This is a genomic window from Curvibacter sp. CHRR-16 (assembly GCF_018474005.1).
Taxonomy (GTDB): domain Bacteria; phylum Pseudomonadota; class Gammaproteobacteria; order Burkholderiales; family Burkholderiaceae_C; genus Allorhodoferax.
On the sequence record NZ_JAHCSH010000006.1, the window covers coordinates 171767 to 286058 of the forward strand.

The window sequence follows — 114292 nt, forward strand, 5'->3', positions numbered from 1 at the left end:
CAATCTTCGCCTCGATCTCGAACAGCAGGCCTTCGACGGCCACGCTGTCGAATTCCACGCCATCGGCGGTCAAACCAGCCATCACGTCGGCATAAGCAGCACGGCAGGCTTGGGTACGGGCTTGCTTGTTGCGGATTTGGTAGGCGGCCACCAGCTTGTCTTTGCCCAAGGCCTCCACCTTGGCAATCAGGGTTTCGTTCTTGGGGGCAGGCTGCCAGTCCCAAGCGGGTTTGCCAGCGTCACGCACCAATTCGTGGATGGCGTTGATGGCAACCTTGCCTTGGTCGTGGCCAAACACCACCGCACCCAGCATCACTTCTTCCGACAGTTGCAGGGCTTCGGACTCCACCATCAGCACAGCAGTTTCGGTACCCGCCACCACCAAATCCATGGCCGAGTCTTTGCGCTGGGTTTGACCGGGGTTGAGCACGTATTCACCGTTGATGTAACCCACGCGGGCCGCGCCAATGGGGCCGGTGAACGGAATGCCAGAGATAGCCAACGCAGCGCTGGTAGCGATCATGGCGGGAATGTCGGCATCCACTTCGGGGTTGAGCGACACGGTGTGCACCACCACCTGCACTTCGTTGAAGAAGCCTTCTGGGAACAGAGGTCGAATGGGGCGGTCGATCAGGCGGCTGGTCAGTGTTTCGTATTCACTGGGACGGCCTTCGCGCTTGAAAAAGCTACCGGGAATCTTGCCCGCTGCGTAGCTCTTTTCGAGGTAATCAACGGTCAAGGGGAAGAAGTCTTGGCCCGCTTTGGCCGACTTGGATGCCACCACCGTGGCCAACACCACGGTGTCATTGACGTTAACCAGCACAGCACCCGTGGCTTGGCGGGCGATTTCGCCGGTCTCCATCGTGACGGTGTGTTGACCCCATTGGAAAGTCTTGCTGACTTTGTTGAACATGCTCATGGTTTATCTCCTTGTTGAGCTAGCGAGATGTACGCCACCTCGATTGCGCGGAGCCCACACCACAGTCCACGATGCCATTCCATAGCTGCACGCTTTTTTGAAGCTATGGAATGACACAGCGCCGCTCTGTTTGTGTGTGTCCGATTGAATAATTGAAGTAAAAAACGCCTGAGCTAGACCACTAACTCAGGCGCTTTTTAGCATTCGCGACCTTGCTTACTTACGCAGGTTCAGCTTGGCGATCAGAGCAGAGTAACGGGCTGCGTCTTTGGCCTTGAGGTAGTCCAACAGCTTGCGGCGACGGCTGACCATGCGCAACAGACCGCGGCGACCGTGGTGGTCCTTGGCGTGGGTCTTGAAATGGGGAGTCAGTTCGTTGATGCGTGCGGTCAGCAGAGCAACTTGAACTTCGGGGCTACCAGTGTCGGCAGCGGCGCGGGCATTGGCCTTGATAACTTCGGCCTTGACGCTAGAGGCGATCATTTTCATTTCCTTCAATAGGGCAGCCTGCCGCTACGCGCGACGGGCAAGTCCCAGGTTTTCAACTTGCGCCAGCGGCTGGAACTGCTACTGGCGTGCGCTTGCACCATGCAAAGCCCGGAGATTATAGCCCGAATCGCCCAACCGGAGTACTTACTCACATGCCCCAGCCCCAGCCAAGGGTCGAAGCAAATAAATATTCCGGGGTCAATTTCAAGGCCCGGCTGCGAAAAATATTCTTCCTTGCCTTCCGCTTGAAAAGCCGCGGGGCCGGGCCTAGTTAGACCTCATGGCGCAGCGCTCACCGCAGCGCCAAGGACTGAACCACTTAACCAGGAGTACGACCATGCTGTTTGTCCCCGTCATCCGCCACTCTGCCTTCCACCCTTCGCTGCGCGCTTTCGACCGCTTCTTCAGCGACACCGCCCCTGCCACTGAAACCCAAGCCAATGCAGACACCGCCGCCTTCGAACTCACCTTTGATGTGCCTGGCGTCTCCCGCGAACAGCTGTCCATCGGCATTGAAGGAAATGTCATCCGCATTGAAACCTTGCCCGAAGCCAAGCGCCAGTACAAAGCTGCCTACGAGCTGGCGCAAGACATTGATGTGAGCAAGAGCGAAGCCAAGCTCGAAAACGGTGTGCTGACGCTCAAGCTCGCCAAGGTCGCGCCGGAAAGTAAGGCGGTGAAGCTGACGATCAACTGATCTCGCCTCGACGACGAAACAAAAAAAGCCGCGAACTTCGCGGCCTTTTTATTCGATCCAGTAAAACCTGCCTCGTACGACGAGTCTATTTACGGCAGTGCGAAGCGGAGACATTCATGCCGAATCTCTTCAAGCGCATTCAGCAACGCTGCCAAATCCACAGATTCGCCACGAAACGTCAGTGTCTGAGTCACAGGGTTATAGGCCCGATGATCATTTGGGGGATTGTTCCCCCAAATCGAACCGAATGAGTTAACGATCGAATCTCTGTAGACCGCAGAGCCATGCTTTATGAACCAGTCTTCAATTCGTTCGTCGTAATGTTCAAAATGATTCCGGAACTTTCGATCAGCAAGCAAGTTGTCATCATCAACATTTAGCAACCTCCGTAGCCTCATTCCCCGCTCCGTAGACAGCTTCCGTGAAGGCCAGAGAATCTTGGAGACATTCGCAGCAGCAGCAAGGATTGATTGGATTGAGCTCCAAACTTCGAGTTCATCGAAATGATCGTTAGTAGCCCTCAGACGCTCAGAAGCCAGTTTCGCAATCTTTGCCTGCTGCACGATTTCGCCAATAAAGACCATCTCGGCAAGCGTCTCCATATGACTCGTGCCTACTTACTTAGGCCGACTGACTGAGCATATCCAGCGGCCAGCGCGGCTTCACGTCAAACGCATAGGTGCGTGTGGCCTCCTGTTGCCCCGCCTGCAAACGCATCGCCGCGGCCATGGCGATCATGGCGCCGTTGTCGGTGCACAGGTGCAGCTCGGGGTAATGCACACGCACTTTGCGTTTGGCGCATTGCGCGTTGAGCTGTTCACGCAAGTGGCGATTGGCGCCCACACCACCGGCCACCACCAGGCGTTTCATACCGGTCTGGTCCAGCGCCGCGAGCGACTTTTTCACCAGCACCTCGACGATGGCCGCCTGCGTGGAGGCCGCCAGATCGGCCTTGCGCGCTTCAAGATCAGCGCCTAGGCGTTGCGACTGGGTGAGCACCGCCGTCTTGAGACCGGCGAATGAAAAATCGAGGTTACCGCTGTGCAGCAGGGGGCGCGGCAGCTTGAAGGCATCCGTCTGCCCCTGTTCAGCCAGCTTCGAAAGCGCTGGCCCACCGGGGTAACCCAAGCCCATGAGCTTGGCCGATTTATCGAAGGCCTCGCCTGCCGCATCGTCAATCGTCTCGCCCAAAATCTCGTAGCGGCCCACACCATCCACACGCATCAGTTGCGTGTGGCCGCCCGACACCAGCAGGGCTACAAAGGGGAATTCGGGCGGATCCGCACTCAGGAACGGCGAGAGCAAATGGCCTTCGAGGTGGTGCACGCCGAGCACGGGTTTGCCCAGCGCTGCGCCCAAAGCACAGGCTACACCAGCCCCTACCAGCAAGGCACCCGCCAAACCAGGGCCTTTGGTGTAGGCCACCACATCCACATCGACCATGGCTTTGCCGCTGTCGTGCAGCACCTGGCGCGCCAAAGGCACTACCCGGCGGATGTGGTCACGACTGGCCAGTTCGGGCACGACACCGCCGTAGGCTTGGTGCATGGCAATTTGGCTGTGCAAGCCATGCGACAGCAGCAAGGGTACGCCCTGCTGCTGCGTTTGCACCAAGGCCACGCCGGTTTCGTCACACGACGATTCAATCCCCAGAACCAGCATGCGTGCTGTCACTCGCGGAATGCGTGAACGTCGCCGGGGCGGCGCAGCATCTTGTTCACTTCATCCAAGTGCAACTCTTCTTGCACGATGGCTTCGCGGGCGTACTCTTCCAGCAAAACGGACTTGCCTTCTGCAATAGCCAGCAACTTGTAATAGGCGGCCAACGCGGTTTTTTCGTGCTCCAAGCTTTCGCGCAGGATGTCGCCAATGTCGTGCTGCTCGGTTTCCAGCAAAGCACCGATCTTGAGCGATGGGTGGCCCCCCATTTGCGTGACCAACTCACCGGCTTTGTGGGCGTGGTCCAAACTCTCGGTGGCATTGCCCTTGAGCCATGACACGATTGGAATGCGGTTGTAGCCGTAGACCATCAAAGAGTAGTGGGTGTACTTGACCACGCCAGCGAGCTCCAACTCCATGATGTGGTTAAGGGCTTCGATGGCGCTTTTGCTGTCGATTTCGTTCATGTCTGTATTCCTTCCAAACTTCGTAGCAGGGACGAAGTACTCGGATTTTCCACAAAAACGCACTGCTTGCCGTGGCGTTTGCAATAGTCTTTTACGCGCCAGTAGGCGTTGTGGCTGATGCAACCGGTTTGGCAAATCACCAAATCGGCCGATGCCAAGCTGCTTTCCAAGCCACTGCTACTGTCCTCCAGCCCCCCGTCGTGGTGCACAAACTGCCCCCCCATGCGCTCGACCGCATCGCGGTAACTGGCCACATTGCCACTGCGCCCACCGACGCACAGCACGGTTTTGTCCATCCAATGGATGGGATGCTCCACCACCGGCTTGGCAGGGGCTACTGGCTCTTGCTGGGCCGCACGCCCCAAGGCCTCTGCACGTTGTTGCCATTGGTCACGCTCGATGGAGAGGGCATCCAATCGACGGCGCAAATCGGCCAACTGCCCTTGCAAGGTGTTGTTGCGCTCTTGGGCTTGGTCCAGCTTGCGCTGCAGTTTGTCGCTTTGCTGGCTATCTGGGCCTTGGGCACGCAAGCTGGCCAACTCCCCTTCCAAATAGTGGATGCGGGTGTGTTGGTACACGCCTTCGGCGCGCTGCTTGAGCAAATCGGCCTGCAAACGATCCACTTCTTGGCTTTTTTCTTGGATGGTTTTGCTGCTGCGCTCTTGGGCCCGCGCCAGCTCGCGCATCAACACCCCATTTTCTTGTGCCAAAGCCTCCACACGGTGGATATCCACCCGCCGCGCAGCCCCTGCTTGGTGCTGAATCATGTGCATATCGCGCAGCAGCACTTCTTGGAATACCTCATCGCAACGTGGATGGGTCAAGGCCGCCCAAAACGCACCGGCCACATCACCCGCCTCAATGGCCTGCGTCCAGCGTTGCGACAACTCCAAGGTGGTTTTGATGCCTTTGTACGACTGGATGGTGATGGCATAGCGCCTGTCGAGCTCATCTTGCAGTGCGTCGGACAAGCGGTTGCGCTTCATACATTCAGCCACCGCCCCCACATGCACTTCATAGTCATCGGCCATGACACGGCCTGCCAACACCTTGTTAACGATCTTGCGCAACACATCCAGTGGCAAGCACACCCCCACCACCGGGCAATGGCAGGAATGGGGTAAATCCCACAAGCGGCGGCGGCGCGAGCCAGTGTGGGGTTTGTGTTCCGGGTTTTCGCATGCATCGCACATAGATATCTCCTCTGAATGCGAGCATTCTATATGCGAATAATTCTTATTTGCAAACTTGCAACCAAACTTGGCTGCCATTCACGCCTGTAACAAGGCAAAGCCCCGACAATCGCCCCATTCAAAATCACAGAGTGGCGCATAGGCGCCCCAAGCACTGACAAGGATTGCGCATGGCGATTGCACACTACATCAAAGAGATTGGACGCGGCAAAGAAGGCGCTCGCCCCCTAAGCCGAGAGCAGGCCGCTGACCTGATGGGGCAAATTCTGGACGGCCACGTCAGCGACCTGGAACTGGGCGCTTTTTGCGTCGCCATGCGCATCAAAGGGGAAGAGCCTGCCGAGATGGCGGGCTTTTTGGACGCAGCCCATCAGCGCATGGCCCGGCTAGATGCCGCCGGAGCCCCCACCATCGTCATCCCCAGCTACAACGGTGCCCGCAAACAACCGCTGCTAGTGCCACTGATGGGTTTGCTGCTGGTGCAAGCCCTGCAGCAGCACGAACACACCCGCCACTGCCGGGTATTGATCCACGGCTGCGCCACCGAAGACAGCCGGGTTTTCATAGAAAAAGTGCTCGCAGAGCTTGCCACACAAGCTCAATCAGCTATAAAAACCATAGCAAAAGACCCACACCAAAGTGATACCTCGCTGGCAGTCGGCATGCTGCACTTTGCCCCCACCGAATCCCTGAGTCCCGCTTTGGTGCGGTTGCTGCAGGTACGTCGTAGCGTGGGGCTGCGCAACCCAGCGCACAGCTTGGTCAAACTCATGAATCCCACCACCGGCCCCATGGTGCTGGTGAGCAGCTACACCCACCCCGAATACGCCACCAGCATGGCCGATACGCTGCAACTCATGGGCAATACTGCGCTGCTGCTGCGCGGCACCGAAGGCGAGGCCGTGGCCGACGCCCGCCGCCTCCCGCCCATGCATGCGCTGCTGCACGGTACCTCCCTGCAACGGTACGAGGCGCAAAGCGGCTCGCTGGACGCACTGCCCACGCTGCCCAGCTTGGACGCTGCTGCCACAGCCCAATACACCCTGCAGGTAATGGCAGGCGCACTGCCAGCACCGGCCCCCATTGCGACACAGGTTGAGCGCATCGTGCGCTTGGCCCACGACATGGTGGCTGCATGAGCCACAAGCAAGAGTGGGACGCCATCATCGTCGGCGCTGGCGCAGCGGGCTTGTTTTGCGCAGGCGTGGCAGGCCAGCGCGGCTTGCGCGTGCTGCTCATCGACCACGCCCCCAAAGTAGCGGAAAAAATCCGCATCTCTGGCGGTGGGCGCTGCAACTTCACCAATCTGCAGGTGAGTGAGCGCAACTACCTGGGAGCCAACCCGCGCTTTGCCAAATCGGCCTTGACGCGCTTCACGCCCGCCGACTTTGTGGCGCTGGTGCAGCGCTACGGCATTGCGTTTCACGAAAAGCACAAAGGCCAGCTGTTTTGCGACCGCTCGGCCGACGACATCATCCAAATGCTGCTGACCGAATGCGACAAAGGCCGCGTCGAACGCTGGCAGCCCTGCAGCGTGCGCAGCGTACGCGCCCTGCCTGTACCCCATGAAAATGGCCAGACAGCGCATGGATCAAGCTGCATGCGCTATGAAATTGATAGCGATCGCGGTGTGCAACGCTGCCATTCTCTGGTCGTGGCCACAGGTGGCTTGCCCATTGCACAGATTGGTGCCAGCGACTGGGGTCTGCAGTTGGCCAAGCAGTTCGGCATCGCAGTGCAAGCCACACGCCCAGCGCTGGTGCCCCTCACGTTTGATGCGCAGGCATGGGCACCCTTTGCCGCGCTGGCCGGTTTGTCACTGCCCGTGCGCATCAGCACCGGCAGCAAAAAGCAGGCGATGCAGTTTGACGAAGATTTGCTCTTTACCCACCGCGGCCTGTCGGGCCCGGCGGTGCTGCAAATTTCCAGCTATTGGCAAGCGGGCACCCCCATACGCCTGAACCTGCTGGCTGGGCAAGACAGCAGCGAGGCTGCCCAGCTAGAGGACGCTCTGCTGCAAGCCAAGCGCCAAGGCTCGCGCAAGCTCATTGCCAACACCTTGGCCCAGTGGCTGCCCCAGCGCTTGGCCGACACCTGGGTTGCGCAAGGCCAAGCACTGGGGCACCAATGGGAACGCCCCGTGGTGGAAGCCAGCGACAACGCCCTGCGTGCGTTGGCCGAGCGCCTATTGCGTTGGGACATTAGCCCCAGCGGCACCGAGGGCTACCGCAAAGCCGAAGTGATGGCGGGTGGCGTGGACACCAGCGCCCTGTCCAGCCAGAGCATGGAATGCCAGCAACAGCCCGGCCTGCACTTCATTGGCGAGGTGGTCGATATCACCGGCTGGCTGGGAGGCTACAACTTCCAGTGGGCCTGGTCCAGTGCATGGGCTTGCGCGCAGGCCCTGGAGGCACAGTAGCGTCAGTTTGGCGTCAGTTAACGGCTTTTACCCCCGCTAAAGCGGGTTAACCCTAGCGCATGGAGCTGGGGGCTACGGCATCATGGTTTATCGTTGGTTTACTCTCCATAGCAAAAAACTAGTCGTGTCCGCACTCTCAGCCCTACTCTCCCGCGTGCGCACCACGCGCGGCACCATCCAAGCCCTGAACAAAGGCCGTGCCGAACTCGATGCACCCATCAACCGCATCACCCCGCTAGGGCGCGCCGTCGCCACCTTGTTGCAGCGCACGCGCACGCTGGTATTGCACGCCCGGGGGGGCAGCATTCGCACCGCCATTGCTGCAGCCCATCTCAAGCGCCAAGTGGACATGAGCGCGCAAAAAGCCAGCCACCAGCGCGACCAAGCCAAGCAGTTGCGGCAAGAGGCGCAGCGCGTGATTGTGTTGTCAGAACAAGTGGAGAACGGGGCCAGCGCCATTTCGGACAAGTCGGCGCACAACTTGGAAGCGGCCATGACCTCCATGCACGAGCTGCAGGCCATGCAAGAACGCCTGCTGCACATGGAGGCGAGCATCGCCAGCTTCAGCAGCACCGTTCAACAGCTAGCCCAAGGCGCCAAAGCCATTGGCGAAATTGGCACCATCATCCAAAGCATTGCCATGCAAACCAATTTGCTGGCCCTCAACGCCGCCATCGAAGCGGCACGCGCAGGCGATGCGGGCCGTGGCTTTGCGGTAGTGGCCGATGAGGTTCGCAAACTGGCTGCCCGTGTGAACGACCAAACCACCGAAATCAGCGAGCACAGCCGCACCATGACGCAATTGGTGGCCACCACCAGCACAGGCACGCTAGCCATCAACGACGACATCACCGCCAGCGTGCGCGATGCGAGCTCAGCCACCCAGCGCTTTGGCGCTTTTGTGCACGACATGCAGGCCATGAATGGCACCATAGACACCATCGTGCAAGCCATGCAAGAGCTGACCCAGATCAACCGCAGCATGAACCAGCGCATCGAGACCGTATCCAGCGCTGCACAAGAGGTCGCACAGGCCATGACCGAATCGGCCCAGCGCGTGGACGAATTGCGCCACGACACCGAGGACATGCAAGGTGTGCTGGCCGAATTTCGCACTGGCGGCACAGTTTTTGATGCCCTGCTCACCACCACCCAATCCTTGTGCCGCGACACCACCCGACTGCTCGACAAAGCCCGCACCCAGGGGGTCGATGTGTTCGACCAGCACTACCAGCAAATCCCCCAATCCAATCCACCGCGCTACACCACAGCCTATGACCGCCATGTAGACCAAGCCTTGCAGGCCCTGTTTGACCAAACACTGGGGCAACTGGATGGCTGCGTCTACGCATTGGCGGTAGACAACCAAGGCTATGCCCCTGCGCATAACAGCAAATTCTCCAAAGCGCCTAGTGGGGACCCCGCGGTGGATTTGGTGCAGTGCCGCCACAAACGCATCTTTGACGACCCGGTGGGCAAAAAACTGGCAACCAATACCCAGCCTTTTCTATTCCAAACCTATATGCGTGACACCGGAGAGGTCATCAACGACCTCTCCATACCCGTCTACTTGGCGGGACGCCACTGGGGCGCGGTGCGGGTGGGCTTTGACTCACGCCGCCTGAACGACAATTAGCGCACCAAGCAGGGCCGCTTGTTGTCGAACTTCCAGCCCGGTATCAGGTATTGCATGGCTATGGCATCGTCACGCGCGCCCAGACCATGCTCCAAATACAAGGCATGGGCCTTCTCCACCTCGGCCATGTCGATCTCGATGCCCAGACCGGGCTTTTTCGGCACATCCACATAGCCCTCGCGGATTGGCAAAGGCTCTTTGGTCAAGCGCTGGCCGTCTTGCCAGATCCAGTGGGTGTCGATGGCTGTGACCTTGCCCGGCGCAGCCGCGCCCACATGGGTGAACATGGCCAGCGAAATGTCAAAGTGGTTGTTGGAGTGCGACCCCCAAGTCAGCCCCCAATCGCGGCAGGTTTGCGCCACGCGCACGCTGCCAGCCATGGTCCAGAAATGCGGGTCGGCCAGCGGAATGTCCACGCTTTGCAGCGCCAGCGAATGCGCCATTTGCCGCCAATCGGTCGCCACCATGTTGGTGGCTGTGGGCAGGCCTGTGGCGCGGCGAAACTCGGCCATCACCTCGCGGCCACTGAAACCCTCTTCGGCACCGCACGGGTCTTCGGCATAGGCCACCACGCCATGCATGTCGCGCATCAAACGAATAGCGTCTTGCAGCAACCAGCCCCCGTTGGGATCTAGCGTGATGCGCGCTTGCGGAAAGCGCTCGTGCAAGGCGCGAATGGTCTCCACCTCCTCTTCGCCACGCAACACACCGCCTTTGAGCTTGAAATCGGCAAAGCCATAGCGGGCATGCGCCGCCTCGGCCAAGCGCACCACCGCCTCGGGCGTCATGGCCACTTCGTGGCGCAGGCGTTGCCAGTCATCGGCATGGGGGCCTTCACTACCGGGGGCAGCATAGGGCAAGTCGGTCTTGGTGCGGTCGCCCACATAAAAAAGGTAACCCAGCATTTGCACGCGCTCGCGCTGCTGGCCTTCGCCCAGCAAGGCGGCCACGGGCAGCCCCAAAAACTGGCCTTGCAGGTCAAGCAGGGCCGACTCCACCGCCGTCACGGCATGGATAGTGGTGCGCAAATCAAAGGTTTGCAGGCCTCGCCCTCCAGCATCGCGGTCGGCAAATTGCGACCGCATGCGCTGCAGCACCGCGTTGAGGTTGCCAATCGATTGCCCCTCCACCAAGGGGCGTGCATCTTCCAGCGTCTGGCGAATTTTTTCACCGCCGGGCACTTCGCCCAAACCGGTGTGGCCTGCGCTATCGGTCAGGATGACGATGTTGCGGGTGAAAAACGGCGCATGCGCGCCAGACAGGTTGAGCAGCATGCTGTCGCGCCCAGCCACAGGGATCACGCGCATGCTTTGAACGATAGGTGCGGTCATGTCAGTCTCCTAAAACGCCCCCAAGCAAGGGGGGCATGCACCAAAGCATAGGTGCAGGGCTGCCCGTCAGCGGTGCAAAAACTGGCTAGACCGATGCAAATATTGGTTGCAACCCCACTCACCCCTGCAAAAACACCGGCAGCACTTCGGTCAACACCCGTTGCAACACCGGGTTATCCGCCCCAGCGCGGTAGCACACCAAGGACTGCACCGCACAGGGTGCTGCGGTTTGCACCGTGCGCAAGACCACACCGGGCAACTGCAGCTTGGCCAGTTGGGCCGGAATCAAAGCCACCCCCAATCCCACCCCCACCAGTGCCAGCATGGTGTGCACTTGCGAAACGTACTCCACCACCTGCGGCTGCACACCTTGCGCATCCAGCCACGACTGCACCACACGGTGAAAGTACGCCGACTCTTGCGGCGCATACATCAGCACGGGACGCTGGTGCAGGGCCTCTAACGGCACGGCATCGGGCCACTGCGCGGCGTGCTGTTGTGGAACAGCCAGCACCCAACTGTCATCGTGCAAATAGCGGTGTGCGTGGGCATGGATGGAGGGGTGTGGACGCACAAAGGCCAGATCAATCACTCCACGGCTTAAACCGTCTAATTGGGCTGCGGTGGGCAACTCGCGCAGCTGCCACTGCACGCCGGGCATGTGGCTTTTGATGCGCGCCAACACTTGTGGCACCACACTGCAGCCAAGGCCTGCGGTAAAGCCCAGTGTGATGGCTCCCGCATCTCCATGGGCCACGCGCCGTGCTGCAGCAATGGCCTCGTGCGACCACTGCAAAATGCGTTGGGCTTCGGGCAAAAACGCCTTGCCTGCGGGGGTAAGCTGCACCGCACCGCGACCACGCTCGAGTAGCTGCGCACCCACGGCGTGTTCCAGCAACTGGATTTGCCGACTCAGTGGGGATTGCGTCATATGCAACTGCTTGGCGGCACGGCCAAAGTGCAATTCTTCGGCAACGGCGACAAAACATTGGATTTGGCTGATTTCAAACATGCCTGAACCGGAAAGAGGAACCCTTGCTATGCGCCAACAAGCGGTTATAATGCTCGGCTTTGCTGGCACATCCCTGTCTGCCATACTAGTTAAAGACGACAGGAAAAACCGCTGCACGTGGCGAAAGGAATTGATCTTACCCTTCGACTGGCGACAGCACCTATGGAAACATTACGTAATGACAACCATCCGTGTTAAAGAAAACGAGCCGTTTGAAGTTGCTCTGCGTCGCTTCAAGCGCACTATCGAGAAACTGGGTTTGCTGACTGACTTGCGCGCTCGCGAGTTCTACGAAAAACCCACTACCGAGCGTAAGCGCAAGAAAGCAGCCGCCGTGAAGCGCAACTACAAGCGCATCCGCAGCATGCAATTGCCCAAAAAGATGTACTGATTTTTCAGTTACAGCGGGCAATCAAGGCTCGACAAGCTCGCCAAGGGACGCTTTGGCGGGCTTTTTTATTTTTATTCCTCTAGGAGCACACCATGGCCCTCAAAGACCAGATCACCGAAGACATGAAAACCGCCATGCGCGCCAAAGACAGCGAGCGTTTGGCCACCATCCGCCTGCTGCTGGCTGCCGTCAAGCAAAAAGAAGTGGACGAGCGCGTGGTACTGGACGATGCGGGCGTGGTTGCACTGGTGGACAAACTCATCAAGCAGCGCAAAGACAGCATCGCCGCCTTTGAATCGGCAGCCCGCCAAGACTTGGCCGACAAAGAAAAAGCCGAAATGCTGGTGCTGCAAGCCTATTTGCCCGCTCGCATGAGCACCGAAGAAGTACAAGCCGCTGTGGCAGCTTTGGTAGCCGAACTGGGTGCCTCGGGTGCTGGTGACATGGGCAAGGTGATGGGCGCAGCCAAAACCCGTTTGGCTGGCAAAGCCGATATGGCTGCCGTGTCCGCTGCTGTCAAGGCTGCGCTGGCTGGCTAAGCCCCGCGCCGCCAGCGAGCATTTGCCCCCTGTAGGCACCCCATGGCATACAGCGTCAAAGAAATTTTCTACACCCTGCAAGGCGAAGGCGCGCATGCCGGTCGCCCGGCGGTGTTTTGCCGCTTCGCCGGATGCAATCTGTGGTCAGGCCGCGAAGAAGACCGCGCCAGTGCGCAATGCCGCTTTTGCGACACCGACTTTGTCGGCACCGATGGCACAGCCGGGGGCAAATACAGCAGCGCGCAAGCTCTGGCCCAAGCCATCGCCCAGCACTGGCCCGCAGGCCACAACGGGCAGCGCTTTGTGGTACTGACTGGTGGCGAGCCCATGCTGCAAATCGACCCTGCGCTGGTAGATGCCTTGCACTCGCAAGGCTTTTATATTGCCGTAGAAACCAATGGCACGCTGCCTGCCACACCGGGCTTGGACTGGGTGTGTGTCAGCCCTAAAGCGGGCACCACCATCGTGCAACGCCAAGGGCACGAGCTCAAACTGGTCTACCCGCAAGATGGGATAGACCCCGCCGAGTGCGCCAGTTGGGCGTTTGAGCACTTCCGGCTGCAGCCACTGGACACGGCCAACCCCACCCTGCGCCAGCAACACACACAAGCCGCAGTGGACTATTGCATGGCCCACCCCCAGTGGAGTTTGAGCCTGCAAACGCACAAAATCTTGGCTATCCGCTAAGCGCTGCCACCCTATCCACCCGCACCTTATGCCGCACACGCCAGCCCTCGCCCACAGCACCAGTTGCGTCACCCTCCCGTTTGAGGCAGCGCGCCGCGTGGCAGAACTTTCGGCCCAGCACCCCGCACAGCGCGTGCACGGTCACCACTTTCAGGCCACCGTGCACGCGCTGCAACACACGCTCAACCCGGCCTATAGCAGCGGTTACCAAGAAGCCCTGCAGACTCCATGGCAAGCGGCTATTGCCCGGCTGGACTACCAACCCCTGCACGAGCTATTGGCTGCCAGCGACGACACCGCCATTGCCCTGCATTTGCTGCAGCAGGGCGCACCGCACGCCCAAGCGGCGGTGAGCCTGGCCAGCACACCCGATCAAGGTGTGCACCTGCAGCCTGCTACAGGGCAGTACCGCTACTGGCGGCGCTTCCAGTTCCATGCTGCGCATTACCTGCCCAAAGTCCCTTTGGGCCATAAGTGCGGCAACCTGCACGGACACCAGTTTGCGGTGGTGCTGCAAACCCGCCACGACAACCCGGTCAGCCCAGCCAACAGGACTTACGATGACATGGCGGCCCGCTGGGTGCTGTTGCACACGCAGCTAGACCACGCCTACCTGAACGACATCGCTGGTTTGGAGAACCCCACCAGCGAGCTGCTCTCGCGCTGGATTTGGGAGCGCCTAGCCCCCCAGTGGCCCGAGTTGGAGCATGTGTGCGTGTACGAAACCGCCTCCTGCGGGGCCTGCTACAACGGCCAGCATTTCCGCATCTGGAAAGACTTCCACATGGACAGTGCCGTGCGCTTTGAGCAAGCCCCCGACGGCAGCCGCCGCGCCCGCCTGCACGGCCATACCTACACCGTGCGCCTGCACCTGCAAGCCGCACTGGATCAAGTGCTGGGTTGGGCCGTGGACTTTGGCGACGTGAAGCACCAGTTCCAGCCCCTGTTCAAAGCCATGGACCACCACCATCTGGGCCAACTGCCGGGCTTGGCCAACTGCGACAGCGGCACCCTGGCACGCTGGGTGTACCAGCAGTTCCAACCCAGCCAAAACGCGCTGTGCCAAGTGGACGTGATGGAGACTCAGGGCAGCGGCGCACGCTACCACCCCCATGCACCGGCCTTGGCAGACTTGCTGCTGCCACTCTAGAACCCTTGTATGACCACGGCGCAGCCCCCCGCCAAGTGGCTTGAACTTTTGCGCTGCACCCCCATCTAACGGCTACTAGTGTTTTGGAGTACACCGCTATGCGTATTGCTTCCCCCGTGCGCCGTGCCATCACCGTCTCGGCTTTGGTGGCCGGTATGGCCTTGGGTCAAGCCGTTTGGGCTGCAGAACCCACCATGAACGACATCTACGCCAAAGCCCAAGCAGGGCAATTGGCAGAAGCCCAAACCATGGTGCAGCAAGTACTGGTAGCCCACCCCAAGAGCGCCAAAGCCTACTACGTGCAAGCCGAGTTGTTTGCCCGCCAAGGTTTGTTGGACAAGGCTCGCCAAGCGCTCGCCACTGCCGAACAACTGGCCCCCGGCTTGCCGTTTGCCAGCGCCCATTCCGTTCAAGAACTGCGCTCCCAATTGCAAGGCACCACCCGCGTGCAAAACACCCCTGCTACAACGCCGAGCCCTGTCAACACCGCGCCTACCTCCACCAACAAAAGCAATAGCTGGCTGCTGCCCGTTGGGTTGACGGCACTGTTTTTCATAGGTGTCATTCTGTGGATGCGCAGCCGTCGCCCACAAGTGCAAACAGTAGCCAGCTACAGCGGCACGGGCTACGACAGTGGCGCAGGCATGAACACGCCAGCCCCTTACCCTGCAGCCCCCCAGCCCGGCTATGGCTACAACCCCCACTACAACAATGGCTATGGAGCCCCAGCCCAACCCAGCATGGGTAGCCGCATCGCTGGAGGTTTGGCCACCGGCTTGGCGGTAGGCGCTGGCGTGGTGGCCGCAGAAGCCATTGGCCGCAGCATCATGGGCGGCAACGAGGCCCATGCAGCGCCCGCCCCCCACCTAGACCCCGTACCCACCTATGCACCGGACGTGAACGCCGACATGGGCGGCAACAACTTCGGCATCAACGACGCCAGCTGGGACAGCGGCGGCAGTGGCGGTGGCAGCGACTGGGAATGAAAAAGGGACCTCGCGGTCCCTTTTTTGCAGCCTGCTGCATGCACTCGGCCTGAAGAGTAGATCAGCTACCCGCCACCTTCATGCGGTTGATGAGGATAGAACCCACCGTCTTGGCACCGTAGTTGTAGGTGTCCGCCCCCACGGCTTCTATGCCTTTGAACATGGCTTGCATGGTGCTGGCAATGGTGATCTCATGCACGGGATAGGCGATGCGGCCCTTTTCCACCCAGAAGCCACTGGCACCGCGGGAATAGTCGCCCGTAACGTAGTTGACGCCTTGGCCCATGAGTTCGGTCACAAACAGCCCCGTTCCCAGCTTTTCCAGCATGGCATCGAGGTTGTCAGACGCCTTGGTCAAACGCGAAACAAACTGCAGGTTGTGTGAACCACCGGCATTGCCAGTGGTACGCATGCCGAGCTTGCGGGCTGAATAGCTGCTCAGGAAATAGCCTTGCACCTTGCCCGCATCCACCACCTTACGCTGGCGTACTTGCACACCTTCTTCGTCAAACGGTGAACTGCCTTTGCCACGCAGCACAAAGGGGTCTTCGTCGATGCTGATGTGTTTGGGAAATACCTGCTTGCCCAAGGAGTCGAGCAAAAACGTGCTCTTGCGGTACAGCGCCCCCCCACTGACGGCCTGCACAAAAGCCCCGAGCAAGCCAGCAGCCAGTGTGGACTCAAACAGCACCGGACACTCGGTGGTGGCGATCTTGCGCCCGCCCAAACGGCTTAGCGCACGCTCGGCGGCATAGCGCCCCACCGCTTGGGGCGAGGCCAATTCGTCGGCACTGCGCATGGAGCTGTACCAAGCATCGCGCTGCATGTCTTTGCCTTTGCCCGCAATGGGCGATACGGACAGCGAATGGCGTGAGGTGGCATAGCCGCCGCGAAAGCCATTGGTATGGGCGCTGAAAAAATGCGACTGCTGGGCCGACACAGCGGCTCCTTCGCTGTTGGTGATGCGCTTGCTCACCCCCAAAGCAGCAGCCTCGCATTCCAAAGCCAATGCGGCAGCCTGTTCGCTGCTAATGGCCCAAGGGTGGAACAAATCCAAATCGCGCTCGCGCTCTGCTACCGGAGCCAAATCGGCCGTATCGGGCAAACCAGCAAACGGGTCTTCTGCGGTGAAGCGGGCAATATCGTAGGCCGCGCGCACGGTTTGCTCAATGGCCGCATCGGAAAAGTCGGAGGTACTGGCATTGCCCCGGCGCTGGCCCAGATAGACCGTAACGCCCAGACCTTTGTCCCGGTTGCGCTCCACGTTCTCCAATTCGCCGTTGCGCACCGAGACACTCAGGCCACAACCTTCTGATACCTCTGCCCCCGCATCGCTGGCACCGAGCTTTTTGGCAAAGGCCAAAGCGGCATCGACACGGGACTCAAAAAAAGCGCGGCTGTAGGCAAAGCCGCTGGCGGGGGCATCAGCAGCTAAAGCTGCAGCAGAGGAAACAGTGGTTTTTTTCATGGCCCGGCTATGATAGCTGGCTATGTCTCGCAAACCGAAAAAAGGCTATTACGTGCGCGGTCAGTTCGTTGCCGAGGGCAGTGAACTCGACTTGGAATACAAGCGCGAACTCAAAGGCACGGATGAACCCACCCGTACCGACCTCAAAAAAGAAAGCGAAGCCCTGCAGCAGCTCGGCACCGAGCTGTTGACGCTGCGCGCCGATTTGCTGGACAAATTGGACCTGCCCAGCAAGCTCCAAGATGCACTGGCTGAAGCCAAGCGCATCACCAACTTCGAAGGCAAACGGCGCCAAATGCAGTTCATTGGCAAGCTGATGCGCCAGCTCGACCCTGACACACTGGAGGCGGCACGCGCAGCATTGGTCGAGCAACACCTGCCCAGCGCCCAAGAAACAGCGCTGCTGCACCAGAGCGAGCAATGGCGCAACCGCCTGATCGCCGAGGACGATGCCTTGGCCATCTGGCTGGAACACCACCCCAGCACCGATAGCCAACAACTGCGCTCTCTGATTCGCCAAGCGCGCAAAGACGCCAAACCCGAAAAACCCGGTGCGCTGCCACGCCATGGCAAAGCCTACCGCGATATTTTTCAATTGGTGCGCCAAGCATTGGGGGCCGGTGATGCCGAACAGGGCGAGGACGCATGAGTACCACTGCAGCCGTGGCAGCTTTAGCCAGCACCTACGACACGGTGCGCATAGGCATAGTCTCCATCAGCGATCGCGCCAGCACTGGCGTCTATGAAGACAAAGGGCTGCCTGCCTTGCAAGAGTGGCTGGGCAAAGCGCTGTGCAATCCCATTGTGTGGGAAGCACGCTTGATTGCCGATGAGCAAGCGCTGATAGAACGCACCCTCATCGAGCTGACTGATGCTGGATGTGCGCTGGTGCTGACCACTGGCGGCACCGGCCCTGCGCTGCGCGATGTGACCCCCGAAGCCACGCTGGCCGTGGCCCACAAGGTCATGCCCGGCTTTGGTGAGCAAATGCGCCGTATCAGCTTGGAGTTTGTGCCCACGGCCATTTTGTCGCGCCAAGTGGCGGTGATTCGTGAGCGCACCCTCATCATCAACCTACCCGGACAGCCACGCGCCATTGCTGAAACGCTGGAGGGCCTCAAAGACAGCGACGGAGTCCCGATAGTCGATGGTATTTTTGCTGCCGTTCCCTACTGCGTGGATTTGATAGGCGGGCCCTACATCGAGACACACGCCAACGTTTGCAAGGCATTTCGCCCCAAGAATGCCGTGCGCCCTCCTACCAACGCTTGAAAAGCATGCACACTGCCGACAACCCTGCCGCGCAGTGGGGCCAGCAATTTCCCCAGTTGCGGGCACAGGCCATCGTGGATTCCAACGGGATGGTTTGGCTACCATTTGACGCCGCCAATACCCAGCAATCGCCCCATCAGTTTTCGCCTTTGTCTGCCTGTTATGACCAGGTCTGCTGTGCCAACCGCACAAGCATTGATTTGGACTTTGGCAACATAGGCCGTCTGTTGATCATCAACGGCTTTGGTTTGGCATTTGGCGATTCCGTTATTGGGATCACCGCCTTACACGCATTGCTTCAGCGCCACCCACACTTGCAGGTCAGTCTATGGCGAAGTTCCACCTGCCCTGCTTATGTAGAGGCTCTGTACAACTACCTACCCAAGTCGGTTTCTGTCACCGCCCTGCCACAGCCTGCAGAACGACTGGCGGCGTTTGATGCAGTCATCGATTTATCAGACTTTTTGTTTTGGCAGTCGTTCAACGACTTGCCCATGATTGACTTTTTCTTGCATGCAATAGGCTTGCCCTATGCAGACATTCCTGCCGCAGAGAAAGCCAATAGCTGGCTCGCCAGCATTGCACCTGTTCATGACTGGCGGCGCGAGTTTGGCGACTATGTGCTGTTTTGTCCGCATGCCAGTGTTGCCCTGCGCTCCATTCCAGAGCGTTGGCATGCTCCCATGGTTGAACGCTTGCATGCACAGTTCGACCTCCCCGTACTGGGATTTGCCAACTTGGATCTGCCTGGATACCGCAATGTATCCGCCCTCTCCACCACGATTGCGCAATGGCTGGATTGGGTTCGGCATGCGCAGCACGTCGTCAGTGTAGACAGCGCCAGTATCCACTTGGCAGCGGGGTTTGGCATACCCAGCACTGGCTACTTTGTCAGCATCCCTCCGCAACTGCGCACGCGTGACTATCCCTTGTGCCAAAGCATCTGGCTTGATGCTCAACAGCGTTTGACAGGCTTGCACGAATCCAACGTTCACGACGTGATCATTTATGCAGAAAGTTTGTGGCCTGAAGCATTGAAGTTAACAATTTAAACAAACACAAAAGCCACATATCACGTTTGCACTAACGTCAGACGAGTGATTTCACCTATTTGTACTTCTTGGTAAAAAAACACAATGGAACTCCCACAGTTACTACGAGGAGTTCTTCATGTTTTATCGCCAAAAACTGGCGCAGCGCATGCTCGCAGCAAGCCTGATTACAGCCAGTATGACTGCAGCCTTTGCTGCCGACGCCACCCGTGAAACCGCCCCCGCTGGCGGATGGGCTAGCCAAAACGGTGGCACTACCGGTGGCTCCACCGCCGCTACCGCAGACGTCTACCTCGTCTCCACCCCCACCGCCCTGCTGGCCGCTTTGAGCAACGCTGGCTCTCGCGCCAAGATCGTGCGCATCTCTGGCACGATTGACATGACGTCATCAGACAACGGCGGTGCTTTTACCAGCCATTCCGATCAAAACGTGCGCAGCAAAATCGCCGTTCCCAGCAACACTACCATCATCGGCGTTGGCTCTAACGCCACCATTAAGAACGCCACAATCAACATCGATAGCGTCAGCAACGTGATTGTGCGTAACCTCACCATCATCAACCCTTGCGATGTGGCCCCCGTCTGGGATCCGGACGATGGTGACACTGGCAACTGGAACTCCGAATTCGATGGATTGGTTGTCTCCAATTCCAAGAATGTCTGGATTGACCACAACGTGTTCACCGACAAGCCTTTGACCGATGACAAGCTGGAAAAGGGCAATGGCAAGATCAAGCAGTGCCACGATGGCGCTCTGGATGTGAAAAAAGGCTCTGACTACGTGACCATCTCCTACAACGTGTTCGACTCCCATGAGAAGAACAACCTGATTGGCCACTCTGACAGCAACACCTCTGACGATGGCCACTTGACCGTCACTTTCAACCACAACTACTTCACCAATGTGGCTGAGCGTGCTCCCCGTGTTCGCTTTGGCAAGGTGCACGTCTACAGCAACTACTTTGTTGGTGACCGCAGCGCCAGTGTGTACGCCTACCAGTACAGCATCGGTCCAGCCTACAAGGCCAAGATCATTTCTGAACAAAACGTGTTCAATGTCACTGGCGCAACAACTTGCGCGCACGTGATCAAAAATCCAGGCTCTTCGAGCAAAACTGGTGCGATCACTGACACAGGCTCCTTGCTCAACGGTTCTGCACTGAACTTGGCAAGCAATTGCACCAACTTCTCCCAAGCCAGCTGGACAATCCCTTATAAATACACCCCCACATCCGCATCAAACGTTGCAACAACGGTTCCTGCGAACGCTGGTGTTGGAAAAATCACAGTGAATTAACCTTAAAAACAAGCTAACAACTGCGAAAAGCATGGCCAATCAGCAATGATTGGCCTTTTTTCTTCGATAAATTCGATTTGTCAATTGGTATTTACTCCCGTTTGTAATCTTTTGTTTCAAATGAAAATAAAAGCTCTTTTACAGGAGTTGTTAATCATGCTCAAACTTAAAAAGTTATCGGTAAGCTTCATCGCTGCCGGTATTGTTTCAACAGCCATGGTGAGCGCCTTTGCTGCCGACGCCACCCGTGAAACAGCCCCCGCTGGCGGATGGGCTAGCCAAAACGGTGGCACTACCGGTGGCTCCACCGCCGCTACCGCAGACGTCTACCTCGTCTCCACCCCCACCGCCCTGCTGGCCGCTTTGAGCAACGCTGGCTCTCGCGCCAAGATCGTGCGCATCTCTGGCACGATTGACATGACGTCATCAGACAACGGCGGTGCTTTTACCAGCCATTCCGATCAAAACGTGCGCAGCAAAATCGCCGTTCCCAGCAACACTACCATCATCGGCGTTGGCTCTAACGCCACCATTAAGAACGCCACAATCAACATCGATAGCGTCAGCAACGTGATTGTGCGTAACCTCACCATCATCAACCCTTGCGATGTGGCCCCCGTCTGGGATCCGGACGATGGTGACACTGGCAACTGGAACTCCGAATTCGATGGATTGGTTGTCTCCAATTCCAAGAATGTCTGGATTGACCACAACGTGTTCACCGACAAGCCTTTGACCGATGACAAGCTGGAAAAGGGCAATGGCAAGATCAAGCAGTGCCACGATGGCGCTCTGGATGTGAAAAAAGGCTCTGACTACGTGACCATCTCCTACAACGTGTTCGACTCGCATGAGAAGAACAACCTGATTGGCCACTCTGACAGCAACACCTCTGACGATGGTCATTTGACCGTCACTTTCAACCACAACTACTTCACCAATGTGGCTGAGCGCGCTCCCCGTGTTCGCTTTGGCAAGGTGCACGTCTACAGCAACTACTTTGTTGGTGACCGCAGCGCCAGTGTGTACGCCTACCAGTACAGCATCGGTCCAGCCTACAAGGCCAAGATCTATGCCGAACAAAACGCGTTCCAAATTACTGGCGGCTCCACTTGTGCCCATGTCATTAAGAGTCCCGGTGGCTCCAGCAATGCAGGGGCATTCAGTGACACAGGCTCTTTGCTCAATGGCTCGGCACTGGATATGTCCGCCTGCAGCTTCAGCAAGCCATCGTGGACTATTCCCTACAAGTACACCCCCACAGCTGCAGCAAATGTAGCCACCACAGTACCAGCCAATGCAGGTGTAGGCAAAATCACCGTGAACTAATCTGAATTAGCCAGCAAGTTCACACTACCAAGGCCAGTCCTCAAGGACTGGCCTTTTTGTTTTGTACTATCGGCGAACAAGCAACCAAGCTCTATTGCATATGCCACTGCCCATTTCACTGCAACACCCATTCCATGCCATGCTCTTGGGCTACGCACTACTTAGTCTCACCCCCACAGCCTTGGCCGACGATGAAGCGCGCCAAGTGGCACCAACCGGGGGATGGGCCAGTGTTAACGGCGGCACCAACGGTGGCGCAGCCGCCAAATCGACCGATGTATACACCGTCACCAGTCCCAGCGCCTTGCTCCAAGCTCTGCGCCAAGCTGGGGAGCGCCCCAAAATCATCTGGGTAGCTGCCCCCATCGACATGACAGCCGCTGACAATGGAGGGGCCTTTCAATCCCACGCAGACCAAGACGCACGCGGCAAAATCAGTATCCCGAGCAACACGACCCTGATTGGCGCTGGTGACCAAGGGCACATCCGCAATGCGTTCATCCTGATTGAAAACGCCAGCAATGTCATCGTGCGCAATCTCTCCATCACCAACCCTTGCGATGTGGCACCCGTATGGGATCCCAACGATGGCAAAGACGGCAACTGGAACTCCGAGTTCGATGGCATCACCATCGACAAGTCGCACCACATCTGGATTGACCACAACACCTTCACGGATCTGCCCATTAGCGACGCCAATTTGCCCGTAGAAAACGGCAAAACCAAGCAATGCCACGATGGCGCTTTGGACGTGAAAAAGGGCTCGGATTTCGTGACTATCTCCTACAACGTGTTCGACTCACATGAAAAAAACAACCTGATTGGCCACTCCGACAGCAGCACCGTGGATGAGGGCCACCTCACCATTACCTTGCACCACAACCACTTCACCAACGTGGCTGAGCGCGCCCCCCGCGTGCGCTTTGGCCAAGTGCACGTGTACAGCAACTATTACGAAGGCGATCGCAAAGCCACGGCCTACCACCACCAGTACAGCATAGGGGTGGGCTATAAGGCGCAAATTCTGTCCGAGCACAACGCCTTTCGCATTACCGGGGCCAGCCAGTGCAGCCACGTGGTGAAAAACCCCGGGTCAGCCAGTAAAACTGGCGCCATCAGCGACACAGGCTCACAACTCAATGGGGCCGACCTCAACTTGGCCAGCAACTGCAACTTCGCCCCTGCCAACTGGACTATTCCCTACGCCTACACCCCCACGCCCGCGGCCCAGGTGCCCAGCACCGTGCCAGCACAAGCCGGGGCGGGCAAGCTGCTGATACGTTGATCAAGGGCGCTCGAACACTTGTACCAAGAGCGCCGCCCCCACAATCAACGCTGCGGCCAAGACGGTGTGCCAGCCCCACGGCTGGCCGCTGTGCCAGAGCATAAGCAGCGTCGAGAGCAAAGGCGTGATGAAAGCCAACACGCCGATGCGGCGCGGATCGCCGCGTTTGAGCGCAGCATCCCACAAAAAGAAAGCGCCACCCAGTGGCCCTAGACCGAGCAGGACAATACCCCAAGCATCGGCCACCGTCAGCGCCACGGGGGCCTCCCACCACACATGGCATAGCAAAGACAGCAGGCCAGAGACCACCGCAAACGAACCGACTGCCGCCGTCTCAAACCGTGCGACACGGCGTGTCCACAAGGAATAGCTGGCCCATACAAACGCCGAGGCCGCAGCGTACCAATACCCCACATGGAAACCGCTCGCTGGCCCATCCGATCGCCCCACTATTGCCAGCGCAGCACCTGCAAACCCCATCAGCGCAGCCAGCACGTGCACAAGGCCAAGGCGAGTACCGGGTAGGAACACCGGCGACAGCACCACAATGCCCAACGGCCACAAGTAGTTGATCAAATTGGCCTCCACAGCAGGGGCTGTGCGCAATGCCATGAACAGCAGCCAGTGAAAACCAAACAGGCCATAAACACCCAGCGCCAGCGTGGGCCAGGGCACCGAGCACCTGCGCCACTGAAAACGCGACAAGGGCAAAGCCAACAAACCACCCAGCAGCAAGGCCAACCCGGTCAAAAGAAAAGGGGGAATATGGGCCAAAGACACACCCAAGAGGGCCAGCGAGCCCCACAAAGCGATCGCTGACAAGGCCAACAAGTCCGATTGGATAGCGGTTTTCATAGGCCCCCACCTTAGCGAAGCAATCGCTAGCGCAACGCTGGTCAGGGTATACAAAACGCTGATTAAGGCGGGTTTAGTGTCGACGGCGCGCTGCAGCCAAAACGGCTGCGGACTGATAACCCACCCTGAGCGCCGCCTCGTGCGCAGACAAGCCTTGCTGGCGCAGCACTTGGCCCTGCTGCAAGCGCAACTGCCGAACCCATTGCATGGGCGAGCAGCCCAACTCCTGCTGGCAACGGGCGCGCAATTGGCTCTCACTCAGATTCACCCGCTGGGCCAAGTCAGCACACGTCAGGGGCAACGACAAACGCATACCCACCCACGCCTGCAAAGCCACCCAATCAATCGATCTGGCTTGGCGAGACACCGGCTCCGGTTGGCCTAGGCGTGCACCAGCACCACCAGCCCCCCGGCTACTGGGCATCCACAGTTGCGACAACAAATACGCACCATGCGTGGTAGAGACAGGCAAGCCTGCCTCCATCGCTCCCACCAGGGCCTTGACCAGTTGGTAGGCAGGTTGGCGCACGGTTGGACTGCGCAAACAGGCGGCCCAATGCGCCTCGTGGGTGTCCAAGACCCAACAGCGGCTGCCTCGGCGAGATTCAAAATCGTGCCGCTCCCCAGGATGAATCACGTAGCCAGCACCGGCTGACAAGCAAAGACCACGCCCCTCTACCTCCAGTTCCAGCACGCCATCAAGGGCCCAGAGGATTTGGAAATGGCCATGGCTGTGGCTCCCGCGCGCGGCACTGTAGTGCCGCACACTCATGGAGTCCAGTTCAGTCATGGGCAAGGGCTATCTATTTGCCAATCAGCTCGTTGAGCTTGTCGGCTTCAAAACACTCTTGGCGGGCAGCATCTTGCGGCACGCAGTCGGACTCGGCCAAACGGGCCGAGAGCTGCTCGATGGCTTTCCACAGCATGGCAATTTGGTGCTCTTGGCTGCTGGCGTTGTCCACCAAACCGCGCAGGGCTTGGCTCACCGGGTCATCCTCCTGCGTGATGCCGTAGGCAGTGAACTTGCGCTCAGTCTGCGTCACATCAGCGCTCACGCCCTCTTTGCTGGGAATGATGCGCGCTGGAATACCCACCGCCGTGGCCCCTGCAGGCACGGGCTTGATGACCACGGCATTGCTGCCGATCTTGGCACCATCACCCACCTCAAAGCCGCCCAGCACCTTGGCCCCAGCACTGACCACCACATCGCGCCCCAGCGTGGGGTGGCGCTTGGCACCTTTGTACAGACTGGTGCCGCCCAAGGTCACACCTTGGTAGATGGTGCAGCCATCGCCAATCACAGCCGTCTCGCCCACCACGGTGCCCATGGCATGGTCAAAAAACACGCGCTGGCCTATCACCGCACCAGGGTGGATCTCGATCCCGGTGAAAAAGCGCCCCATGTGCGAGATAAAGCGCCCCAGCCATTTGAAGCCGTGCGTCCAGCACCAGTGCGCAGACCGATGCAACACCACGGCATGCAAACCTGGATAACAGGTCAGCACCTCCCAAGCGCTGCGGGCAGCGGGGTCACGCTCTAGGATGCATTGGATGTCGGATCGGATACGGGCAAACATAGTAGTAAGTCTACCCCTTGGCAGGTAAGCTCTTTTGCAGCATGGCCTTGGCAATGCCGCGCAGGATATGGATTTCCTCTTGCGTCAGCTGCGCACGGTTGAACATGGAATTAAGCCGGGGCATGAGCTTCTTGGGTGCCGCCGGATCCAGAAAGTCGATGGCCAACAGCGCCTCCTCCCAGTGCTGCAGCATGCCCGCCACCTGCTGGGCATCGGCCTGCACCGGCGGCTTGGTAGCCTGCTCCACGCCATAGCCGCCCAGCGCCAAGCGCCACTCGTAGGCAATCACCTGAATGGCCGAGGCGATGTTGAGCGAGCCAAACTGCGGATTGGTCGGAATCGACAAGCAGGCATGGCAGCGGTACACATCCTCGTTGCGCATGCCGTGGCGCTCCGAACCAAACAAAAACGCCATGCCCTCTGGCGCACTGGATTCAGATACCCCATCGGCCACTAGAGCAGATGGGTATTGCTGGAGGCGCTCACTTTTTAATAGCAACTCAAAATGCTCACGCGGGCTGCGCGTGGGCGGGCCAAAGTCACGCGGCGTCATGGCTGTGGCGCACAAGTGGGTCATGCCCTCCAGCGCCTCATCCAGCGTATCGACCACGCGGCAGTTGCGCAGCACGTCCAACGCACCGCTGGCGCGCTGGATGGTTTCTTCGCGCCGCAGCACATTGGGCCAGCGCGGGGCTACCAGCACCATGTCGTCAAAGCCCATGGTCTTGAGGGCACGGGCTGCCGCGCCCACGTTGCCAGCGTGGCTGGTCTGGATAAGGATGAATCGGGTTCGCATGGTGTTGGTGTTTTGGTGCAAGGCCGCTAGAATGGTGGGCTATTTTCCGCGCTTTCTTGGAATATTTCTTCGATTGCCGCCGCTGTATCGCCAGCGATTTACAACCGTTCCTCCCCACACAATCTATGTCGCTCAATCTGCATCCCATGGTCAACGTGGCCGTGAAGGCCGCCCGTTCCGCTGGCTCCATCATCAACCGCGCATCGCTCGACCGAGACGCCGTGCGCATCTCGCAAAAAGGCGCCAACGACTTCGTCACCGAAATTGACCAAGCTGCAGAGCAAGTGATCATCGACACCCTCTTGGGTGCCTACCCCGGCCACGCCATCTTGGCAGAGGAAAGCGGCCGTACCCAAGGCTCCTACGACTCCGAATACGTCTGGATCATCGATCCGCTGGACGGCACCACCAACTTCATCCACGGCCTGCCCGTGTACTGCGTCAGCATCGCCTTGGCCGTGCGCGGCAAGGTCGAGCACGCTGTTGTGTACGACCCCACCCGCAACGACCTGTTCACCGCCACCAAGGGCCGTGGCGCTTACCTGAACGAGCGCCGCATCCGCGTATCCAAGCGCACCATGCTCAAAGACTCGCTCATCTCCACCGGCTTTCCCTTCCGCCCCGGTGACGACTTTGAAACCTACCTGCGCATGATGGGCGAAGTGATGCAACGCACCCACGGTCTGCGCCGCCCGGGTTCTGCCGCGCTGGACTTGGCCTACGTAGCCGCTGGCTACACCGAAGGCTTCTTCGAAACCGGCCTGCAACCTTGGGACGTGGCAGCAGGCTCCTTGTTGGTGACCGAAGCCGGCGGCTTGGTGGGCAACTTCACCGGTGAGCCTGACTTCTTGGAACAGCGCGAACTGGTAGCAGGCACGCCCCGCGTGTACGGCCAACTGGTCGGCATCCTGAGCAAGTACAGCAAGTTCGCCAGCACCGAACAAAAAATGGACGTGGCCGCAGGGCGCGGAACGCTGAGCGTCAATGGTGGAGAGGCTGCGGACGACGCGGCATAACCCCGTACACGGAGCGGGTTGCGACACGCTCCACCCCAACCCCATTTGGCGCTTCTAGCGCCATTTTTTATGCCCAAGACATGTACGGAGTGAATAGAGTTGGCTGGGGGTGGGAAATGCTTGGCAGCACATCAGGCCTTGGCAGAACCACCAGCATAGTGGCGCACCAAATAGTCATGGAACATGGGCACGGTAAAGGCCACATCTCCGTGTGATGGGCTGTAAATCATTCCCTTGCTGATCATCTGCGCACGCCGTGGCCCCAGGCTTTGCTGCGTTTCTTTCAATGCATCCGCTACGTCTGACGATCGGTAGGGACCGGGCCCCAGCTTGGCCATGGCAATGGCGTATTCGCGCTCCCTGGGGGTCAGCCTATCAAAGCGCACTTTAAAGAACCCTTCATCCAATCGCCTTGTCGCCTCCAGTGCGGCAGCGGTAGCGTCTTTCAAGGTGATGGGCGCTCCTTGGGCGATATTCCAGCATTGGTAGCCCCACTCCTGCAAAAAGTAGGGATAGCCTTTCGTTCTTGCCACAATCTCCGCTATGGCATCGCTATCAATGCGCTCCCCTTCACCCTCTATAGGCTGCCGAATCGCAGTTTCTGCATCCACGGGATTGAGCGGCCCGACTTCCGGGTAGTGGAAAAGGCGTTCCGCATAGGATTTGGCGTCGCCCGAAAGTGCCGCCACTTGGGGAAGGCCGGCACCAAAGAACAATACCGGCAGCACGCGTTGGTTGACTTTGTGGATGGCAACAATCAACGCGGCCAAGTCTTCGGTGCGCAAGTACTGCACCTCGTCAATCAAAAGCGTCCATGCCTTACCTGCTGCTTTGGCGGCTTCGCCCACGCGCAAGAACAACTCCGGCAAATCTGCCTGCATATCACCTGTATCCGCAACCCCCTCCTCCGGATCAACCGAAATGGAGGCATCCCCATACGTCAGCTTGAAGGCAGAGGCAAAGGAGCGAAGCGCCCTCAGTGCTTGGTGGGCTTTGGCCTTCGCGGCTTGCGAAGCGGAGAGCTTGCGCAAGGCTTGATTGATCTTGGGCACCAGCAGCTCACTGAGCGCTTTGCCCTCGGGCGCCTCTATGGACGATGTGATGTGCCCGGCGTCTTCTGCGAGTTCTTCAATTTTGTTCAGCAACACTGTTTTGCCGACACCCCGCAGGCCGATCAGCATTTGCGACCGGCAGGGCTTGGCCAGCAAAGCGCGTTGAATGGCTGTCTGCGCATCTTCAATGATGGCTTCTCGCCCAGCAAGCTCTGGCGGCCGACTGCCCGCTCCGGGGGCAAACGGGTTTCTCACTGCATCCATGGTCACTCCTGTGAGCACACAGCTCTACCAATAACTAGCAAAGTATAAGCATGTATAAGTCAATTTCTTATACAAAAATATACGATGCTATAGATTGATAGTTTCACTCCCCCTCTAACGGCAGCATGCCACTGGCCTGCTCGTCGGGCAGCGCTTCCACTTGGCGCAGGGCGCGATTCATCACGTTGGTGCGGGTTTGCGCTTTGTCCAGGGTGTTGAGCACGGTTTGGGTTTGGTCGCGCACCTTGGCCAGCACGTCGCCAAACTTGCCAAACTCGGTTTTGACCGCGCCCAGCACCTGCCACACGTCGCTGGCGCGCTTTTCCAGCGCCAGGGTGCGAAAGCCCATTTGCAGTGAGTTAAGCATGGCCAGCAAGGTGGTGGGCCCAGCCAGTGTGACGCGGTGCTCACGCTGCAGCGCTTCCATCAGGCCAGGGCGGCGCAGCACTTCGGCATACAGCCCTTCTGTGGGCAAAAAGAGCATGGCAAAGTCCGTGGTGTGCGGTGGCTCCAGATACTTCTCGGCAATGGACTTGGCCTCTAGCCGGATGCGTGCTTCCAGCGCCTTAGCGGCCAGCTCGGCAGCGGCGGCGTCGGCGCGGCTTTGCGCATCCAGCAGGCGTTCGTAGTCTTCGTTGGGAAACTTGGCGTCTATGGGCAGCCACACTGGCTCACCGTTGTCTGCGCGGCCGGGTAGGCGGATGGCAAAGTCCACCGGATTGCGGGTGCCGGGGCGGGTCACTACCTGGGCGGCGTATTGCTCGGGTGCCAGCACTTGCTCCAAGAGGCTGGCCAGTTGCGCTTCGCCAAACATGCCGCGGGTTTTCACATTGGTGAGCAGGTGCTTGAGGTCGCCCACGCCTTGGGCAAGGTGGTGCATTTCGCCCAAGCCTTTGTGCACTTGCTCCAGCCGATCGGCCACTTGTTTGAAACTCTCGCCCAAACGCTGCTGCAGCGTGGCTTGCAGCTTCTCGTCCACGGTGGCGCGCATTTCATCCAGCTTGGCGGTGTTGCTGGCTTGCAGTTGCAGCAGTTGCTGCTCCAGCGTTTGGCGCACTTCACTCAGGCGGCGGGCGTTGGCCTCGCTCAGGCCCATGAGCTGCTGGGCCAGCGTGTCGGCCACCGTCTTTTGCAGCAGAGTGATTTGTTGGCCGATGGCGTCCATTTGCGCGTTTTGCGTGCGCACGGCTTCGGCGCTTTGCTGGATCACCAACTGTTGAAACGTGGCGATGCTTTGCGCCTGCTCTTGGCGGGCTTGGCGGGCGCTGTCGTGCAGCTCTTGGCGCAGGCTGCGCACGGCCTGCATGGACGTGAGGGTGAGCACCAAACTGACCACCACAACCAGCAGTAACAATGCCAGCAGGCTCAGGGCTATGGGATCGAGTGCCATGGCGGTTTACGCCTTCGCTGCCCGGTGACTGGCCAGCGCATTGGCCAGCTTATTGACCGGGGTGATGGCTTTGCCTTCCAGCAAGTAGGACTGCAGGTTGCGCGCCGCCAAGCGGGCCATGGCCAAGCGGGTGGCGGTGCTAGCGCTGGCAATGTGCGGGGTCAGCACGGCATTGGGCACGGTGAGCAAATCGGGGTGAACGGAGGGTTCTCCCTCGAACACATCCAGCCCCGCTGCGGCAATGCGCCGCTCGCGCAGGGCGGCGGCCAGTGCGGCGTCGTCCACAATGCCGCCGCGTGCCAAGTTAACCAGCGTGGCGGTGGATTTCATGAGCACCAACTCTGCCGCGCCTATGGTGTGGTGGGCAGCAGGCGAATACGGCAGCACCAGCATGACGTGGTCGGCCTCACGCAGCAGCGTGTTTTTGTCCACCCAGCGGGCCTTGAGGCGCTGCTCGGTGGCGGCATCGAGCTGGCTGCGGTTGTGGTAAATGACCCGCATACCAAAGCCGTGCGCAGCCCGCTGGGCAATGGCCTGCCCAATGCGCCCCATGCCGATGATGCCCAGCGTAGCGCCGTGCACATCGGGGCCGCAAAACATGTCGTGCCGCCAGCCTTTCCAGCGCCCTTCGCGCAAGTAGCGTTCGCTCTCGGTCACGCGGCGGGCGGTGGCCAGCAACAAAGCAAAGCCAAAGTCAGCCGTGGTTTCAGTCAGCACGTCGGGCGTGTTGGTGCCTTGCACGCCGTGGGCGGTCATGGCCTCCACATCAAAGTTGTTGTAGCCCACAGCCATGTTGGCGCAAATGCGCAGGTCTGGGCAGGCCTCCAGCAGGGCGGCATCGATGCGCAGGCTGCCGTTGGTCATCACACCGTCTTTGCCCTGCAAGCGGGCGATCAGCTCGTGCACCGGCCAGAGCACGTCATCTTGGTTGGATTCGACGTCGAAAGTCGCCTCCAACTCGCGCAGCGCGGCGTCGGGAATGGCACGGGTGACCAGTACGCGGTGGCGTCGCTGGGCATTGCTGGTGTGGGTGGTGGGCACGGGACTGGTAATGGTGGTCATGCGCTGGTATCGGTTACGGCTGGCGGGGCGATGTCGAACACTTGGCGCAGGTAGGCCAGGTAGTTCTCGTCGTCACACATGCTTTTGGAGGGAGTGTCGGAGAGTTTGGCCACAGGTTGGCCGTTGCAGCGCGTCATCTTGATGACGATTTGCAGCGGTTCATAGCCCAAGTCGTTGGTGAGGTTGGTGCCAATGCCAAAGGCCAGCTGGCAGCGTCCGTGGAACTGCTCGTACAGAGCAATGGTGCGGGGGATGGTGAGACCGTCGCTGAAGATCAGCACCTTGGTGCGCGGATCTACGCGGTTGCGCTGGTAGTGCTCCAACATGCGCTCGCCCCACTGAAACGGGTCGCCGCTGTCGTGGCGCGCACCGTCAAACAGCTTGCAAAAGTACATGTCAAAGTCGCGCAGGAAGGCGCTCATGCCATACACGTCTGAGAGGGCAATGCCCAAGTCTCCCCGGTACTCACGCGCCCACGACTCAAACGCGAAGGTCTGGCTGTCGCGCAGACGCGGGCCCAGGGCTTGGGCTGCTTGCAAATATTCATGCGCCATGGTGCCCAGTGGGGTGTAACCCAGTGTGCGGGCAAAGTGCACATTGCTGGTACCGGCAAACTGGCCTTTGCCAGTGCCTACGGGTTTGACTACGCCCAGATGTGACGCCAAGGTTTGCAACACCTCGTGATGCCACTGGCGTGAAAAGCGCCGGCGGGTGCCGTAATCGGCAATTTTCAGGGCGCTCAGGCCCACGCCTTTGAGTTGGCTGACTTTCTCCTGCAGGCGTACACGACCTTGGGCATAGTCAGGCTGCAACTGGGTATTGCGAAAGTACACCTCGTTGATGATGGCCAGCAAGGGAATTTCAAACAAAATGGTGTGCAGCCAAGGGCCTTCTATCTCTAGTGACAGCTCGCCATTGGGCATCGGCTGCAGGCGCACGTATTTGGGGTTGAGGTGGAACAGCCCCAAAAAGTCCACAAAGTCGCTCTTGATAAAGCGCAAGCTGCGCAGGTAAGCCAACTCATCGTCCGTAAAGCGCAGCGTGCACAGCAGCTCGATCTCACGCTGAATTTCATCGGCAAACTGGGCCAAGTTGACGCCGGGGTTGCGGCACTTGAAACGGTATTGCACCTGCGCCCCCGGGAACTGGTGCAGCACCGCCTGCATCATGGTGAACTTGTACAGGTCGGTGTCGAGAAGACTTTCAATAATCATGGGCGCTGTGCTGGCATCAAACGGCAGGACTTAGTCCAACCACTGGGTGAATTGGGCCACGGGTTCGCGTGGGGTATGGAAGGTGTTGACCAATGCGTCGGGGTCGGCATAACCCAGTGCCATGCCGCACACCAGCATCTCCTTATCGCTGGCGCCAATATGGGGCAACACGATGCTGGAAAAGCCATTCCATGCCGCCTGTGCACAGGTATGCAGCCCCTTGCCACGGGCTGCCAGCATGATGTTTTGCATGAACATGCCATAGTCCACCAGCGAGCCCCTGCCCATGATGCGATCCACCGTGAACATGAGGCCCACGGGGGCATCGAAAAAACGGAAATTGCGCTGGTGCTGGGCGTGCATCTTGTCTTTGTCGCCCTTGCCAATGCCCAAGAGTCCGTACAGGCTCCAGCCGTTTTCACGGCGGCGGTCTATGTAAGGACTCACCCACTCTTTGGGGTAGTAGTCGTATTCCTCTTTGTACTGCTCAGCCAAGTCGGGGTTGGCCCGCACGGCATCGTGCGCTGCGCACACTTTGTCCACCAACTGATCACGACTGCCCCCCTGCAATACATACACCTTCCACGGCTGGCAATTGGTGCCAGAAGGTGCTCTGCTGGCCAAGGCCAAGATATCTGCAATGTCTTGCCGCGCTACTGGCTGCGGCAAAAAGGCACGGATGGACTGTCTGCTCTCAATGGCTTGCTCTACGGTGCTCATGGATATCCCACTGGTTGTATTCACTGTGATGCTCACTGGTTTGGCATTGTGCCAGCGCCAGCAAAATAGGCTTTTTAGGGTAAACGGACTAAATTTGCTGCACTGCACAAAAATCACTTGCAGCAGAAAAAATACGGGAACATAATTCGCTCCATGCTGCAGTGCAGCACAAACCACCCAACCCTGGAGGATTCATCATGTTGACAGTAGAGCAAATCATGGCAGCCCACAAAGCTAATCTGGAAACCCTGTTTGGCCTGACCAACAAAGCGTTTGAAAGCGTTGAGAAGGTAGTTGAGTTGAATCTGGCTACCTCCAAAACCGCACTGAACGAAGTCGCGGGACACACCCAAACCCTGCTGAGCGTGAAAGACGCGCAAGAACTGTTGGCCTTGCAATCGAGCTTGTTGCAGCCCTTGGCAGAAAAAGCCGCTGCTTACAGCCGCCACCTGTACGACATTGCCAGCACCACCCAAGCTGAGTTTTCCAAAGTGGCCGAAAGCCAAACAGCTGAAGCCCAGCAAAAGTTTGCCAACTTCGTAGACAGCACATCCAAGAACGCGCCCGCTGGCACAGAAACTGCTGTAGCTATTTTGAAGAGTTCCGTTGCAGCCACCAACAATGCATTGGAGTCTGTGCAAAAAGTGATCAAGCAAGCCACTGAAATGGCCGAAGCCAATTTCAATGCGGTGAGCAGCACTGCCACACAAACAACCAAAGCAGCGACAACTCGTAAGCGTTAATCAGACAGGTTAGTGAGAGTTAAGGTTTTTTTCCAAACTTTCACTAGTCGACGAGGGAAAACCCTGAGATAATAAGACCCAGTAAGTACCGATTTTTCAGTTGTCTCCTCGGGTCCTTTCGACACCATCAGTGGTTCAGGGATCCTTTCAAAGCCTCGTTGCAAAACGAGGCTTTTTTTTATCCGTCACTATGCCGCTCACTTGGTTTTGGCATCGATGGCCGCTCGCAATTCGGGTAAGGCCTTGAGCATGGCTTGACGCCCTGCTTCGATAGAGCGCTTGCGCGCAGTGAAATCAGAGCTTCCAATGCCTGTGAGTACGGGGCGCACGACCACATCGGCTTTTTGCAATTCAAACTGGTTGATGCTTTTGCCCATGATGGTGAAGGTCTGCAACAGCACTTCCAGTGTTCCATTGGTGGGGGCACCTTCCGGTGGGCTCGAAATATCGACCGCAATGACCAAATCCGCTCCCATTTTGCGTGCGGCACTCACCGGCACAGGGGCCACTAAGCCACCATCCACGTAGTCGTGCCCGGCAATTTTCACTGGCTGAAAAACACCTGGCACCGAGCTAGAAGCACGCACCGCTGTGCCAGTATCCCCGCGGCGAAAGAGCACTTCATTGCCTGTCGACAAATCTGTAGCCAAGATGCCCAATGGAACAGGCATTTCCTCCATGAGTTTGTTGCCTACTTGGTTGTTTACAAACTTGGCCAACGCCTCCCCGCGGAGCAAACCACGGTTAAACAGGGGCAAAGTCCAGTCGGCAATCGTGGACTCATCCATGCCTTCTGCAACCTGTTGCAACTGCCGACCAGTTTTGCCGCTGGCATACAAAGCGGCTACCAAACTGCCCGCCGAAGTGCCCGCAACCAAATTGGGGGTAATCCCGTTTTCTTCCAACACTTGAATTACCCCGACGTGGGCAAAACCACGGGCCGCACCGCCCCCCAAAGCTAAACCCACTTTGGGTGGTGTGCGCACAATGGGTTGTGCAGGAATAGCAGAAACCGTGGAAGAGTTGGCAATTTTGTCAGCCGATGGTGCTGTGGAACACCCGGCTAAAACCACGACACAAAAAAAGAGCGCCGCCCCAAAGCGGCGCTTAAATACCGATACCGACATACTGTTTAACTGGCTGCAGCCTCTTCAGTTTTCGATTTACCCTCTTTCTTGGGCAACGGTTGGATATCCAGCTGCACTTTGGCTTCCGCACCTTCGGGCTCTTCCAAGTCCACAGTAAGACGACCACCATCGACCAAACGACCAAACAGCAACTCGTCAGCCAAAGAGCGACGGATAGTGTCTTGGATCAGGCGCTGCATGGGACGCGCACCCATGAGGGGATCAAAGCCCTTTTTGGCCAAATGCTTGCGCAGTTTGTCCGTGAAGGTGACTTCCACTTTCTTCTCACCCAACTGGTTTTCCAGTTGCAGCAAGAACTTGTCCACCACACGCAAGATGACAACTTCGTCCAATGGCTTGAAGTTCACAATGGCATCCAAGCGGTTGCGGAACTCCGGCGTGAAGGTGCGCTTGATATCGCCCATTTCGTCGCCTGCCTGGCGTGGATTGGTAAAACCGATGGTCGCCTTGGTCATGGTCTCAGCACCCGCATTGGTCGTCATGATGATGATGACGTTGCGGAAGTCAGCCTTGCGCCCGTTGTTGTCGGTCAGCGTGCCATGGTCCATGACCTGCAGTAGGACGTTGAAGACATCAGGGTGTGCCTTCTCCATCTCGTCCAACAGCAGCACGCAATGCGGCTTCTTGGTGACGGCTTCGGTGAGCAAACCACCTTGATCAAAGCCCACGTAGCCGGGAGGCGCGCCTATCAGGCGACTCACGGCATGGCGCTCCATGTACTCGCTCATGTCAAAGCGCACGAGGTCAATACCCATGATGTAGGCCAACTGCTTGGCCGCCTCTGTCTTGCCCACACCAGTGGGACCACTGAACAAGAAAGCGCCAATGGGTTTGTCGGTCTTGCCCAAACCAGAACGTGCCATCTTGACGGCAGCGGCCAGCATGTCCAATGCCGCGTCTTGACCGAACACCACACTCTTAAGGTCGCGCTCCAAGGTTTTGAGCTTGCCGCGGTCGTCGCTGGACACATTGGCAGGGGGAATGCGAGCAATCTTGGCCACGATCTCTTCCACCTCAGCCTTGCTGATGGTCTTTTTGCGCTTGCTGGCTGGCAAGATGCGCTGAGCAGCTCCGGCTTCATCGATCACATCAATCGCCTTGTCAGGCAAATGGCGATCGTTGATGAATTTGGCACTGAGTTCGGCCGCCGCCTGCAAAGCGCCCAAGGCGTATTTGACGTTGTGGTGCTCTTCGAAGCGGGACTTCAGGCCCTTCAAGATTTCCACGGTTTGGTCCACCGTGGGCTCGACCACATCGACCTTTTGGAAGCGGCGGGACAGCGCAGCATCTTTTTCAAAAATGCCACGGTATTCGGTGAAAGTGGTAGCGCCGATGCAGCGCAGTTGACCACTGGAGAGCGCAGGCTTGAGCAAATTCGACGCATCCAAGGTGCCGCCCGATGCAGCGCCCGCACCGATCAGGGTGTGGATTTCATCGATAAACAGAACCGCATGGGGCTTTTCCTTCAAGGCTTTGAGCACTGCTTTGAGGCGTTGCTCAAAATCACCACGGTATTTGGTTCCGGCCAGCAAAGCGCCCATATCCAAGGCGTAAACCGTGGCTTCTTGCAGCACTTCAGGCACGCTGCCTTGGGTGATGCGCCATGCCAAACCCTCAGCAATCGCAGTTTTTCCTACGCCGGCTTCGCCCACCAACAACGGGTTGTTCTTGCGGCGGCGGCACAGGATTTGCACCACACGATCCACCTCGAACTCACGGCCAATGAGGGGATCTATGCGGCCTTCTTTGGCCGACTGATTGAGGTTTTGGGTGTACAGATCCAGCGGCGAGGCTTTTTCGTTGCGTTCAGCACCAGCCTCTTCGCTCTCTTGGTTGCTCTCTGGCGCTTTGGGGGGCTCTTGCTGGTCGGTCTTCTTGATGCCGTGGGCAATAAAGTTCACCACATCCAAGCGGGTAACCCCCTGTTGGTGCAAGTAATAAACGGCGTGGGAGTCTTTCTCGCCAAAGATTGCCACCAGCACGTTGGCACCGGTCACCTCTTTTTTGCCACTGCCAGTGCTCTGCACGTGCATGATGGCGCGCTGTATCACGCGCTGAAAACCCAAAGTCGGTTGGGTATCCACTTCTTCAGTGCCGCCAACCTGCGGGGTGTTGTCTTTAATGAAAGTGGATAGCGATTTGCGCAAATCATCGATATTGGCAGCACAAGCAACCAATACGGCTTGGGCGCTGGGATTATCCAGCAGCGCAAGGAGCAAGTGCTCTACCGTGATGAATTCATGTCGCTGCTGCCGGGCTTCCACAAACGCCATGTGGAGGCTGACTTCAAGCTCTTGGGCAATCATATGAACTCCTTTTCGCCTTGCTCTGAAACTCTAATGTAGCGGCATTTGGGGGCGTCGTTGCCTGATTTCAACAACACCTTGTTCAGCCCGGGGCTGGTTCACAAATGCACTGCAGCGGATGCCCGTCACGGTGTGCTGCTCGCAGCACCAGTTCTGTTTTGGTTTGGGCAATATCTTTTGGATAAATACCGCAAACCCCGCGACCCTCGGTATGAATTTTGAGCATGATTTGTGTCGCTGCTTCCAAATCCTTGCCAAAAAGTTCTTGCAGCACAGCAACGACGAACTCCATGGGGGTGTAGTCGTCGTTGAGCATGACGACTTGGTGCATCGGCGGAGGTTGGGTACGCAGCGTAAGGCGATCAAGCACCAAGGCTTCATCGTCCGACGGCCCCGGTGTGTGACTGGGAGGAATAGGTTTTCGACTGGCCATGCAAGCATTGTATGCAGCCTCGGCTGCTGCTTGCAGGAGTTGGTTTCAAACCGTTTGCGCAGAGGGTAATTGGTAATCCTTGAGCACGTCTCGCAGTTTGTTTTTCTGCATTTTTCCTGTGCCGCCCAGTGGAATGCTGTCCACAAACACCACATCGTCTGGGATCTGCCACTTACTCATCTTGCCTTGGTAAAAGGCCAACAAGTCGGCGGTCTCCAAGGCCATGCCGGGCTTTTTGACCACCACAACAATGGGACGCTCGTCCCACTTGGGGTGGGGCACCCCAATGCAGGCAGCCATGGCCACTGCAGGGTGGGCCATGGCAATGTTCTCCACATCGATGGAACTAATCCATTCCCCACCCGATTTGATGACGTCTTTGCTGCGGTCGGTAATTTGCAAATAGCCATCGGCATCGATGGTGGCCACGTCGCCACTGGGGAACCAACCATCTTGCAAAGGCGAAGGGTTGTCGCTGCGGTAATAGTCCTTCATAACCCACGCCCCTCGAACTAACAAGTCACCTGGCGTCTTGCCGTCATGCGGCAGTGGCTGGCCATGTCCATCAACTATTTCGATGTCCACACCAAACACGCCACGCCCTTGTTTGATGCGCAAGGCATGTTGTGCTTGCACATCCAACCCCATGTGTTTGCGCTTCAAGGTATTGACGGTACCCACAGGGGATGTCTCAGTCATTCCCCAAGCGTGGCGTACATCCACACCGTAGTCTTGGGCAAAGGTGCGCAGCATGGCTGGTGGGCATGCAGAGCCGCCCACGACGGTGGAGCGCAGAGTATTGAAGCGCAACCCTTGACTTTGCACGTATCCCAGCAGCATTTGCCACACTGTGGGCACACCAGCCGCCATGGTGACTTGCTCCGCCTCCATCAGTTCGTAGACAGATTTGCCATCCAAGGCAGCGCCCGGGAAAACCAACGTAAAACCTGTGAGCGCTGCGGCATACGGCAAGCCCCATGCATTGACGTGGAACATAGGTACAACGGCCAGCACCACCTGTTGGGCACCCAGCCCCATGGCATCGGGCATCGCAATGGCCATGGCATGCAATACGGACGAACGGTGGCTGTACAGAACGCCTTTGGGGTTGCCCGTAGTGCCGCTGGTGTAGCAAAGGCTGGAGGCAGTGTTCTCATCCAATTGCGGCCATGCATAAACAGTAGGATGTCCGGCAATCCACTGCTCATAGCTCACCAGATTGGGGATACCGCTGTCTACAGGCAGTTTGTCTGCATCACACAAAGCCACATAGTGCCGAATGCTGGGCACTTTGCTCTGCAGGGCTTGCACCAAGGGCAGGAAACTCAGATCAAAGCACAGCACCTCATCCTCGGCGTGGTTGCAAATCCATGCCATTTGCTCTGGGTGCAGGCGGGGGTTGATGGTATGGAGCACACGGCCAGAGCCGCTGACACCGTAATACAGCTCGAAGTGGCGGTAGCCATTCCACGCCAAGGTGGCGACACGGCTTCCAGCAGGAATATTCCACGCATCCAAGGCATGGGCCGCTTGGCACGCCCTGTTGGCCACTTGGCTGTAGTCGCTGCGGTGGATATCCCCTTCGACACGCCGCGAAATGATGGGGGTGTCTCTATGCTGGGTTCTGGCAAATTCCAACAACGACGAAACCAAAAGAGGATAGTGTTGCATCAAACCCAGCATGTAGTGTCTCCTTGATGTATCTGGTTTTATATCCCCCGCCCAAGCACCCGATTGCGAAACTCCGTTGGTAGGGCATCGGCAAGGTCTTTTAAAAACGCTGCCTGCAAATCATGCCCACGCTTCATATCAGCATCTATGCTGGAAACCCGCACCAACATGCCATCAGGAATCAAACCTTGGAGGCCCAATTCGAATTGGGCAATCTTTTGATCTAAGCGTGAGACAGTTGCTCGATCACCAACCACCATCCAATAAGTAATGGGTTCATTGCGGTTGCCTTGTTTGGCCATCAGATACCGCGTAGGCACAGCTCGATCACTCAATACCAACTGACCGGTGAAATTACTCAATATTTGGAACCCCTGCGCTGGGTAACACACCTCTGGCATGTGAGCCCGAGTTGCATCAGACTGATCCCCCCCATAGGCGACAGACAACATGATGCGCCGACCATTGCTATTGATATAAGTGCGCGTCAGCGTTTGGTTATAAATGCTGTTGAGCAATGCCTGCGTTTCAGGCGAAGGCTGCACAATGCGAGCAAACGGATCCACAGTCCAATCGGCAAATGCAGCAGGAAAAATCTTTTCCAAATCTGGTTTACCCAACACATCGGCCATGTGTTTACTTGGTGTCATGTAGTGAGCCACTGCTGATGCAGTCACCGCTGACAACAACACAGCAACAGCGCGTCTACGAGTGGGGCTCATACTGCTTTCTCCCGAAAAAACAAACCCAAAACGTAGTCAGTACCCAAGACGAGCACCAAGCCCACTGCAAATAGCAACATGCCAGCGAAGCCATGAATGAAGCCCTGCCCAGCTTCATTGCCCATGTGGTATGTAACGAGCACCAAAATCATGACACGCACCACATTGGCAGCAAATGCTATTGGTATCACGGAAATAGCCAGCAGCACATTGCGTTTGACCGATTTGTATTGCATGAGATTCATGTACAGCAAGCCCAGCGCCTCTAAAGTAAACATAGAGTTCAAGCCCGCACACGCATCTGCCACGAGCAATTGGTACGGCCCCACATTCAAAATGACACCAACACGACTCACCGGATAGCCGATTTGGTACAGCAAATCCGACGCCACAATAGAAACGGCCATTTTCAACGGCGCAGTAACAATAGCCACCAATGCTTCAGGGTAAGGTGTCATGAACACCAAGAAGAACAGTGGGAACCACACCAAGCGCAGAACCCGCGCCCCCCAGAAAAGCAAAATAAAAGCCAGCACCACACCCACTTGTGAGCCGACCTCGAGCATCAAGAACGACTGTGATTTGCCTATGATGTAAGCCAACAGACTCAGAGCAAGCACTGCACTACCCCAACCGATTTGGGGTGCTTTGGGCAGAGCAGCTACAGCATGCCGAGCACGAAAAAACAGCCACACACTGACTACAAAAATGATGGGGCCATGCCCCTGCTCATCAGTAACCCAAATGGTGTGGGCCAAATTCCAGTAGCTTTGGGCATACATCAATACCAGCGCTAGAGCCAAGAAACCCAAAGTCCATGGATCGCTTCCGCTTGGCAACCAACCGCCCCCCCCAGAGGGTGTTATGTCTTTTGCATCTGTAGTCATATATTTTCATCCCGTGCATCCATTATTGGCATGCCAGCGATCTTCCCTTAAAACGATAATGTTACTGTTTTCCACACAGACCCCAGCAGGGAGCAATTTGGCAATGACCCCCCAGCAGCGTAAGCTCCATTACATCTATGGGCTGCCTTTCGATGCCATCACCTTGGATCAAGCTGTCAGCACGGTATGGAAAGCCATATCAAATCGGCAACCACTTTTCATATCCACGCCAAACCTCAACTTTCTGATTGCCAGCCAACAAGACGAAGCATTCAGGGCCTCCGTACTTGCCAGCGATTTAAGCTTGGCAGATGGCATGCCCATCGTTTGGCTAGCGCGCAAACTCAAACTCCCCATTACCGAACGCGTTGCAGGCTCCGACCTATTTGCAGCACTGCGCACTGGGCCTGTCCCCACAGGCTGCACTGCGCTGCGGGTTTACTTTTTTGGAGGCCCCGATGGGGTTGCTGAGCGCGCGGCACAAGTTATTAACAGCACCAGCAGCTCCATGCAGTGCGTTGGTTGGGCCTCACCCGGGTTTGGTTCCGTAGAAGACATGAGCAAACCTGAAACGATTGCAGCCATCAACGCTTGTAATCCAGACTTTGTCGTGGTGTCTCTCGGCGCAGCCAAAGGCCAAGCATGGATCATGCGCAACAAAAATCAACTCTCGGCCCCCGTCATCAGCCACTTAGGCGCCGTGGTGAATTTTGTCGCGGGCAATGTATCCCGAGCGCCGCGCTGGATGCAGCGCACCGGATTGGAGTGGTTGTGGCGAATTAAAGAAGAGCCACAGCTTTGGAAGAGGTATTGGCGTGATGGGCTTGGTTTGGCAAAACTTATATTAAGCAAACCAAACAAACGCTAATTAAGAATTGCCCCCATACTCCGAGTAGAGCTTGGAGTTAAGGGCTTCAACAAGAAATCATTCCAGACAGGAACAGAGACACCCGAGCTCAACGCATACGTGCTCACTGCAGGCGTAAAGTCAACTGCGGCAGATGGAGATGAGGAACTCCATGGCTTGCTAGAGTTGACTTGCAAGTCGGTTGAATTATTAATTAAAACATAATCCGCAGAGCTTACAGTTGACGGCCCCATAAACGTGGCCCGTGGATCTTGGGTATAACCATTTTTAGTATTCCCAGGAGCATAGGCAATATTATTTTTCATAACAGTGCCTGTTGCCTGCCCATAAATAGAACTCTTTGATATCCCAATAGCCGTATATCCATTTACATAACTTGATCCATCCGATTTATAAAATGTATTATTATACAAAAAAGAGGAACTAGGGGCCGGCGTGTAATTTGAATTCTTACTCTCCACAATCATTCCAAACATTCCACCAACCGAAACCACAATATTATTTCTAAAAGTGAAATTATTAGCAACCGCAGAATAAGTAGCAGAATAATTATAGGATTTTATTAAATTTCGCTCAGCAACAATATTGCGCAACCGTTCGCCCGAATTGGTATTGGTCACCACCAACGACAACCCTGGGCTCTGAGATGTTGATGAGTTGGGATAACCATTCAAAATATTATCTGAAACAACCACATTTTCTGTCCATACGCCATTCCATGTGCCATTGTTAAGCTCGGTACTTGTCAACCCTGAATGAGATCCTCTAATTGTTAGCGCATGTCCTCTCGCCTGCGCACTCACTATGGTGTTATTGGATATTACAGAATTAATAACACCCTGGAGTCGCACAGCATGATCTTGCGTTCCACCGTATACACTATTTCCCACGAATGCCAAATACCGAGGATCCTCCATATAAACAGGTATTGGCCCACCCAAACTATTATCCCACGGATCGCGGATTATAGAATCAAAAATATAAACACCAGAAGAAGATCCATTAACCCAAATATTATTTCGCAACTTCGATATATCTGATCGCAAAATCAACGTATTAGAACCACCAGAAATAAAAACACTAGCAGCCTCAGCAGCGGCTGTGTCAGGACTTGCCTTAGATGCAGTTGCAGAAAAATCCACATCAACAATTCGCCAATCTGCAATTGACGATGGAATATAAACTGCTCCGCCACTGTCATTCATATTAACAACAGGATTAGCACCAGTCCCGTAAGCAGTTAACAAACCAGGCCCTGCTTTGGGAACAAAAGAAGAAGTCGTAGTCCAACTATCACCTCTTTTGAGCAAAATTCTTTTATATGTATTTGACAGATTGGTCAAATCACTCCAACTGGTCACCAGCTGTACTGCAGCTCCACTTGGACAACCACCAGTATTAGCGGTGGGTGTGCTAGTGCTGGATACACATAAAGTTTTTCCAGAAAAAACCGTGTCAGGATCCGTTACAACCACACTGACCGTCTTGGTCATGGTTGTAAAGCCATCATATGAAATGACCTTCACCGTGTAGGTGCCTGCAGTTTCAAATACATGCGCAGTCACCGGCCCGTAGGCTACGTTTTTACTCGAACCCGCTTTGGCACCATATGTCCATGTCCCTGCCCCGGTATCCCCAAAATCCCATGTGTATTGCACTTCATGAAACGGGCGACTAGTGGCTGTGGATGTAGTTCCAATGGTGTCAAAACTAATCGCCAAAGGTGCTACGCCCGTTAGACGGGTCGCATTCAATACCAAATTATTGGTAACGGAGGTACTGCCTCCCCCCCCATCCCCGCCCGCAGCTCCACCACAGGACATCAAGAGCACGACATGGGCTATCAGAATGACACGCAAAAAATGCGCTGTGGTCGAAAACATGGTGCTTCTCATAATAGACAGCGGGAACAAATGCTACGCCGCCTTGTCACCTCTATCGACTGTTTTGCCCAAGACTTTTGCTATTTGTTGTAATTCTTTCCCGCTAGCACGGTTCGATATATATCAACAACCTTGCCAGCCTTGACTGACCACAGGTAGTTTGCACGGACTTTGGCAATAGCCGCCAAACTCATGGCTGCGCACATAGCATGGTTTTGCACCATGGCCTCCATGGCTTTGCGCACATTGGCAATCAGCACTTCCCGTGGAGCCATATTGACCAATATGCCGCACTGTTCATCTACCAGTTCTGCAGGCCCACCGTAGTCCACTATGACGCAGGGCAAACCCGATGCCATGGCTTCCAGCACCACACCGCCACCAAATTCACGCAAGCTTGGAAAGGCCAATGCATGGGCCTGCTGCATTTCTGCTGCCAAATCTGTCTGCTGCACCCAGCCTGCAAAGCGTACTGCATCCCCTAGCCCGCGCTGTTGGGCGAGCTTTTCCAGCGCCTGACGCTGGGGGCCATCCCCCACTACCAGCAGCTCGGCTTGTCTGAGCAAGTCTGAGCCTGCCATGGCTTCCAGCACCAAATCCACCCCTTTGTAAGGAACCAAACGCCCCACCGTAATAAAGCGAAAACGCCCACTCGGCGCCTGCCACACCCGGCCCAACGTGAACTTGGCCGGATCAATTCCGTTTTCTGGCATATGCCAAGTTTGACCACGAAATACAGCTGGGATTTCTGTGGCAGTGTGTTTACTACCCGCAATGACTGCCTTCAGGTGTTTGTACGTGGAGCGGAAATACGGCAACAGTCGGTATGCCTTGCGCAGAGGTACCAGCCACTCTTTTTCCTGTGCACGCAGTTCAGGGTAATCTTTAGGCCAAGGTAAGCCCCCATTGATGGGCCCCAGCACCATGGGTGTTTTGATCCACTTGGCCAAGGGGCTGCCCATGGTTGGACTCAGGGGGGTGACACGGTGCACCACGTCAAACTCGTCCGCCGTCAACGCCTGCTTGAACTGCTGGTACACCTTGTACTCAAACAACATATAACTTGGCCAACCCAAGGCCGTACCGATTGTCCAGGACAAGCCGTCACTGCGCAGCAATTTGCTCAGCTTGTGCAAAGGCCTGGCCAACGCCTCGTTGTCGATGCAACAAAGCGTCACCATGCCCGCAATAGGATCCGCACGCAAAGCAGCCTCATTGCGCACGTGACTTACCAAAGTAATGTCCAAATCCTCCCTCTCAGCCAGTGCCCTGACTAGGTTGTAGCCAACCAATGGGACACTGGTAAACGTTGGATTACACGCCTCTGCAATCAACAGAACTTTGAGTTTTTTCATTGCGTGGTCAACGTTGGATGAGGGCATTGCGCGCATCAATCTCAGCCACTGCCTTGGCCTTGCCAACCAGCAGCGCACGTGCTTGGTAGGTGCGCAAAAAGCGACGGAACTCCAAGTCGTTGTAACGCGGCTTGCCTTGCAGAGCACTCTTTACCCAACCCCACAACATGGCCGCAGAGCCCAATACATAAGGCTTTTCAGCTATCTTTTTAATAGCACTTGCCAATATGTACAAAAAGCCCGTACCCATAAAGTACTGGCCATAACCATGGCGCATACGCCCTGTGTAGATGCTTTGCTGGCTACTACCCATGGGGCGCAGGTGCACAAAGCGTAACTCCGGTTCGTCCCAACTGCAGGCGATCAAGCCCATCATGCGGCAGCGGTGGCAGTCAATGCCATCCCACATCACTTCCCGAACAAAGCCACCCATGGCCTCGAAGGCGCTTACACGGTAAAACTTGGTCATGCCCAAGCTGGTTTCGTCGCCATGGCCTTCGTTCACCAGTTGGTCACCCTGCTCCACATAGGCTTTGCCGCTGCAAGTGGCTATACGGGGGTTGGCGTGCATGCGTTGCATGAGAATTTCAAAATAGCGCGGAGGCAAGCGCAAATCCAAATCCAGCTTGCACACAAACTCAAAGTCCGTTGGCGTAACCGCTGCATAGCCTGCATAAAACGCATCTACCACCCCCGGCCCCACAGCGCGGTGGCCGCGGTTAGTGCGCGTTACCACCTTGATCCACGGGTGCTTGGCGGCGTACTCAGCCAGTATGCGCGGGGTGTCATCAGTTGATCCATCGTCCACTATGACCCACAAAGCAGGTAATACCGTTTGGGCCACCACCGTGTCCAAGGTTTGGCGCATGTATTGCGCCTCGTCACGGCAAGGGGAAATAAGCAAATAGCCTTTTGCGTTTGTCATGCGGAAATTTGTTGAATCAATCGGTTGATATTGCTGGCTTGCCCAAACTCTTGCTTCACATGCTCTTGGGCATGCGCCACAAGGCCGTGCCCCATAGCAGCACCAGAAATCAAGCGCGCAATTTGCGTTGCCAAGCTGGCTGCATCATTGGGTTCAGCCAAGAGGCCCGTCTGTTCATGCACCACCAACTCTGGAATGCCGGACAAGCGGGTAGACACCACCGGCACCCCTTGGGACATGGCCTCCATCAGCACCACGGGGATGCCATCCATGTCGCCATGGCTGTCTTGTTTGCAGGCCAGCACAAAGGCGTGGTGCTCACGCATCCAGTCGGCCACGGCGTGGTGGGGCAAACTGCCCACAAACTGCACATGCTCTTGCAGTTGCAGGCGCTGCACCAGCGCTTGCATGTCGGCCAGCAGGGGACCATCGCCGGCCAAGCTCAGGCTCACATCCATGCCTTGCTGGCGCAGCAGGGCCACGGCGTTGATCAGCACGTCAAAGCCTTTTTTTTCCACCATGCGCCCCAGCGACGCCAGTTTGTAAGGGCCATCTGCATCATGCTCCACTGGCGGGCGGGCGGCAAAGCTCACACCACAACGCACCACGGCCAACTGCTGCTCTGGTATCCCTAGGCTGAGCAAGTAGCGGCGGTTGTAGTCAGAAATGGTGAGCATGCGCTTGGCACGTGCCGCCTTTTGCGGCAGCAGCAAGCCTTCTTCAAATATGTCGTTGGCATGGGCCATGACCGTAAAGGGCACCCCTGCCATGGCACTGGCGTACATGGCTATTTGGGTAGGTACGTGGGCGAAATGCACGTGCAAATGGGTGCAGCCACGCTGGCGCAGGTGTTTGGCCAGCGTGGCTGCGGCCACAAATTGGTAAGCCAGCTTCCATGTTTTCAAGCGCCAAGGGCGACACTGCAGCATATCTGCCAATAGCCACGCAGCAGCTTTGCGCCAGCCAGCCAGCAGCCAAGGCATGTCGGTCAAACCGCTCAGCACCACCTGCAGCGGGCCACCCGCGTACAAATGGGTCACGCGCTGGGCCAACGCTTGCTGAGCTGGCACAGGCTTGGCAGGTTGGCGCACCGAAAAAGGCTCCACGGCCACGCCAGTACGCTCCAGCGCCAGCAGCTCCTCGTACACAAAGGTTTCAGACAAGGCTGGCATGGCAGGGGACAGGTAGGCAATGCGGGTCATGCGGCTGTGTCCTTGGCCTCTATGTCTTTTACCCATTTGGCAGGTGAACCGGCCACCACGGTGGCGGCAGGCACGTCTCGGGTCACCACGCTGTTGGCCCCCACTACCGCACCATCGCCAATGGTCACACCTTTCAATATGACTGCACCACGCCCAATCCACACATTGCGCCCTATGCGTATGGGTGCAGATACGTGGGGCTGCAAGCGCCGTGGCGTATCTAGCCGGGTGCCATGGTTGGCATCGCGTATAGAAACGTATTCGCCTATCAGGCAATCATCACCTATGTCTATGTGGGCATAGGAAACCAAGACGCAGCCTTGGTTGATGCGCACATGGTTACCCAAGCTAATGCCCCCTGCTTCGTTGGTATCCAAAAACACATCGCGCCCCAAGCGGCAGTGACGCCCTGTTTGCAGGGCTATGCGCTTGGGCGTGTGCAGCGGGCCATCAAACTGGGTGGTGTAGGACACAGGCAAGCGCGAGTGGGCCCGCAACCACACATAGCGCCATAGACGCAGCAGCAATGTCATGGGCGTACCCCATCCAGTGCCTGCTGGGCAAACAATTCCACAGCCACCATGGCACCTAACTGGCGGGTGTGGTTGGCACCATGCAAATGCTGCTGCCACAGGGCTTGTGCGGCGTTGTGGCTCCACAGCCCACGCTGCTGGGCAGATGCGCCCAACACAATGTCTTGCACGGCGCTGCGCCAAGGGCCGCGCATCCATGCCCCCGGGTCTGCCACCTTCAGCGCTGGGAAGGGATCCACACCCAGCACCTTGCCCACTTTGTTGACGACGCGGTGCAAGGCCATGGATGCCAAATTGGCGTGGTAACCCCAGCCGGGTGGAATCTGGGTACGCTGCCACGTGGTTGCCGCTGACCGCGGCGCTATGCGGCGCATCACATCCAAGTACAGGCGGTGTTTGAACTTGTATTCCTGCTTGACGGTGGTGACCGCATCCACAAAATCGCGGTCAAAAAACGGGGCGTGTGACTCCACGCCAGAGCGCAGCAGCATGGTGCCGGAATTGGTGTTGCGGAACACCCGGTTCTCGTACAGCCAGTCGTTAACCCGTTCTATGGGGCGAGCACCGCTGTGGGCCGCAATCGAGTGGGCCCACAGCTCTCCAGCAGCCGCTGTGCCAGGCCGCCTGACAGAGGCCATCAAGCCGTCAACCAGAACATCCTCTTGCGGTGACACGCGCCAGCGCCAGATAGACCGGCCCAATTGTTGTAGGTCTTGCATGCCCAACCATTCACGCTTGATGAAGTTGCCACCCAAAATCGCATCGCCCGCCAAGCCATTGAGCACTACATCGCAATGGCTGGACAGCAAGGGGATAAAGGGCAGCATGTACATGCTTTCCACCCCAAAAGAACCCGCCGTCAAGGCCACACCTTGCCCCCACAATGGAGGAAAAGCCTCGGGCTGCCAGTGGCGTACGGTGTGCGGAGAACCCACGCGCTGTGCGAATTCGGTGGCACAAGCGATGTCGCGGCAACCATCCAAGCCCCACGTGAAGCTGGGCACCTGTTCGGGATGCCGACACAAATCCAAAATAATGCGCGAATCCAAGCCCCCACTGAGCGTAATGCCCAGTTTGCCTGCTGCGGACTCTTGGCGTTTGACTGCGGCAGACAAGGTATCGGCCAGCAAAACGGCCGTGTCGTCGAATGACCGCGTTGCGTGGCCTTGGTGCTGCATCTGCCAATAGCGGCGTTCAGTCAGAGTGCCTGCGGCCGCACCCAAAGGCTGGGTCAACACCGTAGCGGGAGGCAGCAAGTCCACGCCCTCCAGCAGAGTCATGCGGTCAATCAACTCACCAGAGCGCAGCAACATGTCTATTGCGCTATGGCTCATGCGTTTGTCCGGCATAAAGGGCCAGATGCAGCGCATCTCGCTAGAGGCAACCCAATACGCGCCCGCTTGGTAGAGGTAAATGGGGTAGTGGCGGTAACGGTCGGTGAGCAAACGCAGTTCGCCTTGCGGACTGACACTGACAGCCGCAAAAGAACCGTTGAGGTGCGCCAGCACAGCGTCTTGCCACGCAGGCTGCGCCAATTGCTCCAGAGCCTGCTGTGTGGCGTCACCAGAATCTTCTACACATTGCCCCAGCCATGCCAAGGCATGCCCATGAACATGCTGCAGCGTTCCACTCAGGGGAAATTCGCCGCTGCTGCGGCGCCAAACCAGCATTTGCCCACCTGGGAAAGCCTGCACCTGCACTTGGTGGCCAGCCTGCACCACTTCGGCCTGCACACCGCTGCAGCCTGACTGCAGCAGCGGCATGCTGTGGGCGGCCCATACAACTAAAAATCCTGCCATGTTGTTATCCGTTTTTTAGAGGGCGTGCTCTGCTCGCAGTTGCTGAAACTGTCCCACTGCAGCCGGCAAGCGCATGAACTGGCAATGCAAACCATACAGAAAAGCGCTGCCCAAACTGGTGGCACGTGTCCGTACAGACCAAGCTATGCGGGCGGCCCTTACCGACCACCAGCCCAGCAACGCCACGATGGCACCTGCGCCCGCTGCTACCCCTAGGCCCAAAGCCCCAACTGCCAGCCATACCAGTGGCTCGGCAAAATTGCGCACCGTTTCTTTGAGCCACATTTTTTCAGGCTGCTGGCGGTATCGCTTGGCAATGCTGGCGTAAGCCCGGCCATTGACCACCCCGCGCCGCCAGTACTGGCCAAACGTGGTCATGGCCAAGTCGTGCAGCACCATGGGCACATCCAAGCAGACAATGCGCCAGCCACTTTGGCGCACGCGATAGCACAGATCAGGCTCCTCTCCGCAGCGCAAGGCTTCATCAAAAAAGCCATGCTGCTGCAACACCGCCAAACGCCAAAACGAATTACCACCGCACAAACGGCTGTAGCCTGGTGGTATGTGCCAGTCAAAACTGCAAGCGCGCATGTAGATGCTTTGTTCGGGGAACATTTCTATGCATTGACCAAACACACACGCCACTTGGGTTTTCTCTATGGCTTGCAGGGCATGCTCCATCCAGCCAGTTTGCATCACGCTGTCCCCGTCAATTAACTGCACAAACTGGCCTGTGGCGTGGCGAAGCCCCAAGTTGCGCGCTTTGGCGGCTGATGGCTTATCGGTTTGCAACTGCAGCACTTGCACGCCAGCTATGCTTTGGGCAATGGCAACGCTGCGGTCTTTGGAGCCGCTGTCGACATAAAAAACTTCCAATTCATACCCTACAGGGCAATTGGCAAATACGGCCGTCAAGGACTGCGCCAAACGGGCTTCTTCGTTCAACCCAATCACCACCACCGATATGCGCTGCGGGTTATTCATAACTTGGATATGCATACATCAGCGGGTGGGCTTGGTACCCAAGCGGGTTTTAATGCAAAGCTGCAAGAACAACTGCGCATGCTTGGTGCCGCTGCTCAGCTGATGCCAGCGACTAGGACGCAGTAAGTGCTTGGCTGTTTGCACAGCATCGGCTAGCAAGCTCAAACCAATATCCAGCAGTAGGCCATGCAAGCCATGGTTTTTGCGCATGTACAAGATTTCACTCTCCACTTGCAGGGCAGAAAGCTGCTTGCCACTTTTGGTAATGGCTCCGCTGCTTTTGGCACTCTCGCCGCCTAGGTGCACCACGGTGGTGTGGGGGTAGAAAACCACCTTCCAACCGGCCTTTTTGGCTGCAAAGCAATGGTCTACCTCCTCAAAATAGAGGAAGTAGCGCGGATCAAAAAGGCCTACTTGGTCAATCACCTCTTTGCGCACCAAGTAATAGCAGCCGACAACCCAATCGCACTCGCGCACGCTGGCATGATCCCAATCCATGTCATCAACTAGCTGGGTGCTGGGAAACAGCTTATTCAACCCAGTGCGCTGTACAAACAAGTTCCACGGCGTAGGAAAGAAACGTGCACAGGGCTGCAAGCCACCATCCGCCCCCTCCAGCCGAACCCCCAAAATGCCGCAGCGGGGATTCTGATCCATGTAGGCAACGGTTTTTTGCAATGTGTCTGGGGACACAAAAGCATCGGTATTCAAAAGCAACACATAACGGCCGTGCGCATGTGCCAAGGCTTGGTTGTTGGCACGGCCAAACCCTACGTTATGGGTGTTCTCTATGAGTACATCGTGAGGAAAATGCTGCTGAATGTAGGCCGCAGACTGATCGGATGAAGCGTTGTCTACAAAAATGCATTCAACCGATAAACCTTGGCTTGCTGTTTGGAGTTTTCCAACAGCTTCGCCCAGCAAATGGGCGGTGTTATAGCTGACGATGATGGTGGATACGTCTACCACTGAGAACCTGACTTGATATGTGACGCCTACCATTATGATCGAAGCATTCAAGACACTAGAACAACAACCATGACAGGGAATAGAACGCTCAAGCAGCGCATCATCCAAGCGGGCATTTGGACCATAGGGGGGCATGCATCAAGCCAAGCACTGCGTCTGCTTAGCAACCTGCTGATGACACGCCTGCTGATGCCAGAAGTTTTTGGTGTCATGGCTATTGCACAAGCATTCCTCATCGGCCTGTCACTATTTACCGATGTGGGACTTAGCCAAAACATAGTCCGCAGCCATCGCAGCACAGAAACCCGCTTTGTTAACACCGTCTGGACACTGCAAGTATTGCGCGGTGCCTTTCTATGTTTGCTTTGCATAGGGCTCGCCTTGGGACTGTATGTGCTGGCTCATTTAGGGCTATTCCCGGCTGGCAGCGTATACACACACCCTCAACTACCAGGTGTTTTGGCCATACTGTCACTCAATACACTGGTGACTGGCTTTGAGTCGACTAATTTGGCAATGGCCAGCAGGAGTTTGAATGTACGCTTAGTTACCTCGTTAGAGCTTTGCAGCCAATTAACTGCCTTATTGTTTATGGTGACATGGGCATACTTCTCACCATCCATATGGGCGCTTGCCGCTGGCTCGGTCGTTGGGGCCAGCACCAGAATATCGCTAAGCCACCTAGTTGCGCCAGGGATAAGAAACCAATTCGCCTGGGACAAAGCCGCTGTACATGAGGTACTGGACTTTGGAAAATGGATATTTATTGGCTCTATTATTGGCTTCATCGTGATGAATGGTGATAAGTTCATACTAGGAAGCCTTACCAGTGCTGCATCACTTGGCATCTTTTCATTAGCCGGCTTTCTTATCAGTGCAATACAGCAAGTTTTTTCAAAACTTGCTGGCAGCGTTGCTTTCCCAACATTCTGTGAAGTGGCCCGAACCCACCCAGAAAAGTTGCAAGAAAAATATTACAAAATACGCCTGCCAATTGATGTTTTAAGTTTATTTTTGGCCGGCCTTCTTTTTTCCGCCGGCCATATTGTGGCAAATATTTTGTACGACCATCGCTATGCAGATGTGGGTCACATACTTGAAATCATGAGCATTTGTTTGCTTGAAATTCGCTATAGCATTACTGGACAAGCACTGTTAGCACTGGGACACTCCAGAATAATCACACTTTTAACATCCATACGATTGCCTATAATTATTTTTTCCATCCCGGTTGCTTACTATTCCTATGGAATAGAAGGTGCCGCATGGGTTTCTGGCGGCAACAGCTTGGCAACCATTCCACTCCTCTTGTACTTTGCTTATAAACACAAGCTCCTTGATGCAAAAAAAGAGTGCATGACATTACCAATCATAATAATTGGCTATTTATCTGGCTCACTGGCCAGCTCGACATATAACCTTATGGTTAAATAAATCATATGCCACTCGTTTCAGTAGTTCTATCCATCTACAACGGCGAGAAATATCTTGCACAGGCAATTGACTCTGTTTTGCAGCAAGATTTAAAGGGCTTTGAATTATTGTTAGTCGACGATGGCAGTTCAGATGGAAGTCTAGGCATCATTCGCCAATATGAAAAGCAGGATACCCGGTGTCGTGTTTTGACAGGGCCCAACCAAGGTTTGATTGGCAGCCGTAACCTTGGTATAAGCCAAGCGCGTGCTGAACTCGTGGCATTAATGGATCAAGACGATATTTGCATGCCAAACCGGCTGTCCAAACAGTTGCGCTATATGAACGACCACCTTGAATGTGTGGTTGTAGGCTCCAAAGTGCTGCTTATTGACCCCGATGGTGAGCCTATTGCACCCATGCTTTTGGGTGAAACGCACGAAGCTATTGATGCAGCCAATATGTCGGGGCGTGGTGGTGCCATCGTTAATCCCAGCTCGATGCTGCGCAAGTCAGCTTTTCTTGCTGTGGGCATGTATCCCAAGGACTTTGTGCATGCCGAGGACATTGACATGTTTCTGCGTTTGGCTGAAGTGGGACGTGTTGCCAATATTCCAGATATCTTGCTGCACTATCGCCAGCACCTTGCAGGCACGGGTTACCAGCACAGGCAAAAGCAACAAGCATCTGCCATAGCCGCAGTGCAAGCCGCCTGCCAACGGCGAGGACTTGTGTTCAACGCTCACGAACTGGCAATTACAGCGACAAACGAGGTAGTAGTCATTGGAGACGTGTACGCCAAATGGGCTTGGTGGGCACTCGATGCGGGTTATGTTAGGACTATGCGCAAATATGCATTCAGAGCGTGGCTGACTGCGCCCTATAAAACGACCTATATCAAGCTTATGCTTTGCGCCTTGCGTGGACACTAACCCGATGCAAAACAGCATTACAAATACTGCAGCGCCTACCTGCTTGGTACTCGGTGCCAGAGGTTTTATTGGCTCTCATCTCACTGATGCCTTATTGGCTCATGGTGCCCATGTGCGTGCATTCGATCGCCCCGGAATTCAAACCGTAAAAGGGGCCGTGGAAGACAAGCGCCCGGGCCTGACAGTGCTGGAGGGTGACTTGGTGAGCACCAAAGACATTGAAGCTGCACTGGAGGGAGTGGACGTGTGCTACCACCTTGTCTCCACCACACTGCCACGCTCATCCAACCTAGACCCCGCTTACGACATTGAAACCAATTTACTTGGCACATTGCGCTTACTCGATGCAGCCGTACGCCAAAAAATAAAGCATGTGGTGTTTACGTCGTCAGGCGGCACGGTGTATGGCAACCCTATCGCAACGCCAATCGCCGAAACCCACCCGACAGAGCCAACCTGCTCATACGGGATCATGAAGCTGGCTATAGAAAAGTATCTGGCGCTCTACCAGCAGCTGCATGGCTTAGGCAGTACAGTGTTTCGACTGGCAAACCCCTATGGGGAGCGACAACGCATTGAGGCCAGCCAAGGTGCTGTAGGTGTTTTCTTGGGCAAAGTGCTGCGCCAAGAAACCATAGACATATGGGGGGACGGATCTATCGTCCGCGATTATTTGCACATCTCGGATGTGATTAGCGCCCTGCTCCTTCCCACCATAAAGCCCCCAACCTCGCATGGTATGCATGTGTTCAATATTGGTTCAGGCCAAGGACAATCGATCAACGAATTGATTGACACCATTCGTGCTGTGACAGGCCAAACAACTGACGTTCGCTACCTGCCTGGTCGTGGGTTTGATGTACCTGTGAATGTCCTGGACATTTCAAGAGCCAAGACGGTGTGGGATTGGCAACCACACATTACGCTGAAGGCAGGCATTGCTCGCACATGGCAATGGATGCAGACCGAATACATGGATAAACGATGAATTCCGCTCTCATAAAACTTGGCAATGCTTTGGCTTATTTGCGTGAACACGGCCCACGGGAATTTGCAGATCGACTGCGATATGGCCCCAAGGCTGATCTCGTATCACGCTATGGCTACGCGCTGTTGGGTAATTTTGAGCAGCACCCAGATACCGCGGCTGCGCCAGCCAATACCGTGAATTGGTTTCTTTCTGGGTTCTCTGCCACGTCTGGCGGTCACATCAACATCATGCGCTTTGTGCACGCGCTGGAGGCCCGCGGCTATGAATGCCGCATTGTGATTGCGGAGGGGGAGTGGATGCGCGATGCGAACGCAGTGCGCCAGCAAATGATTCAAGCCTTCGGCCCTATGCAAGCACAGGTCTACCTGAGTGCGCAAACCGCCCCTCCCGCGTACGCCAGCATTGCGACGGGCTATGACACGGCTTATTACGTGCGTGCATTCACGTCTACCCACAAGAAATTTTATTTTGTACAAGACTTTGAGCCATGGTTCTCAGCGCCCGGCAGCAACCATACCTTGGCTGAAGCCACATATCGATTTGGTTTTATTGGGATAACTGCTGGCAACTGGTTGGCGGAGAAACTAGCAGCAGAGTACGGTATGGAAACCCACCCGTTTGGCTTTTCATACGACGAAACTCTGTACACAAACCAAGCGCGCACAGAGCATGAAGAGAAACGCGTATTTTTTTATGCACGCCCTGAAACTGAACGCCGGGCATTTGAGCTAGGTGTGCTGGCACTGCATCTTGTTTACCAACAATGCCCCCAGCTAAAAGTGGTATTTGCTGGGGGTAACTTAGAGCGACAAAAGTTTTCTTTCCCATGTGAGGTGCATGGCAAATTAAATGTGCGTGACCTCGGTGCCCTGTACAACAGCTGTGATGCAGCATTGGTGTTGTCGATGACCAATGCCTCACTTTTACCAGTGGAGTTAATGGCCTGTGGAACACCCGTGGTGAGCAACACGGGGGCGTGGGTTGAATGGCTACTCAATGGTGACAATGCACAACTCGCGTCTGCAGAGCCGCACGCATTGGCCTCTGCACTGCAGACCGTGCTGAAAGACAGCAACACGTGGCAGCGTCTTCATCGCGCAGGCTTAGCAACAGCGCAGCAAAACTCTTGGGGACAAGAGGCAGACAAAGTGGCAAATGCATTCAGCAGCCATGGGTGCAAGCCAGCAACTAGCTAGTAAGTATCCGTGCTTTGGTGGCTTGAGCAATGGTTGCAGCCGCCAGACCACCGAGTACCCAATACATAACCGGTATGAAGGTTATGCTGCTCACGGTGTAAATGGTAACCATAATGCAGAAAAATATGGCCATTAAATTTGCAGCCAAAGAAGAATACGCATTATTTCGAGAAAAAACAACTTTAGCCAAATCAACTAAAACCACAACAAAATAGCCAACAAACAAACAAAGCCCTATCAAACCACCAGACAGCGTAACTGCAACATACGAATTAACAATATCAATAATGCCATTGGCTCTTAGCACCTGCAAGTCATCTGCCTCCATATAATCATTAGAGCCAAACCACAGGCTTCTTTGGATCACAGGGAGTGCATTTTTCAGCAAATCCTCCCGATAGGTTACGGACATTGGATCAACACTGCCAATTAAAGGCAACTTATCCAACAACTTCTGTCCTATTGGCGTCAACAAAAGAACAAAAATAGCCAACACTACAAATGGCAGTTTTTTTAATGCGTATTTTCTGAAATTCTCAGAAAGAAAAAAGAAAGCCAGCAAACCAGCAAAACATCCGACCCATGGACCACGAGAAACCGGGGCGTACAAACCCAGCAAAAACAAACCCAGCACAACCATTTGAATTTTTGTATTTTTAATGGATTCCGCAATATAAAACTGCAAAATGAAAGCCACAGCCATCAAAAAACCCAACACTATCGGCTGACCAGTACTAGCCAAAGCACGCAGGGAATCTTCCCGTCGCAAATAACCACCATAGCCCCACGCATCAACACCCAAGGCATAAGAAACACGCGAATACAAAAGCCAATGCTTGGCATACTCAAAAAAACCTATCAAACCCAGAACAACCAAACCAAGCAGGATCATTTTCAAGACATCCTCGATTTGACTCCTGTCACGCAAACACCTGCTAAAGACATAGTAGGGAATGACAATATCGACACACACCATAAAAAGCATGCGTATTGCTCCGGTAAAAGTCGTTTCACCGAACAATGGAACGGTCGCATACAAAACATAAAGCAGTAAGAATCTATCAATCCAAACAACTGCAGTGCTCTTTAATGGAGTTGACTCCTTGTATGCAGCATAAGCCATTGGCACAAAAACAACCAACACCATTAGCCGAAAATAATTTAAATCGAAAAAATAATTAACCAAGCCAAAACCAGGAATTTGCTCAGAAAACAGTGGTACGGCAAAGAGCACACATGCAGCCAGTGCGAGCGGGTTTTCGTCTTTCTTTCGAGCCCGCCAAAGAACATACGCCGTCAAAAGAACAAAAAGCCAAAAATTATGTGCAAGAAAGGCTGCACTGGTAATCATGTACCAAGCGCGCACGCGCACAGGAAGCACCTGCCTGTTCAGCCCAAGCTCTGGTGCATACTTGTTGGCAAAGTAAAAAACAAAAGTGGCGATAAGCATCACCACTATGTAAGCACGAAGTATTTCTGGCATTGCTTGTTTAGTTATCCGCCAACATCAATTAATGGTGGATCATTGAGTACGGAGCCCACAATATTGATTTGGCTTTGCTTTAGCTCCGCAACCAAACTATTGAAATCAGCAAGCTTGGTCTCGTTGGCGCGAGCAACCAGCATAGCGGCCCCTGCTTTGGCAGCCACAATCATGGCGTCAGACCCTGTTGACGCAGATGGCGTGTCAATCAAGACAATGTCGTAACTTTTCCCTGCCCATTCCAATAACTGCTGCATGCTATCGCGATTGAGCAATTCAAGCGGATTGGGTGGTACGGGCCCCGCTGGGATAACGTCTAAACCCGGCATAAAACTAATCGCTTTAAGCACCTGACTCACCTCAGCTCTTTCTGCCAATAGACTAGAAAAGCCCAAAGTGTTGTCCAGTTTAAAAAGGCTGTGCTGACGCGGATGGCGCATGTCGGCATCGATCAGCAGAGTTCTTTCCCCCATCTGTGCAAAGACGATTGCCAAATTGGCGGCTAGATAACTCCCCCCCTCTGCGCGTCCAGCACCGACTACTGCGAGTTGGGTGTTGGTGGCTTGATCGAACCAGCGCAGTTTGAGTTGACTGCGAATCGCCCGCAGCTGATCCACCTCGGCACTGAAAGGCGCATATGCAGCCACTAGATCGGAGTGGGTTATGCGGCCGCTGCTGCGTGGCAAGTAGGCGTAGTCGTACTGGTATGACAGTGCATAACGGATATCGGCTTCACTGATGAGTCCAAGCTGTATTGCAGCCTCGCCGAAGCGAATTTTTTTAGCCCGTTGCAGCTCGGCTACCCGCTGCGCATCTGCTTTAGAAATGATGCCTGCGTCGACCAGAATGTCGCCCAATGGACGCTTGGTACGGTTTTCAACAGCAACCATGTCTTTTTCTGTTGTAGTCACATCAAATCTCCCATACGACTGGTTACTTCAAAGTCTTTGCGCTGTTTGCGTTGGGTAAAAAACTTCCGCAATAGCTGCAACTGCTTGCGCAAACCATAACCGGCACCTTGGCGGTCAATTACGCCCAGTACCGGCACTCCCTCAATTGCAATATCGCCGACAACACGTACTTTGCGGTTCAGCATTTCAAGACCTAAAGCGACAGCAAATGCTGCCCCCAAAGCTGCTGCCAAACTCGTTGCTAAATACTTGGGACGATTGGGACGAGATGGCTCGGTCGGTTCTACTGCCGGACTCAAAATGGAAACGTTGGCTTGGTCCGCTTGCTTCTCCAAATTGAGTTGATTACTGCGCGAAAGAACAGAGTCATACATGCGCTTGGCAGCCTCTACGTCTTGCGTGAGCAGGGCAACTTGGTCGCGCTCCTCTTTCATAGAAAGTACACGCTCTTTTTGCGCTGCGATGGCCGCTTTCAATTCTGCTTCACGTAACGAGGCTGTGGTTTTGGCAACGCGTGTTACCCCAGATGCGCGAGCTATTTCACTGGCCAGTTGGTTTTTAAGTTCTGTCAACTGACTCTCAAGCTGCTGGCGCTGTGGGTGATTGGGGCCCAAGTTGACGCTCAAGGCGGCAAGAGAATTCTCTGTTTTATTGATATCGGCCTTCAACCCCTGAACCAAAGCACTGGTTTGCACATCAGGCGACAGGTCTGTACCCGATGTTTTTTGGCGGCTGGAAATGTCCATTTTCTCGCCCTGCAATGCAGCCAACTGGGCATTCAATGCATCCAGTCGCTGGCTTTCTGCGTCCACACGTTGATCCGATCCCGAGACGATATTCTTATCGCGCTGATATTCGGTCAAGCGCGTCTGTGCTTTATCAACCGCATCGCGCAAATTTTTGAGGCGATCCTCGAACCAATCAGCGTACTGGCGTACGGGCTCCACACGCAGGTCAATGACCAAATCCACGTAGGACTGGGCATACGTATTCACCACAGCAGTAGCAAACTTAGGATCTGCAGCCTCAAAGGTAAGGCGTATGACGTTACTGTTTCGCAGGGGCTCTACCGTCAGGCCACGACGCAGCAAGTTGGCGTAGTAATTCTCCAAGGGCGTGAGGCCTTTGGTCGCCTCTTTCCACTGGTCAACCAATGCAGGAGTCTCGGCAACTCGTAAACGCTTCACCACACCAATGGCGACACGCTCGCTCTGCAAAATAGAAACTTGGGTGGAAATATAGTTGCTAGCGATAGTGACTGAGCCAGCGATAGGATCGATGCGCGTATCGAGCAGAAGGTCTGTACTGGCTTGATAAGTTTTGGGGACAGTGAATGTGTAGGCGACACCACCGAGCAAAGCCACGACAAATGCCAACGCAGATAAATAGCGATGGGCAAAGAGTATCAGCAGAATTTGTTTGGGATTCATGGCTGCCTTAACTTAGAAAAGACTTTCACGCACGTAAATAACGTCGTCTGGACGCACCATGTCACTGAGCTCTGGAGACATTTCGCGGACTTTGCCATCTGCATCTTGACGGAATAGCTTGAGGCGCTTTTCGGTGCCACGCTGTGTAGGCCCCCCAGCTGTAACCAAGGCCTGAACAAAGGTCATATTGCGCTCAATGCGGTATGAACCAGGGCGTTGTGCTTCACCGTAAACATAAAACACCGGTGCACGATGCACATAAACGACCTCACCGCCTTGTATTGGAATGTCGCTGGCAGCCTTACCATCCAAATAAAGTGACGCGACATCTATCTCTTGGCGCCATGGCTTGCCGCCACGCTGGCCTGTGATGATGACCGTGTCCGAACCTGTGGGCAAGATCCCCCCCGCCAATGCCAACACGTCAGACAGACGTGCATTGTTGTACTCCAACGGGAACTGTCCAGGTCGCCCCACCGCACCAAGAATAGACACCACTTTGCGACGCGCTTGGGTAACAGTGATATTGACTTGTGGACTGCGCAGAAAGCCCCCTGATTTCAGGGATTTGACCAACACCGCCTCTGCCTCAGGAATGCTCAGTCCAGCCAAACGCAGCGTGCCAACCAAGGGGTAGCTCACATCGCCAGACTCCAAGATACGCGTTTCAATGCTGAGATCCGGACTCTGGTACACCTGCACCTTGATTACATCACCAGGGCCCAGCTTGTCTTCAAAGGTTTTGTCTTGCGCGAAAGCCAAACCAGCAGATGCCACTATGCAGCAAGCACCCAGCCAACGCGCGCATTTAGTCATGAGTTGTGTATGCATCATTTCAATCCCTTAAGACCTTTTTCAAGATTCAGTGGCTGCGCTGTTGCGCCTGCATCTTCTTTTCCAGACTTGGAGCGCGCTTCTGCTCTGGCTTTTGCACGTTCCTCTTCTGCAGCCTGAGCAGCCGCTTGCTCTTGGGCTTTTTGCTTGGCAAATGCTTCCGCATCTTCTTTGGCTTTTTGCTCTTGCTGCGCCTTGGCTTGTTGAGCAGCCTTAAGCTCTTCTTCCGCTTTGGCCTTTAATGCGGCTTCACCACCTTTGAATTCACCAAAATACTCAATTTTGGCTTTCGCCTTTACATCGGCCTTAAATTGCTTGATAGCAGCAACACCACGCTGATTAAAGAGATACGTTTTAATAAGTGGCAGTGCCTGTGCTTCACTAACAGGCTCAGATTTAGACGCGTTCACACGCATGATGACGTAGCTACTGCCTTCGCTATGAAGTGCCATTTGTCCATCTTTGAGCATGGCCAGTTTGGGCAAAATCTCCAGTGGCAGCTGCTCTGCACCACGCACTCCAGAGTTGGCGGCAAACTTGATGTCGTGCTGCTTGAGCCAAGTCGATATATCTTCGGCAGACTTTGCGTTATTGACAGCTACCCTCAATGCACTCTCATCTATATCGGCCTTAGGAAAAGTAATTTCTTGCAAGTTATAAATGCGGCGTTCTGCAAAAAGAGCCGGATTATCTGCGTAATATTTTTTGGCTTCGTCATCAGTGGGCTGGGCTTGCGCCGATGCAATTTGCTCCATAGCGGCCCTAGCCAAAATTTCGCGTTTTGCGGCCTCAATTGCTGCAACAACCTCCGGAGAACGATCCAATTTTTTATCGACAGCTGCATTAATAGCGATTTGCTGATCAACAAGCGCAGATAATATTTCTGCCTTTACTGCCGTCAATCGTTCCGGAGCAACACCAGAAGCCTTGCTCAAAATAGCATTCATTTGGTGCACGGTAATTTCTTGGCCATCTACCGAAGCAATTACTTGCGTAGCGCCGCTGTCGACTTTTTTTCCACATGCAACCAGTGCACTTGCCAACACACTGGTGACTGCTATCGCAACGAGCGTGCGATGCATAGTTTTTAGTTTGTTCATATCAATCCCTGCAATTTAAAAGAGTAATTCAATAGAAATAAATATTGGCTGTCAGATCAATTTGCTCTGCATGGTAGTCAACCCCTGCAACGTTGCTTGATCTACTAGAGTCGGTGTAGGACAAAACAAAATTCGCCATCTTTCTTGGCTGCCAGTTATATGACAGCGTAATGTCCTGGGTAGTATCTTGTCTGGTGGATGAAATACCATTTGGACTGCCCTTGTCGGCGCGCACTGTATTTTTGTATGTCAGGCCTAAGCCGCTTTTGCTTGAGATATGCCACATGGGAGCCAATACAAACACATCGTTTTGTGTATAGGTCGTCCCAGTTGTTTGATAACCAACCGCATCACGCTGCCACGAGCTTGCCATCGACAGCTTGCCAGAGATGCCCCAGGTCAGGCCAATACTGGCACTGGGGCCGTCAAAATTGAATTGAGGCGTCGAATCAAAACGTTGCCTTGTTTGCCCCAATTTCCCCGTTAGCCAACTTCTCCCCCCGACTGCGATGCGCGTAGACACTGTTGCGGCATCGTAAGAAAAGTCGCTATTGGAAACCCCTTTGCCCGATTGAAGACCCACATCAATCGAATTACTTGACCCTGAAACAAACCGCGCACCCAACTGCGCACCAGTTGAACGGCTGTCCGTTTGACCCACGACATTTTGTTCGTTCGTTGTACGGCTATTCACAAGCCCAGAATAGAACTGCCAATAAGAGCCCAAATCGTATGCCAACTGAAACGACGAGGACTGCTTCGTATTTTTGTTGCGCTGAGACTGGTTGCTGCTATCGGAAGGTGTATTGAGCGTCTCGCTCTGCTGCGAACCCAATGAGCCATGCCAACGCGGTGTCAGAGTCCACAACCATGACAATTGGTAATTCTGCGCTGTGTAATCAAAGTTGCGATTGTTTTGATGCTGGCTAGCAGCAAGGCTTGCATCAAGGTCAAACGTTTGCTGGCTTACTGGCAGCGAGACTTTCACCCCCACTGTCTCAGTGGTAGTTTGCTCGGATTTGGCGTTGGCACCGCTGGTGCGCAAGAAGTTGTTGGTGCTGGAGGAGCTCAGCCCGGCACGATAAGTGATGACATCACTGCTTTGTGCGTGTGCGCAGGCAACCAAGGCAACCCAAGATAGGCATGCCAAGCGCGCAGGAGAAACACATAGGAACATGCCAATCAAACCAAGGATGTGAGCGCCGCCATGTTGGGCGAGGTAGCCACCTGACGCAATTTGGCGGTGGCTGAACTCAGCAACATAAGCATTAATTTGTTGCCAAGGCGAGGATGATCCACGAGCAGTGCATTGAAACTATCCATGGACAACACCGCAAAATCACTGGGCTCCAGAGTCGTGCAAGTTGCAATGCGCGCTTTGCCGTCAATGAATGACAGTTCACCCAAAATATCACCCGGATGGATTGTGCTGTGCAATGTTTTGCCATCCATTTGGCGCTCAATAACGGCACTACCAGTTACCAAGAACGCCATGAATTGACCTTCATCGCCTGCTCGCAAAACGGCTGCTTGGCGCGGCAAACCATAGACCTCTAAGTAATTGCTCAGCAGAGCGGCTTCCGGCTCACTGAAATTATCGAATAGATGCTTGGGTTTGACAGCATCCATGAACTCATTCACAAAGTCGCTAGCCGTCCCCAGTGGCTCGGAGGCTGGTTGCAAATCCGCAAAATTGGTTGTCATAGAGTCCTGTTAGATGCCTGCTTGCGCAGAATGAGGCCGTTCAATTATCTGGATGTGCTGTGACATCAGCAAGAGTCCGATTGGACTATTCATAGAGTCCACATGAAAATCAGTACGCCTGCCTATCGTTCACAACCAATTTGATGGTTCTAAAAATAATATATAAATCCAAGCGCAAAGACCAATTTCGCAAGTAATCCAAATCAAAATCAATGCGTCCCTGCATTTTATCCAAGGTCTCAGTTTCCCCTCTGTACCCATTCACTTGAGCCCACCCAGTGATACCGGGCTTCACTTTATGACGCACCATGTAGCCCTTAATCAATTTGCGGTACAACTCATTATGAGCAACTGCATGGGGGCGAGGCCCCACAATACTCATACGGCCTTGCAAAACATTGATGAATTGGGGTAACTCATCAATGGATGTTTTCCGCAAAATACGCCCAAGAGGCGTTATTCGAGAGTCATTTTTGGTCGCTTGTTGAATCTTTGCACCATCCTCAACAACCTTCATGGAACGGAATTTATATACCAATATTTCCTTGCCATCCAAACCATAACGACGCTGCTTAAAAAGTATAGGACCAGGAGAAGTCCATTTTACTGCTACAGCAACCACCAACAAAATAGGAGATATCAAAAACAAAATAATTAACGACAAGACAATATCGCTAATCCTCTTTATTACTCCACTAGCACCTGTAAAAGGGGTTTCACACACCGATATAACAGGCATCCCGCATACGGTGCCGGAACGCCCCTGAATAAGATCCGTCACAAACATGTCGGGAACAAAGAAAATAGATGCTGTTGTGTCCTTGAGTTCATCCAGCACTTGCAATATGCGAGGTTGTGAGGCCATGGGCAGCGACAAATAAATGATCTGGACATCATTGGCACGCACATACGGAGACAAGTCAGCCATTTTTCCCAGCAACTGATAGTGCTGATTTTTGGGCAAACGGGTCGGTGTCCGATCATCAAAAAAACCCGCGAATTCCATTCGAAGGTAAGGACTGCTAGACAAGCGCTCAGCCAATGCCAAGCCTTGCTCGTTCATACCCACCACGATGGCTTTCTTGACCGGCCCCTCCAGTGCCAACAAGAAAGGAGCGACAAAGCGCAGCGTCAAATGCCCCAGTAACAGGAGCGCAGGCGTAGACAGCAACCACACCAGCATGGCATTGCGAGAAAACTCTTTGTGGTAGCCAGTTCCAAGCCCCGCCAACAGCAAAAGACCGGCTGCCCAAACCCAAGAGAGCCAGACATCCACCAACAACTGCCTCCATGACGAGTTGAGCCGCGGCTCACCTGGAAAAGTGATCGAAAACACAATGACCGACAAAATCAGGTAAGCGCCATTGACACCCTTGTCAAAAAACCATGCGCAAACCCACAACAAAACCACCCACGTCAGGGGTTCCAAACTGGCCTCAATGGCACTTAAAAACGTATCGCGTCCAACGGAGTCCGACTCATTGCGAGCCGACAGCATTGCTGCTGATTTGTTTCGTTCAACCATGTCGTGATGCTGTCTCGCTGCTGGGTGTGTACTTTTCGCGGTATGCAGCCACGGCCTGGGCTCTATTGAGCACATCGAGTTTTTTAAAAATACGCTGCATGTGATTTTTAACCGTGAACGCGCTAACGTTGAGGATACTGCCAATTTCAGAATTGGTCTTACCGAGCCCCACCCAGTGCATGATTTCTGCTTCGCGATCACTCAAAACACCACCGTCAGCATCGTGCGCCACCTCAACTGGCGCAGGTTTGCTCGGATGCTGATGGGAAAGCAGCTCTACCTGCCGCATGGCAGCATCAATGTAGGGCAACAGCATGCGAATAGTTTGCTTATCGCTGTGCCGACGCTTGGGGTAGCGGCTGAAAAACATGTACAAACAGTCGTGACGACCGCGTTGATCGTTGATGCCGTGGACCAGCGCTGAATTCATCGTTGTCATGGCATCGGCAATGGAGCCTGGCTCCATTAGCCCCTCCCATGTCACCCCCTCGTGACCGACATTGAGAAAAAATGGCTCTCGATCCTGCATTGCCCATTGCTCGAACATGCCCTTGAGCAAGGGTGCAAGTGACTTTGCCGTAGCGTTTTCCGTTCGAACGCCTGGCATGGCAGAAATGATGTCGTAATAAATGAGGCCTAGATGAAAGTCCCCCCAAGCAGCAATCAAAATTTCGTGCGTGAGGTAATGCTGCAAGCTGCCTTGCAACCAAGTCATCAAATCCAAATGGTTCCGCACCGCGAGAACTTCATTCAGCAGGGCATTAAAGCGCTGAAAATCCTCTTGGCTTGGCTGCGATTCATCCCGCTTGAATAGCATGGTTTTTAATAATAATAGTTGGTGTGTGACAGGGCTCTATATTAAGGGGAAGAGCTTCTCCTTACCAAGCGCAACGCATGGTTAAACGATGTCACCAAAGCAAAAAAAGGCGTACCAAGGTACGCCTTCCAATCTTCGCGAAAAGATTCAATTAAGCAGATTTTTTGCGGCGACGCACGATCGCACCAACCATCCCCAAACCGGCCAACATCATGGCGTAAGTTTCAGCTTCTGGAACTGCTGTAACACTCATCAAAGTGTAGTCAGACTGGCTGGAGCAAGTATTGCCAGTTTTGCAAGTACCGTTAACCGCGGAGAACACCAAGTTTGTGATGGCCTTGCTGCCAAAAGGGTTAGAAATTTTCCAAACACCCGCTGTATTGCCTGTTGCAGGAGAGAGGTTGGTCACAGAGCCAGAACCAGTCCACGAAGCGTTGATGATGTCAGCTGCAGTCAGGTAGTAAGTCGCAGAAGTACCGTCCAAGAAAGTGGCTGTGATCTTTGCCTTTTCCATCACATCGGAGAATTCTGGGCCATCAAACAACAAGCCGATCACAAAAGATTCAATGTACTGAGCGCCGCCTTTGAATGCAGCTACGATGCTTTGGCCCACATCAATTTCAGCACCCGAATTGCCACCAGTAACCCCAACGCCCGTTTCACTAGCCCAAGTCTTCTTGGCAAAAGTACCAGCGTCTTCGCCATTCCAAGCGGTGTATGTAGCCAAGCTGGTGTCATACGTATGCACGCCAGTAGCGAAAGATGAACCATAGTCAGTAGCCGCATAAGCACTACCAATGGACAAAGCAGCCAGTGCCGCCGCAACAAAAGTTTTAGATATCTTCATATATTCCCTGATCGGTTGATGGTTTCTAAAAACAGTCGCAGAGCTTCTGCTGACCTTGGACGCAAGTCTCTTCGTGATGCCCTATGGCAGCAATAGTCCGATCGGACTAATTGCCAGCGCGGCCATAAAATTCCTACTTTGGCAATGGGGCAATCTCGGACTCAAGTTCTCAATAATCCGCACAATCGACCCATGTTTGCCCCCCATCCGCGCCATGCGCCCCACCCTCCCCTGCCCACAGCATCCAGCCCTTGGGCTTGGGATGCACCTGCACACTGCTACCCCAGCCTGGGCGATGCGTTTGTTGCACCAACCGAACCCAGCCCACTGCCCAGCCCCTGCTGGGTTGCTCACAGCGAGACAGCCGCCCAACTACTGGGGCTACCGACCGCTTGGCATAGCGATGGTCTGCTGCAAGGACTGTCCGGCAACGCCGTGCTAGAAGGCAGCCAGCCATACGCCACGGTGTACAGCGGACACCAATTTGGTATGTGGGCAGGCCAACTGGGCGATGGCCGCGCATTGCTGCTGGGCCAAACACAAGGCTGGGAGGTGCAGCTCAAAGGGGCTGGTATGACACCGTTTTCGCGCATGGGCGATGGGCGCGCCGTTTTGCGCAGCAGCATCCGCGAATTTCTGGCCAGTGAGGCCATGCATGCACTCGGTGTGCCCACCACACGGGCGTTGTGCATCACAGCATCCCCCCAGTTGGTGCGCCGCGAAGAGGCGGAACCCGCCGCCGTGGTCACCCGCTTGGCACCCAGCTTTGTGCGCTTTGGTCATTTCGAGCATTTCAGCGCCAGCGGTCAAATCGATGCGCTGCGCGCTCTGGCTGATTGGGTCATAGAGCACCACTACCCAGCATGCGCCAGCCAACCCAGCCGCTACGCAGCCTTGCTGGCTAACGTTGTAGAACGCAGCGCCCAGCTGGTGGCGCACTGGCAAGCGCTGGGCTTTTGCCATGGCGTGCTCAACACCGACAACATGAGCATCTTGGGGCTGACCTTGGACTATGGCCCCTTCCAGTTCATGGATGGGTTTGACCCGCAGCACATCTGCAACCACAGCGACGAGCGAGGCCGCTACGCTTTTGGCAACCAACCCAACATCGTCTACTGGAACCTGCTCTGCCTAGGACAAGCCCTGCTTGCCTTGCTGGCGCAAGAATGCAGCGAACAAGGCCATAGCGACGCCAACAAAGCCGCCACCGATGCTGCCTTGGCCGCCATAGACAAGTTCAAACCGGCTTGGGCACAAGCGTGGCAAATCCAGCTCTGCGCCAAACTGGGCCGCGCCCCCAGCCCCGCAGCCCAAGCGGTGGCGGAAAAAGCACTGCCCCTGCTGGCTGCAGAACGGGTGGACTACACCCTTTTTTGGCGCCGCTTGGCACGCTGGGCCGCTGGCCTGGCCCCGCGTGACAGTGTGCAAGACCTGTTTCTGGACAGAACTGGCATAGACGCATGGTTGCTATCATTTTCAGAGCTAGACCAGCTTACTGGGTGTGCCCTACAGCCCGATTTGATACTGAACAGCAACCCCTGCTTGGTGCTGCGCAACTACATGGCCCAAGAAGCCATCAGTGCTGCCGAGCAAGGCGACTACAGCGTTGTGCAGCAATTGCACCAAGCCCTGAACACGCCTTATGCTGACATTGGCCCCGACGCCCCGGCGCACCTGCAGCGCTGGGCCGGATTTCCGCCCGACTGGGCGCAACACCTGCACCTGAGTTGTAGTTCATGAGCGACCACCCCATCCAACGCAGCGCCCAAGAGTGGCGCGACCTGCTGGCCGACAAAATCGCCCGCAACGAGGCCGAGCCATTGGCCTACGCCGTTACGCAGCAAGCCGCCACCGAGCGCCCATTTACCGGCCGCTACGAGCAACACTGGGCCCACGGCAGCTACCACTGCGTGTGCTGTGGCGCGCAACTGTTTGACTCACAGACCAAATTCGACGCCGGTTGCGGCTGGCCCAGCTTTGACCAAGCCCTGCCCGGCGCCATCAGCGAGCGGCGCGACATGAGCCACGGCATGATCCGGGTCGAAACCGTGTGCAGCCAATGCGGCGCGCACTTGGGCCACGTGTTTGAAGATGGCCCCACCGATACAGGGTTGCGCTACTGCATGAACTCAGCCTCGCTACACTTCCAACCCTCATGAAACAGTTTCTCGACTTCATTCCTCTCGTCCTCTTTTTTGGCGCGTACAAGTTTTACGACATCTACGTCGCTACTGGCGTGCTGATGGCCGCTACCGTGCTGCAAATGGCAGCCATCTACGCCATCGACAAAGAACTCAAGACCATGCACAAAGTCACCTTGGCCTTGATCTTGGTCTTTGGCACCCTGACCTTGGTGCTGCATGACGAGCGCTTTATCAAATGGAAGCCCACCGTGCTCTACACCGCCACGGCCTTGGGTTTAGGTATCGCCATGTGGGGCTTCAAGAAGAACATGCTCAAAGTCATGATCGGTGCCCACTTGGAACTGCCCGAAGCCGTGTGGCACAAGCTGTGCGCGCTGTGGATTGGCTACGCCCTCTTCATGGCCGTGCTCAACGGCACGGTGGCCTACTGGTTTACCACCGATGCATGGGTCAACTTCAAAATTTGGGGCTACGTCTTTCCCATCGCCTTCTTGGTCGGTCAAGGCATTTACCTCACCCCTTATTTGAAAGAGCAAGCCGCCACGCAAGACAAACAGGGCGCGGACAAGGACACTTCGCATGACTGAGGCCATGCAGCCGCCACGGGCTGTGGATTTGCAGCAACGGCTACAAGAACGCTTGCAAACCACCGTGCTCGAAGTGCTGGACGAAAGCGCCCAACACCACGGTCACAGCGGTGCCAACGGCTTGGGCTACGGCACCCACTTTCGGGTGCGCATCGCCAGTCCGCACTTCACTGGCAAAAGCCGGGTTGCGCAACACCGCCTTGTGTATGATGCGCTGCAAGACTTTATGGCCCTTGGGCTGCACGCACTGGCCATTGAAGTTGTGGCGTAGGAACTTCCTGCGCGCCAGCTACTCCACCATCTTTTGTTTCGCTTGAAAGAGGACTTTTCCCCCATGAAACGCAATCTGCTCTCCAGCTTGGCCATTGCCAGCCTGACCCTGTGCCTGGGCGCATCAGCAATGGCGCAAAACATCGCCATCGTCAACGGCAAAGCCGTGCCCAAGAGCCGCGTAGATGTGCTGGCCCAGCAGGTTGCCCGCTCTGGCCGCGCCATCACCCCCGAAGTAGAAACCCAACTCAAAGAAGAAGCCATCATCCGCGAAATCTTCATGCAAGAAGCGCAAACCCGCGGTGTGGACACCTCTGACAGCGTGAAGAGCCAACTCGAACTGGCCCGTCAAACCATCATCATTCGTGAGTTGTTTGCCGACTACCAAAAGAAAAACCCCGTGACCGATGAACAAGCCAAGGCAGAGTACGACAAGTACGCCTCCGCCAGCGGCGGCAAGGAATACCATGCCCACCACATCTTGGTCGAGAAAGAAGACCAAGCCAAATCCATCATCGCCCAGCTGAAAAAAGGTGCCAAGTTTGAAGATTTGGCCAAGAAACTGTCCAAAGACCCAGGCTCTGGCAAGAACGGTGGCGATCTGGACTGGGCCAACCCCGCCAGCTACGTGAAAGAGTTCTCCGATGCCTTGATGGCGCTGAAAAAAGGTGAAGTCACCACAACGCCCGTCAAGAGCCAGTTCGGCTACCACGTGATCCGCTTGGACGACACCCGCGAACCCAAGTTGCCCGACTTCAACCAAGTCAAGCCACAGATCGTCCAGCAACTGGAACAACAAAAACTGCAACAGTTCCAAGAGGAACTGCGTGCCAAAGCCAAGGTGGAATAAGCCCGCGCTACGGCATCCCCCAAAGCCCAGCAGCTCCCCAGAGCGCTGGGCTTTTTGTTTTGGTGTTGACACATTTTTTTCTTGAAACCAACGTAGATTAGGCGCCTCTGATTGTTTGTTTTTGATTTGAATTGGAGCTCCTCATGAGTGACCAGCGACAAGCCCCCAACATCAATCGCCGCGGCTTTATGGGAGGCGTTGCTGGCGTAGGCATAGGCATAGGCAGCACACTGATCGCGACAGAAGCAAAAGCGGCATCCCAGCCTCCATACAAAAAGCTGCTGGGCAAACAACTGGATGCGGCCCTGCACAAACACATCCAAACCGTGGTGGTGATTTATGCCGAAAACCGCAGCTTCAACAACCTGTTTGCCAACTTCCCCGGCCTGGAAAAGCCACTCTCAACACTCCAAGCGGGCGAATTCCAACAACGTGACCGGGATGGCCAGTTACTGAATCAACTCCCCCCGTATGGGGCGGCGTGGTGCAAGCAGGCCCCCAAAGCATCGAGGGCGTGCTCTACGAAACCGCTCAGCAATACCAAAAGAACCTGCCCAATGCGCCCTTTGCACTCAAAGGGCCCCAAGGCGAAGCGTTGCCGCTAGGGCTTGTCACCCGTGACCTGGTGCATGCGTTCTACCAAAACCAGATGCAAATCAATGGCGGCAAGAACGATGACTATGTAGCGTGGGGAGACTCGGGCGGCTTGGTCATGGGGCACTATGGCCAAACCCGCTACCACCTGCGCCTGTGGGACATTGCCAGCGAGTTTGTCCTGTGCGACAACTTCTTCCAAGGGGCTTTCGGCGGTTCTTTCTTGAACCACCAGTACCTCATTGCCGCCAAAGTGCCGTTCTATCCCAATGCCAGCAACTCGCCAGCACGCACCCAAATTGCCAAACTGGTGAGCGATGACCCGCGCGACACCCGCTTGGCCTTGGCCAGCGATTCAGCGGCCAGCGCCATGGATGGCCCCGCCAAGTTTGGCCCCAGCGCCCTCACCCCCGATGGCTACGCCGTCAACACCATGGCACCACCGTACTGGCCCACTTGGTCGCGCGACCCCAACCGCCCCGACTATGCCCTGCCCGCCCAACCCAATGTGCTGGTGCCACAGGTGCACGAGCACATTGGCGACAAGCTGACCAAAAAAGGCGTGGACTGGGCTTGGTACGCTGGCGCTTGGCAAGCCACCATAGATACCTACAAAGACTCCAACGGCATCCCCAAAATTCCGAACTTCCAGTACCACCACCAACCCTTCAACTACTTCAAGAACTTAGGGCCCGAGTTTCCTGAAGAACGCAAAAAACGCCTGCGCGATGGAGGCTTGGGAGATGAGGACACGACCAACCGCTTTCTGGCCGATGCGCAAGCCGGACGCTTGCCTGAGGTGACTTTTTACAAACCGCAAGGCAACCTCAATCTGCATGCGGGCTATGCCGATGTGGCCTCAGGAGATCGCCACATAGCACACGCCATCAAAGTACTGCGCAACAGCCCGCAGTGGAAGAACATGGTTGTCATCGTCACCGTTGATGAAAACGGGGGCTGGTGGGACCATGTAGCACCACCCCAAGGAGACCGCTGGGGACCGGGTACGCGTATTCCGGCACTGGTCATTTCGCCCTTTGCACGCAAAGGGACGGTCGATCACACCATCTACGACACGGCATCCATCCTGCGTTTGATCACCCGCATCCATGGTTTGGAGAAGCTAGAGGGATTGCAAGAGCGTGACGATGCCATGGTGGCGCGCGGTCAAAAGCCCATGGGCGATTTGACCAACGCCTTGCACTTTCCCGCTTAAACGGTCTTGCGCCTGAACACCAAACTCGTCGCCGAAGAAGCTGCCTTGTCCAAAGCGTAGCCGTCTTCGGCGAAGTCTTTCAGGCCCTCTACCGTCATCACCTGCTGCTGCGCCACGAAACGCGCCATCAGCCCCCGCGCCCGCTTGGCGTGGAAGCTGATGATTTTGTAGACGCCGTTTTTGTAGTCTTGGAAGACGCACTCCACCACATCGGCTTGCAGCGCCTTGCGATCCACCGCCTTGAAATACTCTTGCGAAGCCAAATTGAGCAACAAGCGGCTGCCCTGCTCTTGCAAGCGCTGGTTCAGATACGCAGCAATGCGCGTGCCCCAAAACTGGTACAGGTCTTTGCCATGCGCCCCCGCCAGCGCTGTCCCCATTTCTAGCCGATAGGGTTGCAGCCAGTCCAGCGGACGCAGCACGCCGTACAAACCGCTCAGAATGCACAAATGCTGCTGCAGCCACTGCAGTTGCGCAGCCGTCAGGGTTTTGGCGGCTAGCCCATCGTAGACATCGCCATCAAAAGCCAGCACCGCTTGGAGTGCGTTGTCCGGCCCTGACACAGGCGACCATGCGGCATAGCGCGCCACATTGAGCGCGGCCAGCTTGTCGCTCAGATCCATCAAACTGGCCACCTGCGGCACCGACAAGGGGCGCAGCAGGGCGATGAGCTGCTGCGACTGCGCGGTGAACAGCGGCTGCGTGTGCGGCAACTGGGCCAGTTCGAGCTTGTCAGCCAGTGGGGTTTCATAGTCCAGCGACTTGGCTGGGGACAACAGCATGAGCATGGGCAAACCTATTCAAACCACGTGGTGTATCGCAAAGGCGGGCAGTGTAGCGACAATGCGGGCATGACACAGACCCGCCCCACAAGCCCTGCCGCCGCTGCCCCATTGACCCACTTCAACGCCCAAGGCGATGCCCACATGGTGGACATAGGCCACAAACCCGCCACGGCCCGCAAAGCCGTTGCCAGCGGCAGCATCGCCCTACTCCCCGATACGCTGGAGCGCATCACCAACGCCGCCGTCGCCAAGGGCGATGTGCTGGGCGTAGCACGCCTGGCCGGCATCATGGCGGCCAAGAAAACCAGCGACCTCATTCCCCTGTGCCACCCCATCGCGCTGAGCCACGTGGCGGTGGACTTCCAGCCCCAAGCGGGTGCTTGGCCAGACGACATGCGTAGCGCCGCCATCCACTGCCGCGCCACTGCCGAAACTGTGGGCGGCACGGGCGTAGAGATGGAAGCGCTCATGGCCGTGCAAGTGGCGCTACTGACCATCTACGACATGTGCAAAGCCGTGGACAAAGGCATGGAAATCCGCGACGTGCTGCTGTGCGAAAAACACGGCGGCAAAAGCGGCAGTTGGGTGCGGGACAAAGCATGAACCGCATGCCTTGGCATCCAGCATTGGGGTGCGCTCTGCCCATCGTCCAAGCGCCCATGGCAGGCGTGCAGGACTACCGGCTCGCCGCCGCGGTATGCCAAGCCGGGGGCTTGGGCTCTTTGCCCGCTGCCACGCACACGGCTGAGAGCTTGCGCCAAGAATTGCTGCGGCTGCACCACGCCTTGGGTGCCGATGGCAACACGCCAACGCAGCAGCCCTACAACCTCAACTTCTTTGCCCACACCAGCCCCACACCCGATGCGATCCGCAACGCCCGCTGGCACGCACTGCTACAACCCTACTACGCCCAGTGGGGCCTGGTGCAAGACACAGGGCCAGCTAGCGCTGGCCGCCACCCTTTTGACGCCGCCATGGCCGACGTGGTGCAAGCCTTCCGCCCAGCGGTGGTGAGCTTTCACTTTGGCTTGCCAGCCCCTGACTTGCTAGAGCGGGTGCGGCGCAGTGGCGCACGCATTTGGTCTAGCGCCACCACCGTGGCTGAGGCGCGCTGGTTGGCCGACCACGGCGCAGATGCCATCATTGCCCAAGGCTTGGAAGCGGGTGGGCACCGGGGTATGTTTTTAAGCACCGACCTGCACACCCAGCTAGGCACCATGGCTTTGCTGCCGCAGGTTTTGGACGCTGTGCCCATCCCCGTTATTGCCGCCGGAGGCATTGGCGATGCGCGTGCAGTGCAAGCTGTGCTGTCCATGGGTGCCTGTGCCGCCCAAGTGGGAACGGCCTATTTGCTGTGCCCCGAAGCCACCACCAGCCCCTTGCACCGCACTGCACTCCAGCAAGGCGATACGCCGACGGCACTGACCAATCTGTTCACTGGCCGACCCGCACGCGGTTTGGTCAATCGGCTGATGCGCGAACTGGGGCCGTTGCGCGAAGACATTCCACCCTTTCCCTTGTGCACAACCGCTCTTGCACCCTTGCGCCAAGCGGCTGAACCACAAGGCTGCAGCGACTTCACACCGCTGTGGGCAGGGCAAAACACGCATGCATGCCAAACCATGGCGGCAGGCCTGTTGACGCGCCAATTGGGCGAGGCCACAAAAACTGACGGAGCTCTCTAAATTGGCGTAAACCCTGCTGTGCCCTCAAATGCACTTTTCCATACTGCATTTCCACCTAATTACACCCAATGGGAGGCATGCATGCTGAAAAAGCGTTTCTTTCGCCACGGGCTCATGATGATGGCATTTGCATTCATCTGCACCACCGCCTTTAGTACCAATTACTCCCTGTGGATCCATGGCCGCAAAAGCAGCCAAGACACCACGGCCACAGGCACGTACAGCAACTTTGCCAGTTATTGGGGCCCTGCCAGCGCCAGCGCCGGGGTCAACAAAATTGCCGTGAATTGGGATGGTTACAGCCACATATCCACCCAAAACTCGGTCATTCGCAACGCGCTGGATTGCTATTGCACAGGCGACAACTGGTGCTATGTTGCCGCGCACAGTGCAGGTGACTTGCAAATTGGCTACGCCCTATCGCTCTACGGCAGCAGTACACGCAATGTGAAAACCCCATCGCCAGCATCCAACGGCACTTGCAGCAATGTGAGCAGCGGCGCCACCCAAACAGGCTGGAATATCAAATTTGTGGACATTGCAGCGGGTGCTGGCGGCGGCTCCGAACTGGCGGACGTGGGTAGCTGGACGACGTCATCGGGTTTGGTGCAAGACCTCAAAACAACTACCGCACGAGCGCTGTACGACCACAACATCACACAAGGCGTATGGTTCAACATGTATGCAGGAGCCAAAGGCACGCTGTACTCGGCCATATTGCCCGGCCAAGACGACGAAGCGGTGGCCTATCACTCGGCGGGAGGGGTGGCTGGCAGCGCTGGGCGTAGCCTGTGCAACCCCGGGGATTGGTTCTGCAGCAACCTCACAACTGGCACATCCGCCAACCAAGATGGCTCGACCAAGTGGAGTTACCACAGCGTCGCGTTCCGCGATACCAGCGAGTCCTATAACCACTACACCAACCAAAACTGGGAGGGTGTGGTGAGCTTGGTGCGTGCACACATGGCCAGCAATGCCCTATGAAGCTGCGTCGTCGTCAAAACGGTATCAGCGCATGGTCACTCGCCAGTGGACTTGCTGTAGCAGCAGGTCTACTGTGGTGGCTATGGGCCACCAGTGCGGCAAGCGAAGCCTCCTCAGCCAATAGCACCGCACAAGACGACCATGCCACATCGGCACCGATGCCAAACGCCTCTGCGTTGGAGCGCAGAGGCAATGCAGCATTGGCCCAACTGTCCCCGCAGCAAGAGCGGGTATTGCAAGCACGCCAAAGACTGCAGGCCTATCGGGAGTACTCACGCTACCCGGTGCAGTCGCGCCCGATTGACGAGCATCCTGAGCAAATCCTGCCCTTTGCGGACATACAAAGCAGCGTGCCACTGCAAAATAAGAAAGGACAAGCCAGCGGCATTCACCTGCTAGTGACACAAAACCGTGTTTTTTTGAGCGGGGCCGATACCGCTCGTTTCACCGTCGCACTGGTAGACAGCCAAAATCGCCCTTTGCCCGCCATCGTGCAAAGAGCCGTGGCCCGTGGCCTGCAAACCGATGGCAGCAGTACGGGCATGGTGAATTTGGCATTCAATGACAGCGGCACCCAAGGCGACTCCGTTGCGGGAGATGGGGTATACAGCGTGCAATGGCAGCCCAGCAGCAGTGGCTTTGCCAATTTTGAAGGCACTATCCGCACCGAGGTCTACCTTTTGGGCACCGAAGACACAGGCCCTGGGCAAACCTATTTCGATCTGGTTTACACCCCGCTAGTACCAGCCACTTGGCTGGGCCAATCGTCCGAGCAAATGGAAAACGGTTCGTTGGCTATCCAATTAGCCGCCCAAGTCAATGAAGCGGGAACCTACATCGTGACAGCCCGTGCCTATGACGCTCGCGGCAAAGCATTTGCACTGCTCACGGCCCGCAGTCCTGTTGCCACAGGGGTGCAAAACATTCGCTTTTTGCTGTTTGGAAAGTTGCTGCGTGACTACCAAATCCACTTCCCCATCACACTGCGCGATGTGGATGGTTTCTTACTGCGTGAAGACCACTTCCCCGACCGCGCCTCCATGCCCCGCTGGGCGGGTGTTGCGCACACCAGTGCCAACTATGCACTGGAAACTTTTTCGGACGCGACCTGGAGCAGTGAACAACGCACTCGCTACCTCAACGAATACGCCAAAGACCTGCAAGCGGCCGAGCAAGCATTGCAGTGATGTCCGCCATGGACGCCAGCCGAGGGCCTGGCCTCGGTAAAATCCCGCCCTTGCTCTGGAACAACCCTCCCATGTCTGACACCACCAACACCACGCCTGCACAGCCAGGTTTGCAATCCCTGTCCAAATCGTTCGAGCCCGCTGCGCTGGAAGCGCACTGGGGCCCCGAGTGGGAAAAGCGCGGCTACGGCATCGCTGGTTTCCGTGGCACAGGCGCGCCCGATGCCGCCGCCGCCAACGCGGGCCACAACTTCGCCATCCAACTGCCACCGCCCAACGTGACCGGCACGCTGCACATGGGCCACGCGTTCAACCAAACCATCATGGACAGCCTGACCCGCTACCACCGCATGGCAGGCTACAACACGGCGTGGATTCCCGGCACCGACCACGCGGGCATTGCCACCCAAATCGTGGTGGAGCGCCAGTTGCAAGAGCAAGGCGTGAGCCGCCACGATTTGGGCCGCGAAGCCTTCCTGAAAAAAGTCTGGGAGTGGAAGGAAAAGTCCGGCAACACCATCACCACCCAAATGCGCCGCATGGGCGACACCGTGGACTGGAGCCGCGAATACTTCACCATGGACGACAAGCTGTCGCAAACGGTCACCGAGACCTTTGTGCAGCTCTACGAGCAAGGCCTCATCTACCGTGGCAAGCGCTTGGTGAACTGGGACCCGGTGCTCATGAGCGCCGTGTCTGACCTCGAAGTCGAGAGCGAAGAAGAAGACGGTTCGCTCTGGCACATCGCCTACCCCTTGGCCAACGGTTCGGGCCAACTGGTGGTGGCCACCACCCGGCCTGAGACCATGCTGGGCGACGTGGCCGTGATGGTGCACCCCGAAGACGAACGCTACAAACACCTCATCGGCCAGCAAGTCACGCTGCCGCTGTGCGGTCGCACCATCCCCGTCATTGCCGACGAGTACGTGGACAAAGCATTCGGCACCGGCGTGGTCAAGGTCACCCCCGCGCACGACCACAACGACTACCAAGTGGGTCTGCGCCACAAGCTGCCGATGATTTGCGTATTAACGCTGGACGCCAAGATCAATACCGAAGCGCCTGCGGCTTACCAGGGGCTGGACCGCTTTGCCGCGCGCAAACAAATCGTGGCCGATCTGCAAGCCCAAGGCCTGCTGGTGGAAGTGAAAAAACACAAGCTCATGGTGCCGCGCTGCGCCCGTACCGGCCAAGTGGTAGAACCCATGCTCACCGACCAGTGGTTTGTCGCCATGAGCAAGGTGTCTGACCAAGACCCCACAGGGAAGAGCATTGCCCAAAAAGCCATCGACGCCGTGGCCAGCGGCGACGTGAAGTTCGTGCCCGAGAACTGGGTCAACACCTACAACCAGTGGATGAACAACATCCAGGACTGGTGCATCAGCCGCCAGCTGTGGTGGGGCCACCAGATTCCCGCGTGGTACGACGAAGACGGCAAGGTCTACGTGGCCAAGAGCGAAGCCGACGCCCAAGCACAAGCAGGCGCTGGCAAGAAGCTGACCCGCGACCCGGACGTGCTCGACACCTGGTACTCCAGCGCGCTGGTGCCCTTCTCCAGCCTGGGAAAAGAAGCCAGCGACCACGACCTGTACCTGCCCAGCAGCGTGCTGGTGACAGGCTACGACATCATCTTCTTCTGGGTGGCGCGCATGATCATGATGACCACCCACTTCACCGGCAAAGTGCCGTTCAAGCACGTGTACATCCACGGCTTGGTGCGCGATGCGCAGGGCAAGAAGATGAGCAAGTCCGAGGGCAACGTGCTCGACCCGGTGGACTTGATCGACGGCATCGCCCTCGAACCGCTGCTGGAAAAACGCACCACCGGCCTGCGCAAGCCCGAGACAGCGCCCACCGTGCGCAAGAACACGCAAAAGGAATTTCCCGAAGGCATTCCCGCCTACGGGGCCGATGCGCTGCGCTTTACCTTTGCCGCACTGGCATCGCTGGGCCGCTCCATCAACTTTGACAGCAAGCGCTGCGAGGGCTACCGCAACTTCTGCAACAAGCTGTGGAACGCCACCCGCTTTGCGCTGATGAACTGCGAAGGCTACGACTGCGGCTTGGAAGAGCACAGCACCGACCAATGCGCTACGGGCGAGTACCTGCAGTTCAGCCAAGCTGACCGCTGGATCGTCTCGCTGCTGCAGCAGACAGAAAGCGAAGTGGCGCAAGGCTTTGCCGATTTCCGCTTGGACAACGTGGCCAACACCATCTACGACTTTGTGTGGAACGAGTTCTGCGACTGGTATCTGGAAATCGCCAAGGTGCAAATCCAGTCCGGCACACCGGCGCAGCAACGCGCCACCCGCCGCACACTGATCCGCACGCTGGAAGTGATCCTGCGCTTACTGCACCCCATCGCCCCCTTCATCACCGAAGAGCTGTGGCAAAAGGTCGCCCCTGTGGCGGGTCGTGCTGGTGCCTCCATCAGCGTGGCCGCCTTCCCTGTGGCAGCGCCTGAACGCATTGACCAAGGCGCCATCGCCCAAGTCGCCCGCCTCAAGTCCGTGGTGGACGCCTGCCGCAACCTGCGCGGCGAGATGGGCGTGAGCCCCTCTGCCCGCCTGCCGCTGTTTGTGCTGGCTACGCAAGCCGACGATACCGCCTTCCTGCGCCAGTGGGCACCGGTGCTGCAAGCCCTGGTCAAACTGAACGAAGTGCGCTTCTTCGACACCGAAGCCGAGTGGGCCGCCGCCGCCCAAGCAGCGCCAGTGGCCGTGGTGGGCCAAGCCCGCGTGTGCTTGTTCGTGGAAGTGGACGTAGCCGCCGAGAAAGCCCGTCTGGGCAAGGAAGTGGCCCGCCTAGAGGGCGAAATCACCAAGGCCAACGGCAAGCTGTCCAACGAGGCTTTTGTGGCCAAGGCTCCACCAGCAGTCATTGAACAAGAGAAAAAGCGGGTGGCCGACTTCTCTGCCACGCTGGACAAGGTGCGCGAGCAGCTCAAGCGATTGGGTTAAACCCCGCAGGTGATTGAAGATTCCAGGGGAACTCTGGCCAAAACGGCCAAGATTCCCTTGATCTGGCTCTATTGGCCCGACGACAAATACCGGGGCCCCGATGCGCCCAAGTTGGGCGCACAAAGCGTGGGCGAGCAATGGCGACAAAGCGGAGGTTCCTGTGTTTGCACAGCTGCCGACAGAGAAATAGCGTCTGGGAATTTTTACCAAATAAGCCTCTAGAGCTTATGCAGCAAGCTCAAGCAGCTATCAAAACCATAGCAGCATCATGACAAAGCACTCGATGGCAGTTCTGCTTTGTATCGGGTGGCAAGGTCCATAAAAGCCCTCGCGGCCGGCGATAGTTTGTCACGCTGCAAAGCAGCCAGCCCTATCTCCCGTGGACGAGGGGGCGACAGGCGACGGTACACAACCCCTTGCGGGGGCTCCGGCAAAGCCAAGCGCGCAGCAATCGTCACCGCATCCGCGGTTGCGACAAATCCCAACATAGAACTGAGTTGTTCAAAACGGTAGAAGGTTGTGGGGACGACTCCAGCGCTGGCAAAAAAGCGATCAATGTGGGAGCCCGATCCTGCCGATGTACGGATAAATGGCAGCCCTTCAAAGTCTTGCGCACGGATGGCCTCTTGCTTAGCCAACGGGTGCGCGGCAGGCAGCACGGCCACAAGCTCATCCGTGACCAATGGAACGGTATCAAAGCGATCCTCGGGCAGCACGACGAAGCCAATTTCCGCTCGCCGCTCCAATAAGCAATACACCACTTTGTCATCCACCACTTCATCAATGTGCACCTCCACCATGGGATGGGCTTGGCGAAACCGCGCCAATAGCGGCGGCAACAAACGCAACGAGGACGTGGCACCAAATGAGGCTATGCGCAGGGTGCCGCGGGTAATACCGCGCTCTAGGCCAGCCTCCTGCTGCAAAGCTTCCTTCTGCTGCAAGATGTCGTTAGCACGCGGCAGCAAGCGCTCACCACTATCGGTCAAGGTGATGTTTCCGACATCCCGCTTCAGCAGCATCACACCCAGCTCCGTTTCCAGTTGCTTGAGGGCGTGACTCACACCACTTTGGGTAATCCCCAGAGCCGCTGCCGCCCTGGAAAAACTCCCCAGCTTGGCCAACACAGCGAATATTTCCAATTGGGTGAATGTCATGATTAATTACTCATTCGACTATTAGTCAACATAAGTGAATAGTAGTGCCCTATGAAACACTTTTCTTATTCCACTCACTTGGGTTTACTGGGTATGGCTGCGCTTTGGGGGGCCTCATGGCCTTGGGGGCGATTGGTAGCCCAAGCGATGCCTGCGCTGGCTGCGGCCAGCTTGCGCTTCGGTTTGGCTAGCCTGCTTCTACTCGTTTGGCTTCACCACAGCAAAGGGTTGCAAAGTTTGCGCACACTCCAGCGCCGTCAGTGGTTGGGATTGGCTTTTGCATCGTCAATAGGTGTATTGGCTTACTCGATTTTCTTTTTACTCGCCTTGCAAAAAGTGCCTGCTGGCAAAGCGGCCATGGTGGTGGCGCTCAACCCTGTAGTGACCTTGTTATTGGCAGTCGTGCTGTTTCGTGAAGCTGCCAACTTCACGATGTGCATGGGGGTGGTGTTGGCCGTGATCGGTGCGCTGTATGCCTTAAGTGGGGGGACATGGCTTGCTATGGATCACCCGCATTTTGGAACTGGTGAATGGCTGCTGCTTGGATGCTCTGCGTGCTGGGTAGGCTACACACTGGTGGGTCGATTGGTTTTGACGCGCATTGATTCGCTCACCACCACGGCTATGACGGCGGTCTTTGGCACCGTCTTCTTGCTCACTGCCAGCTTGCTGATGGAAGGAAGTGCCGCTTGGGAACGCTTAGCTACCGCTCCTGTGGGGGCATGGGCCAGTTTGGTTGCACTTGCCGTGGGAGCCACCACCTTGGCTTACGCGTGGTATTTGGAAGGAGTGAAAACATTGGGTGCCGGTGCCGCCGCCGCTTATATGGCATTGGTTCCGGTTTTTGGCCTGATGTTCTCCAGTTTATGGCTTGGTGAAACAGTCACGCCATCTCTGCTGGAGGGTGGTGCGGTGGCAATCCTTGGAATGCTGCTGATGAACAGAGGCCGTATGCAACTGGCTTTGAAAAAAGCATAAATTGGCCTGCATAGCTTATGCAGCAAGCTCAGGCAGCTATCAAAACAATAGCAATCCGTTCATGCTGCGTTGGTCTTATTTGAGAAACAAATCCCTATCCGGCGCAAAGTTGGCATGCAGCGGCAGCAGCGCGCCGCCCAGTGCGTGGGCTTCACTGCCCACGCTGCCCGCCACCAACTCCACAGGCCACAGGCCTTCCCAGTGGTAGCGCTGCAGGGCGCTGCGGGTTTGGGCCAGCAGGGCTTGCAGCATGGGGCGAGAGAAAGCGCCGTCCAGCACCACGGCGTCTACATCCAAAAAGGCAGTGCCGTTGACCACGCACAGGGCCAAGCTGTTGGCGGCCTGCTCTAGCCACACTTGGGTGATGGCGTTAAACGGGGCTTGCAGCGCGCGCTCGTCGTAGGCGGCATGGGGGTCTAGGCCTGCCGCGCGCAGGCGCTGCTCCAAGTCCCACAGCGAGGCGTGCTCCAGCATTTGGCGCGGAGCAGGCTGGCCCGCTTGGGCTTCGCCCAAGGCCATGGACGCGACCGCACCCGCGTTGCCATGCATGCCACGGTGCAGGTGTGAATGCAGCACCAAGCCACCGCCCACAAAGGTGTCCACGTACAGGTACAAAAAGCTCTTGATCTCGCGGCCACGGCCGCTGACCAGTTCGGCCACACAGGCTGCCAGTGTGTCGCGGGCGTGGCTCACGGGCAGGTCGGTCACGCTTTGCACGGCTGCGGCCACGTCAAGGCGGTTCCAGTAGTCGGCCGTGCTGGCGGGCAGCCCTTGCAGCAAATGCCAGCCCCCCATATTGAACGGGGCTGCCACGCCAACCCCCACCAAGCGCGATTGCAAGGGGCCCAACTGCTGGCGCATGTGCTGGATTTTTTCAGCAATGGCGGGCAGCAAGGCGTTTTCATCGGGGATGTCGTACTCCAGCACCGTGCGCTGGCGCACATGGCCCACAAAGTCCACCAACAGGCAGTCCATGCTGCGCCGTCCGACCTTGATGCCGATGGAGAACGCCCCATCGGGGGCCAACGCCAGTGGCACCGAGGGTTGGCCTATGCGGCCACGCACGGGTTCGTGGCGCTTGAGCAAACCATCTTCCTCCAGCCGGGCGGTGATCAGGCCCACCGTTTGCGCGGTCAGGCCGGTGAGGCGGGCTAGCTCGGCCTTGGGGCAACTGCCTTGCAAGCGGATGGCTTGCAGTACCACGCGCTCGTTGAACTGCCGCATGCCCAGTTGGTTGGAACCACGGGGCTGCAGCACGGGAACGAGCTGTGGCACGGGGGGGAGCATCAGGCCAAGACCTCGGCAGGCAGTTCGTCAACGGACTTGGCCCCGGTCATCACGGCCACGGTGTCGCTCATGCTGATGCGCTTGGGGTTGACCACAGCAGCGCGGCGGCCCAAGCGCTGGATGTGGATGCGGTCGGCAATCTCGAACACGTGCGGCATGTTGTGGCTGATGAGGATGACGGGCAGGCCTTTGTCGCGCACACGGCGGATCAACTCCAGCACCATATTGCCCTCTTTCACGCCCAGCGCGGCGGTGGGCTCGTCCATGATGACCACGTGCCGGGCAAATGCCGCAGCGCGGGCTACGGCCACGCACTGGCGCTGGCCGCCGGACAAGGTTTCTACCGCTTGGGTCATGGATCGGATGCCGACTTTGAGTTCGTTCATGCGCTCCACCGCCTGCTGCAGCATGGCTTTTTTGTCCAATATGCGCAGGGCGCGGGCGAGCGGGTTGGGGTAGTACAACTCGCGGCCCAAGAACAGGTTTTCCGCAATCGTCATGGCCGGGGCCACGGCCAAGTCTTGGTACACGGTTTCGATGCCGGACTGGCGCGCATCGATGGGGCTGCGAAAGTGCACGGCTTGGCCATCGAGCAGCAGTTCGCCTTCGTCGGGCACGGTGGCGCCCGACAGAACCTTGATGAGCGAGGACTTGCCTGCCCCGTTGTCGCCGATAACGGCCAGAATTTCGCCTGCGCGCAATTCAAAATCCACGCCATCCAAAGCGGTGACTTGGCCGTAGCGTTTGACGACGCCTTTGGCCTGCAATACCAGCGGGCTGTCCACAGGGTTGGTAGTGTGTTGGGCGCTCATTTAGCGGGCTCCTTTGCGCGACATTTGATCCAACAGCACGGCCAGAATCACCAAAATGCCGGTGATCAGGGTCTGCACCACCGAGGCCACGCCCATGAGCGTGAGGCCGTTGCGGAACACGCCCACGATGACGGCCCCCACCAAGCTGCCCAGCACGATGCCACGACCGCCAAACAAACTGGTTCCGCCCAGCACCACGGCGGTGATGGCGTCCAGGTTTTCGGTTTGCCCAGCTTGGGGGTCACCCACGCCTGTGCGGCCAATGGACAGCATGGCAGCCAAACCGTAGAACACGGCCGCACCGACATAGACCAGCACCAAGACTTTTTCTACCCGGATACCCGTCAAGCGAGCGGCTTCGGGATGGTTGCCCACGGCGTACAGGTGGCGGCCCGGTGCCGTGTCACGCAAGAAGCGCCACACCAGCACGTACAAACCGACCATGAGCAAGGTGCCCCAGCTGATTTCGGTTCCTGCAAATTTGAAGGTATCGCCCACAGCGGTGAGCGCTGGGGGCAGGTTGACCACGGTTTGCGAGCGGGAATAGAGCTGGTTCACGGCAAATGCAATGTTCATCGTGCCCAAGGTCACGATGAAGGAGGGCAGCTTGAAACGGGTGACCAGCAAGCCATTGAGCAAGCCAAACGCCGCTGCCACCAGCAAACCACCGCCCACGGCGATGACAGGGTGCAAGTTGGCCTCCACGGCCAACTTGGCCATCACCATGGCGGCCAGCGACATCACCATGCCGCAGGACAGATCAATGCCTGCGGTCAGGATGATGAGCGTCTGACCAATTGCCAAGACCCCCACCACCATCACTTGCTGCAGAACCAGCGAAAGGTTTTCGCCGGTAAAGAAGCGGTCTGATTGCGTGGCAAAAAACGCGCTGGCCACTGCCAACGCTATCCAGGGCCCCAAGGCCCCCCAAGGAATGTGACGGTGTGTCGAGGTCATGGTCTTTACGGTGTAGTCAATTACTTGTTACCCCAGCACAGATCCAAGCCGACCTTGGTGTCTTTGCTGTCAACGCCCTTGACGGCTTTGCCGGCAATCAGCGTCACGCCGGTGTCGACATAGCCAGAGGCTTTCTTGCCCGATTTGGCGTAGTCCACCCCTGCGGCCACACCCATGGAGGCCATCTTGAGCGGGTATTGCTGCGAGGTCGCGGCGATCACGCCAGCAGCGGTGTCTTTGATGCCTTGGCAACCCCCGTCAACCGACACGATGGTCACGCCCTTTTCCTTGCCGGCTTTCTTGAGTGCGTTAAAGGCACCGGCTGCTGCTGGCTCGTTGATGGTGTAGACCAAGTTGATGTCGGGGTTCTTTTGCAGGCAGTTTTCCATGGCGGTCTGGCCCTTGGCGGTATCACCAAAAGAGTCGGCCATGCAGACCACGGAGGCGTCTTTGGACAGTTCGTTGGACTTGGCGTCCGCCGCGTTCAGGCCAAAGCCCTTCATAAAGCCGTTGTGGCGCTGGGCACCCACGGGGTGACCGGGGAACAAGTCCAGCGTGGCAATCACGGCTTTCTTGCCACCCAGTGTGGCCTTGGCGTATTCGCCAATCAACACGCCGGCTTTGTAGTTGTCGGTCGCAAACAGAGCATCTGCACCCTCAAACGGGCTGTCCAGCGCAATCACTTGCACGCCCTTGGCTTGCAGCTTTTTCACGGTGGGGATGATGGCATCGCCGCTGGCGGTGATGAGGATGGTCTTGGCACCTGCGGAGGCCATGTTTTCCATCGCGGCGATTTGGGTGGCGGTGTCGCCGTCTTGTTTGCCTGCTGCGGTCAACAGTTTGGCACCCAGCTTCTTGGCTTCGGCTTCAGCGCCTTCTTTCATCTTGACGAAGAAGGGGTTGGTTTCGGTCTTGGTAATCAGACCAATGACTGGTGCATCGGCAGCGTGGGCGATACCTGCGGCGGCAAAGCTGGCAACCAGTGCCAAAGGCAACAACTTTTTCATGGTTAGCTCCTCGAGAATGCCCTCTGCGGGGGCGGTTGAACAACGCCGAACTGGGCGTGGAGCGGACTTTAATTAATAAATCACTTTGTTTTAGTTATGTAAAACCCTGAGTCGAGGCCATTGAATCGACAAAAAAAGACCCCCTGCTGGTGGGCAGGGGGTCTGGCGCAGGCGGAGGGTGCTTAGCGGCGGCGCAGGGTATGGATGAATACTTCCCCTTCGCTCTCTTGGGCGATCAGTTCATTGCCCGTTTGGCGAGCAAAGGCCTCAAAGTCCCGTACCGAATTTTTGTCGGTGGCCACCACCCGCAGCACTTGTCCGCTGTCCATCTCTGAGAGCGCTTTTTTGGCGCGCAAAATGGGCAAGGGGCAGTTCAGACCACGGGCATCTACTTCTTTGTCGGCTTGGATAGTCATAAAAAACGTTGTGCTGCAGTGCTACTTAAGCGGGAAAAACGCCTGTGGACAAATAGCGATCGCCACGATCGCACACCACAAACGCGACCGTCGCATTGTGCGCGTGGCGGGCGATGCTTTGCGCCACCCAGCACGCACCTGCCGCCGATATGCCGCCAAATATGCCCTCCTCGCGCGCCAAACGGCGGCACATGTCTTCGGCATCGTGCTGGCTGACGTACACCAGTTCATCGACCAAACTGGCATCGTAAATGGCTGGCAAATACTCTTGGGGCCATTTGCGAATGCCGGGAATGCGTGACCCTTCTTGCGGCTGTGCTCCGATGATGCGAATGGCCGGATTTTTTTCCTTCAAAAAGCGCCCCACCCCGGTGATGGTTCCCGTGGTACCCATGGCGCTCACAAAGTGGGTGATTTGTCCACCAGTCTGCTCCCAAATTTCGGGCCCCGTGGTTTCGTAGTGGATGCGCGGGTTGTCCGGGTTGGCAAATTGGTCGAGCACTTTGCCCTTGCCTTCGCGCTGCATTTGCTCGGCCAAGTCGCGGGCGTATTCCATCCCCCCGCTCTTAGGGGTCAGAATCAGTTCAGCGCCAAAAGCCTTCATGGTCTGCGCCCGCTCGATGGACAAGTCCTCGGGCATGATGAGCACCATGCGGTAGCCCTTGATGGCAGCCGCCATGGCCAGCGCAATGCCGGTGTTACCCGAGGTCGCCTCGATCAATGTATCGCCCGGTTGGATCTCGCCCCGCTCTTGGGCGCGGCTGATCATGGACAGGGCTGGACGGTCTTTGACAGAGCCCGCTGGGTTATTGCCCTCCAGCTTGGCCAGCACCACCGTGCCACGGGCTTGGTTTTCGGCGGCTTGGATGCGCTGCAAGGCCACCAACGGCGTGTTGCCAACAACTGTTTCAAGAGTTTTGTATTTCATGGCCATAAATGTGCCATAATTCAGGGCTACACCAAACAACCCGCCCGGGTGGTGAAATTGGTAGACGCAGGGGACTCAAAATCCCCCGCCGCAAGGCGTGCCGGTTCGATTCCGGCCCCGGGCACCACATAATAGCCAGAAGAGTCCAACGACCTTCTGGCTTTTTTCTTATGCGCTTGCCGTCACCACTTCCACCGCAATCCCGCCTCGCTTTCCTTGTGCTGCTGGCTGCTTCCTTGGTGGCGGCTGGGGCTCTGTATGCATTTCCCCAATGGGACTTGGCAGCAGCCAGTGTGTTTGCAGATCCCTCGCCTCGCATTGCGTCTGCGCAGTGGTGGTGGGTGCAAGCGATTAACGACTGGGCACCTTTCGTTTTCCGTGTCTTTCTGGGACTGTGCTTTGTCGTGTGGCTGCTGTCTTTTTGGCGCGCTGCATGGCGTCGCTGGCGTTTGCCACTCATCTTCATCGTGCTCTCGGGCATTCTGGGCCCGGGTCTGATGGTGGGGGTGGTGAAGGAGCAGTTCAACCGCGCTCGCCCTTACCAAGTGCAGGAGTTTGGTGGCACTGCCCGCTTCACGCGTGCCGCACAAGTGAGCGACCAATGCGATGTGAACTGCTCTTTTGTCAGCGGCCATGTGGCCTGCGGCTTTTTCTTTAGCACGCTGCTGCTGGTGCTACCACACCAGCGCAAACGATGGCTACTGCTAGGCACTGCCGCTGGCCTAGTGATTGGTTTTGCCCGCATGTCAGCCATGGGACACTGGCTCAGCGATGTGCTGTGGGCCTACCCCGTGACACTGCTCTCCTCGTGGTTGGTGTGGTGGCTGCTGCAATTTTGGTTTCAGCGCTCCACAGCCTCTGCCCAGCCGTCGACCACAGTGGGGTAACGCAAGCGCAACCCCAATTCGCGCTGCATGCGTTCGTTGTGCATGCGCCGACTGTCTTGCATAAAACTCCACTGCATGGCTGAGACTTGCCCCTGCAATTGAGCACGCGTGGCTCGCGGGGGACGGGGCAACCCCAGGGTGTCGGCCACAGCATCCAAATAGTCTCCCATCTTGAGCTGGGTGTTGTCATTGACGTTGTAGTTGCGCTGGGGCGCTGCCCGCCATAAGGCCAGCCAACAGGCTCGGGCCAAATCATCGGCATGGATGTGGTTGGTGTACACATCCTCGGCTGCATGCAAGACAGGCAAGCCTTGCTGCAGGCGCTGCTGAGCACCACGCCCTTTGCCCTCTGCACTGCGGTTGGGAGCATAAATTCCGGGTATGCGCAGCGCACTGGTGCGCACCCCTGCACGCAAACCCCATGTGTGCAAGGCGCGCTCCGCCTGCCAGCGACGCTCGCCACGGGGGCTACGCAACGATGCAGGACTCGACTCACTCACCCATGCCCCCGCCCAATCCCCATATACCGCGCTGGTTGAACCATAGACCACACACCGCGGGGAACTTGCCCTGTCCATGGCTCGCACAAAAGCACCCATGCGCGCATCGGCCGAACCATGATTGGGCGGCGGAGCAAGGTACAGGACCCGTTGGGCCAAACCGGCCAATCGCCGTACGGATGGCGCATCGTCCAAATTGCCCAGCAGTGCATGCACACCTTGGGCACGCAAGGTTTGCTGCTTGCTCGTCGACGTTGTCAGCACCAGCCAACGCACATTGACCAAGCGCTGCTCCAATACACGCTGCCCCACATCGCCACAACCAACAACCAATACCCGGGCTTGGCGAAAACGCCGTGGTAGTGCACGGCGTGGGGTTCTTGTGGATGCAGAAGATGGCAAGGTGGCAAAAGCGTAGCGATGCATGACAGGGCACAATTGAGGGTTTGATTTGCCAGAGGATAGCCAATAACCATGACCACACACACCTCGCCTTGGGATATCCATGTAGAGCCCAGCGGTCGTCAGTTTCAAGCACTGGAAAGCGAAACCATTTTGGATGCCGCTATACGCCAAGGCATTCCACTGCCCTATGGCTGCAAAGATGGCGCTTGCGGCTCGTGCCGCTGCCGCAAACTCAGCGGCGAGGTCGAGCACAAGAGCTACCACAGCAATGCCATGAGCGATGCCCAGTTGGCAGATGGCTGGGTATTGTGCTGCCGCGCAGTGGCACTCAGCCCTGTGGTGCTGGAGTCCAAACAAGTCACCTCAGCAGATGCGTTTCCAGTCAAAAAAATGCCCACGCGCGTGGCCAGCATGGAGCGCCTAACACCCGATGTAATGCGTCTGCTATTGCAGTTGCCTGCCAACGATTCATTCCAATATTACGCGGGCCAATACATCGAGTTTTTGCTGCGCGATGGGTCACGCCGCAGTTATTCCATGGCCAATGCCCCAAGCTCTGCCAACCAAATGGAACTGCACATTCGGCATATGCCCGGCGGGAAGTTCACCGACCACGTATTTGGCACCATGAAGGAAAAAGAAATCCTGCGCATGGAAGGGCCTTATGGCAGTTTTTATCTGCGTGAAGACAGCGATAAACCAGTGGTGCTGCTGGCCTCGGGAACAGGCTTTGCCCCCATCAAGGCCATTTTGGAGCAATTGATGGCACGCCCCTCTAAACGTGCTATTGCCCTTTATTGGGGCGGCCGTCGGCCCGGTGACTTGTACATGGAATCGTGGATTGCCCACGCAGCGCAACAACTGCCCACACTGCACTACACCCCGGTGGTGTCCAACGCGCTGCCCGAAGACAACTGGCAAGGCCGCACGGGCTGGGTACACCAAGCAGTGCTACAAGACTTGCCCGACCTCAGTGGGCACCAAGTCTATGCGTGCGGTGCGCCAGCGATGGTGCACGCCGCACGCACCGACTTCAGCGCCATAGGGCAGTTGCCGGAGTCGGAGTTTTACGCTGACGCTTTTACCTCCGAGGCCGACAAAGCACTGTCTTAAAAAGACTCCCAGTCGTCATGGCTGTCAGCCACTTTGCTGACCGCTGGACGACTGGTATCCACCTTGACAACAAGGGGCTTGGGCAATGCGGCTGTGCTGGCGGCTTTGGACACAGGCTTTACAACGGGTTTTGCAGCCAAGGACAGGCGCTGCGTTGCAGCGGGCTTGGCTGCCATAGGCAGCGGCTTGACAAGCGCTGCTGCAGATGCAGTGATGCTGCCCATGGCATCGAGCTTGAACGTCGACACCGCACGCACCAACTCGGAGGACTGACTCTGTAACGCAGAGGCTGCCGCAGCCATTTGTTCTACCAAAGCAGCGTTTTGCTGCGTTGTTTTGTCCATGCTGAGCACCGAGTTCGATACATGGCGCATGCCTTGTGCTTGTTCTGCACTAGCGGCACTGATTTCTTGCATCAGAGCGGTCACCCGTTGGATAGAGCTCACCACCTCGGTCATGGTAGAGCCAGCTTGATCAACCAATGCACTGCCCTGCTCCACACGGGACACACTGGCTGCAATCAAGGTTTTGATTTCTTTGGCAGCTTCTGCACTGCGCCCGGCCAATGCACGCACCTCACTGGCCACCACAGCAAAACCGCGGCCTTGCTCACCAGCACGGGCTGCTTCCACCGCAGCATTGAGGGCCAAGATATTGGTTTGGAAGGCAATGCCATCAATCACTGAAATGATGTCGGCAATGCGGCTGCTGGCTTCGTTGATGCCTTTCATCGTCTCTACGACCTGGGACACCACCTCTCCACCGCGTACAGCCACGCCAGAGGCACTTTGCGCCAACTGGCTTGCTGTTTGGGCCGATTGGGCATTGTGTGCCACGGCATCGCCCATCTTGGCAATAGCCGATGTGGTTTGCTCCAGTGAACTAGCTTGGCTTTCTGTACGGGCTGACAAATCTTGGTTGCCTTGGGCAATCTCACTGCTGGCGGTAGCCACTTGGTCAGCGCTGCTGCGCACCCCAGAGACGACACTGCGCAAAGACAGCTGCATGCGGTTCAAGGTGTCCATGATGCTGCCCGCATGCGTTTGCACAACGGAGTGACTCAAATCACCTTGCTCAATCTCACGCGCCAACTGCACGACTTCCTGTGGGTCGGCACCAATTTGCTGAATCACCGAGCGTGCTATGAGCCACAGCAGCACAGCCACTACCGCAGCCATCACCAGCCATGTCAGCAGGGTTCCCCACACGGCGACATCGGCAATAGCGCTACCCGAAGACATCGCCTGATCCGACATAGACGATGCAGCTTTCACCATGGCATCGTTGGCTTTCCAGTGCAAATCGTAGGCTTTCTGGATTTCAATCATCGCCAAATTCACCGAAGAAATGTCATTCGCTTTGAGCGAAGGAACCACTTCTTTGTTAATCAGGTCAAAAATGATCTTGGCCTGCTTTGCGGCCAACTCCAAGGGCTCTTTGACCTCTTGGGGCAAGCTCTGTTGATCCCAAAATTGCTTGCGATCCCAAAAGTCTTTTTGCAGTTTGGGCAACTGGGCAAACAGTTTTTCCTGCTCAGAACTAGGGGCGTTGATTGCTTGAGTGGTCACCAAATAGGTTTCCACAATGAACAAAGGCGGGGGCAAGATATCTGCCGTCAAATCTTTGGCTTGGACTATTTTTTGGTAAACAGGACCATCCAACTTCAGTTGGCTTAAGGCATAAAAAGTCCACCCGCCAAACAAGAAAAAGCCTGCCAGCACCACGGCTGCCAGCACCATAAAACGTTGTCCTAAGCGCATACGACCTCCGAATTTGTTAATAACATCCAACAATAGTTATGGCATTCGGATAAAAAAAGGGGGCAAAACTGCCCCCTTGGTTATGCCAGCAATTAACGAATCACCGACAGGTTTTCCATCTTGCCGCCCTTGATAGTCTTCAGGGTCAGAGCACCATTCTTGATGTCACCCTTTTCGTCAAAGGAAATGGCACCAGTCACGCCTTCGAAGTTTTCTGTCTTGGCCAGTACCGGCAGGTACTTGGCTGGATCAGAAGAGCCGGCCTTGACCATGGCTGCCACCATCAGGTTGACCGAGTCATAAACGTAGGGGGCGTACACCTGAACGTCGATACCAAAGCGGGCCTTGAAGCGCTTGTCAAAGTCAGCCTTGGCTTTGGCGAACTTGCTGCCTGGCTCGACACCACCAGCTTCCGCGCAGTACACCACGCCGTCAGCCACTTCGCCACCAGCCAGCTTGGGCAGGTCAGCAGAGCAGATACCGTCGCCGCCCATGAACTTGGCAGTGATGCCCAAGGACTTCATCTGACGCAGCATGGGGCCAGCAACAGCGTCCATACCACCGAAGAACACGACATCAGGCTTCTTGCCCTTGATAGTGGTCAAGATGGCGTTGAAGTCAGTAGCCTTGTCTGTGGTGTATTCACGGGCAACGATGTCGCCACCAGCAGCTTTAGCAGCCTTGGCAAACTCTTCTGCCACACCTTGACCGTACGCAGTGCGGTCATCGATCACAGCAATGTTCTTGCCCTTGAGATCCTTGACAGCGTAACGGCCCAAAGTACCACCCAGCGCTACGTCATCAGCCACCACGCGGAAGGTAGTCTTGAAACCTTGGCGTGTGTACTTGGGGTTGGTCGCAGAAGGAGAAATTTGGGGAATGCCTGCATCGCTGTAAATCTTGGAAGCAGGGATGGATGTACCAGAGTTCAAGTGACCCACGACACCCAGCACCTTGGCATCAGCCAGCTTCTGAGCCACAGCAGTACCTTGCTTAGGATCTGCAGCATCGTCTTCAGTCATCAGCTTGATAGTGACTTTCTTACCACCGATGGTGACGCCCTTTTTGTTGAGCTCTTCAACGGCCAAGATAGCGCCGTTTTCATTGTCCTTGCCCAAGTGAGCGATGGCGCCACTGGTTGGACCTACGTGAGCAATGGTGACCACCTCTTGGGCATTGGCACCATAAGCAGCGCTGATCAGCGCAACAGTTCCGACAACTTTGAAAGAGAATTTCACTTCAATGACTCCTAAAGAATTGACCCGCTGAATAGTTAAACGTGGGCATTTCAGCAGATCGACAAAACCCCCACGTTATTCACCCAGATAAGCTGCTCGAACCTTGGGATCGCTCAACATATCCGACGCTTTACCAGTCATGGTGATAGCACCTGAATCCATCACATAGCCGCGGTCAGCAATCGACAACGCACGGCTGGCGTTTTGCTCCACGAGCATCACGGTCATGCCTTGGCTGTACACATCTTTGACCACTTCAAAAATCTTGTCCACCATGATGGGCGACAACCCCATAGAAGGCTCATCGAGCAACAGCACCTTGGGGCGGCTCATCAGAGCGCGGGCCATGGCCAGCATCTGCTGCTCACCACCGGACATGGTGCCTGCCAACTGATCGCGGCGCTCGCGCAGACGGGGAAAGATGTTGAACATTTTTTCCATGTCGTTCTCGATCTCTGCCTTGTCGGAGCGGATGTAGGCACCCATTTGCAGGTTTTCCACAATCGTCATGCGGGTGAAAACGCCACGGCCTTCGGGCACCATGGCCAAGCCTTGCTTGACCAATTCCCAAGGGCCTTGCCCCTTGATGCTCTTGCCCAAATACTGCACATCGCCAGCATTGAAAGGCAGCACGCCGGTAATGGCCTTCATGGTGGTCGTTTTGCCAGCGCCGTTGGAGCCGATCAACGAGACCAACTCACCTTCGCGCACTTCCAACGTGACGCCCTTGACTGCCTGAATTCCACCGTAGGACACCTTCAGGTCTTTGACTTCGAGTAATACTTTTCCTGTCATGACTAATCCTTAGTGTCCACCAGTGCCCAAATAGGCTTCAATCACTTTTTCATTCTTCTGCACTTCTGCAGGAGTCCCCTCAGCAATTTGCTTGCCATAGTCGAGCACGGTCACGCGATCGCACAAGCCCATCACCAATTTCACATCGTGTTCGATGAGCAAAATGGTGCGGTTGTCTTTGCGAATGCGGTCAATGAGCTCGCGCAACATCACCTTCTCGGTTGCATTCATACCAGCGGCGGGCTCGTCCAGCGCAATGAGCTGGGGATCGGTCGCCAGTGCTCGGGCAATTTCCAAGCGGCGTTGGTCACCATAGCTCAGTGTGCGGGCTTTGAAATCGGCCAATTTGCCAATACCAACGTAATCCAGCAACTCTTGGGCACGCTTGGCAATCCCTGCCTCTTCTTCCTTAAAGGCCTTGGTACGCAACAAGGCACCGAGCAGACCCGAATGGGTGCGGATATGGCGGCCCACCATCACGTTTTCGAGCGCCGTCATTTCGGCAAATAGACGGATGTTTTGGAAAGTCCGCGCAATACCCGCCTTGGCCACGGTGTGCACAGCGGTTGGCTGGTAAGGTTTGCCAGCTAGCTCGAAAGTGCCGCTGTCAGGCGTATACAAGCCTGTGATCACGTTGAAGAAAGTGGTCTTGCCAGCCCCGTTGGGACCAATCAAACCGTAGACCTGACCGCGCTCAATGCGCAGCCCCACATCGGAGAGTGCCTGCAAGCCACCAAAGCGCTTGGACACCCCGGAAACGTTCAATACTGTATCTGTCATAGTCGAATGTCCGTTGGTTTAGTTCTTGGCGTTTTGCAAGGACTTGCCATGCTCGGGAGCGGGCCACAGACCACGGGGGCGCAGCAGCATTACTGTCACCATGGCCAGTGCGATCAGCAATTGGCGCAGGATGGAGGCATCCAAACGACCTCCGGTCAACTCCTGCAAGGGGCCAGCCACGTAGCGCAGCACTTCGGGCAAAGCGGCCAACAGCACAGCACCCAAAATCACACCGGGCAAATAGCCCACGCCACCCAGCACCACCATGGCTACGATCATCACGGACTCCATGAGGGTGAATGATTCGGGAGAAATAAAGCCTTGGAAGGAGGCAAACAGCACGCCCGATACACCACCAAAAGTAGCGCCCATGCCGAACGCCAACAGCTTGGTGTTGCGGGTATTGATACCCATGGCCTTGGCTGCGATTTCGTCTTCGCGAATAGCCATCCATGCACGGCCAACGCGCGACAGTTCCAAGCGGTGCGAAATGATCACACTCAGTGTCACCAGTGCCAAGAACAGGTAGTAGTACTGGCTTACAGAGGCCAATTCAAAGCCACCGATATTGAGCTTTTTGCCCAGATCCCAGCCAAAAATGTGCAAGGAATCAATGGAGCCAATGCCACGGGGGCCGTTGGTGATGTTCAGCGGTTGCTCCATGTTGTTCATGAAGACGCGGATGATTTCACCAAAACCCAAGGTCACGATGGCCAAGTAGTCACCACGCAAACGCAGGGTTGGCGCGCCAAGCAGCATGCCAAATAAACCTGCGACGGCAGCCGCTACAGGAACAATGAGCCAAATAGAGACGTGCACACCGTTGGGATACAACTGCGCAAAGTACTCAAAGTTCTCTTGCAAATGGGGCGAGGCCAGCAAACCGTAGGAATACGCGCCCAAAGCGAAGAAGGCCACATAACCCAAGTCCAGCAGACCGGCGTAACCCACCACGATGTTCAAGCCAATGGCCAACAGCACGTACAGCAAGGCCATATCGATGATGCGCACCCATGCATTGCCAAAGTTTTGCAGCACCAGCGGAATGATCAAGAGGGCAATAGCCCCGAGGAGGTAAGGAATCAGTTTGGTTTGTTTCATAGGAATCTTTTCCTCAGGCACGGTCAGCCACACGCTCACCCAGCAAGCCAGACGGACGCAAAGTCAGCACAATGATCAGCACGACGAAAGCAAAAATATCGGAGTACTGGCTACCCAACACACCGCCTGTGAGATCGCCGATATAACCAGCGCCAAAAGACTCAATGAGGCCCAGCAAAATCGCACCGACAACTGCGCCGGCCAAGTTACCAATGCCACCAAACACGGCAGCCGTAAACGCCTTCAAACCAGGCAAAAAGCCCATGGCGTGCTGCACGGTGCCGTAGTTAGACGCATACATCACACCAGCGATAGCCGCCAGCACAGCGCCAATGATGAAGGTAGCAGAGATGATCAAGTCAGGTTTGACACCCATCAAACTGGCAACGCGTGGATTCTCCGCAGTAGCACGCATAGCGCGGCCGAGCTTGGTGTAATTGACCAACCACATCAGAACCGCCAACGAAACTGCCGTCACCACCAAAATCATCACCTGTGTGGGAGTGATGGTTGCACCCGCAATATCGATAGGAGTGCTAGGCAACAGAGTGGGGTAAGACTTGTAGTTGGGCTTCCAAATAATCATGGCCAAGGTTTGCAACAAGATAGACAAACCCATGGCCGTGATCAGCGGAGCCAATTTAGGACTATTGCGCAGCGGGCGGTAGGCGATCTTCTCGATCGCAAAGTTCAGTGCACCTGCCACCACGCAAGCGATAACAGCCGAGAGCAACAGAATCAGCACACCAGGCGCGCCGGGCATGGCTTCACGCATAAAGCCAATGCAGGTCCAGCTGGTCAGCGCACCCACCATCATCACTTCGCCGTGGGCGAAGTTGATGAGGTTGATGATGCCGTACACCATGGTGTAACCCAAGGCGATCAAGGCATACATACTGCCCAACACCAGACCATTGATGATCTGCTGTATAAAAATATCCATATAACTTCTCCGAAGATGAACCAGCCTCCACGACTAAAGGCTGGTAGATTGATCGCCACACGTTGTGAATGTGACGCTTCCTAACGAATAACCGCCCATGCACACAGGCGCTCGGGCGGTTAACGGCACGGCATTGTAGTCAGCCACCTCTTAGAAGAATCGTGCCAGCCCGCAGTGGTTTTCCCTAAAAATTTGCCATCATCACATCTATTGATGCAACATAAGCATCACTGATTAAAAGGCGTATGCATTACGAAATACGCATACAGCATAAACACCCCCTTTTTCCTCTAAAAAACAGGGAATTGCCGCCTAAAAACACGCCAGCCACGAGCCAATTTACAAAAAACAAAAAGGCTTTTGAAGAGCGCCGTATACCGCAAACCAAATTGGGGCGAACCTTATAAATTGCGCACCAAACTGGGTTTTTTAGACAAAGATTCAGCGCTTGGCGTCTTCATCCCACTGCCGTAGCTGCGCCAGCTTGTCGGCAATCTTGATCTCCAAGCCGCGTGGCACGGGCTGGTACCAATGCGGCTCAGCCATGCCATCGGGCAGGTAGGTTTCGCCCGCCGCATAGGCATTGGGTTCGTCGTGGGCGTAACGGTATTCGTGACCGTAGCCCAGTTCTTTCATGAGCTTGGTGGGTGCATTGCGCAGGTGCACCGGCACTTCGCGGCTCTTGTCCTGCTTCACAAAAGCACGTGCGGCGTTGTAGGCGTTGTAACCCGCATTGCTCTTGGCCGCCATGGCCAAGTAAATGACAGCTTGGCCCAAGGCCAACTCGCCTTCGGGGCTACCCAGCCGCTCGTAGGTCAGCGCTGCATCGTTGGCAATTTGCATGGCGCGGGGGTCGGCCAAACCAATGTCTTCCCACGCCATGCGCACGATGCGGCGTGCCAAGTAACGCGGATCAGCCCCACCATCGAGCATGCGGGTGAGCCAGTACAGCGCGGCATCGGGGTGCGAGCCGCGCACCGACTTGTGCAGCGCCGAGATTTGGTCGTAGAAGTTGTCACCGCCTTTGTCAAAGCGGCGGGCGTTGAGCGAGAGCGCGTTTTGGATGAAGTCGGCATCGATGCGCTGCACCCCAGCAGCGCCCGCCGCGGTTTTGCATTGCTCCAGCAGGTTGAGGAAACGCCGCGCATCGCCATCGGCGTAGCCAATGATGGTGCTCACGGCCAGCTCGTCAAACTGCAAATCCCCCAGCGCCTTGGCTTGGGCACGCGCCAGCAGCTGGGCCAACTCCTCATCGGTCAGTGACTTGAGCACGTACACCTGCGCCCTCGACAGCAAGGCCGAGTTGACCTCGAACGAGGGATTCTCGGTTGTCGCTCCGATAAAGGTGACCAGCCCGCTCTCTGCATAGGGCAAGAGGGCGTCTTGCTGCGACTTGTTGAAGCGGTGGATCTCATCCACAAACAAAATGGTGCGCCGCCCCTGCGACAGGTATTGCTCGGCCTGTTCCATGGCGGCGCGAATGTCCTTCACCCCCGAAAAGACAGCCGACAAGGCAATGAATGCACAGTCAAACGCCGTGGCCGTCAGGCGCGCTAAAGTGGTCTTGCCCACACCGGGCGGCCCCCAGAAAATCATGGAGTGCGGCGTGCCCGACTGGAACGCCAGCCGCAGCGGTTTGCCCTCGCCGAGCAAATGGCTTTGGCCAATCACCTCGTCCAAACTGCGCGGGCGCAGTGCCTCGGCCAGCGGGGCTTGGGGTTCTTGGCTGAACAGGTCGCTCATAGACACGCTCGATGGAGGTATCTTCCTGATGCGCTACTGGCGCACCACATCCGCCCCCGCTGGGGGCTTGAACTGAAAGGTGCTAGCGGGCACAGCGGCATTGGCCTCGAAGTTCTGAAACGTCAGCACCGACCGCTGGCCAAAGCTATCAGCGATCTCCAGCACCGCCAGCAGATCGCCTTTAAAGCCCACACGCAACTGCTGAATCTGCCCGTCTTTGGCCTTGGGAGTGGCTTGCAGCCAGCTCAAGCCGTCTTTATCGGGCTGCTCTTGCAGCACGAAATCGCTTTGCAGGTCTTTCACGTCCACAGCAGCAGCCACCAAGGCAGCGGGCGTGCTCGACAGCGCTTGGCTTTGCTTGCGTGCCGTGACTTGGTTCAAGTCCACGTCGTACAGCCAAATGGTCTGGCCATCGGCCACGATGGTTTGCTCAAACGGTTGGCGGTAGTCAAACCGAAAACGCTGGGGCCGCACAAAAGAAAAACTGCCGCGCGAAGTTTTGCTGCGTGCGGCCTGCCCGTCTTTGGGCGGCGCGGTCACCACCTGCACAAAATCGGCCTTGCCCGATTTGACAGTACGCATAAAGTTTTCCATGGCATTAAGACCTGCAGAGCTTGCTGGATAAGCTGAAGCAGCTATCAAAACCATAGCAGACCATTGAATCAAACGCTTCACCGTGGGTTCTCCATTTACTCGGTTCGATTGGGTACCAGTATCTCGCGCTGGCCACTGCCACTCATGGCGCTGACCAATCCGGCTTTTTCCATGTCTTCCACCAAACGGGCCGCGCGGTTGTAGCCAATTTTGAGGTGACGCTGCACCAGCGAGATGCTGGCTTTGCGGTTTTTCAGCACCACTTCCACCGCTTGGTCGTACAGCGGGTCTTGCTCGCCGCCCGCAGCGCCTTCTCCATCGGGGCCGCCTTCGCCATCGACCGTACCACCTTCCAAAATGCCCTCTATGTAGTCAGGCTCGCCCAAGCTCTTGAGGTAGCTGACCACGCGGTGCACCTCGTCGTCGCTCACAAAAGCGCCGTGCACGCGAATGGGCAGCCCCGTGCCGCTGGGCATGTAGAGCATGTCGCCCATGCCCAGCAAGGCCTCGGCCCCCATTTGGTCGAGGATGGTGCGGCTGTCGATCTTGCTGCTCACCTGGAAAGCGATGCGGGTGGGGATGTTGGCCTTGATGAGGCCGGTAATCACGTCCACACTGGGGCGCTGGGTTGCCAAAATGAGGTGGATACCGGCAGCACGCGCCTTTTGCGCCAAGCGGGCAATCAGCTCTTCGATCTTCTTACCCACCACCATCATCAAATCGGCCAATTCGTCGATCACCACCACGATGTGCGGCAGGCGGTTGAGCGGTTCGGGGCTCTCAGGCGTCAGGCTAAAGGGGTTGGGCACCAGCTCGCCACGGGCGGTGGCATCGTCGAGTTTGGCGTTGTAGCTGGCCAGGTTGCGTACGCCCATTTTGCTCATGAGCTTGTAGCGCTTTTCCATCTCGGCCACACACCAAGTCAGGCCATTGGCGGCTTGCTTCATGTCGGTCACCACCGGACATAGCAGGTGCGGAATGCCTTCGTAGACCGACATTTCCAGCATCTTGGGGTCGATCATCATGAGGCGCACATCGCGCGCTTCCGCCTTGTAGAGCAAGGAGAGGATCATGGCGTTGATACCGACCGACTTGCCTGAACCGGTGGTACCAGCCACCAGCACGTGGGGCATCTTGGCCAAATCGGCCACCACCGGGTTGCCTACGATGTCTTTGCCCAGCCCCATCGAGAGCATGCTTTTGGCCTCGTGGTAGACCTGCGAGCCCAAGATTTCCGACAAGCGGATGGACTGGCGCTTGGCATTGGGCAGTTCCAGCGCCATGAAGTTTTTGCCGGGAATCGTCTCCACCACACGAATGGACACCAGACTCAGGCTGCGCGCCAAGTCTTTGGCCAAGTTGACGATTTGCGAGCCCTTCACACCCGTAGCAGGCTCAATCTCATAGCGCGTGATGACAGGCCCCGGCTGGGCGGTGACCACACGCACTTCCACGCCAAAGTCTTTGAGCTTTTTCTCAATGAGGCGGCTGGTCATTTCCAGCGTGTCCACCGACACCACTTCTTGGCGCGCACTGGCGCCGTCCAACAAGCTCACTTGGGGCAACTTGCTGTCAGGCATATCCGAGAACAAGGGCTTTTGTTTCTCCTTCTGCACCCGTGGGCTTTGCACCACCTCGCGCAGCACGGGCTCAATCACCACCTTGGGCGGGGTGCGCACTGGTACGGGTGCAGGTTCTGGAACCACTTTAGGGGCTGCATGGGCTTGCACGGGCTCCAGCTCAAAGGGCACATCGTCCAGCACAGGCTCCACCGGGGCCGCGCCGCCATGCTCTTGCATGTACACCTCTTCGCGTTCACGCATGGCCTGCATGCCCAGTTCGCGGTCTTGCTCCAGCTCGCGCCGCTCTTGGCGCGACGCCAACAATCCATCCACCCAAGCGCCCAGCCGTTCGGCCAAACGGCCCCATGCAAACCCCAGCACAGCCGCCATGCACCACACGCCCAGCACGATGGACACCAAGGCCGATCCGGCAAAACCCACCCAGTTGGTCAGCAAGCCACCCAGCCATTGGCCCAGCACGCCGCCACTGCCATTGGGCAGCGCGGCATCCCAGCGGTATAGGTGCGCCCATTCCAGCGTGCTGCTGGCGCATAGCAAACCCAGCATGGCCAAGCTCCAGCGCAAGCGCGGCCATGTGGTCACTGTCTCTTCGGCACCACGCCAGCGGCTGGCCAAAAGCGACAACCAAGCGCGTCCAGCGCCCAAAACCAGCCACCAAACCGAGAAACCGCCCACAAAGTAACTGATATCAGCCACCGCAGCACCCACGCGACCCGCGTAGTTGCTCAGCACCTTGTGCCCCCCGGAGGTGGTCCATGCCGGGTCACGCAAGTCGAAACTCAGCAAGGCCAAAAGCCAAAACACCAAGCCCACAAAACCCAGCAGCAGCGCCAGTTCGCCGCCATAGCGCACGCCCGCAGCAGGGGGCTGCGGCTCGGGGGAGGATGTCTGCAATGTGTGCAATGAATAGGTCATGAGCAGGTCTTTGGCTTGCTTTCTACAATGGATACCCAGCGGATACACCGAATAACGAACTGTACACGGCAGACCTGCCCAGAAAAGAAAGACGCATTGCATGACCCAGAACACCGCCCCCCAACACGCCAAAGTCCTGATCCTTGGTTCCGGCCCTGCGGGCTACACCGCCGCCATTTACGCCGCACGAGCCAATCTGCAGCCCATGCTCATTACCGGCATTGCCCAAGGCGGTCAACTCATGACCACCACCGAGGTGGACAACTGGCCTGCTGACGTCAACGGCGTGCAAGGCCCCGAGTTGATGCAGCGCTTCCAAGAGCACGCCGAGCGCTTCAAGGCCCAGTTGGTGTTTGACCACATCAACAAGGTGGACTTGAGCAAACGCCCCTTTACCCTGCAAGGCGACAGCGGCCAATACACTTGTGACGCCCTCATCGTAGCCACCGGCGCCTCGGCCAAGTATTTGGGCCTGCCCTCAGAGTCGGACTTCATGGGCCGCGGCGTATCGGCTTGCGCCACCTGCGACGGCTTCTTCTACCGCGGCGAGGTGTGCTGCGTCATTGGTGGCGGCAACACGGCGGTGGAAGAGGCGCTCTACCTCTCCAACATCGCCCGCAAGGTGTACTTGGTGCACCGCCGCGACAAGTTCAAGGCCGAACCCATCTTGGTGGACAAACTGATGGAAAAAGTAGCTGCTGGCGTGATCGAACTCAAAACCCACTTCACACTGGACGAAGTGCTGGGCGATACCAGCGGCGTGACAGGCATCCGCATCCGCCACACCGAAGACAGCCACACCGAAGACGTGGAACTCAAAGGGTGCTTCATCGCTATCGGCCACAGCCCCAATACTGAACTGTTCCAAGGCCAATTGGAGCTGGAAGATGGCTACATCGTGACCCAAGGTGGCCGCAAAGGCTTTGCCACCCAAACCAGCGTGCCTGGCGTTTTTGCCGCTGGCGACGTGCAAGACCACGTGTACCGCCAAGCCATTACCAGCGCTGGCACGGGGTGCATGGCGGCCTTGGATGCCCAGCGCTTCCTAGAACAAGAGTAATGGGTTAGAATAGCGGGCTTTGGGTTACCGCCACCCATTTCATGGCGAGGTGAAGTGATTGCGATCGACGGTTAGTGCGCCTTGGCGCGCCAAGCTGCCGGGCCAGTGATCACTGTTTTATCGGAGTGTCCATCATGGCACGCGTATGTGAAGTAACAGGCAAAAAGCCTATGGTGGGAAACAACGTTTCTCACGCCAACAACAAGACCAAGCGTCGTTTCTTGCCTAACCTGCAATACCGTCGTTTCTGGGTTGAATCGGAAAACCGCTGGGTTCGTCTGCGCGTTTCTAGCGCCGCCCTGCGTCTGATCGACAAGAACGGCATCGACTCTGTGCTCGCCGACCTGCGCGCACGTGGCCAAGCTTAAGGAGTAAAGCACCATGGCAACCAAAGGCGGACGCGAAAAAATCAAGCTGGAATCCACAGCTGGTACTGGTCACTTCTACACGACCAGCAAAAACAAGAAAACCATGCCCGAAAAAATGTTGATCAAGAAATTTGATCCCGTTGCTCGCAAGCATGTGGACTACAAGGAAACCAAGCTGAAGTAATTCAGTTTTCCTGCTGCGACACAGCAAAAAGCCCGCTTCTCACGAAGCGGGCTTTTTTATTGGCTACGCCATTGGGCTGCTGCCCCGCCCGATAGGGCCAATGCACCGAGATAGGGTGCAATTGGCATTGCGAATGCAACAAATGCAAGGGATGGCCTGAGTGTGAAATAGGTCTACGCGAAGTTGTTTGCGTTGGTTGTGTTTGCCATGCTTGCGCTTTATAGCCCCAGCGCCTGCAGCAATGCCTTGCGGTCCTCGTCGGACTTGTATTGCTTGAGCCAGTGAGGGTCACTCGACAGGTGACTCCACGTCTTGCGACCTTGTTTGGCGTTGTCCAAATTGTGCTTGCGCCAGCGGTAGTGATCGTACAAGCCCAGCACGTTGACGGCATAAGCCTGAGCCAAGGCGGCATTGCCGCTGATCACGACAAAGTTTTCGTCGTTGGATTGGCTGGCTGTCTTAGAAAAGTTGTGTGAGCCCGTCACGATGGTGGGATTGGGGCCAAAGGCATCAATAACCAGCACCTTGGAGTGGATGATGGCATGTCCAATGGCATTGAACTCGCTGCGCGTCACTTCATCGACCCACGCGCTAAACCCTTCGGCAATACCTTGAGGCTCCACCACTTTGAGGTTGAAGTTCGGTGCTTTTTGACCATTGTTGACCAGACCGACATCGACGGTATCAAGCGCTGCCTTGGGAAAGGTATTGGCAACCCCACGCACGAAGATTTCATCGCCCCTAGCGAGTGCGGCGTTGAAGATGTCCGCGCCAGGCATAAACATCGCAAACAGCAGGCTTTCTTTTGCCCCTGAAATCAGATCCAGCAAGCCAGCGATATCCACGGATTGTGTTTTCCTGGTCGGTACCGACGTGAACTGCGCGTAGGCGTAGGCGTTGTTCTTGAGCGCATGAACCTTGGGCGGGCTAACTGCATTGCCGGCACGAAGTTCGGCTGTTTTGGCATCGCCTGCGGCGCGCAGCCGCTCCCATGCTTCTCGGTAAGTCTGCGCCAGCGAAGCGTTATGAATCAGGATGCCGTTGTTGGCTTGCGTGCACAGGCCAGTCGGTTGCCAATTGGCGCTTCCTGTCCAGACCGATTGGGGCACGTCCTTCCTTGAAATTACCAGGAACTTGTTGTGCCCGAGAAAAGTGGGGGCCGACATGCGGTCAATGACATTGGCACCCGCTCTTTGCAGTGTGGCGCGCGCGTCGGCATTCTCATCGTCACCTTTGGTTTTGATTGCCCCATTGGCCAGAACGATGTTGAGTCGCTTGCCCACCTGCACCAGCTTGCCTAGCAGCTCCGGATCGTTGAGCTCAAACAGCGCTGCGTGCAGGGTCAGTGAGGCATCTTTGATAGCCTGATCTAGCAGCAGCAAAAGGCCCTTACGCAACTCGCCTGCCAAGAATATCCGCACCTTGTCTTCGATGTTTTTGATGTGGGTTTTGATGTCTGCGGCATTCCAGCCGTTTTCTTTCATCATGCGGCCAATGAATTGGGAGAGAACCACTCCCCGATTGAAGTAGGCAAAAACATCATCGCCACACTGCGCACTAAGCTTGATGGGCGCAGTCCATTCGCTGGTTGGCCCATCCGTCAGGTTGTCAGGGGTACCAACCCGTGCAATGACGCGGTAGGAGACGGTGTCACCGGTGTCCGCACCGTGGTCTGTCCAGGTCAGACGTTGAAACGGGAATTGTGTGGACGGCGCAGAAGGCGGTACGGGACCATCGCTGAAGCCAACGCGGTTCTGCAGGACTTCGGCCTTTCCATTGCGCTTGCGCTCGATAGCGAAGCCCAGGCAGTTTGGAATCTCTGCCTGCGGCTTCCAAGCCAGAAAAACGTCATCACAGTTATTGAATCCCAAGAGTCTGATAGACATAAGGCTTCCTAAATTGATGTGTTTTGAGGGGCAGTGTTCTATCGTTGCGCCGCAGTGGCGCTTCCATTTTTCCAGTTGTCTTCACTTGCTAGTAAGCAAGTGTATTTTTGATCTTATTGACTAACTTATTGACAGCAATGAAGATTCTTCATGCTTGAAGATAAAAATCAAGAGTGAAATACAAGCAAGCCATACTTCATTCCGTCATTTTTACGACCTCAACTACACACAAGGTACCGTAATTCAGTTTTCCTGCTGCTACACAGCAAAAAGCCCGCCTCAAATGAAGCGGGCTTTTTATTGCGCCGATACAAAGTCGGCAAACGAAACACAGGGAGGAGCCCCTCCCTGACTGCTTAGCTCAAGCGGGCAGCACGCAAGCGCAGCGAGAACTCGCGCAAGGTGGCGATGCCGCTTTCTTCTGCACGATGGCACCAAGCCTGCAAATCTTTGGCCAATTGTTCGCGCGACAAACTGGTGTTAAGCCACAGTTGGCGCAGCTCTTCGCGCATGGTCACCATCTTGTCCAGCACAGGAGATGCCGCACGCGCTTGCTGCAGCGATGCTTCTGCAGAGCTGGGCACTTTTTCTGGGTCACGGTGCAACCACCGCTTGGCGGCCTTCAGCACCGCGACATCGCTGTTGACCAAGCGCAGGTGCCCCAGCTCCAAGCGCGCGGCTTGGCGCAGGCCCTTGGCATAGGCCGCCATGATTTCATAGCGGTGGGCAATCAGGGCTTCCAGTGTTTTTTCGTCGGCCACGGGGCGCACTTCGCCAAAAGCAGCACGGGGCGGGGTCTTTTTAACCTTGGCCAAACTGAAGAATTGCAAGATGCTGATGTACATCCAGCCAATATCGAACTCGTAGGGCTTGACCGACAGCTTGGCGCTGGTGGGATAGGTGTGGTGGTTGTTGTGCAACTCTTCGCCCGCAATGATGATGCCCCATGGCGAGACATTGGTGCTGCCATCGGCGGCTTCAAAGTTGCGGTAGCCCCAGTAGTGACCAATGCCATTGATGATGCCGGCAGCGGTGATAGGCGTCCACATCATCTGCACAGCCCACACTGCCAAACCAGCCACGCCAAACAGCAGCACATCCAGAATCAGCATCAAGGCCACGCCGCCCCAGCTCACGCGGGAGTAGACGTTGCGTTCGATCCAGTCATCGGGGGTGCCATGGCCATAGCGGCGCATGGTGTCAGCATTTTGGGCTTCTGCTCGGTACAGCTCAGCACCGCGGGTGAGCACCGTTTTGATGCCATAGACATAGGGGCTATGGGGGTCTTCAGCCTGCTCGCATTTGGCGTGGTGCTTGCGGTGGATGGCAGTCCACTCTTTGGTCACCATTCCAGTAGTCATCCACAGCCAAAAACGGAAAAAATGCGCTGGCAGAGGGTGCAAATCGAGCGCACGGTGGGCCTGATGGCGGTGCAAATACACCGTCACGCCGATCATGGTGATGTGCGTCATCACCAACGTAAAGAGCACCATTTGCCAAGCGCTCAGATCCCACAAACCGTGGATCAGGAAGTCAACCAACGCGTTCATTCAACAACTTTCTCAAAAATCCGCATTGCGGATGGAGTGGGCATTCTAGGTCGCACACTGCTCCAACGCCACACGACAAACCCTGCCCCAGAGGGGTTTCTGCGCTAGCGCAAACAAGGGGAACAGCGACAAACCAGCTTTTGCGCCTTAGCGGCGCTGCCACACGGCGGCAAAAAAACCATCGGTTTGGTGCACGTGGGGCCATAGCCGCAGGTAGAGCTGCCCATCGTCACCACCACTGCACAGACTGGCCGCTTGCTCCACCTTCAACTCAACCAGCAAGGCCCCGGCCGACAGCGGTACAAAGTCCGGATGCGCAGCGCCAAAGGTTTGGGCGATCATCTCGTTTTCCTCCGGCAGCACACTGCAGGTGGCGTACACCAAGCGCCCGCCCGATTTCACCATGCGGGATGCGCTCTCCAAAATAGCCGCCTGCTTGACCGCCATTTCTTGCACGCCCTGCAGGGATTGGCGCCATTTCAAGTCCGGGTTGCGGCGCAAGGTGCCCAAGCCCGTGCACGGTGCATCGACCAAGACGCGGTCCATTTTGCCCGCCAGTCGTTTGACACGGTCATCGCGCTCATGGGCAATGGCGGCAGGATGCACGTTGGACAAACCACTGCGCGCCAAGCGCGGTTTGAGCGCATCCAAACGGTGGGCCGAAGTATCGAAGGCATACAAACGCCCGGTACTGCGCATGGCAGCCCCCAAAGCCAGCGTCTTGCCACCTGCCCCTGCACAGAAATCCACCACCATCTCGCCCCGCTTGGCATCAACCAACATGGCCAAGAGCTGCGAGCCTTCGTCCTGCACCTCGATAGCGCCCCGGGTGAATGCATCCAACTTGGTCAGCACGGGCTTGCCTTGCAAACGCAACCCCCATGGCGAATACGGCGTCGGCTGGGCAGCGATACCCGCTGCCTTGAGCTCTTTTTGCACCGCTTCGCGCTTGGCTTGCAGGGCGTTGACGCGGATATCCAGATCAGCACTCTGATTCAGGCTGTTGGCCAAAGCGTCGAACTGGGTGCCCACCTGGGCTTGCAGGGCATCGGCCAGCCATTGGGGCAGGTTGTGGCGGTGGGGAGCCAGCAAGTCGCTTGGCTGGACTGCGTCACAGCGGTCTAGCCATTGTTTCTCGGGCTCGCTCAGGGCGGATTTGAGAAAGTCGCGCGGGCCGTGGAAACCCAAAATGGCCAAACGGCGCTCCTTGGGACCCGAGCCTGAGGCTGCCATGTGGTCGAACAAGGCTTTTTTGCGCAGCACTGCGTAGGCGGTTTCGGCCAAGGTGGCGCGCTCACGCGGCCCTAGCTGGCGGTGTTCACGGAAATAACGGGAAACCACTGCGTCAGCGGGGTGGTCGAGTTTGACGACGAGCCGCACCAGTTCGGCGCAGGCGTCCAGTAAAGCTTTCGGATGCATAGGCCCAATTGTCCCATGCCGTCACACGCAGCACCGCCCATCACCCTACAGTTTGCAGCCACATGGCCGATATAGCGGGCAAGGACAGTTCCGTCTTGCAGAAAGAAGGCAAACCATGGCCATTAGCCCCGTGCGCGATGCCAGCGCCGTGCAGCGCAGCAGCGACATCCAACCCGCTCAGATGCAGGAGCGCATTTACGCACTCACCAATGGTGCGCCCGCAGGCTGGACAACGTCCGATACAGACGATGAAAACGCGGCTGACGCACATGGTGTGAGCGCGCAGGACGCGGTCATCAGTAGCCAAGCCGATGCAGGCAGCGCTTACCAGTTACTGGGCCCGGGCATATCCACACTGCAGTTTGCCCAATGGCACAACCCAGAGGACGAAGACGACAACGTCACCCAAGCCGTACTGATCGAGCACTCCATCAGCACCATCGAACAAATCAGTGTCACGCCGATAGAGATTCGCCAGTGAGGCGAAAGCCAGCACGGGTCAGGCTTGCTCTAGCCAGCGACGCACTGCCCGGGGGTAGATGATGTGCTCTTGTGTGAGCACCCGCGCCGCCAAGGTCTGCGCGGTGTCATGGGGTAGCACGGGCACGACGGCCTGCTCCCATATGGGACCATGGTCTAGCTCCGCCGTCACGCCGTGCACCGTGGCCCCGGCAAAACGGCAGCCCGCGTCGATGGCACGCTGGTGGGTGTGCAAGCCCGCAAATGCGGGTAGCAAAGAGGGATGAATATTGAGCAAACGCCCTTCAAAGCGCTGCACAAAGCCGGGCGTAAGGATGCGCATAAAGCCAGCCAGCACCACCAAAGCGGGCCAATTGGGCTGGTCGTAAGCTGCCACCGCATCGGCCAAGGCGGCATCGAACGCTTCGCGGCTGGGGTAGGCCTTGTGATCCAGTACCTGAGTGGCTATGCCGTGTTCATGTGCCCATTGCAAACCACCGGCATCAGCCTTGTTGCTCAACACCAGCGCCACGCGGGCATGCCACTTTCTCTCCCATTGTTCCTGTTGGGCAGCCCGTACGATGGCGGCCATATTGGAGCCACCACCAGAGATCAAAATCACAATATTGCGCATACCGGAAACCTAGTAGAGAAAATGGCGCAAGGCCAGCGTCAGGAGCGCGCATTATCCATACGCCACCCTTGAGCCAAGACAAGAAAACGCCCTGCGGCACGCCTACACTGGAGACAACATGCTGCCCGCCTACATCACCCACCCTGCTTGCGCCCGCCACGCTATGGGCGCCGACCACCCCGAATGTCCCGAGCGCTTGGCAGCCATCCAAGACATGCTGCTGACCAAAGGGCTGCTGGACTACATGGCCCCCTACGATGCTCCAGCTGCCACCGACGCCCAACTGGCCCAAGCCCACAGCTTGGGCTACATCCGTGAGTTGCTGGCCTTGGCCCCCGCAGAAGGCTTGGTGCGGATTGACCCCGATACCGAGATGAACCCGCACACCCTAGTGGCAGCCCGCCATGCTGCAGGGGCTGCGGTACTGGCCACCGACTTGGTGCTGGAAGGCAAAGCCCCCAGCGCATTCTGTGCAGTGCGGCCACCGGGTCACCATGCCGAGCGAGGTCGCGCCATGGGATTTTGCTTTTTCAACAACACCGCTGTGGGCATACGGCATGCGCTGAATATCCATGGCCTCAAGCGCGTGGCACTCATCGACTTCGACGTCCATCACGGCAATGGCAGTGAGGATATTTTTTGCGACGATCCGCGTGTGCTGATGTGCTCCATATTCGAATTGGGCTTGTATCCCTTCAATGGCGAAGAGCCCCGCGGAGACAACATGGTGAATGTGGGTTTGCCAGCACGCTCTGGCAGCGCCGCGTTCCGGGATGCAGTGAGCACCCACTGGATACAAGCGCTGGATGCATTTGCCCCGCAGCTGATTTACGTTTCGGCTGGATTTGACGCCCACCGTGAAGACGATATGGGCAATTTGGGCCTGACCGAAACCGATTACGCTTGGGTGACCGAGCAGATAGTGGAAGTGGCGCAACGCCATTGCCATGGACATGTGATTTCATGCCTAGAAGGCGGTTATGCGCTCAACGCCTTGGCTCGCAGCGTGGCCGAACACGTCAAAGTACTTATTGGCGCCAACTGAGAGTCAACACCAAGGGAGGACTCCATGGACAAACACTTTCTCACCCCGCTCTTTAGCCCCAAAACCATTGCCGTATTCACGGGCTCCAAAGATCGCGCCGCCGAACAAACACCCCAAGCACGCGCACTGGCAGCGGCACTCAAAGCACAAACCTTTCAGGGCAAGCTGCTGTTTCTAGACATCGGGGTGACGGGCACGCTGGCCGACTTGGCCAAAACCCGCGCCGACTTGGCATTGATCGCCCTGCCACCGCTGGAACTGCCCGCCGCCTTGGAGCTTGCAGCCCGCATAGGCTGCAAAGCGGCCATCATGGTGGGCACAGGCATACCGGCCAATATGGCGGCAGACCTGCAACGCCAAGCGAGCCAAAACGGCATCCACTTGCTGGGCCCCAATGGACTGGGCATGCAGCGCCCCAGCTTGCAGCTCAATGCCAGTTGCGCTGGCCCCTTGGCACAACCGGGCTCACTGGCCTTGGTGTCGCAAAGTGGGGCGCTGACGGCCTCTATGCTGGACTGGGCAGCCAACAACGGCGTGGGCTTTTCCAGTGTGGTGGCGCTGGGTAGCCATTCGGGTGTGGACATTGCCCAAGTGCTGGACTTCCTCGCCAACGACCCACAGACCCAAAGCATCGTGGTCTACGTAGAAGGCATTCGCAACGCCCGCCACTTCATGAGCGCGCTGCGCATGGCCGCCAACGCCAAACCAGTGGTAGTGCTCAAGTCAGGGCGGCACAACGCCGGCACCCAAGCCGCACAAACCCACAGCGGCAATATGGGCGGCAGTGACCACGTGTTTGACGCCGCGCTGCGCCGGGCAGGTGCGGTGCGCGTGCGCTCGTTTGTGGAGTTGTTCTCGGCGGCCAAATGCTTGGCCTCGCGCTACCGCCCCGTGGGCAAGCGCTTGGCCGTCATCACCAACGGCGGAGGCCCTGGGGTGCTGGCCACCGACTGGATCACCGAAATCCAGCTGGAACTGGGCATCCTGAGCCCCGATATTGCGGCTGAACTCAAGCCACAGATCAACGCAGCAGCCTCGCTGCGCGACTTGATCGACCTGTCCGAAGACGCCACACCCGAGCACTACGCCAAAGCGGTGCAAGCTGCGGTGAAAGACCGCAATGTGGATGGTATCTTGGTCATCTACTCGCCCAAACCTGGGCAAGACGCGGCCGACATAGCCCGCGCCGTGACGCACACGCAAGCCAACAAGGTCAAACCCTTGCTCACCTGCTGGATGGGTGACTCCAGCGTCGTCAGTGGCCGCAAAGAGCTGACCAACTCCACCCTACCCAGTTTCCGCACGCCCGAGGCCGCAGTAGGCGCGTTTGGCAACATCGCCAGCTTCTACCAAAACCAACAGCTGCTGCAGCAAACGCCCATGCCCATGTCCAGCCAGACCAAGGCCGACGTGGAAGGTGCCCGCTTGGTGTTAGAAAGCGTGCTGGCCGAGCGCCGCAAAGTGCTTACCGAGATGGAGTCCAAAGCCCTGTTGTCGGCCTTCCAAATCCCGGTCACGCCCACCATGCTGGCGCGCAGCCCGACCGAGGCCATGATGATCGCCACGCAAATGGGATTTCCGGTGGCGCTCAAAATCGACTCACCCGACATCACCCACAAAAGTGATGTGCACGGCGTGGTACTGAACCTGACCAACGCCACCAGCGTGCGCGACACCTACCAGAGCATGGTGCAGGCCGTACGCCGCCACCAGCCTGATGCACGCATCAACGGCGTGACCGTGCAAACCATGGCCCGCGCCCACCGAGGGCGCGAAATCTGCATCGGCCTGCTGACCGACCAGCCCTTTGGCCCGGTTATCACCTTTGGTGCTGGCGGCACCATGATCGAACTGATTGGCGACCACGCCATGGAGTTGCCCCCACTCAACCAGTTCTTGGCCCGGCGCTTGATTGAACGCTCCCGGGTGGCCGAGACCTTGGGCGCGTGGCGCGGCTTGCCACCGGCCAGCATAGAGGCGCTGGAACACATTCTGCTGCGGGTGTCCGAAATGGTGTGCGAGCTGCCCCAACTGCGCGAAATGGATATCAACCCCCTCATCGTGGACGAACACGGCGCAGTGGCGGTGGATGCGCGCATTGCCATCGACCACGCTCCACAAGGGTTGGTAAGCCGCTTTCACCACTACCACCACCTGGCCATACTACCCTACCCCAGCCAGTACGAACGCACCTGGCCCCTATCGGGCGGGGGCGAATGCACGGTGCGTCCGGTTCACCCGGACGATGCACAGATGCTGCAAGCCATGGTGAAAAATCTGTCTGATGAAAGCCGCTATTTCCGCTTTGCATCCACCATCAAAGAGCTGCCCCCCAGCATGCTGGCGCGCTTCACCCTCATCGACTATGACCGCGAAATGGCGCTGGTTGCCGTGCACAACGAACAGCATATTGACGAGCATGGTGATGTGCAGGTGAAGCAGCGCATCATCGGGGTGTCGCGCTACGTCACCAACCCCGACCAAACCAGTTGCGAGTTCTCGCTCCTAGTGGCCGACGACTTCAATGGCCGCGGCTTGGGCTCACGCTTGATGCAATCCATCATGGATGTGGCGCGCGACCAAGGCCTGAGCGAGATCGTGGGCCTAGTCCTGTCCAACAATCCCAACATGCTCAAACTCATGCGCAGCTTGGGCTTTAGCGTCAAGAGCGACCCGGACGACCCAGATTTCAAAATCGTCTCGCACCCGCTCTAGGAACAGCATCTACGGGAACTTTTGGCTGAGTGCGCACCTCCATAGCAGCGTTGTTTTTGTTGTTATGGAGGCGTATTCGCGATGTCACATTCCACCATTTCTACTGCAAACAAAGTACCCTCGCTCTACCTCAAGGCCACGGCCATCGGCGTGCTGGCGGCCGCATGCACGCTGGGCGGCTACGCCCTGTCGCAGCACACCAGCCCTGCCAGCGCGCAAGCGGCTACCGTGCCCACCGTTGCTGCCACCAGCAGGGCGGGCATGAATCTGCCGGACTTCAGCAGCATCGTGGAGCAACAAGGCCCGGCCGTAGTGCACGTGAGTATCAGTGGCAAGGTCAAAACACGCAGCCAAGGCAATCCGTTTGGTGGCTTCCCGTTTGGGCAAGTCGATCCCGACGATCCATTCGCAGAACTGTTCCGCCGCTTCCAAGGCCCTAGCCAGCCCCAAGAGGCACCGGTTTCGGGTTTGGGCTCGGGCTTTATTGTCAAGTCCGACGGCGTGGTGCTGACCAACGCCCACGTGGTGGCCGATGCCGATGAGGTGACAGTCAAGCTGCAAGACAAGCGCGAATTCAAGGCCAAGGTGGTAGGCATAGACCGCACCTCGGACGTGGCTGTGCTCAAGATCGATGCCGACAACCTGCCCACGGTGCGCATAGGCAACCCGAGCAGCACCAAGGTGGGCGAATGGGTGCTCGCCATTGGCTCGCCCTTTGGGTTGGACAACACGGTGACTGCGGGCATCGTCTCGGCCAAGTCGCGCACCCTGCCCGACGATGGCTACACCCCGTTTTTGCAGACCGATGTGGCCATCAATCCCGGCAACTCGGGCGGTCCGCTGTTCAACCTCGCGGGAGAGGTCATTGGCATCAACTCGCAGATTTACAGCCGAAGCGGGGGCTACCAAGGCCTGTCTTTCGCCATCCCGATTGACGTGGCCATGAAAGTAGAAGGCCAGCTACTGGCCCACGGCA

At 56.8% G+C, this 114292-nt stretch carries 106 protein-coding genes, 1 tRNA gene and 1 pseudogene (2 of these 108 cut by a window edge); 44 read left to right on the plus strand and 64 right to left on the minus strand.

Annotation, left to right across the window (positions count from 1 at the left end; translation table 11 throughout):
- Positions 1–919, minus strand: partial view of a polyribonucleotide nucleotidyltransferase gene (gene pnp, locus KIK84_RS14205; protein WP_214123755.1) — the start only. It extends 1217 nt beyond the left edge of the window; the window shows 919 of its 2136 coding nt (coding positions 1–919); it begins with the start codon at positions 917–919; its stop codon lies beyond the left edge, outside the window.
- Positions 920–1135: 216 nt separating this feature from the next.
- On the minus strand, positions 1136–1402 hold the full coding sequence (rpsO, locus tag KIK84_RS14210) for a 30S ribosomal protein S15 (RefSeq protein ID WP_214123756.1): 267 nt from the start codon (positions 1400–1402) through the stop codon (positions 1136–1138).
- 343 nt (positions 1403–1745) lie between these two features.
- Here rpsO and KIK84_RS14215 point away from each other — a divergent pair, with 343 nt between their 5' ends.
- The gene (locus KIK84_RS14215) at positions 1746–2105 is read left to right on the plus strand and encodes an Hsp20/alpha crystallin family protein (protein ID WP_214123757.1); all 360 of its coding nucleotides are present in this window, start codon (positions 1746–1748) and stop codon (positions 2103–2105) included.
- An 89-nt stretch (positions 2106–2194) separates the two neighbouring features.
- Here the strand turns inward: KIK84_RS14215 and KIK84_RS14220 are convergent, their stop codons facing one another.
- The 4 genes from KIK84_RS14220 to KIK84_RS14235 are packed head-to-tail and all read right to left on the minus strand — an operon-like array spanning position 2195 to position 5424.
- Entirely contained in the window at positions 2195–2707 is a 513-nt protein-coding gene (locus KIK84_RS14220; RefSeq protein ID WP_214123758.1) for a hypothetical protein, read from the minus strand.
- A 19-nt stretch (positions 2708–2726) separates the two neighbouring features.
- Complete coding sequence (gene tsaD / locus KIK84_RS14225; protein ID WP_214123888.1) at positions 2727–3767, minus strand: tRNA (adenosine(37)-N6)-threonylcarbamoyltransferase complex transferase subunit TsaD; 1041 nt, start codon at positions 3765–3767, stop codon at positions 2727–2729.
- Between the two features lie 8 nt (positions 3768–3775).
- Positions 3776–4231 (minus strand): ferritin-like domain-containing protein, encoded by a 456-nt coding sequence (locus KIK84_RS14230; RefSeq protein ID WP_214123759.1) that lies wholly within the window; start codon positions 4229–4231, stop codon positions 3776–3778.
- Positions 4228–5424, minus strand: a complete 1197-nt coding sequence (locus KIK84_RS14235) for a DUF2325 domain-containing protein (RefSeq protein ID WP_214123760.1) — start codon at positions 5422–5424, stop codon at positions 4228–4230. The genes KIK84_RS14230 and KIK84_RS14235 overlap by 4 nt, the downstream gene beginning before the upstream one ends.
- A gap of 170 nt (positions 5425–5594) precedes the next feature.
- Here KIK84_RS14235 and ybiB point away from each other — a divergent pair, with 170 nt between their 5' ends.
- From ybiB to KIK84_RS14250, 3 genes are all read left to right on the plus strand, one after another.
- Positions 5595–6563 carry a DNA-binding protein YbiB gene (gene ybiB, locus KIK84_RS14240; protein WP_214123761.1) on the plus strand — a complete coding sequence of 323 codons (969 nt, stop codon included), beginning with the start codon at positions 5595–5597 and terminating at the stop codon, positions 6561–6563.
- Positions 6560–7843, plus strand: coding sequence for a BaiN/RdsA family NAD(P)/FAD-dependent oxidoreductase (locus tag KIK84_RS14245; RefSeq protein ID WP_214123762.1), 1284 nt, complete (start codon positions 6560–6562; stop codon positions 7841–7843). The genes ybiB and KIK84_RS14245 overlap by 4 nt, the downstream gene beginning before the upstream one ends.
- Positions 7844–7967: 124 nt before the next feature.
- Positions 7968–9479 (plus strand): methyl-accepting chemotaxis protein, encoded by a 1512-nt coding sequence (locus KIK84_RS14250; RefSeq protein WP_349815939.1) that lies wholly within the window; start codon positions 7968–7970, stop codon positions 9477–9479.
- Here the strand turns inward: KIK84_RS14250 and gudD are convergent.
- Together gudD and KIK84_RS14260 are read right to left on the minus strand one after the other, a co-directional pair.
- Positions 9476–10810 (minus strand): glucarate dehydratase, encoded by a 1335-nt coding sequence (gudD, locus tag KIK84_RS14255; RefSeq protein ID WP_214123763.1) that lies wholly within the window; start codon positions 10808–10810, stop codon positions 9476–9478. The genes KIK84_RS14250 and gudD overlap by 4 nt on opposite strands.
- A gap of 118 nt (positions 10811–10928) precedes the next feature.
- The gene (locus tag KIK84_RS14260; protein WP_214123764.1) at positions 10929–11822 is read right to left on the minus strand and encodes a LysR family transcriptional regulator; all 894 of its coding nucleotides are present in this window, start codon (positions 11820–11822) and stop codon (positions 10929–10931) included.
- A gap of 178 nt (positions 11823–12000) precedes the next feature.
- On the opposite strand from KIK84_RS14260, the gene rpsU reads away from it, so the two are divergent.
- The 5 genes from rpsU (at position 12001) to KIK84_RS14285 (ending at position 15575) form a co-directional block, all read left to right on the plus strand.
- Positions 12001–12213: a 30S ribosomal protein S21 gene (rpsU, locus tag KIK84_RS14265; RefSeq protein WP_214123765.1), complete on the plus strand. Its 213-nt coding sequence runs from the start codon at positions 12001–12003 to the stop codon at positions 12211–12213.
- A 92-nt stretch (positions 12214–12305) separates the two neighbouring features.
- Positions 12306–12752 (plus strand): GatB/YqeY domain-containing protein, encoded by a 447-nt coding sequence (locus KIK84_RS14270; protein ID WP_214123766.1) that lies wholly within the window; start codon positions 12306–12308, stop codon positions 12750–12752.
- Between the two features lie 42 nt (positions 12753–12794).
- The gene (queE, locus tag KIK84_RS14275) at positions 12795–13439 is read left to right on the plus strand and encodes a 7-carboxy-7-deazaguanine synthase (protein ID WP_214123767.1); all 645 of its coding nucleotides are present in this window, start codon (positions 12795–12797) and stop codon (positions 13437–13439) included.
- A 28-nt stretch (positions 13440–13467) separates the two neighbouring features.
- On the plus strand, positions 13468–14589 hold the full coding sequence (locus KIK84_RS14280) for a 6-pyruvoyl trahydropterin synthase family protein (RefSeq protein WP_214123768.1): 1122 nt from the start codon (positions 13468–13470) through the stop codon (positions 14587–14589).
- Between the two features lie 98 nt (positions 14590–14687).
- Positions 14688–15575: a tetratricopeptide repeat protein gene (locus tag KIK84_RS14285; protein ID WP_214123769.1), complete on the plus strand. Its 888-nt coding sequence runs from the start codon at positions 14688–14690 to the stop codon at positions 15573–15575.
- Positions 15576–15636: 61 nt separating this feature from the next.
- On the opposite strand, the gene pmbA is transcribed toward KIK84_RS14285, so the two are convergent.
- Positions 15637–17043, minus strand: a complete 1407-nt coding sequence (pmbA, locus tag KIK84_RS14290) for a metalloprotease PmbA (RefSeq protein WP_214123770.1) — start codon at positions 17041–17043, stop codon at positions 15637–15639.
- Positions 17044–17065: 22 nt separating this feature from the next.
- Between pmbA and yjgA the strand changes: the two genes are divergently transcribed.
- The 6 genes from yjgA to KIK84_RS14320 all read left to right on the plus strand — a co-directional run bounded on the left by yjgA (position 17066) and on the right by KIK84_RS14320 (position 23278).
- Positions 17066–17692: a ribosome biogenesis factor YjgA gene (gene yjgA / locus KIK84_RS14295; protein WP_214123771.1), complete on the plus strand. Its 627-nt coding sequence runs from the start codon at positions 17066–17068 to the stop codon at positions 17690–17692.
- Positions 17689–18315, plus strand: coding sequence for a molybdopterin adenylyltransferase (gene mog, locus KIK84_RS14300; protein WP_214123772.1), 627 nt, complete (start codon positions 17689–17691; stop codon positions 18313–18315). Before yjgA ends, mog begins: the two co-directional genes overlap by 4 nt.
- Before the next feature lie 5 nt (positions 18316–18320).
- Entirely contained in the window at positions 18321–19367 is a 1047-nt protein-coding gene (locus KIK84_RS14305) for a glycosyltransferase family 9 protein (protein WP_214123773.1), read from the plus strand.
- A gap of 118 nt (positions 19368–19485) precedes the next feature.
- Entirely contained in the window at positions 19486–20664 is a 1179-nt protein-coding gene (locus KIK84_RS14310; RefSeq protein ID WP_214123774.1) for a pectate lyase family protein, read from the plus strand.
- Between the two features lie 156 nt (positions 20665–20820).
- Positions 20821–21993: a pectate lyase family protein gene (locus KIK84_RS14315; RefSeq protein ID WP_214123775.1), complete on the plus strand. Its 1173-nt coding sequence runs from the start codon at positions 20821–20823 to the stop codon at positions 21991–21993.
- Between the two features lie 100 nt (positions 21994–22093).
- On the plus strand, positions 22094–23278 hold the full coding sequence (locus KIK84_RS14320) for a pectate lyase family protein (protein ID WP_214123776.1): 1185 nt from the start codon (positions 22094–22096) through the stop codon (positions 23276–23278).
- Here KIK84_RS14320 and KIK84_RS14325 read toward each other — a convergent pair whose 3' ends face one another.
- The 4 genes from KIK84_RS14325 to KIK84_RS14340 form a co-directional block, all read right to left on the minus strand.
- The gene (locus tag KIK84_RS14325) at positions 23279–24133 is read right to left on the minus strand and encodes a DMT family transporter (protein WP_214123777.1); all 855 of its coding nucleotides are present in this window, start codon (positions 24131–24133) and stop codon (positions 23279–23281) included.
- 73 nt (positions 24134–24206) lie between these two features.
- Complete coding sequence (locus KIK84_RS14330; protein ID WP_214123778.1) at positions 24207–24923, minus strand: AraC family transcriptional regulator; 717 nt, start codon at positions 24921–24923, stop codon at positions 24207–24209.
- A 13-nt stretch (positions 24924–24936) separates the two neighbouring features.
- Positions 24937–25710, minus strand: coding sequence for a serine O-acetyltransferase (gene cysE, locus KIK84_RS14335; RefSeq protein ID WP_214123779.1), 774 nt, complete (start codon positions 25708–25710; stop codon positions 24937–24939).
- Positions 25711–25720: 10 nt separating this feature from the next.
- Complete coding sequence (locus KIK84_RS14340; protein ID WP_214123780.1) at positions 25721–26506, minus strand: RNA methyltransferase; 786 nt, start codon at positions 26504–26506, stop codon at positions 25721–25723.
- Positions 26507–26631: 125 nt separating this feature from the next.
- Here KIK84_RS14340 and KIK84_RS14345 point away from each other — a divergent pair, with 125 nt between their 5' ends.
- Positions 26632–27522 carry an inositol monophosphatase family protein gene (locus KIK84_RS14345; RefSeq protein ID WP_214123781.1) on the plus strand — a complete coding sequence of 297 codons (891 nt, stop codon included), beginning with the start codon at positions 26632–26634 and terminating at the stop codon, positions 27520–27522.
- 131 nt (positions 27523–27653) lie between these two features.
- Here the strand turns inward: KIK84_RS14345 and KIK84_RS14350 are convergent, their stop codons facing one another.
- The 5 genes from KIK84_RS14350 to KIK84_RS14370 form a co-directional block, all read right to left on the minus strand.
- Positions 27654–28838 (minus strand): ATP-binding protein, encoded by a 1185-nt coding sequence (locus KIK84_RS14350; protein WP_214123782.1) that lies wholly within the window; start codon positions 28836–28838, stop codon positions 27654–27656.
- Between the two features lie 103 nt (positions 28839–28941).
- Positions 28942–30228 (minus strand): DNA recombination protein RmuC, encoded by a 1287-nt coding sequence (locus KIK84_RS14355; protein WP_214123783.1) that lies wholly within the window; start codon positions 30226–30228, stop codon positions 28942–28944.
- A gap of 6 nt (positions 30229–30234) precedes the next feature.
- On the minus strand, positions 30235–31290 hold the full coding sequence (locus KIK84_RS14360; RefSeq protein ID WP_214123784.1) for a 2-hydroxyacid dehydrogenase: 1056 nt from the start codon (positions 31288–31290) through the stop codon (positions 30235–30237).
- Positions 31287–32504, minus strand: coding sequence for a nicotinate phosphoribosyltransferase (pncB, locus tag KIK84_RS14365; protein WP_214123785.1), 1218 nt, complete (start codon positions 32502–32504; stop codon positions 31287–31289). The genes KIK84_RS14360 and pncB overlap by 4 nt, the downstream gene beginning before the upstream one ends.
- 30 nt (positions 32505–32534) lie before the next feature.
- Complete coding sequence (locus KIK84_RS14370) at positions 32535–33224, minus strand: nitroreductase (protein WP_214123786.1); 690 nt, start codon at positions 33222–33224, stop codon at positions 32535–32537.
- 194 nt (positions 33225–33418) lie between these two features.
- On the opposite strand from KIK84_RS14370, the gene KIK84_RS14375 reads away from it, so the two are divergent.
- Positions 33419–33967 carry a phasin family protein gene (locus KIK84_RS14375; protein WP_214123890.1) on the plus strand — a complete coding sequence of 183 codons (549 nt, stop codon included), beginning with the start codon at positions 33419–33421 and terminating at the stop codon, positions 33965–33967.
- A gap of 197 nt (positions 33968–34164) precedes the next feature.
- Here the strand turns inward: KIK84_RS14375 and KIK84_RS14380 are convergent, their stop codons facing one another.
- The 6 genes from KIK84_RS14380 to xrtB all read right to left on the minus strand — a co-directional run bounded on the left by KIK84_RS14380 (position 34165) and on the right by xrtB (position 41134).
- Positions 34165–35094, minus strand: a complete 930-nt coding sequence (locus KIK84_RS14380) for a patatin-like phospholipase family protein (protein ID WP_214123787.1) — start codon at positions 35092–35094, stop codon at positions 34165–34167.
- Between the two features lie 5 nt (positions 35095–35099).
- Positions 35100–37421 (minus strand): ATP-dependent Clp protease ATP-binding subunit ClpA, encoded by a 2322-nt coding sequence (gene clpA, locus KIK84_RS14385; protein ID WP_214123788.1) that lies wholly within the window; start codon positions 37419–37421, stop codon positions 35100–35102.
- Between the two features lie 82 nt (positions 37422–37503).
- Entirely contained in the window at positions 37504–37854 is a 351-nt protein-coding gene (gene clpS, locus KIK84_RS14390) for an ATP-dependent Clp protease adapter ClpS (RefSeq protein ID WP_214123789.1), read from the minus strand.
- A 45-nt stretch (positions 37855–37899) separates the two neighbouring features.
- Complete coding sequence (locus KIK84_RS14395) at positions 37900–39537, minus strand: 3-(methylthio)propionyl-CoA ligase (protein WP_214123790.1); 1638 nt, start codon at positions 39535–39537, stop codon at positions 37900–37902.
- 26 nt (positions 39538–39563) lie between these two features.
- The gene (epsI, locus tag KIK84_RS14400) at positions 39564–40247 is read right to left on the minus strand and encodes an exosortase-associated protein EpsI, B-type (protein ID WP_214123791.1); all 684 of its coding nucleotides are present in this window, start codon (positions 40245–40247) and stop codon (positions 39564–39566) included.
- The gene (gene xrtB, locus KIK84_RS14405) at positions 40244–41134 is read right to left on the minus strand and encodes an exosortase B (protein ID WP_214123792.1); all 891 of its coding nucleotides are present in this window, start codon (positions 41132–41134) and stop codon (positions 40244–40246) included. The genes epsI and xrtB overlap by 4 nt, the downstream gene beginning before the upstream one ends.
- Between xrtB and KIK84_RS14410 the strand changes: the two genes are divergently transcribed.
- Positions 41112–42002 carry a WecB/TagA/CpsF family glycosyltransferase gene (locus KIK84_RS14410; RefSeq protein WP_250207990.1) on the plus strand — a complete coding sequence of 297 codons (891 nt, stop codon included), beginning with the start codon at positions 41112–41114 and terminating at the stop codon, positions 42000–42002. The genes xrtB and KIK84_RS14410 overlap by 23 nt on opposite strands.
- Here the strand turns inward: KIK84_RS14410 and KIK84_RS14415 are convergent.
- The 8 genes from KIK84_RS14415 to KIK84_RS14450 all read right to left on the minus strand — a co-directional run bounded on the left by KIK84_RS14415 (position 41999) and on the right by KIK84_RS14450 (position 51652).
- Positions 41999–43885: a PKD domain-containing protein gene (locus KIK84_RS14415; protein ID WP_214123793.1), complete on the minus strand. Its 1887-nt coding sequence runs from the start codon at positions 43883–43885 to the stop codon at positions 41999–42001. The genes KIK84_RS14410 and KIK84_RS14415 overlap by 4 nt on opposite strands.
- An 80-nt stretch (positions 43886–43965) precedes the next feature.
- Positions 43966–45132, minus strand: a complete 1167-nt coding sequence (locus KIK84_RS14420) for a glycosyltransferase family 4 protein (RefSeq protein WP_214123794.1) — start codon at positions 45130–45132, stop codon at positions 43966–43968.
- A 115-nt stretch (positions 45133–45247) separates the two neighbouring features.
- A complete protein-coding gene (locus tag KIK84_RS14425) occupies positions 45248–46165 on the minus strand; it encodes a glycosyltransferase family 2 protein (RefSeq protein ID WP_214123795.1) in 918 nt (305 codons plus the stop codon).
- Positions 46162–47367: a glycosyltransferase gene (locus KIK84_RS14430; RefSeq protein WP_214123796.1), complete on the minus strand. Its 1206-nt coding sequence runs from the start codon at positions 47365–47367 to the stop codon at positions 46162–46164. The genes KIK84_RS14425 and KIK84_RS14430 overlap by 4 nt, the downstream gene beginning before the upstream one ends.
- Entirely contained in the window at positions 47364–47900 is a 537-nt protein-coding gene (locus KIK84_RS14435; RefSeq protein WP_214123797.1) for an acyltransferase, read from the minus strand. Before KIK84_RS14435 ends, KIK84_RS14430 begins: the two co-directional genes overlap by 4 nt.
- Positions 47897–49699, minus strand: a complete 1803-nt coding sequence (locus KIK84_RS14440; RefSeq protein WP_214123798.1) for an asparagine synthase-related protein — start codon at positions 49697–49699, stop codon at positions 47897–47899. Before KIK84_RS14440 ends, KIK84_RS14435 begins: the two co-directional genes overlap by 4 nt.
- 15 nt (positions 49700–49714) lie before the next feature.
- The gene (locus KIK84_RS14445) at positions 49715–50698 is read right to left on the minus strand and encodes a glycosyltransferase family 2 protein (protein WP_214123799.1); all 984 of its coding nucleotides are present in this window, start codon (positions 50696–50698) and stop codon (positions 49715–49717) included.
- A gap of 3 nt (positions 50699–50701) precedes the next feature.
- Positions 50702–51652 carry a glycosyltransferase family 2 protein gene (locus tag KIK84_RS14450; protein ID WP_214123800.1) on the minus strand — a complete coding sequence of 317 codons (951 nt, stop codon included), beginning with the start codon at positions 51650–51652 and terminating at the stop codon, positions 50702–50704.
- A gap of 69 nt (positions 51653–51721) precedes the next feature.
- Between KIK84_RS14450 and KIK84_RS14455 the strand changes: the two genes are divergently transcribed.
- From KIK84_RS14455 to KIK84_RS14470, 4 genes are read left to right on the plus strand one after another with little or no spacing between them, the layout of a single operon-like run.
- Entirely contained in the window at positions 51722–53086 is a 1365-nt protein-coding gene (locus KIK84_RS14455; protein WP_214123801.1) for an oligosaccharide flippase family protein, read from the plus strand.
- Positions 53087–53091: 5 nt separating this feature from the next.
- The gene (locus KIK84_RS14460) at positions 53092–53997 is read left to right on the plus strand and encodes a glycosyltransferase family 2 protein (protein WP_214123802.1); all 906 of its coding nucleotides are present in this window, start codon (positions 53092–53094) and stop codon (positions 53995–53997) included.
- Between the two features lie 4 nt (positions 53998–54001).
- Positions 54002–54985 carry an NAD-dependent epimerase/dehydratase family protein gene (locus KIK84_RS14465; RefSeq protein WP_214123803.1) on the plus strand — a complete coding sequence of 328 codons (984 nt, stop codon included), beginning with the start codon at positions 54002–54004 and terminating at the stop codon, positions 54983–54985.
- Positions 54982–56184 carry a glycosyltransferase family 4 protein gene (locus KIK84_RS14470; RefSeq protein ID WP_214123804.1) on the plus strand — a complete coding sequence of 401 codons (1203 nt, stop codon included), beginning with the start codon at positions 54982–54984 and terminating at the stop codon, positions 56182–56184. The genes KIK84_RS14465 and KIK84_RS14470 overlap by 4 nt, the downstream gene beginning before the upstream one ends.
- Here KIK84_RS14470 and KIK84_RS14475 read toward each other — a convergent pair.
- From KIK84_RS14475 to KIK84_RS16655, 10 genes are all read right to left on the minus strand, one after another.
- Complete coding sequence (locus KIK84_RS14475; protein ID WP_214123805.1) at positions 56177–57634, minus strand: O-antigen ligase family protein; 1458 nt, start codon at positions 57632–57634, stop codon at positions 56177–56179. The genes KIK84_RS14470 and KIK84_RS14475 overlap by 8 nt on opposite strands.
- Positions 57635–57678: 44 nt before the next feature.
- Positions 57679–58578, minus strand: coding sequence for a chain length determinant protein tyrosine kinase EpsG (epsG, locus tag KIK84_RS14480; RefSeq protein ID WP_349815941.1), 900 nt, complete (start codon positions 58576–58578; stop codon positions 57679–57681).
- Entirely contained in the window at positions 58575–60008 is a 1434-nt protein-coding gene (locus tag KIK84_RS14485) for a GNVR domain-containing protein (RefSeq protein ID WP_214123806.1), read from the minus strand. Before KIK84_RS14485 ends, epsG begins: the two co-directional genes overlap by 4 nt.
- 12 nt (positions 60009–60020) lie before the next feature.
- Positions 60021–60839, minus strand: a complete 819-nt coding sequence (epsE, locus tag KIK84_RS14490; RefSeq protein ID WP_250207992.1) for a polysaccharide export protein EpsE — start codon at positions 60837–60839, stop codon at positions 60021–60023.
- Entirely contained in the window at positions 60839–61942 is a 1104-nt protein-coding gene (locus KIK84_RS14495; protein ID WP_214123808.1) for an EpsD family peptidyl-prolyl cis-trans isomerase, read from the minus strand. Before KIK84_RS14495 ends, epsE begins: the two co-directional genes overlap by 1 nt.
- 28 nt (positions 61943–61970) lie before the next feature.
- The gene (locus tag KIK84_RS14500) at positions 61971–63128 is read right to left on the minus strand and encodes a hypothetical protein (protein WP_214123809.1); all 1158 of its coding nucleotides are present in this window, start codon (positions 63126–63128) and stop codon (positions 61971–61973) included.
- Positions 63125–63646 carry a cyclic nucleotide-binding domain-containing protein gene (locus tag KIK84_RS14505; RefSeq protein WP_214123810.1) on the minus strand — a complete coding sequence of 174 codons (522 nt, stop codon included), beginning with the start codon at positions 63644–63646 and terminating at the stop codon, positions 63125–63127. Before KIK84_RS14505 ends, KIK84_RS14500 begins: the two co-directional genes overlap by 4 nt.
- Positions 63647–63755: 109 nt before the next feature.
- Positions 63756–65171 carry an undecaprenyl-phosphate glucose phosphotransferase gene (locus KIK84_RS14510; RefSeq protein WP_214123811.1) on the minus strand — a complete coding sequence of 472 codons (1416 nt, stop codon included), beginning with the start codon at positions 65169–65171 and terminating at the stop codon, positions 63756–63758.
- Complete coding sequence (epsA, locus tag KIK84_RS14515; RefSeq protein WP_214123812.1) at positions 65164–65988, minus strand: XrtB/PEP-CTERM-associated transcriptional regulator EpsA; 825 nt, start codon at positions 65986–65988, stop codon at positions 65164–65166. The genes KIK84_RS14510 and epsA overlap by 8 nt, the downstream gene beginning before the upstream one ends.
- A gap of 151 nt (positions 65989–66139) precedes the next feature.
- Positions 66140–66835, minus strand: a complete 696-nt coding sequence (locus KIK84_RS16655; RefSeq protein WP_250207993.1) for an FxDxF family PEP-CTERM protein — start codon at positions 66833–66835, stop codon at positions 66140–66142.
- Positions 66836–67027: 192 nt separating this feature from the next.
- Between KIK84_RS16655 and KIK84_RS14525 the strand changes: the two genes are divergently transcribed.
- From KIK84_RS14525 to acpA, 6 genes and pseudogenes are all read left to right on the plus strand, one after another.
- Positions 67028–68575: a protein adenylyltransferase SelO gene (locus tag KIK84_RS14525; RefSeq protein WP_214123813.1), complete on the plus strand. Its 1548-nt coding sequence runs from the start codon at positions 67028–67030 to the stop codon at positions 68573–68575.
- Entirely contained in the window at positions 68572–68994 is a 423-nt protein-coding gene (msrB, locus tag KIK84_RS14530; protein WP_214123814.1) for a peptide-methionine (R)-S-oxide reductase MsrB, read from the plus strand. The genes KIK84_RS14525 and msrB overlap by 4 nt, the downstream gene beginning before the upstream one ends.
- Complete coding sequence (locus KIK84_RS14535; RefSeq protein WP_214123815.1) at positions 68991–69566, plus strand: septation protein A; 576 nt, start codon at positions 68991–68993, stop codon at positions 69564–69566. Before msrB ends, KIK84_RS14535 begins: the two co-directional genes overlap by 4 nt.
- Positions 69559–69837, plus strand: a complete 279-nt coding sequence (locus tag KIK84_RS14540) for a BolA family protein (protein WP_214123816.1) — start codon at positions 69559–69561, stop codon at positions 69835–69837. The genes KIK84_RS14535 and KIK84_RS14540 overlap by 8 nt, the downstream gene beginning before the upstream one ends.
- A gap of 63 nt (positions 69838–69900) precedes the next feature.
- A complete protein-coding gene (locus KIK84_RS14545; protein WP_214123817.1) occupies positions 69901–70686 on the plus strand; it encodes a peptidylprolyl isomerase in 786 nt (261 codons plus the stop codon).
- Between the two features lie 143 nt (positions 70687–70829).
- A pseudogene (gene acpA / locus KIK84_RS14550) lies at positions 70830–72496 on the plus strand (acid phosphatase).
- Here acpA and yaaA read toward each other — a convergent pair.
- Entirely contained in the window at positions 72493–73284 is a 792-nt protein-coding gene (gene yaaA, locus KIK84_RS14555) for a peroxide stress protein YaaA (protein ID WP_214123818.1), read from the minus strand. The pseudogene acpA and the gene yaaA overlap by 4 nt on opposite strands.
- A 63-nt stretch (positions 73285–73347) precedes the next feature.
- Here yaaA and moaC point away from each other — a divergent pair, with 63 nt between their 5' ends.
- The 5 genes from moaC to KIK84_RS14580 all read left to right on the plus strand — a co-directional run bounded on the left by moaC (position 73348) and on the right by KIK84_RS14580 (position 80097).
- The gene (moaC, locus tag KIK84_RS14560; protein WP_214123819.1) at positions 73348–73884 is read left to right on the plus strand and encodes a cyclic pyranopterin monophosphate synthase MoaC; all 537 of its coding nucleotides are present in this window, start codon (positions 73348–73350) and stop codon (positions 73882–73884) included.
- Entirely contained in the window at positions 73881–74966 is a 1086-nt protein-coding gene (locus tag KIK84_RS14565) for an NAD(P)H-dependent flavin oxidoreductase (RefSeq protein WP_250207994.1), read from the plus strand. The genes moaC and KIK84_RS14565 overlap by 4 nt, the downstream gene beginning before the upstream one ends.
- Positions 74967–75047: 81 nt before the next feature.
- Entirely contained in the window at positions 75048–75950 is a 903-nt protein-coding gene (locus KIK84_RS14570; RefSeq protein ID WP_250207995.1) for a hypothetical protein, read from the plus strand.
- A complete protein-coding gene (locus tag KIK84_RS14575) occupies positions 75947–77137 on the plus strand; it encodes a choice-of-anchor X domain-containing protein (protein WP_214123820.1) in 1191 nt (396 codons plus the stop codon). The genes KIK84_RS14570 and KIK84_RS14575 overlap by 4 nt, the downstream gene beginning before the upstream one ends.
- Before the next feature lie 71 nt (positions 77138–77208).
- Positions 77209–80097, plus strand: a complete 2889-nt coding sequence (locus KIK84_RS14580; protein ID WP_214123821.1) for a valine--tRNA ligase — start codon at positions 77209–77211, stop codon at positions 80095–80097.
- A gap of 266 nt (positions 80098–80363) precedes the next feature.
- Here the strand turns inward: KIK84_RS14580 and KIK84_RS14585 are convergent, their stop codons facing one another.
- On the minus strand, positions 80364–81254 hold the full coding sequence (locus KIK84_RS14585) for a LysR family transcriptional regulator (RefSeq protein WP_214123822.1): 891 nt from the start codon (positions 81252–81254) through the stop codon (positions 80364–80366).
- A gap of 51 nt (positions 81255–81305) precedes the next feature.
- Here KIK84_RS14585 and KIK84_RS14590 point away from each other — a divergent pair, with 51 nt between their 5' ends.
- The gene (locus tag KIK84_RS14590) at positions 81306–82232 is read left to right on the plus strand and encodes a DMT family transporter (protein ID WP_250207996.1); all 927 of its coding nucleotides are present in this window, start codon (positions 81306–81308) and stop codon (positions 82230–82232) included.
- Between the two features lie 75 nt (positions 82233–82307).
- Here KIK84_RS14590 and KIK84_RS14595 read toward each other — a convergent pair whose 3' ends face one another.
- From KIK84_RS14595 to cysM, 6 genes are all read right to left on the minus strand, one after another.
- Complete coding sequence (locus KIK84_RS14595) at positions 82308–83519, minus strand: ROK family transcriptional regulator (protein WP_214123823.1); 1212 nt, start codon at positions 83517–83519, stop codon at positions 82308–82310.
- Positions 83519–84331, minus strand: a complete 813-nt coding sequence (locus KIK84_RS14600; protein ID WP_214123824.1) for an ATP-binding cassette domain-containing protein — start codon at positions 84329–84331, stop codon at positions 83519–83521. Before KIK84_RS14600 ends, KIK84_RS14595 begins: the two co-directional genes overlap by 1 nt.
- A complete protein-coding gene (locus KIK84_RS14605) occupies positions 84332–85288 on the minus strand; it encodes an ABC transporter permease (protein WP_214123825.1) in 957 nt (318 codons plus the stop codon). It lies immediately after the preceding gene.
- Between the two features lie 20 nt (positions 85289–85308).
- Positions 85309–86295 carry a sugar ABC transporter substrate-binding protein gene (locus KIK84_RS14610; RefSeq protein WP_214123826.1) on the minus strand — a complete coding sequence of 329 codons (987 nt, stop codon included), beginning with the start codon at positions 86293–86295 and terminating at the stop codon, positions 85309–85311.
- Between the two features lie 182 nt (positions 86296–86477).
- On the minus strand, positions 86478–86705 hold the full coding sequence (locus KIK84_RS14615; protein WP_214123897.1) for a sulfurtransferase TusA family protein: 228 nt from the start codon (positions 86703–86705) through the stop codon (positions 86478–86480).
- Between the two features lie 31 nt (positions 86706–86736).
- Positions 86737–87639, minus strand: coding sequence for a cysteine synthase CysM (cysM, locus tag KIK84_RS14620; protein WP_214123827.1), 903 nt, complete (start codon positions 87637–87639; stop codon positions 86737–86739).
- 42 nt (positions 87640–87681) lie between these two features.
- On the opposite strand from cysM, the gene KIK84_RS14625 reads away from it, so the two are divergent.
- A tRNA-Leu gene (locus KIK84_RS14625) sits at positions 87682–87766 on the plus strand.
- A gap of 43 nt (positions 87767–87809) precedes the next feature.
- The gene (locus tag KIK84_RS14630; RefSeq protein ID WP_214123828.1) at positions 87810–88526 is read left to right on the plus strand and encodes a phosphatase PAP2 family protein; all 717 of its coding nucleotides are present in this window, start codon (positions 87810–87812) and stop codon (positions 88524–88526) included.
- Here KIK84_RS14630 and KIK84_RS14635 read toward each other — a convergent pair.
- A complete protein-coding gene (locus tag KIK84_RS14635; RefSeq protein WP_214123829.1) occupies positions 88481–89452 on the minus strand; it encodes an NAD-dependent epimerase/dehydratase family protein in 972 nt (323 codons plus the stop codon). The two genes, KIK84_RS14630 and KIK84_RS14635, sit on opposite strands and share 46 nt — an antisense overlap.
- Positions 89453–89500: 48 nt before the next feature.
- On the opposite strand from KIK84_RS14635, the gene KIK84_RS14640 reads away from it, so the two are divergent.
- A complete protein-coding gene (locus tag KIK84_RS14640; protein ID WP_214123830.1) occupies positions 89501–90544 on the plus strand; it encodes a CDP-6-deoxy-delta-3,4-glucoseen reductase in 1044 nt (347 codons plus the stop codon).
- On the opposite strand, the gene KIK84_RS16840 is transcribed toward KIK84_RS14640, so the two are convergent.
- From KIK84_RS16840 to KIK84_RS16845, 9 genes are all read right to left on the minus strand, one after another.
- Positions 90541–92304 carry a methyl-accepting chemotaxis protein gene (locus KIK84_RS16840; RefSeq protein WP_214123831.1) on the minus strand — a complete coding sequence of 588 codons (1764 nt, stop codon included), beginning with the start codon at positions 92302–92304 and terminating at the stop codon, positions 90541–90543. The two genes, KIK84_RS14640 and KIK84_RS16840, sit on opposite strands and share 4 nt — an antisense overlap.
- A 92-nt stretch (positions 92305–92396) precedes the next feature.
- Positions 92397–93542: a branched-chain amino acid ABC transporter substrate-binding protein gene (locus KIK84_RS14650; protein WP_502757564.1), complete on the minus strand. Its 1146-nt coding sequence runs from the start codon at positions 93540–93542 to the stop codon at positions 92397–92399.
- Positions 93543–93617: 75 nt separating this feature from the next.
- Positions 93618–94337 carry an ABC transporter ATP-binding protein gene (locus tag KIK84_RS14655; RefSeq protein ID WP_214123832.1) on the minus strand — a complete coding sequence of 240 codons (720 nt, stop codon included), beginning with the start codon at positions 94335–94337 and terminating at the stop codon, positions 93618–93620.
- A 9-nt stretch (positions 94338–94346) separates the two neighbouring features.
- Complete coding sequence (locus KIK84_RS14660) at positions 94347–95117, minus strand: ABC transporter ATP-binding protein (protein ID WP_214123833.1); 771 nt, start codon at positions 95115–95117, stop codon at positions 94347–94349.
- Positions 95118–95135: 18 nt separating this feature from the next.
- The gene (locus tag KIK84_RS14665; RefSeq protein WP_214123834.1) at positions 95136–96218 is read right to left on the minus strand and encodes a branched-chain amino acid ABC transporter permease; all 1083 of its coding nucleotides are present in this window, start codon (positions 96216–96218) and stop codon (positions 95136–95138) included.
- A gap of 13 nt (positions 96219–96231) precedes the next feature.
- A complete protein-coding gene (locus tag KIK84_RS14670; RefSeq protein ID WP_214123835.1) occupies positions 96232–97161 on the minus strand; it encodes a branched-chain amino acid ABC transporter permease in 930 nt (309 codons plus the stop codon).
- Positions 97162–97602: 441 nt separating this feature from the next.
- A complete protein-coding gene (locus tag KIK84_RS14675) occupies positions 97603–98904 on the minus strand; it encodes a replication-associated recombination protein A (RefSeq protein ID WP_214123836.1) in 1302 nt (433 codons plus the stop codon).
- A 33-nt stretch (positions 98905–98937) separates the two neighbouring features.
- Positions 98938–99552 (minus strand): outer membrane lipoprotein periplasmic chaperone LolA, encoded by a 615-nt coding sequence (gene lolA, locus KIK84_RS14680; protein WP_214123899.1) that lies wholly within the window; start codon positions 99550–99552, stop codon positions 98938–98940.
- A 41-nt stretch (positions 99553–99593) separates the two neighbouring features.
- Positions 99594–101996: a DNA translocase FtsK gene (locus KIK84_RS16845; RefSeq protein WP_214123837.1), complete on the minus strand. Its 2403-nt coding sequence runs from the start codon at positions 101994–101996 to the stop codon at positions 99594–99596.
- A gap of 100 nt (positions 101997–102096) precedes the next feature.
- On the opposite strand from KIK84_RS16845, the gene trxB reads away from it, so the two are divergent.
- The 3 genes from trxB to rpmG all read left to right on the plus strand — a co-directional run bounded on the left by trxB (position 102097) and on the right by rpmG (position 103608).
- Positions 102097–103056 (plus strand): thioredoxin-disulfide reductase, encoded by a 960-nt coding sequence (gene trxB, locus KIK84_RS14690; protein WP_214123838.1) that lies wholly within the window; start codon positions 102097–102099, stop codon positions 103054–103056.
- Positions 103057–103190: 134 nt separating this feature from the next.
- On the plus strand, positions 103191–103424 hold the full coding sequence (gene rpmB / locus KIK84_RS14695; protein ID WP_012207163.1) for a 50S ribosomal protein L28: 234 nt from the start codon (positions 103191–103193) through the stop codon (positions 103422–103424).
- Between the two features lie 13 nt (positions 103425–103437).
- Positions 103438–103608: a 50S ribosomal protein L33 gene (gene rpmG / locus KIK84_RS14700; RefSeq protein WP_214123839.1), complete on the plus strand. Its 171-nt coding sequence runs from the start codon at positions 103438–103440 to the stop codon at positions 103606–103608.
- A 218-nt stretch (positions 103609–103826) separates the two neighbouring features.
- Here the strand turns inward: rpmG and KIK84_RS14705 are convergent, their stop codons facing one another.
- The 3 genes from KIK84_RS14705 to KIK84_RS14715 form a co-directional block, all read right to left on the minus strand.
- Positions 103827–105494 (minus strand): phospholipase D-like domain-containing protein, encoded by a 1668-nt coding sequence (locus KIK84_RS14705; RefSeq protein ID WP_214123840.1) that lies wholly within the window; start codon positions 105492–105494, stop codon positions 103827–103829.
- A gap of 356 nt (positions 105495–105850) precedes the next feature.
- Entirely contained in the window at positions 105851–107044 is a 1194-nt protein-coding gene (locus tag KIK84_RS14710; protein ID WP_214123841.1) for a DesA family fatty acid desaturase, read from the minus strand.
- A gap of 147 nt (positions 107045–107191) precedes the next feature.
- Complete coding sequence (locus KIK84_RS14715; RefSeq protein ID WP_214123842.1) at positions 107192–108463, minus strand: RsmB/NOP family class I SAM-dependent RNA methyltransferase; 1272 nt, start codon at positions 108461–108463, stop codon at positions 107192–107194.
- A 115-nt stretch (positions 108464–108578) separates the two neighbouring features.
- Between KIK84_RS14715 and KIK84_RS14720 the strand changes: the two genes are divergently transcribed.
- Positions 108579–108944 (plus strand): hypothetical protein, encoded by a 366-nt coding sequence (locus tag KIK84_RS14720; protein ID WP_214123843.1) that lies wholly within the window; start codon positions 108579–108581, stop codon positions 108942–108944.
- Positions 108945–108962: 18 nt separating this feature from the next.
- Here the strand turns inward: KIK84_RS14720 and purN are convergent, their stop codons facing one another.
- Complete coding sequence (purN, locus tag KIK84_RS14725) at positions 108963–109556, minus strand: phosphoribosylglycinamide formyltransferase (protein ID WP_214123844.1); 594 nt, start codon at positions 109554–109556, stop codon at positions 108963–108965.
- 118 nt (positions 109557–109674) lie between these two features.
- On the opposite strand from purN, the gene KIK84_RS14730 reads away from it, so the two are divergent.
- From KIK84_RS14730 to KIK84_RS14740, 3 genes are all read left to right on the plus strand, one after another.
- Positions 109675–110601: a histone deacetylase family protein gene (locus KIK84_RS14730; RefSeq protein WP_214123845.1), complete on the plus strand. Its 927-nt coding sequence runs from the start codon at positions 109675–109677 to the stop codon at positions 110599–110601.
- A 24-nt stretch (positions 110602–110625) separates the two neighbouring features.
- Positions 110626–113316: a bifunctional acetate--CoA ligase family protein/GNAT family N-acetyltransferase gene (locus tag KIK84_RS14735; protein WP_214123846.1), complete on the plus strand. Its 2691-nt coding sequence runs from the start codon at positions 110626–110628 to the stop codon at positions 113314–113316.
- An 81-nt stretch (positions 113317–113397) separates the two neighbouring features.
- Positions 113398–114292, plus strand: partial view of a Do family serine endopeptidase gene (locus KIK84_RS14740; RefSeq protein ID WP_214123847.1) — the 5' portion only. Its footprint extends 311 nt past the window's final position; the window shows 895 of its 1206 coding nt (coding positions 1–895); it begins with the start codon at positions 113398–113400; its stop codon lies beyond the right edge, outside the window.

What these genes read in the sequence shown, in the direction of transcription:
- rpsO (WP_214123756.1), bottom strand. Translation starts at nt 1,402, where the DNA reads ATGATCGCCTCTAGCGTCAAGGCCGAAGTTATCAAGGCCAATGCCCGC.
- KIK84_RS14215 (WP_214123757.1), top strand. Translation starts at nt 1,746, where the DNA reads ATGCTGTTTGTCCCCGTCATCCGCCACTCTGCCTTCCACCCTTCGCTG.
- KIK84_RS14220 (WP_214123758.1), bottom strand. Translation starts at nt 2,707, where the DNA reads ATGGAGACGCTTGCCGAGATGGTCTTTATTGGCGAAATCGTGCAGCAG.
- tsaD (WP_214123888.1), bottom strand. Translation starts at nt 3,767, where the DNA reads ATGCTGGTTCTGGGGATTGAATCGTCGTGTGACGAAACCGGCGTGGCC.
- KIK84_RS14230 (WP_214123759.1), bottom strand. Translation starts at nt 4,231, where the DNA reads ATGAACGAAATCGACAGCAAAAGCGCCATCGAAGCCCTTAACCACATC.
- KIK84_RS14235 (WP_214123760.1), bottom strand. Translation starts at nt 5,424, where the DNA reads ATGTGCGATGCATGCGAAAACCCGGAACACAAACCCCACACTGGCTCG.
- ybiB (WP_214123761.1), top strand. Translation starts at nt 5,595, where the DNA reads ATGGCGATTGCACACTACATCAAAGAGATTGGACGCGGCAAAGAAGGC.
- KIK84_RS14245 (WP_214123762.1), top strand. Translation starts at nt 6,560, where the DNA reads ATGAGCCACAAGCAAGAGTGGGACGCCATCATCGTCGGCGCTGGCGCA.
- gudD (WP_214123763.1), bottom strand. Translation starts at nt 10,810, where the DNA reads ATGACCGCACCTATCGTTCAAAGCATGCGCGTGATCCCTGTGGCTGGG.
- KIK84_RS14260 (WP_214123764.1), bottom strand. Translation starts at nt 11,822, where the DNA reads ATGTTTGAAATCAGCCAAATCCAATGTTTTGTCGCCGTTGCCGAAGAA.
- rpsU (WP_214123765.1), top strand. Translation starts at nt 12,001, where the DNA reads ATGACAACCATCCGTGTTAAAGAAAACGAGCCGTTTGAAGTTGCTCTG.
- KIK84_RS14270 (WP_214123766.1), top strand. Translation starts at nt 12,306, where the DNA reads ATGGCCCTCAAAGACCAGATCACCGAAGACATGAAAACCGCCATGCGC.
- queE (WP_214123767.1), top strand. Translation starts at nt 12,795, where the DNA reads ATGGCATACAGCGTCAAAGAAATTTTCTACACCCTGCAAGGCGAAGGC.
- KIK84_RS14280 (WP_214123768.1), top strand. Translation starts at nt 13,468, where the DNA reads ATGCCGCACACGCCAGCCCTCGCCCACAGCACCAGTTGCGTCACCCTC.
- KIK84_RS14285 (WP_214123769.1), top strand. Translation starts at nt 14,688, where the DNA reads ATGCGTATTGCTTCCCCCGTGCGCCGTGCCATCACCGTCTCGGCTTTG.
- pmbA (WP_214123770.1), bottom strand. Translation starts at nt 17,043, where the DNA reads ATGAAAAAAACCACTGTTTCCTCTGCTGCAGCTTTAGCTGCTGATGCC.
- yjgA (WP_214123771.1), top strand. Translation starts at nt 17,066, where the DNA reads ATGTCTCGCAAACCGAAAAAAGGCTATTACGTGCGCGGTCAGTTCGTT.
- mog (WP_214123772.1), top strand. Translation starts at nt 17,689, where the DNA reads ATGAGTACCACTGCAGCCGTGGCAGCTTTAGCCAGCACCTACGACACG.
- KIK84_RS14305 (WP_214123773.1), top strand. Translation starts at nt 18,321, where the DNA reads ATGCACACTGCCGACAACCCTGCCGCGCAGTGGGGCCAGCAATTTCCC.
- KIK84_RS14310 (WP_214123774.1), top strand. Translation starts at nt 19,486, where the DNA reads ATGTTTTATCGCCAAAAACTGGCGCAGCGCATGCTCGCAGCAAGCCTG.
- KIK84_RS14315 (WP_214123775.1), top strand. Translation starts at nt 20,821, where the DNA reads ATGCTCAAACTTAAAAAGTTATCGGTAAGCTTCATCGCTGCCGGTATT.
- KIK84_RS14320 (WP_214123776.1), top strand. Translation starts at nt 22,094, where the DNA reads ATGCCACTGCCCATTTCACTGCAACACCCATTCCATGCCATGCTCTTG.
- KIK84_RS14325 (WP_214123777.1), bottom strand. Translation starts at nt 24,133, where the DNA reads ATGAAAACCGCTATCCAATCGGACTTGTTGGCCTTGTCAGCGATCGCT.
- KIK84_RS14330 (WP_214123778.1), bottom strand. Translation starts at nt 24,923, where the DNA reads ATGACTGAACTGGACTCCATGAGTGTGCGGCACTACAGTGCCGCGCGC.
- cysE (WP_214123779.1), bottom strand. Translation starts at nt 25,710, where the DNA reads ATGTTTGCCCGTATCCGATCCGACATCCAATGCATCCTAGAGCGTGAC.
- KIK84_RS14340 (WP_214123780.1), bottom strand. Translation starts at nt 26,506, where the DNA reads ATGCGAACCCGATTCATCCTTATCCAGACCAGCCACGCTGGCAACGTG.
- KIK84_RS14345 (WP_214123781.1), top strand. Translation starts at nt 26,632, where the DNA reads ATGTCGCTCAATCTGCATCCCATGGTCAACGTGGCCGTGAAGGCCGCC.
- KIK84_RS14350 (WP_214123782.1), bottom strand. Translation starts at nt 28,838, where the DNA reads ATGGATGCAGTGAGAAACCCGTTTGCCCCCGGAGCGGGCAGTCGGCCG.
- KIK84_RS14355 (WP_214123783.1), bottom strand. Translation starts at nt 30,228, where the DNA reads ATGGCACTCGATCCCATAGCCCTGAGCCTGCTGGCATTGTTACTGCTG.
- KIK84_RS14360 (WP_214123784.1), bottom strand. Translation starts at nt 31,290, where the DNA reads ATGACCACCATTACCAGTCCCGTGCCCACCACCCACACCAGCAATGCC.
- pncB (WP_214123785.1), bottom strand. Translation starts at nt 32,504, where the DNA reads ATGATTATTGAAAGTCTTCTCGACACCGACCTGTACAAGTTCACCATG.
- KIK84_RS14370 (WP_214123786.1), bottom strand. Translation starts at nt 33,224, where the DNA reads ATGAGCACCGTAGAGCAAGCCATTGAGAGCAGACAGTCCATCCGTGCC.
- KIK84_RS14380 (WP_214123787.1), bottom strand. Translation starts at nt 35,094, where the DNA reads ATGTCGGTATCGGTATTTAAGCGCCGCTTTGGGGCGGCGCTCTTTTTT.
- clpA (WP_214123788.1), bottom strand. Translation starts at nt 37,421, where the DNA reads ATGATTGCCCAAGAGCTTGAAGTCAGCCTCCACATGGCGTTTGTGGAA.
- clpS (WP_214123789.1), bottom strand. Translation starts at nt 37,854, where the DNA reads ATGGCCAGTCGAAAACCTATTCCTCCCAGTCACACACCGGGGCCGTCG.
- KIK84_RS14395 (WP_214123790.1), bottom strand. Translation starts at nt 39,537, where the DNA reads ATGCTGGGTTTGATGCAACACTATCCTCTTTTGGTTTCGTCGTTGTTG.
- epsI (WP_214123791.1), bottom strand. Translation starts at nt 40,247, where the DNA reads ATGAGCCCCACTCGTAGACGCGCTGTTGCTGTGTTGTTGTCAGCGGTG.
- KIK84_RS14410 (WP_250207990.1), top strand. Translation starts at nt 41,112, where the DNA reads ATGTCTTTTGCATCTGTAGTCATATATTTTCATCCCGTGCATCCATTA.
- xrtB (WP_214123792.1), bottom strand. Translation starts at nt 41,134, where the DNA reads ATGACTACAGATGCAAAAGACATAACACCCTCTGGGGGGGGCGGTTGG.
- KIK84_RS14415 (WP_214123793.1), bottom strand. Translation starts at nt 43,885, where the DNA reads ATGTTTTCGACCACAGCGCATTTTTTGCGTGTCATTCTGATAGCCCAT.
- KIK84_RS14425 (WP_214123795.1), bottom strand. Translation starts at nt 46,165, where the DNA reads ATGACAAACGCAAAAGGCTATTTGCTTATTTCCCCTTGCCGTGACGAG.
- KIK84_RS14430 (WP_214123796.1), bottom strand. Translation starts at nt 47,367, where the DNA reads ATGACCCGCATTGCCTACCTGTCCCCTGCCATGCCAGCCTTGTCTGAA.
- KIK84_RS14435 (WP_214123797.1), bottom strand. Translation starts at nt 47,900, where the DNA reads ATGACATTGCTGCTGCGTCTATGGCGCTATGTGTGGTTGCGGGCCCAC.
- KIK84_RS14440 (WP_214123798.1), bottom strand. Translation starts at nt 49,699, where the DNA reads ATGGCAGGATTTTTAGTTGTATGGGCCGCCCACAGCATGCCGCTGCTG.
- KIK84_RS14445 (WP_214123799.1), bottom strand. Translation starts at nt 50,698, where the DNA reads ATGCATATCCAAGTTATGAATAACCCGCAGCGCATATCGGTGGTGGTG.
- KIK84_RS14455 (WP_214123801.1), top strand. Translation starts at nt 51,722, where the DNA reads ATGACAGGGAATAGAACGCTCAAGCAGCGCATCATCCAAGCGGGCATT.
- KIK84_RS14460 (WP_214123802.1), top strand. Translation starts at nt 53,092, where the DNA reads ATGCCACTCGTTTCAGTAGTTCTATCCATCTACAACGGCGAGAAATAT.
- KIK84_RS14465 (WP_214123803.1), top strand. Translation starts at nt 54,002, where the DNA reads ATGCAAAACAGCATTACAAATACTGCAGCGCCTACCTGCTTGGTACTC.
- KIK84_RS14470 (WP_214123804.1), top strand. Translation starts at nt 54,982, where the DNA reads ATGAATTCCGCTCTCATAAAACTTGGCAATGCTTTGGCTTATTTGCGT.
- KIK84_RS14475 (WP_214123805.1), bottom strand. Translation starts at nt 57,634, where the DNA reads ATGCTTATCGCCACTTTTGTTTTTTACTTTGCCAACAAGTATGCACCA.
- KIK84_RS14485 (WP_214123806.1), bottom strand. Translation starts at nt 60,008, where the DNA reads ATGAATCCCAAACAAATTCTGCTGATACTCTTTGCCCATCGCTATTTA.
- epsE (WP_250207992.1), bottom strand. Translation starts at nt 60,839, where the DNA reads ATGCATACACAACTCATGACTAAATGCGCGCGTTGGCTGGGTGCTTGC.
- KIK84_RS14495 (WP_214123808.1), bottom strand. Translation starts at nt 61,942, where the DNA reads ATGAACAAACTAAAAACTATGCATCGCACGCTCGTTGCGATAGCAGTC.
- KIK84_RS14505 (WP_214123810.1), bottom strand. Translation starts at nt 63,646, where the DNA reads ATGACAACCAATTTTGCGGATTTGCAACCAGCCTCCGAGCCACTGGGG.
- KIK84_RS14510 (WP_214123811.1), bottom strand. Translation starts at nt 65,171, where the DNA reads ATGGTTGAACGAAACAAATCAGCAGCAATGCTGTCGGCTCGCAATGAG.
- epsA (WP_214123812.1), bottom strand. Translation starts at nt 65,988, where the DNA reads ATGCTATTCAAGCGGGATGAATCGCAGCCAAGCCAAGAGGATTTTCAG.
- KIK84_RS16655 (WP_250207993.1), bottom strand. Translation starts at nt 66,835, where the DNA reads ATGAAGATATCTAAAACTTTTGTTGCGGCGGCACTGGCTGCTTTGTCC.
- KIK84_RS14525 (WP_214123813.1), top strand. Translation starts at nt 67,028, where the DNA reads ATGTTTGCCCCCCATCCGCGCCATGCGCCCCACCCTCCCCTGCCCACA.
- msrB (WP_214123814.1), top strand. Translation starts at nt 68,572, where the DNA reads ATGAGCGACCACCCCATCCAACGCAGCGCCCAAGAGTGGCGCGACCTG.
- KIK84_RS14535 (WP_214123815.1), top strand. Translation starts at nt 68,991, where the DNA reads ATGAAACAGTTTCTCGACTTCATTCCTCTCGTCCTCTTTTTTGGCGCG.
- KIK84_RS14540 (WP_214123816.1), top strand. Translation starts at nt 69,559, where the DNA reads ATGACTGAGGCCATGCAGCCGCCACGGGCTGTGGATTTGCAGCAACGG.
- KIK84_RS14545 (WP_214123817.1), top strand. Translation starts at nt 69,901, where the DNA reads ATGAAACGCAATCTGCTCTCCAGCTTGGCCATTGCCAGCCTGACCCTG.
- yaaA (WP_214123818.1), bottom strand. Translation starts at nt 73,284, where the DNA reads ATGCTCATGCTGTTGTCCCCAGCCAAGTCGCTGGACTATGAAACCCCA.
- moaC (WP_214123819.1), top strand. Translation starts at nt 73,348, where the DNA reads ATGACACAGACCCGCCCCACAAGCCCTGCCGCCGCTGCCCCATTGACC.
- KIK84_RS14565 (WP_250207994.1), top strand. Translation starts at nt 73,881, where the DNA reads ATGAACCGCATGCCTTGGCATCCAGCATTGGGGTGCGCTCTGCCCATC.
- KIK84_RS14570 (WP_250207995.1), top strand. Translation starts at nt 75,048, where the DNA reads ATGCTGAAAAAGCGTTTCTTTCGCCACGGGCTCATGATGATGGCATTT.
- KIK84_RS14575 (WP_214123820.1), top strand. Translation starts at nt 75,947, where the DNA reads ATGAAGCTGCGTCGTCGTCAAAACGGTATCAGCGCATGGTCACTCGCC.
- KIK84_RS14580 (WP_214123821.1), top strand. Translation starts at nt 77,209, where the DNA reads ATGTCTGACACCACCAACACCACGCCTGCACAGCCAGGTTTGCAATCC.
- KIK84_RS14585 (WP_214123822.1), bottom strand. Translation starts at nt 81,254, where the DNA reads ATGACATTCACCCAATTGGAAATATTCGCTGTGTTGGCCAAGCTGGGG.
- KIK84_RS14590 (WP_250207996.1), top strand. Translation starts at nt 81,306, where the DNA reads ATGAAACACTTTTCTTATTCCACTCACTTGGGTTTACTGGGTATGGCT.
- KIK84_RS14595 (WP_214123823.1), bottom strand. Translation starts at nt 83,519, where the DNA reads ATGCTCCCCCCCGTGCCACAGCTCGTTCCCGTGCTGCAGCCCCGTGGT.
- KIK84_RS14600 (WP_214123824.1), bottom strand. Translation starts at nt 84,331, where the DNA reads ATGAGCGCCCAACACACTACCAACCCTGTGGACAGCCCGCTGGTATTG.
- KIK84_RS14605 (WP_214123825.1), bottom strand. Translation starts at nt 85,288, where the DNA reads ATGACCTCGACACACCGTCACATTCCTTGGGGGGCCTTGGGGCCCTGG.
- KIK84_RS14610 (WP_214123826.1), bottom strand. Translation starts at nt 86,295, where the DNA reads ATGAAAAAGTTGTTGCCTTTGGCACTGGTTGCCAGCTTTGCCGCCGCA.
- cysM (WP_214123827.1), bottom strand. Translation starts at nt 87,639, where the DNA reads ATGAAATACAAAACTCTTGAAACAGTTGTTGGCAACACGCCGTTGGTG.
- KIK84_RS14630 (WP_214123828.1), top strand. Translation starts at nt 87,810, where the DNA reads ATGCGCTTGCCGTCACCACTTCCACCGCAATCCCGCCTCGCTTTCCTT.
- KIK84_RS14635 (WP_214123829.1), bottom strand. Translation starts at nt 89,452, where the DNA reads ATGCATCGCTACGCTTTTGCCACCTTGCCATCTTCTGCATCCACAAGA.
- KIK84_RS14640 (WP_214123830.1), top strand. Translation starts at nt 89,501, where the DNA reads ATGACCACACACACCTCGCCTTGGGATATCCATGTAGAGCCCAGCGGT.
- KIK84_RS16840 (WP_214123831.1), bottom strand. Translation starts at nt 92,304, where the DNA reads ATGCGCTTAGGACAACGTTTTATGGTGCTGGCAGCCGTGGTGCTGGCA.
- KIK84_RS14655 (WP_214123832.1), bottom strand. Translation starts at nt 94,337, where the DNA reads ATGACAGGAAAAGTATTACTCGAAGTCAAAGACCTGAAGGTGTCCTAC.
- KIK84_RS14660 (WP_214123833.1), bottom strand. Translation starts at nt 95,117, where the DNA reads ATGACAGATACAGTATTGAACGTTTCCGGGGTGTCCAAGCGCTTTGGT.
- KIK84_RS14665 (WP_214123834.1), bottom strand. Translation starts at nt 96,218, where the DNA reads ATGAAACAAACCAAACTGATTCCTTACCTCCTCGGGGCTATTGCCCTC.
- KIK84_RS14670 (WP_214123835.1), bottom strand. Translation starts at nt 97,161, where the DNA reads ATGGATATTTTTATACAGCAGATCATCAATGGTCTGGTGTTGGGCAGT.
- KIK84_RS14675 (WP_214123836.1), bottom strand. Translation starts at nt 98,904, where the DNA reads ATGAGCGACCTGTTCAGCCAAGAACCCCAAGCCCCGCTGGCCGAGGCA.
- lolA (WP_214123899.1), bottom strand. Translation starts at nt 99,552, where the DNA reads ATGGTTTTGATAGCTGCTTCAGCTTATCCAGCAAGCTCTGCAGGTCTT.
- KIK84_RS16845 (WP_214123837.1), bottom strand. Translation starts at nt 101,996, where the DNA reads ATGACCTATTCATTGCACACATTGCAGACATCCTCCCCCGAGCCGCAG.
- trxB (WP_214123838.1), top strand. Translation starts at nt 102,097, where the DNA reads ATGACCCAGAACACCGCCCCCCAACACGCCAAAGTCCTGATCCTTGGT.
- rpmB (WP_012207163.1), top strand. Translation starts at nt 103,191, where the DNA reads ATGGCACGCGTATGTGAAGTAACAGGCAAAAAGCCTATGGTGGGAAAC.
- rpmG (WP_214123839.1), top strand. Translation starts at nt 103,438, where the DNA reads ATGGCAACCAAAGGCGGACGCGAAAAAATCAAGCTGGAATCCACAGCT.
- KIK84_RS14705 (WP_214123840.1), bottom strand. Translation starts at nt 105,494, where the DNA reads ATGTCTATCAGACTCTTGGGATTCAATAACTGTGATGACGTTTTTCTG.
- KIK84_RS14710 (WP_214123841.1), bottom strand. Translation starts at nt 107,044, where the DNA reads ATGAACGCGTTGGTTGACTTCCTGATCCACGGTTTGTGGGATCTGAGC.
- KIK84_RS14715 (WP_214123842.1), bottom strand. Translation starts at nt 108,463, where the DNA reads ATGCATCCGAAAGCTTTACTGGACGCCTGCGCCGAACTGGTGCGGCTC.
- KIK84_RS14720 (WP_214123843.1), top strand. Translation starts at nt 108,579, where the DNA reads ATGGCCATTAGCCCCGTGCGCGATGCCAGCGCCGTGCAGCGCAGCAGC.
- purN (WP_214123844.1), bottom strand. Translation starts at nt 109,556, where the DNA reads ATGCGCAATATTGTGATTTTGATCTCTGGTGGTGGCTCCAATATGGCC.
- KIK84_RS14730 (WP_214123845.1), top strand. Translation starts at nt 109,675, where the DNA reads ATGCTGCCCGCCTACATCACCCACCCTGCTTGCGCCCGCCACGCTATG.
- KIK84_RS14735 (WP_214123846.1), top strand. Translation starts at nt 110,626, where the DNA reads ATGGACAAACACTTTCTCACCCCGCTCTTTAGCCCCAAAACCATTGCC.